The organism is Actinosynnema sp. NPDC050801 (assembly GCF_040673975.1).
GTDB lineage: Bacteria > Actinomycetota > Actinomycetes > Mycobacteriales > Pseudonocardiaceae > Actinosynnema.
Genome location: NZ_JBFAQZ010000007.1, coordinates 171,703 through 284,625, shown reverse-complemented (window position 1 = coordinate 284,625; position 112,923 = coordinate 171,703). Strand labels below are relative to the sequence as shown.

Sequence of the window (112,923 nt, the reverse complement as noted above, 5' to 3'; positions counted from 1 at the left end):
GCACCCGGTCGCCCGCGGTCACCGGTGCGGGCCGCAGGGACGCGCACTGCGCGACGTTGGCCAGCAGCGCCCGGTGCGACAGCATCGCGCCGCGCGGCGAGCCGGACGTGCCGGAGGTGTAGCCGAGCACGGCCAGGTCCTCGCCCGAGCCGACGGCGGTGAACTCCTCGCCCGGGTCCAAGGTCGGCGCGGGCAGCACCTCGACGTCCGCCTCACCGCCGTCGCCGACGAGCAGCTTCGCGCCGCAGTCGGTGACCAGGCGCTGGAGCTCGCGGGTCGGCTGGCCCGGTCCGGCGGGCACGAGGACGCCGCCGGCCCGCAGCACACCGAACACCGCGACGCAGAACGCGATGCCGGTGGGCAGCCGCACGACGACCCGGTCGCCCGGTTCGACGCCCGCCGCGACCAGCCGGTGCGCCTCGCCGTCCACGGCGGCGTCGAACTCGGCCCACGTGCAACTGCGCACGCCCGCCTCGTCCCCGACTCCGTCGGAGGCAGTGACATCGACCAGTGCGACGTGCTTGGGTCCACGGTGCGCGGAGGCGCGAACCAGGTCGGCGATGTTGCTTGCGGAAGCGGTCAACGCGACCTCCTGGTGAACCACGGCGGACCTCTGCGCAGTCTGTCACGCGCGGACGGCGTCATGCACCGACTCCATCCGCGTCGCAGATTCGAGACCACTTGCCGCTACCTACTACGGAGTAACAACACGTATGCTGCCGGCACGGCGACTCTGTGGAGGTGCCGCGAGCCGATGACCGCACGGGCACGCGAGAACTCCGTCCGAACCATCCGTTCGCTCCGCTCGAGGTGGAGTGCGGGAGGGCAGTCCAGCACGATCGAGAGCGTGGAGAGCAACGCGGCCGAAGAGCCGTGGAACCTGGTCCGCGCCGCTCAGGGCGGCGACACGGACGCGTTCGGCGCGCTCTACGACCGGTACGTCGACGTGGTGTACCGGTACGTGCTGTTCCGCGTGGGCGACCGCACGCTGGCCGAGGACGTCACCAGCGAGACGTTCCTCCGCGCGCTGCGCAGCATCGGGTCCATCAGCTACCAGGGCCGCGACGTCGGCGCCTGGTTCGTCACGATCGCGCGCAACATCGTGTTCGACCACGTGAAGTCCAGCCGCTACCGGCTGGAGGTCACGACCGCCGAGCTCACGGACAACCGCGAGGTCACGGACGGTCCCGAACAGGAAGTGCTGACCGGCGCGGCCAACGCCGAACTGCTCCGCTGTGTAGCCCAACTGGGTGACGATCAACGCGACTGCATCACGTTCCGCTTCATCGAGGGCTTGTCGGTGGCCGAGACGGCCGCGAAGATGGGGCGCAACGAGGGCGCCATCAAGGCCCTGCAGCACCGAGCGGTGCGCCGGTTGGCCCAACTGCTGCCCACGTGGCTGCGGTGAGATCACCGTCGCACCACTCGTCGCCCGCGTAACCCCGGGACCTCCCGGTTCGTTGTTCGGGGCAGGAACGTTCGAGACGGTGCGGGATGGTTGGCCACGCGGGATGGTAGGCAGAGGGATCACGCCACTATGGCGTCACAGGCAGCGCGAGCAGTTCGCCCGCGCGGTCGACGCGCATCCCGACGCCGCGCCCGGTGACGGCGAGGACGTCGCCGACGAGCTGGCCGTCGTGGCACTGCTGCGGAAAGCCGCAGTCACGGCAGGCCCCGACGAGGCCGCCAAGGCGCGGATGCGGGCCAGGGTGCTCGGCGCGGCCGAGCCGCCGCCCACCAAGCTCCACCGACCCGTGCGGGAACGTCGCACCGGCGCGCGCGGCCGATTAGCGGTGGCCCTCGCCGCGGCGCTGTGCCTGCTGTTCTCGCTGGCCGGGATGAGCCTGCTGCTCAGCCGGGACGCGCTGCCGGGCGACGCGCTGTACGGCGTCAAGCGCACCGCCGAGTCCGCCTCGCTCGGCCTCACCTTCGGCGAGGAGTCGAAGGGCCAGAAGCGCCTGGAGTTCGCCGCCGCGCGCGTCGCCGAGCTGGAGACGCTGGTCGACCGGTACCGCGAGTCCGGTGGCGGACCGCTCGGCGGCTACCTGACCGCGCTGACCGACTTCGACGCCGACGCCGCGGCCGGTTCCCGCGTGCTGACCGCGCTCGGCTCGAACTCGGACCAGCGCGCCCTGGAGGACCTGCGCGACTGGGCCACCTCGCAGGCGACCCGGTTGGCCGAGGTGCGCGCGTCGCTGCCCGCCGAGGCCGTCGACCGGGCGGGTGCGTCGCTCGACCTGCTCGACCGGATCGCCGGACGGGCGGCCGCGCTGCTCGCCCGGGTGGACTGCGTGCCCGTGACGTCGGGGCACGTCGACCAGGTCGGGCCGGTGCCCGCCGAGGGCGAGTGCGCGGCGCGGCCCGCCGAACCGGGCACGTCGCCGAGCGCCGCGCCGTCCGTACCGCCGACGACCGCCGCCGTCCTCACCACGCCGGGCAACGCGCCCGGCACCACCGGCACACCGGGCGGCGGCGTCACGGGGAACGCGCCGACGCCGACGCCGCCCACACCGCCCACCACGACCGGCGGTCCGCTGCTCCCGCTGCCCACGTTGACCCTCCCGTCGCTGCCGCTGCCCGGCCTCGGCGGCTGATCGCTACCCTGTCCCCATCGGACCGCGGGAGGCGCTGACGTGGTGAAAAGGCGTGTGGTGGAGAGCTCGGCCGAGCGGGAGAGGCTCGCCGCGCTGGCCGGTGCGGCTTCGGCCGAGGCCGCGCTGACCGTCGGGCCGTCCGGGAGCGCGACCACCGACCTCACCGCCGCCGCCTTCTTCGACGTCGACAACACGATGATGATGGGCGCGTCGATCTTCCACTTCGCCCGCGGCCTCGCGGCGCGCAAGTACTTCAAGAACTCCGACCTCGCCGGGTTCGCCTGGCAGCAGCTCAAGTTCCGCGTCGGCGGCCGGGAGGACCCGCAGAGCGTGGCGGCGTCACGCGAGCAGGCGCTGTCGTTCGTGGCCGGCCGGTCGGTGGCGGAGCTCGTCTCGCTGGGCGAGGAGATCTACGACGAGCTCATGGCCGACCGGATCTGGGCGGGCACCCAGGCGTTGGCGCAGATGCACCTGGACGCCGGTCAGCGGGTGTGGCTGGTGACCGCGACGCCGGTGGAGCTGGCGCAGATCATCGCCCGGAGGTTGGGCCTGACCGGTGCGCTCGGCACGGTGTCGGAGAGCACGGACGGCATCTACACCGGCCGGTTGGTCGGTGACCTGCTGCACGGCCGGGCGAAGGCGCACGCGGTGCGGGCCCTGGCCGCCAGGGAGGGCCTCGACCTGCGGCGGTGCACGGCGTACTCGGACTCGGTGAACGACGTGCCGATGCTGTCGGTCGTCGGCACGGCGGTCGCGGTGAACCCGGACTCCGGCCTGCGCGAGACGGCCCGCAAGCGCGGCTGGGAGATCCGCGACTTCCGCACCGGCCGCAAGGCGGCGAAGATCGGCGTCCCGTCCGTACTGGGCGCGGGCGCCCTGGCCGGCGCGGTCGCCGCCACCCTGGCCTACCGCCGCCGCGACCGCTGACGCCGGCGGACGGTGACCCGCTCAGCCCAGGAAGACGTTCCGGCGCTGCGTGAGCAGCCGGTACAGGGTCTGCTGGATCGTCTCCCGCACCTGGTCGGTCAGGTTGAACACCAGCATCGGGTCGTCGGCGGCGTGCTCGCCGTAGACGTCGGTCCGGATCGGCTCGCCGAACTCGATGTACCACTTCGAGGGCAGCGGGATCGCGCCCAGCGGGCCCAGCAGCGGGAAGAACGGCGTCACCGGGAAGTAGGGGAAGCCGAACAGCCTGGCCAGCGCCTTGATGTCGCCGATCTTCGGGTAGATCTCCTCGGCGCCCACGATCGAGCACGGGATGATCGGCACACCGGTGTTCAACGCCGCCGAGACGAACCCGCCCCGCCCGAACCGCTGGAGCTTGTACCGGTCCTTGAACGGCTTCCCGATGCCCTTGAAGCCCTCCGGCCACACGCCGACCAGCTCACCGGAGGTGAGCAGCCGTTCCGCGTCCGGGTTGCACGCGAGCGTCTGCCCCGACTTGCGCGCCAACGCGCCCAGCACCGGCGTCTTGAACACCAGGTCCGCGCCCAGCATCCGCAGGTGGCGGCGCTTCGGGTGGTCCGCGCGCATCGCGAACGCGGTCATCGTGGCGTCCAGCGGCAGCGTGCCGGAGTGGTTGGCGACGATCAGCGCGCCGCCCTCGCCCGGCACGTTGTGCATGCCGATCGTCTCCACCCGGAACCACTTCTCGTACAGCGGCTTGAGCGGCGGCATCAGCACGTTGTCGGTGAGGTCCGGGTCGAAGCCGAACTCGTCCACCTCGTAGTCGCCCTGGATGCGCCTGCGGGCGAACGCGAGCAGGTCGGCCAGCCGGTGCTCCCAGCCCGTCGCCTCCGGCACCGCGGCGGCCTGCGGCGCCGGCGGGTCGGGCACGGGAACCGGTCCGGCCGCGGGGTGTGCACCGCGCCGTCGTCGGGGAGCCTCCCGGTCCGCACCGTGCAGCGGGATCACCCGTGCCTCTGCCACGTGTCCACCTCCTCGATCTGATCGCCGACCGCGCCGGCGGGCTCTGGGGGGATCAGCGGAACCTGGCGGCCAGGTCGAGCACGCCCCGCTCGACCGACGCCACCAGTCCCGGGCCGACCAGCGGCCGCAGGGCGCGCCCGCTCACGTAGTCGTCGAACGCCTGCTGGGTGGTCCACCTCGGGGTGAAGCCGAACTCCTGCTTCAGCAGCGTCGTGTCCACCACCCGGCCCCAGTTCAGGAACCTCATCTGGTCCGGCGAGAAGTCCACCAGCCGCGCGCCGCGGAAGAACCGGCCCATCGTGGGCACCGCCCCGCTCGGCACCGGCAGGCTGATCCGGCCCGCGCGGCGGATGGCCTGCGACAGCATCAGCACGCCGTCACCGCCCACGTTGTAGACGCCGGGCAGGTCGTGCAGCGTGGCGCGCTCCAGCACCGCCAGCGCGTCCTCGGAGTGCAGCAACTGCACCCTGGCGTCGTAACCCAGCACGGTCGGCACGACCGGCAGGGCGAAGTACCTGGTCAGCACCGTGTCGATGCGGGGGCCGATGAAGTTGGTGAACCTCAGCGCGGTGACGTCCACGTCCGGCCGGCGCCGGGCGAAGCCGCGCACGTACCCCTCGACCTCGACGGCGTCCTTGGCGTAGCCGCTGGAGGGCAGGTCCTTGGGGCCCATGTCCTCGGTGAACACCGCCGGGTCGCGCGAGCTCGACCCGTACACCGCGCTGGTCGACTTCACCACCAGCTTGCGCACGTGCGGCGACTTCTGGCACGCGGCCAGCAGCTGCATCGTGCCGATGACGTTCATCTCCTTCATCGCGGTGCGGCCCGCCGGTCCGGCCGGGTTCGCCGTCACCGACGCGTGCACGACCGTGTCGACGTGCGCGGTGGCGATGACCTTCGCGATGAGGGGGTTGCGGATGTCGGCGCGCACGAACTCGGCGCGGCCCATCCGGCGCAGCAGGTCGCGCGACGGCGGCTCGGTGTCCACGCCGAGCACCCGGTCGACGTCCGGGTTCGCCGCGAAGCGCGCGGCGAGGTGACCGCCGAGGTAGCGGCTGCAACCGGTGACGAGAACGACCTTGGGCGCCATGCGACTCCCTGTGCGGGTGGTGCGACTCGGTGCGGGTGGTGCGACTCGACGATGCTAGCCGGGAACCGGCCGGGCGATCGGCCGCGGAACGACCTCTTGACGCAGGTCACGAGGGCGTTACCGGTGAATCACCCGGATGGCGGGACGGCGGTCGTCCCCCGGAACGAAGACACCGCCAGTCCCGCGGCCTACTCGCCGGGGACTGGCGGTGCTAGAACCCGCTGGGGTTACTTGCCGCGCTTCCTGCGCTGGACCCGCGTCTTGCGCAGCAACTTGCGGTGCTTCTTCTTCGACATGCGCTTGCGGCGCTTCTTGATGACCGAGCCCATGCGGGTTCCTTCACTACTAGACGTTGGTGGTCTCCACGCGCCGGTGGAGACACCCGTCAAGTGGGCGCGCCGACACCAGGCACGAACGGCCTATCACTTTACCCGCTCGTCCGAGCGCACCCTCACCCGGCGTCGAAGTAGGCGTTGCGCAGGTACTCGTGCACCGCCTTCTCCGGCACTCTGAACGACTTGCCCACGCGCACCGCCGTCAGCTCACCGGAGTGGACCAGGCGGTACACCGTCATCTTCGACACGCGCATCATCAGCGCGACCTCGGCGACCGTCATGAATCTGACTTGACCGAGCGACTTCTCCTCCGCAGGCATGGATCACCGCGTCCTTCGACACGCGTCGTGCCGTCGGCTTCCCCACCGACGGTTCGACACGCACGTGCTCCCTTGAGAGTAACGGGACGCGTGGGACTGGTGCGACGGCCAATGGCGGTATCAGTCCGCCTCGTGGTCGCGTCCCAGTTCCACCGAACGGTCGCGCGCCGCCTCGATGGCCGCCAGCATCGCCGCGCGCACGCCGTGCTTCTCCAGCTCGCGGATGGCCATGATGGTGGTGCCGGCGGGTGACGTGACGGCCTCGCGGAGGATGACCGGGTGCTGGTCGCCCTCGTTCAGCATGGTGGCCGCGCCGACCGCCGACTGGATGATCAGCCGGCCGGCCAGGTCGCGCGGGATGCCGAGCAGGATGCCCGCGTCGATCATGGCTTCGACCAGGTAGAAGAAGTAGGCGGGACCGGAGCCGGACAGCGCGGTGACGGCGTCCTGCTGGCTCTCCGGGACGCGGGCGACCTTGCCGACCGTGCCCAGCAGCTGCTCGACCAGGTTCAGGTGCTCGTCGGTGGCGTACTTGCCCGCCGAGATGGCGCTCATCGCCTCGCCGACGACCATCGGGGTGTTCGGCATGACCCGGACCACGGGGGTGCTGTCGGGGAGCCTGCGCTCGTACAGCGACGTCGGCAGGCCGGCGCACAGCGAGACCACCAGCGTGCCCGGCTTGAGCACGGGGGCCAGCTCGTCCAGCAGCGGTTCGATGTCCTGCGGCTTGACCGCGACCACGAGCACGTCGGCCCGCTGGGCGGCGCCGGGCACGTCGAGCCCCTCCACGCCGTACCGCTCGGTCAGCGCGGTGGCCCGTTCCGGGTGCTTCTCGGTGAACAGCAGCTCATCGGCCTTGCGCCCACCCTGCAACAGCCCCGACAGCAGCGCTTCGCCGATCTTTCCGGCACCCAACACGGCGATGGTCGTCATGCGCCAAGCCTGCCACGACCTCCCCACCCCAACACCCCAGGTCCCACCCCCACCACCGGCGTGTCCCACCTCCAGAACGCGCGTGTCCTACGCTCAGGACCCCCGAGTTCAACGCTCGGGTCACGTGGCCGGCGTCAACGCCAGCTGACGCGCCTGGCACACCAGCCGCCCGGCGGAGTCGATCACCACGGCGTCCTCGTCGAACCACTGCCCGTGCACCGCGCTGCACGACACCCGCACGCGCAGCCACCCCGGCGCCGGGTTCGCCCGCAGCAACGCGGTCAGCTGCACGGTCGGCGACCACCCGAACCGGCCCAGGTTGAACGTCACCGGCATCGAGACGTCCCCCGCGATCAGCGCGAAGTACGGGTCCGGCCGCTCACCCAGCGGACGCACCCACAGCCGCAGCACCAGCGGGTCACCCACCCGCCCGGTCAGGAACCCCGCGCCCGCCTGGTCCAGCCGCACGTCGCACACCGCGCCGAGCTTGTACACCCCGCCTGACCCCATGGACGCGAGGTCGATCGCGTCCGCGGGCGGCGCGGCGGGCATGTCGGGCAGGTCTACGTAGTCCGGCGCGGCCGTCGGCATCCGCCCGACCGTCACCACCGCCTCCACGCAGCTGCGCCCGCGCTGCTCCAACGTCGACGTCACCACGGTCGCCGTCCGCCCCGCCTTGCGCACCTGCGTCCGCAGCAGCACCGGCCCCACCTCGGGCGCGCGCAGGAACTGCGTGCTCACCGCCAGCGGCGCCAGGTCGTCGGCGCCCGGCACGACCGCCCGCGCGCTGTCCACCGCCGCCCGTGAGACCAGGGCCAGCAGGAACCCGCCGTGCGGCTTGGGACCGACGGTCCACTCCGCGGGCAGGGAGGCGGTGTACGTGCCGTCGCCCAGGGGGCGGACCGCACTGGCTAGCGAGAAGGACACAGGGCTCCTCACGAACGGCTTACCAGCGAGCGCAGGAAGAACGCGACGTTGGCCGGCCGCTCGGCGAGCCGGCGCATCAGGTACCCGTACCACTGCTCGCCGAACGGCACGTACACCCGCACGACGTGCCCCTCGGCGGCGAGGTGCTGCTGCTCGCCCGGCCGGACGCCGTAGAGGAGCTGGAACTCGAAGTCGTCGACCGACTTGCCGTACCAGCGGGCGCGTTCGGAGACGATCTCGATCAGGCGCGGGTCGTGGGTGGCGAACATCGGGTAACCGGAGCCGGCCAGCAGGACGTTGGCGCAGCGCACGTAGTTGAGGTCGACCTCGTGCGGGTCGTCGTAGGCCACCGAAGCCGGTTCGGCGTACGCGCCCTTGCACAGCCGGACGCGCGTGCCCGCGAGCTCGCGGACGTCGTCCAGGGTGCGGCGCAGGTACGCCTGGAGCACCGCACCGGTCGACGGCCAGTGGCGGCGCAGTTCGGCGAGCACGCGCAGGGTGGCGTCGGTGGTGGTGTGGTCCTCCATGTCGAGGGTGACCGTGGTGTTCGCCTGCTCGGCGGCGGCGCAGATGCGGGAGGCGTTGTCCAGCGCGAACGTCTCGTCGAGGGCCAGGCCGACGGCGGACAGCTTCACGCTGACCTCGGCGTCCGGGGCGAGGCCGCCGTCGTGCAGCTGGTCGAGCAGGTCCAGGTACGCGCGCACGGTGCGTTCGGCGGTGGCGCGGTCGGTGGTGTCCTCGCCGAGGTGGTCGAGGGTGACGCGCAGGCCGTCGCCGATGAGCCGTCCGGTCGCGTCGATCGCGTCCGCGGTGGTCTCTCCCGCCACGAACCGGCGCACCACGTCACGGCTGACGGGGGCGGTCGCGACGACCCGGCGCACCGCGTCGTTGCCCGCGGCGGCGAGGATCAACGTGCGCAACGGGTTCACGATCAAGACCCTAGCCGCTGACGGGCGCGGGAGCGGGTGCGAGTTCACACGCCGGTCGCCTGAGCGTTGAACTCGGGGGTCCTGGACGTAGGACACGCGCGACGCGAACGTAGGACACGCGCGTTCTGGAGGTAGGACACGCTGGTGGTGGAGGTGGAGCCCGGGTCAGAGGTGGAGGCGGGCGAAGAGGAGGGATTCGGCTAGGAGTTCGACGCGTTCGGCGGCCGTGCGGGCGCGGCGGGTGTTGATCTCCAGCACGACCTGGCCGGTGAAGCCGGTGCGGATCAGGTGGGCCAGCAGCTCGGCGCACGGCTGGGTGCCGCGGCCGGGCACCAGGTGCTCGTCCTTCGGCAAGCCGGAACCGTCGGCCAGGTGCACGTGGGTCAGCCCGTCGCCCATGCGCTTGGCCAGCTCCATCGCGTCCACGTGCGCGGCCGAGGCGTGCGACAGGTCCAGCGTGTAGTTCCGGTGACCCACGTCGGTCGGGTCGATCGACGGCCGGAACGCCGTCACCTGCACCGACCGCCCCCGCCCGAGCGGCCGGCGCACCGGGAACATGTTCTCCACCGCGATGGCGACGCCGCTGGCGTCCTCCAACGACGCGACCAGGTCGGCGAACCCGTCCGCGTACCGCCGCTGCCACGCGAACGGCGGGTGCAGCACGACCGTCCGCGCACCCAGGTCGACGGCCGCCTGGACGCTGCGCCGCAACCGCTCGGACGGGTCGGGCGACCACACCCGCTGGCTGATCAGCAGGCACGGCGCGTGCACGGCCAGCACCGGCACCCCGTAGCGCTTCGACAGCCGGTCCACCGCCCGCACGTCCTGGCTCACCGGGTCGGCCCACACCATGACCTCGACGCCGTCGTAGCCCAGCTCCGCCGCCGCCTCGAACGCGGCACCCGCCGGTTGCGGCCAGACGGCCGCGGTGGACAGGCCGACCGGGATCAAGAGTTCACCAGCAGCATCGCCGCAGGCGACACCGTCACGATCAACCCCACCAACACCGCCAGCACGGTCGTCTGGAGGTCGTCCGCACGGCGGATCTTGCGGACCATCATCACCAGGCCGACCGTCACCGCCAGCGCCACCACCAGCGCGGCGGGCGCGGCCGTGCGCCACAGGAAGTTGAAGCCCAGCCACAGCGCCGCGCCGCCGATCACGCCGACCGCGAGCTGGCCGAGCATGACCAGCCACTCCTTGCCCGCCGAGCGTTCGGCGGGGCGTTCGTCGTCCTCGTCGTCGATGTCGGCCAGCCCGGCGGGCTCGTCGTCGTCCAGGTCGCGGCGCTTGAAGTCGCGGCGCGAGTAGTCGTCGTCCTCGTCTTCCTCGTCGAGGTCGACGTACGGGTGGAACGCGGTGCTCTCCTGCTCCACGACCTCTTCGGGCTCGTCGTCGCCGAACCAGTCCTCGGCGGACTGGTCGGGCAGCGGCTCGGGCAGCCGGGGGGGCGCGGGCGGCACGATCAGCACCGACTCGGTCGGCAACGACTCCAGCGGCACGTTCGGCGTGAGCTTGTCGGTGATGCGCGGCATCACCTCGGTCACCGGCTCGCGAACGGGCTGGCCCAACCCGGGAGGAGTCGCCCCCGGCGGCTTCACCGCGGGCGGCGCGCCGGGCGGCACCGGGCGCACCAGGTTCGAGCGCGACTGCTCGGGCTTGACCGGCGGTTTCGGCAGGTTGGGCCGGGACGGCTCGCCCTGGTAGTCGGCCACGATCGGCGGCACGACCCTGGTTTCCTCGGCCGGGTCGACGTCGGGCGCCCGTCTGCGCCCGGACTCGACCTTCGGCGGCTCCAGCCGCGACACGTCCGGCCGGGGCACGTCCGACCGCGATCCCGGCTCCGGCCTGGGCGGCGCCGGCGGTTCGGGGCGCAGCGCCGACGGCTTCGGCCGGGACACCGGGGGCGGCGCGATCGGCGGCTGGTAGGCCGTGCGCTCGGCCTCGACGGAGCGCTGCCGCTGCGGCAGCGGGGGCGCGGCGGGCTCGGGCTCGTCGCGGACCGGCAGCATGCTGCCGCTGTCGGAGTTGATCCGGTCGATGATGGCCTGCGGAGCGGTGTCCGAGGCCTCTTCGGCACGGCGCCGTCGCCGACGCGGCGTCACCTCGCCGGAGCCCCCGCCGTACTGGGCGAGCAACTCCGCGACGGTGCGCTGGGTCTGCTCCGACTCGCTCTCTCGACTCATCAACTCCACCGTGCCCCGTGGCGGCCAGTCCGTCCAGTGTCACCCGTCCGGCGGGTGCGGTCCGGCGGGGTGGTCAGGTCCGAGCCATTAGTGTGGTCCAGCCGACGCAGGATGACACCTTCCCGCAGTGCCCAGGGACAAATCTCCAGCTCGCCGAGTGACAGGGCTCGCATCGTGGCCTCGGCCACCAGAGCACCCGCCACCAACTGGTGGGCACGGCTGGCGCTCACCCCTTCGAGCTCGGCCAGGTCCGCCGCGGACATCCGGGAGATGAACGCGATGAGCTGCCGCAGGCCCGCGTCGGTGAGCACGCGCCGCGCCCGCGGACCGGCCGACGACGGCGCCGCGCCGGTCAGCCGGGCCAGCGTGCGGAACGTCTTCGACGTGGCGACCACTCGATCGGGGGTACCCACTCGGCGGATCTTCTTCACCACCGGCGACAGCTGCTCGGCCAGCCACTCGGTCGTCTCGCGCACCTCGGTCCGGCTCGGCGGGTCGTTGCGGAACCGGGTCCGGGTCAGCCTGCCCGCGCCGAGCGGCACCGAGAACGCCTCCTCCGGCTCCTCGTCCACGCCGACCGCCAGCTCCAGCGACCCGCCGCCGATGTCCAGGCTCAGCAGCCTGCCCGCCGACCAGCCGTACCAGCGGCGCACCGCGAGGAACGTGTACCGCGCCTCGTCCTCGCCGGTCAGCACCTGCAGGTCGACGCCGGTCTCGCCGCGGACCCGGTCCAGCACTTCGGCCGAGTTGCCCGCCTCGCGCACCGCGGACGTCGCGAACGCCATCAGGTCCTCGCAGCCCAGTCGCTCCGCCGCCGCCTTGGACGCGGCGACGGTGCGCACCAGCTGGTCGGCGCCCTCGCGGCCGAGCATCCCGGAGCCGTCCAGCTGCTCGGCGAGCCGCAGCACGGACTTCTCGGAACTCATCGGCGTCGGGTGGGCACCCCGATGAGCGTCCACCACCAAGAGGTGGACGGTGTTGGACCCGACATCAAGCACCCCTAGGCGCACGCGGTGCACCGTACCTGGTCGGGATGATCAGGATTCGAACTTGTATCCCAGTCCGCGCACGGTGACCAGGTGGCGCGGCGCCGACGGGTCGGGCTCGATCTTCGAGCGCAGCCGCTTGACGTGCACGTCCAGGGTTTTGGTGTCGCCGACGTAGTCCGCGCCCCACACCCGGTCGATCAGTTGGCCGCGGGTCAACACCCGGCCGACGTTGCGCAGCAGGTACTCCAGGAGGTCGAACTCCTTGAGCGGGAGGCTCACCTCGCCGCCGTCCACGGTCACCACGTGCCGCTCGACGTCCATCCGCACCGGCCCGGCCTCCAGGACCTGCGGCAACAGCTCCTCGGACTCGCCGCCGCGGCGCAGCACGGCGCGGATGCGGGCGATCAGCTCGCGCGCCGAGTACGGCTTGGTGACGTAGTCGTCCGCGCCCAGCTCCAGGCCGACGACCTTGTCGATCTCGCTGTCCCGCGCGGTCACCATGATCACCGGCACGGCGGAGCGGGCGCGCAACTGCTTGCACACGTCGGTGCCGCTCATCCCGGGGAGCATGAGGTCGAGCAGCACGATGTCGGCGCCGTTGCGGTCGAACTCCTCCAACGCCTCCTGGCCGGTGGCCGCGAGCGCCGCGGTGAAGCCCTCCTTGCGCAGCAGGAAGGCGAGCGGATCGGCGAAGGACTCCTCGTCCTCCACGATGAGCACCCTGGTCACAGCTCTCCTCCGTGGTTGCTGCCCGCGCCGCTCGGCACGGGGCTCGCCAGCTCCTGCTGGGGCAGGTCCTGCGTCGGCTCGTCCTGGTCGGGATGGGCCGGGATGCGCAAGGTGAACGTGGAGCCGGTGCCGGGCAGGCTCCACAGCCTCACCTCGCCGCCGTGGTTGTTGGCGACGTGCTTGACGATCGCCAGGCCGAGGCCGGTGCCGCCGGTGGCGCGCGACCGGGCCTTGTCGACCCGGTAGAAGCGCTCGAACACGCGGGTCTGCTGGTCCTCGGCGATGCCGATGCCGCGGTCGGTGACCGCGATCTCGATGAAACCGTCGTCGGCCGACTTGCGGCTGACCGACACGGGGCTGCCCGGCGGCGAGTACGCGACCGCGTTGTCGAGCAGGTTGCTCAACGCGGTGACCAGCAGTGTCCGGTCGCCCTCGACCTCCAGGCCGCTTGGCGGGTCGGTGGAGATCTCGATGCCCGCGGACTCGGCGGCCAGCCTGGACCGGCTCATCGCCTCGTCGATGACCACGTCGACCTCGACGCGGCTGAGCTCCGGCAGCTTCTCCGCGCCCTGCAACCGCGACAGCGCGATCAGCTCGGTGACCAGGGTGCCCAGCCGGGTGGCCTCCTGCATGATCTTGGCGCTGAACCGACGGACCTCCTCCTGGTCGTCCGCGGCGTCCAGCACCGCCTCGGCCAGCAGCGCGAGCGCGCCGACCGGGGTCTTGAGCTCGTGGCTGACGTTGGCCACGAAGTCGCGCCTGGTCGCCTCCAGCCGCACCGACTCGGACTCGTCGGAGGCGTCGACCACGACGAAGCCCTCGGTGAGCACCTTGACCGCGGCGTGCACGGCCTGCGGCTGGCGGCCCTTGATGACCTCCAGCGAGGACAGGTCGACCGAGATCACGCCACCGTTGCGGCGGGCCATCTCGGCGGCGCGTCTGGCGCGGTCGTCGACCCGGTTGTTGCGCACCACGCCCAGCTCCTCGGCGCGGGTGTTGTGGAGCACGACGTCACCGAAGCCGTTGAGCACGGCGATGCCGTTGGGTGAGGTGTTCACCACCCTGGCCATGAGGTCGGCGACGGTCAGGCCTTTGGGACGCGTCTCGCGGGCCCGTGCGGTAGTCCGTCCGGCGAGAAACGCACCGCCGCCGATCAGCAGAGCGCCGATCGACAGGACGAGGTAACCCGTTGCGGTCACAAGCGCATCGTAAGCAGGTCAGGGCGGGTGTGGCCTAGTACCGAGGCGTGGTTCGTGACTCCCGTGACACCGTCCGGGACCGATGTTTTCCCGGCGGACGACCTGCGTTCACCCAATCGTGTCCAATTGAGCCGGGTCCTGTTCGGACAGGTGCAGAGCGGCGGAAGCCGGGTTCTCCTCCAGGTGACGAGCGGAGGACGTGCCGGGGGTGCCGGGCGCGTCGGACACGGGTGCGCGCCGGACACGGGCGTGGCCGGATGAACGAGACGGCGGCACGCGCGCCGGGTGGGACCCTGCGCACGTGCCGCCGTCTCGTGGCGGAGCTGACGACCGGGCTAGGCGCGGCCCTGGTTGGCGACGGCCTTGATCGCGTCCGCGGCCGCGTCCGGGTCGAGGTACTCGCCGCCCGGCTTGAGCGGCTGGAGCTCCTCGTCCAGGTCGTAGCGCAGCGGGATGCCGGTGGGGATGTTCAGGCCGGCGATCGCCTCGTCGGAGACGCCGTCGAGGTGCTTGACCAGGGCGCGCAGCGAGTTGCCGTGCGCGGCGACGAGGACCGTCCGGCCCGTGCGCAGGTCCGGCACGATCGCGGACTCCCAGTACGGGATCATCCGCTTGACCACGTCCAGCAGGCACTCGGTGAGCGGCAGGTCCGGGCCGAGGTCGGCGTAGCGGGGGTCGCTGTCCTGGCTGAACTCGGCGCCGGGCGCGATCGGCGGCGGCGGGGTGTCGTAGGAGCGCCGCCAGAGCATGAACTGCTCCTCGCCGAACTCCTCCAGCGTCTGCTTCTTGTTCTTGCCCTGGAGCGCGCCGTAGTGGCGCTCGTTGAGCCGCCAGTCCCGGCGGACCGGGATCCAGTGCCGGTCGGCCGCGTCGAGGGCGAGGTTGGCGGTGCCGATCGCCCGCCGCAGCAGCGACGTGTGCACCACGTCGGGCAGCACGCCCGCCTCGCGCAGCAGCACACCGCCGCGCTTCGCCTCGTCCACGCCCTTCTCCGAGAGGGGGACGTCCACCCAACCGGTGAACAGGTTCTCCGCGTTCCAGACGCTCTCGCCGTGGCGGAGCAGCACCAGCGTTCCGACAGCCATGGGCGTCAGCCTGCCAGATGGGCGGGGCCGGCTCACCCCGGTGGTCACTGTGATCTTGATCGGTGCAGCGACCGGGCCGGGTCGGGCCTCTCGCGGGCCCGACCCGAAGCCTGATCAGCCGCCGAGGCCGCCGGGGAGGCCGCCGCCCAGACCACCCAGGCCACCGAGACCACTGCTCAGCTGGCTCACCACGGCGCCGAGCGCCTGCTGCGCGGCGGCCAGCGGGCTGCCGCCGGGAACGGCGTCCATCGGGGACGCGTTGGCGGCCGGTGCGGCGAGCAGGATGACGGCGGTGGCGCCGGCCGAGACGGCCAGCCTTCCGAGGATGCGCATGCGTAAGTCCTCCGATGTGTGATTCGCGATTTGCACCCGACATGGTTGTGCTGCGTGACCGGTCCGGCTCGCTGAGTAGCCGACAACAACACCATCGGGTGGTAATCAGGTCCCGAGGGACGCGATGGGATCGGCTGCGGGCGGGGAGGGGGCGTCCGGTGGCGGAGTGGACTTCTTCGTCGCCTACACGCTGGCGGACCGGGCGTGGGCGGAGTGGATGGCCTGGGAGCTCGAAGCCGCCGGGCCGCCTCGGCCACCACAGGGAGACCCGGGCGCGGCCGGCACGGGCCGTGGCCATCCAGGAGGCGGCCTCCGGCCCCGACCACCCCGAGGTGGCGATCCGGCTGAGCAACCTGGGGCCTGGCCACCCTCGCCCTGGGCCGCCCCACCGAGGCCCGCCCACTGCTGGAACGAGCCGTGACCACGGCCGAAGCCGCCTACGGCCAACACCACCCGGCCGTCACCGTCCGCCTGGAGAACCCCGCCGCCGTGCTCCGCGCCCTGAACCTGCCCCACGAAGCCGAACCGCTGGAACAGCGGGCCAAGTCCTCACCGCGACCGAAACCCCCGGCAGCGGACCACCGGGGGCTTGGTCGAGGTCAGGTCGACGGGTCAGGCCGACGCGCCGGCCTCGCGGGCGCGGAGGTCCTTGCGGAGGATCTTGCCGGCGGCCGACTTCGGGATCGCTTCGATGAACTCCACGACCCGCACCTTCTTGTGCGGGGCGACCTGGGAGGCGACGAAGGTCATCACGCCGGACTCGTCCAGGGCGGTGCCCGGTTGGCGGACGATGAAGGCCTTCGGCACTTCTTCGCCCTCGTGATCGCGCACGCCGACCACGGCGGCGTCGGCGATCTCCGGGTGGGTCAGCAGCAGGGCCTCCAGCTCGGCCGGCGGCACCTGGTAGCCCTTGTACTTGATCAGCTCCTTGACCCGGTCGACGATGCTGACCAGGCCCCGCTCGTCGATCACGGCCACGTCGCCGGTGTGCAGCCAACCCTCGGCGTCGAGGGTGGCGGCGGTGGCGTCGGGGTTGTTCAGGTAGCCCTTCATCACGTTCGGGCCGCGGCACCACAGCTCGCCGCGCTCGCCGACGCCCACGTCCTCGCCGGTGGCCGGGTCCACGAAGCGGCACTCCATGTTCGGCGCGATCACGCCGACCGTGCCCACGGAGATGTCGTCGCGCCCGTCCGGGATCGCGTGGCTGACCGGGCTCATCTCGGTCATCCCGTACCCCTGCGAGACGCGGCACCCGAGGCGCTCGGCGACCGCCGCCGCGAGGTCCACGTCCAGCGGCGCGGCGCCGGAGAAGATCGTGTCGATGCCGGACAGGTCGTACTGGTCGACCAGCGGGTGCTTGGCCAGCGCCACCGCGACCGGCGGTGCGATGTAGACCCGGTCGGTCCGGTGGTCCTGGATCACCCGGAGGAACTCGGGCAGGTCGAACTTCGGCAGCGTCACCACCGTGCCGCCGACGTGCAGGCCGTTGTTCATCAGCACCTGCATGCCGTAGATGTGGAAGAACGGCAGCACGGCGAGGATCTTCGTCTCCCCGCCCACCCGCAGCAGCGGCCCGCACTGGACGATGTTCGCCACCAGGTTGCGGTGCGTCAGCATCACGCCCTTGGCCCGGCCGGTCGTGCCGGACGAGTACGGCAGCACGGCCACGTCCTCGGCCGGGTCGATGGAGACCTCCGGCGTCGGCTCGGAGTTGGCCAGCAGCGACGACAGGCTGGGGTAGCCGTCGGCGGCGTCGAGCACCACCACGTCCGAGATCCCGGCCTTCTCCGCGCCCGGCGCCGCGTTCGGCAGCAGCACGGACACCGTGAACAGCATCTTCGCGCCCGCGTCGGTCAGCTGGTGCGCGACCTCGTCGGCGGTGTAGAGGGCGTTGATGGTGGTCGCGGTCGCGCCCGCGCGCAGGATGCCGTGGAACACGACGGCGTAGAACGGGGTGTTCGGGCTGAGGATGCCGACGACGTCGCCCTTGCCGATCCCCCTGGCGGCCAGCGCGGCGGCCAGTCGATCGACCGCCCCGACCAGTTGGCGGTAGGTGAGCGACGCGCCGGAGGTGCCGTCGACCAGGGCGACCCGGTCGGCGCGCTCGCCGAGGTCGGCGAACAGCAACTCGTGCAGCGAGACGTCCGGGACCGCGACATCGGGGAACGGACTGCGGAAGACCATGCGGCTGCCTCATTCATCCAGGGGGCGGGCTGCCGCCATCGTGAGTCACGCCACATCGCTGGTCAAGGCAGTCGGCAATCCCGCTACAGCGTTACTTAACTCGGCTAAGAACACCCGAATGGACCAGTGCGGCCCCTTGTGGCGGGAGCCGGCCATCTGCCAAGTTGGCAGAGCTCCGCGGGTCGCGTTCCCACGCACTCCGAACGACCCGCGCGGCACGACCGCGGTTCGCCATCCCCCCGTCGAACCGCGGCCCGCTGGGAAATCCGGGCTCCCCCCGCCCGGATCCGTTTCAGCGGGGACTGACGCGGAGCGGCTTGAACTTGCGACTCCCCCTCTCTCCCAAGCCGCTCCGCGCTCCCCGCGCGTTGGTGCTCCCGGTCTCGACGGGAACCACCGCTCGAACGGTGGTTACGGCGTGCTCGACGAGGCGACCGGCGGCGGGGTGACCGCGCTCCGCCGGCGACGACGCCACCACAGGTAGGCGAAGGTCGGCACGCCCAGCACCACCGCGAACGGCAGCACGCCACCCAGCACCACCAGCAACCAGCCGAACGCGCTCACCAGCGCCTTCCAACCACCGGCGAACGCGTCCAGGAAGTCGTTCTCCTCGGCCACGGCCACCGGCGCGCCCGTGGCCGAGATGGCCACGTTCAGCGTCGACATGGCGACCTGGCCCTTGAGCGTCTCGTACCGGCGCTGCAACGACTCCAGCTCGGACTGCCGCTTGGTCAGCTCCGCCTCGATGTCGGTGATCTCCGACGTGCTCCCGGCCCGCTCCAGCAGCCCCCGCACCCGCTCGACGCTGGCCCGCTGGTTGGCGAGCCTGGCCTCGATGTCGACGAGCTGCTCGGTCACGTCCTCGGTCTTCAGCTCACGCTTGGCGACCTCGACGCCCTCCAGCCCGGTGATGGACTCCAGCACGGCGTCCAGCCGGTCGCCGGGCACTTTCAACGTCACCGAGGCCCGGTTGGAGAACGAGCTCTCCTGCGACGAGTACCCGCCCGCCGCGATGACCAGGTCCTTCACCTCGGACAGCACCTGCGTGGCTTCCGGCGCGCGGAGCTCGACCGTCGCGGTGCGCACGAGCTGCCGGTTCAGCTGCGCCGACGAGCCCGCCTGCTGCGCCTGACCGGACTGGTCCTGACCCGACTGCGCCTCGCCCGCCTTGCCCTTGGCCGCGGCCTCCTGCTTCGGCGCGCCGCCCAGCATCGCGTTGTCCTGCGGCGCCATCGCCGGCGCGTCGGCCGACGTCCCCGCCGAGTCCGCCCCGCACCCGGCCAGCACGACCGCCGCGAACGCGGCGACCACCAACCCCACCCGTCTGCCCATCTGTGTCCCTCCCTGGTTCCCGGTCACCGGTGGGACGGGGCGCGGGCTCACCCCCGTTGCGCGGCGGTGATCACGATTCGGACACCAGGTGCCGGAACGCCTGGAGGTTGGCCAGCGACTCGCCGCGCGAGACCCGCCAGTCCCACTCCCGCTTGATGGCTCCCGCGAACCCGATCTCCAGCAGCGTGTTGAAGTCGCCGTCGGCGGCCTCGACCACCTGCCCGAGCACGCGGTCCAGCTCGTCGGGCGTCACGGCGTGCGGCGCGATCCGGCCGACCAGGTAGATGTCGCCGGTCGTGTCGATCGTGTAGTGCACGCCGTAGAGCTTGGCGTTGCGCCGCAGCAGGAACCGGTAGACGTCCTCGTGCGCTTCGTCCGGCTTGCGGCACACGAACGCCTCCACCACCAGCGCGTGCCTGCCGACCACGAGCCAGCAGTTCGTCTGGAGCTTCTTGGCGCCGGGCAGGGTCACGAAGAACCGGCCGGGCTCCTTGCTCTCGTAGCGCAGCTCCCGGTCGTCCAGCGTCGACCGGATGACGTCGTCCAGGCTCAAGCGAAGACCTCCTCGCGGAACACGTCGCGTGCTTCGGCGTACCCCGCGAGGAGTGAATCAGTCGTGCGGTCCCAGGAGAACCGGCGGGCGTGGCCCACGGTGTTGCCGGCCAGCTCCTCCCGGCGCGCGGGGCTCAGCGCGATGTCGGACAGCGCCCGCGCCCACGGCCCGGCGTCGTGGCCGTCCACCAGCGCGCCGGACACACCGTCGCGCACGGCCACCGGCAGGCCGCCGACGGCCGCCGCCACGACCGGCGTGCCGCACGCCTGCGCCTCCAGCGCGACCAGGCCGAACGACTCGTTGTAGCTGGGCACGGCGACCACGTCGGCGGCCCGGTAGACCCGCGCCAGCGCCTCGCCGCCCTGCGGCGGCAGGAACCGCACGACATCGGAGATCCGCAGTTCGGCCGCCAGCCGGACCAGCTCGTCGGGCGTCTTCATGCCCGAACCGGACGGCCCGCCGACGACCAGCACCACCAGCCGCGACCGCAGCCCCGGATCGCGCACCACCATCTCGGCCGCCGCGCGCAGCAGCACGTCCGGCGCCTTCAACGGCTGGATGCGCCCCACGAACGCGAGCACGACCGAGTCCGGCCGCAGCCCCAGCGCGGTCCGCGCCTGGTCCCGGTCGCCGGGGGTGAACCGCTCCAGGTCCACGCCCGGCGGCACGACCAGCACCTTCGCCGGGTCGGCGTCGTACAGCTTGACCAGCTCGGCGGCCTCGACGTCGGTGTTGGCGACCAGCCGGTCGGCCTCGGCGACCACCTGCTCCTCGCCGATCACCCGCATCCGCGGCTCCGGCGTGTCGTCCGCGGCCAGCGCCAGGTTCTTCACCTTGGCCAGGGTGTGCGCGGTGTGCACCAGCGGCACGGCCCAGCGCTCCCGGGCCAGCCAGCCGACCTGCCCGGACAGCCAGTAGTGCGAGTGGACGACGTCGTAGTGGCCGGGCTCGTGCCGTGCCTCGGCCCGCAGCACGCCCGCCGTGAACGCGCACAGCTGACCCGGCAGCTCCTCCTTGCCCAGGCCCTCGAACGGACCCGCCACCACGTGCCGCACGTGCACGCCCGGTGCGAGTTCGGCGACCGGCGGCAGCTCCGAGGACGTGGCCCGGGTGAAGATCTCCACCTCGATGCCGCGCTGCGCCATCCGCGTCGCGGTCTGCACGATGTAGACGTTCATGCCGCCCGCGTCGCCCGTGCCGGGCTGCTCCAGCGGCGAGGTGTGCACCGAGAGCACCGCGACCCGCTTCACCGGGAGACCTCGGCGACGAACCCGGCGAGGTCGGCGGCGAACCGCTCGGGTCGTTCCAGGAACGGCGCGTGGCCGGTGCGGTCGTAGCGGCGCAAGTCGGCTCCGGGGATCAGGGCCGCCGCGTACTCACCGGCGGCCGGGTCGACCACCTCGTCGGCGGTGCCGTGCACCACCAGTGTCGGCTTGTCCACCGCCTTCAGCACGGCGGCGCTGTCCACGTCACGCCGGAACATCTCGCCCCGCACCCGCGGCGGCACCCGCAGCGCCGTGCCCAGCATGCGTTGCACCAGCTCGCCGGGCAGCCCGGGGGCCTGGTCGCGGCAGAACTCGGCCAGCGCGGGCACGGCCACCGCCGGGTCCTCCGACAGCGAGCCGGCCAGGGTGGCCTTCGACAACCGCCCGGTGACCCCGCCGGGCCGGTCGCGCCCGAGCTCGGTGATCGCCCCGACCAGCACCAGCCCGTCGACGCCGGCCGTGCCGTGCGCGCGCAGGTAGTCGGCGATCACCAGCCCGCCGTAGGACCACCCGACCAGCACCGCGGACCGACCGACGTGGTCGAGCACCGCCTTGAGGTCGGCCGCCCAGCACGCGGAGTCGCGGTAACCACCCTCGGTGACCTCCGACTCGCCGTGCCCGCGCAGGTCCGGCGCGTAGCAGCGCAACGACGGAGCAGGCGGCCACACCTCCCCGGACTGCGCCCATCCGTGCACCAGCACGACCGCGGGGGCGTCCGCCGGGCCGGACTCGCGGACCGACAACCGGACGCCCTCGGCGTCGAGGAGAGTGTTCTGCACGACCTACGACAACGCGCGGGTCAACCCATCGCTTCCCGAAGCAAGCGAATTTCCGCCATCGAGCCCGACCTCACAGGGCCGACATCGTCTGCCACTGCGCCCACGGGATCTGCCAGTCGTACCAGTCGTACTGCGCCGGCAGCGTCATGACCGCTCCCGTCACCTCGACCGGGTCGCCGACCAACGCACTGTCGTAGTAGGCCTTCGCGTCCGCTTCCAGCAGGTTCGCGCACCCGTGCGAGGTGTTGTTCTTGCCGATGTTGGCCGCGTTGTCGTTGTTCTCGTGGATGAACTCGCCGTGGTTGGAGATCCGCACGGCCCACTTCTTGACCACGTTGGTGTAGCCGTAGCGCGGGTTGTCGAAGCTGAACTGCGGGTCCTTCTGCATCACCACGAACGTGCCGTTCGGCGTGTTCAGCTCCGGGTCGTCGTCCTTGCCGAACGACGCCGGGTAGGTCGCCACCGTCTGGCCGTCGCGCTGCACCACGAGCTGGTGCGACGGCGTGTCGATCTTCACGACCTGGTTGCGGCCGATGGTGAAGTCGCTGGTCACGTCCGCGCGGCCGTAGGCGCCGCCGCCGTAGGGCACGCCGTACAGCTTCGCCTCGACGTGGACCTGGGTGTTCGCGGGCCAGTACGTCTCCGGCCGGTAGTGCACCGAGCGGGAGCTCAGCCACGCCCAGCTGCCCTGCACGCCTGCCGAGTTGGTCACGCTCAGCGCCTTCTCCACGGTGGCCCGGTCCGCGACGTCGGCGTCGAACTCGACCTTGATCGGGACCGCGACGCCCATCGTCTGGTTGTCGCCGGGGAACAGCGTGGCGCGCACCTGGCTCGCCGGGTTCAGGGTGGTGAACGCGCCCTTCAGGTCGACTGGCCTGCCGTCGGTGCCGGTCGCCCGGCCCGCGTAGGTGTAGCTCTTGCCGAAGCCGAGCGGCTCGGTGCTGGCCCAGGACCTCTTGTCCTCGGTGAGCTTGCCCCCGACGGCCTTGCCCTCCGGGCTGGTGACCGTGACCTGGTCGATCGCACCCTCGGCGACGGTGACCTGCACGGGCACGTTCACCGGCACGTCCTTGGCGCCGTCCGCGGGCACGGTGGTGAACTTCGCCACCGGCGGGTTGTCGCCGCCGACCGGTTTGGCCGAGCCGGGTTCCACCTGCGCCGAGCAGCCGACCAGCAGGGCCAAGCCGACCAGCAGAGCAGCCGATTTCCTGTGCACGTTACGACCTCCCGATCGAAGGACGCCCCACGCGACTTCCGGTGCGGGTGAGCTGCATCACACACCTAGGATCGCCGATGTGAACCGTCCTATCGCAGTCGTGACCGGAGCCAGTGCGGGCATCGGTGAGGCCACCGCCCGCAGGCTCGCCGCCGAGGGCTTCCACGTGGTGCTCGGTGCCCGGCGGGTCGACCGCCTCCAGGTTATCGCGGATGAGATCGGCGGCACCGCGGTGGAGCTGGACGTGACCTCCGCCCCGTCGGTCGAGGCGTTCCTGGAGGCCGTGCCCGCGGCCCGGGTGCTGGTCAACAACGCGGGCGGCGCGCGTGGCATGGCGACCGTGGCCGAGGCCGACGAGGAGCACTGGCGGTGGATGTGGGAGACGAACGTGCTGGGCACGTTGCGGGTCACCAAGGGCCTGCTGCCCAAGCTCGTCGACTCCGGTGACGGGCACGTGGTGACGGTCACCTCGGTCGCCGCGTACGAGGCCTACGACAACGGCTCCGGGTACACCTCGGCCAAGCACGCCCAGTCCGCGCTGCACCGGACGTTGCGCGGTGAGCTGCTCGGGCAGCCGGTGCGGGTGACCGAGGTCCTGCCGGGCATGGTGGAGACGGACTTCTCGGTGAACCGGTTCGACGGCGACACCGAACGGGCCGCCGCCGTCTACCAGGGCGTGACGCCCCTGACCGCGGACGACGTGGCGGACGTGATCGCGTTCGCGGTGACCCGGCCGTCGCACGTGAACCTCGACCAGATCGTGCTCAAGCCCCGCGCGCAGGCGTCGGCGACCCGCGTGCACCGGGGGTGAGCAGCTCCACGTCGAGCTGGTCGAGCACCGGGCCGATGGGGTTGGCGAACCCCCGGTCCGGGCTGCCGCCGCAGTAGAGGCCGACCACCCGGTTCGCGTCGTCCAGCAGCACGGCGCCCGAGTCGCCGTGGTCGGCGAAGCGCGGCGTCTCGATGCGGATCTGGTCGTGCAGGGTGCGCACGCCCAGCCCGACGCCGAAGTCGAGCTTGATCACGGCGTCCGTGGACGCCACCACGCCCTCGGTGACGGCGGTCGTCCGGCCGCGCTTGCGCACCCGTTGGCCGACCCGCGCCCGCGCCCGACCGGCGACCGGTCCCAGCCCCACCACCTCGGGCCGCGCGCCCGGCGTGGTGAGCATGATCGCGGCGGCGTCCACCTGCCCGGACAGCGCGGCCCGCGCCAACGCGCCCACCCGGTCGCGCACCGGGTGCCCGCCGTCGATGCGGGACGGGTGCACCATCGGGTCGCCGACCGCCCAGGCGTCGTCGACGCAGGCCACGTGGAACGCCGTCAACGCCATCACCAGGCGCCGGCGGCGCGGCGTGACCAGCGCGCCCAGCGTCCCGGCGACCACGTAGTCGTCCACGTCGGCGACGTCGGGCGGCACGAGCCGGACGGCCCGGCTCGGCCCGATGCCGATGCCGCCCGCGAGCGACTCGTGCCGCTCCGCGCCGCTCACGCCCTCCGGTGACGCGATGGTGTGGTGCGGCCAGAACGTGTCCTCGACCACGTCGGTCGGCACGCCGAGCACGTCCGGCGGGATGGTGAACTGGGCGGCGGGTCCCTTGCGGCGGACGAACACGACGATCGCCGGCCGACCGGTCGACCGGCCGCCGACGGTCTTCACGCCGAGGTCGACACCCACCACACCGGGCCGGCTCAGGAAGTCGTCCTCGACCAGCTCCTTGATCGGCCTGACGGCCGCTCGATCGTCGGGAAAGGCCATGACGACCTCCAACGGGTGCCCCTCACTCCATGAAACGCGCGGAGTGAGGATTCGTCACACGGAGTCACCCGTTCGGCCGTTCGGCGGTTCGAGCTGTTCCCGGACCACGGCGGCCTCCGCGGACCGCCCCAGGGCCGCGAGCACGTGCGCCAGCGTCCTCAGCGCATCGCGTCGGCCGTCCGCGGCATCGTCACCCGGCCATCACGTCGGCCACCCGATCACCCCAGTGCGCAACCCACCAGCACCGGTTCCGGGTGCAGCTCCACCCCGAACGCCGCCCGCACACCGTCGCGCACCTCGCGCGCCAGGTCCAACAAGTCCTCGGTGGTCGCACCGCCGCGGTTGGTCAACGCCAGCGTGTGCTTGCCGGACAACGCCACCCGGCCACCGGGCCCGCGGTGCCCGCGGCCGAAGCCCGCCCGTTCGATCAACCACGCCGCCGACAGCTTCGAGGCCCCGGCGCCCGCCGGGTACGTCGGCACCTCGACGTGCGGGCCGAGCCGTTCGGCGATGCGGATCAGCACCCCGGCCAGGGTGGAGTCGTCCAGCAGCGGGTTGGTGAAGAACGAGCCCGCGCTCCACGTGTCGTGGTCGGCTGCGTCCAGCACCATGCCCTTGCCGCGCCGCAGTTCCAGCACCGCCTTGCGGGCCGCGTCGGCGGGCACCCGGTCACCCGGCGCGACACCCAGCACCCTGGCCAGTTCGCCGTACCGGATCGGCGCGGACTGACCGCCCGCGGTCAGCGCGAACCGCGCCCGCAGCACCACCGCCTGGTCGGTGCCCTTCAACACGCTCGTGCGGTACGCCAGGCCGAGCGCGTCCGCGGGCACCTGGTGCACCCGGCCGGTGCGCCGGTCGAGCAGGTCGACCGACGTGAGGACCTGCGCGACCTCCACGCCGTACGCGCCGACGTTCTGCACCGGGGTCGCCCCCACCAGGCCGGGGATGCCGGACAGGCACTCCAGCCCGCCCAGCCCCTGCGCCACGGCCTCGGCGACGACGGAGTCCCAGTCCTCGCCCGCCTCGACGGTGAGCTGCACCAGACCGTCGCCCAGCGGGTCGAGCCGGCGGCCGGACGTGCCGACGGCCACCACGGTGCCGGCGAACCCGGCGTCGGACACCACGAGGTTCGAACCACCGCCGAGCAGCAACAACGGCTCGCCGTCGGCGTCCAACGCGCGCACGGCCTCGACCAGTTCGGCGGCGGTGGTGGCGCGCGTGAACCTCCGCGCCGGGCCACCGAGCCGCAGCGTGGTGCACTCGGCCAGCGGCACACGGGCACTGGAGGGCGGGGTGGTCACGACCGAGAACGGTAGCCTCCGCGACATGGCACGCCGCATCGAGCACCGAACCACGTCCCGCTGGCCCGCGCGGGACGTGTACGCAGCGCTGGTGGACCAGACGTACCTGAGGGACCGGCTCGCCCGGCTCGGCGGCACGAACCCCGAACTGGTCGCCTTCACCGCCACCGACCAGAGCACGTCCTACCAGCTCAGGCAGGGTGTGCCGGCGGACAAGCTGCCGTCGGTGGCCCGTGGTCTGCTGGGCGGCGACCTCGTCATCGACCGCGCCGAGTCGTGGACCGAGGCGGGTCCCGCGGGCACCGTCGAGGTGACGTTGAACGGCGTCCCGGGGCGGCTGGACGGCACGATCACGCTCGCCGACACCGCGAGTGGGAGCGAACTCACCCTCACCGGTCAGGTCAAGGTGAGCATCCCGATCATGGGCGGCAAGCTGGAGTCGGTGATCGCCGAGCAGGTGGCCCGGCTGCTCGACGCCGAGACCGAGTTCACCGCCGAATGGCTCGCACGCCGCGCCTAGCCGCGGGCCGGGCCCGTGCGCTCGGCCTGCCCACGAGGGGCACGACCAACCCGAACCGCCTGCGCCGGGTCGACCGGTGGGTCGCGCACGCCTACCGCGACCTGCTCACCGGGGAGCAACCGCTGGTGGTGGACCTCGGCTACGGCTCGTCCCCGATCACCACGGTCGAGCTGGCCGCGCGGCTGCGCGTGGTCAACCCGGACGTCCGCGTGCTCGGCCTGGAGCTGGACGCCGAGCGGGTCGCCGCGGGCAAGGAGGTCGCCGACCCGCCCCGGCTGGACTTCCGGCGCGGCGGGTTCGAGCTGGCCGGCGCGCGGCCCGTGCTGCTGCGCGCGTTCAACGTGCTGCGCCAGTACACCGAGGAGCAGGCGGCCGAGGCGTGGGACACCATGGTCTCCCGGCTCGCGCCCGGCGGCGTGCTGGTCGAGGGCACGTGCGACGAGATCGGCCGCCGCTGCTCCTGGGTCGCGCTGACCGCCGACGGGCCGCGGACGTTCACCCTGTCGTGCCTGCCCGCCGACCTGGAGACGCCGGGCGACCTGGCCGAACGGCTGCCGAAGGCGTTGATCCACCACAACGTGCCGGGTGAGAAGGTGCACGCGCTGCTCAGCGAGCTGGACGCGTGCTGGGCGACGTGCGCGCCGTTCGCGCCCTACGGGCCGCGGGCCCGGTGGGTGGAGACCGTGCGGCTGCTCGCCGGACGCGGTTGGCCGGTGGCCGACGACCGGAAGCGGTGGCGGCTCGGTGAGATCACCCTGCCCTGGGACGTGGTGAGTCCCTAGGCTGTGCGGAGTGGACCACGCCGACTTCGTGCACCAGCTGAGGACCCAGTACGCCGCCTTTCGCGCCGCGGCGGTGGCCGCCGGACCGGACGCACCCGTGCCGACGTGCCCCGGGTGGACCGTGCGCGACCTGGTCGACCACCTGGCTCGCACCCACTCCTGGTCGTTGCGCGCCCTGCACACGCCGCCGGACGGCGAGCGACCCGGGTTCGACGACCGCCCGGCCGACTGGGACGAGCTGCTCGACTGGGAGGACAAGGTGGTCGCGGAGCTGACCGACACGCTGGCCGGCACCACCTCGAACACGCCCGCGTGGTCGTTCATCGGCCCCAAGACCTTCGCCTTCTGGTCACGCAGGCAGGCGCACGAGACGGCGATCCACCGGCTGGACGCCGAGCACGCGCGGCACGGCGCGGACGTGCCGTCGCTGCTGTTCGACGTGGAGTTCGCGGCCGACGGCGTGGACGAGTGCCTGACCTGGATGCTGCCGATCGGCGCCCGGCGCAAGCCGATCGAGCGGACGGGCCGGGTGCTGTTCCACGCCGCCGACGCGGGTCGGGCGTGGGAGCTGCGGCTCACCCGCGGCGAGGCGCCGTCGGTCGGCCCGATCACCGATTCCGGCACCGACGAGGACGCCACCGTGGCCGGCACGGCCGACGCGCTGTACCGGGCGGCGTGGGGTCGGCCGAGCGGGGCCATCACATCGGGTGACACGTCACTGCTCGACGGGTTGCCGCGACCGTAGATACTTCCCGTCGTGCCCCTGCCTGAACGCCGCTACGTGATCACCTTCGGCTGCCCCGACCGCACCGGCATCGTGGCGAGGATCTCCTCGTTCCTGGCCGAGCACGGCGGCTGGATCGTCGAGGCGGCCTACCACACCGATCCGACCACCAACTGGTTCTTCACCCGCCAGGAGGTCAGGGCGGACTCGCTGCCGTTCGACGTGGACGAGCTGCGGGCGCGGTTCGCCGAGGTGGCCCGCGACCTCGGCGCGCGCCCCGGCTCGTGGCGGGTCGCCGACTCCGGTGAGCGCAGGCGGGTGGTGATCCTCGTGTCCAAGGAGGGGCACTGCCTGTACGACCTGCTGGGCCGGGTGGCGTCGCACGAGCTGGACGTGGACGTGTCGGCGGTCATCGGCAACCACGCCGACCTGGCCGGGATCACCAGGGCGCACGGCATCCCGTTCCACCACGTGCCGTTCCCGGCGAACGACCCGGAGGGCAGGGCGGCGGCGTTCGCCCAGCTGCGGCAGCTGGTCGACGCGCACGAGCCGCACGCGGTGGTGTTGGCGCGGTTCATGCAGATCCTGCCCGCGGAGCTGTGCGCGGACTGGGCCGGGCGGGCGTTGAACATCCACCACAGCTTCCTGCCGTCGTTCGTGGGGGCTCGGCCGTACCACCAGGCACACGGCCGCGGCGTGAAGCTGGTCGGCGCGACGTGCCACTACGTGACCGCGGACCTCGACCAGGGGCCGATCGTGGAGCAGGACGTGATCCGGGTGGACCACACCGACTCCATCAACGACATGGTGCGCAAGGGCCGTGACATCGAGAAGGTCGTGCTCTCGCGCGGTCTGCGGTGGCACTTGGAGGACCGCGTCCTGGTGCACGGCAACCAGACCGTCATCTTCTGATCGCACCCCCGCCCTCGGCCCCCAACCCACCCCTCCCGAACACACGACTCTCGCCCTCTGAACACACGACTCTCGCGCGAGTCCCACGTTCGCGTCCCGCGAGTCCCACGTTCAGGACCCGCGTGTCCTACGTTCGGAACGACCGTGTCCTACGTTCGCGTACCCCGAGTTCAACGTTCGCGTACCCCGAGTTCAACGCTCGCGGTCGCAGAAGTCGCGATCACCGCCGCGCACGGCGTCGTAGGCTGCGCCGGTGCGCACCGAGTTCACCACCCTCGACCAGGTCCGCGCGGCGGGTGAGTTGAGGCACGCCGTGCTCGTCGGGCTCGACCTGAGCGAAGAGGAGCTGCGCGTGCCGATGGACGGCGCGCTGTTCCTCGGCTGCACGCTCTCGCCGGTCGGCCAACGGCGTGCGGCGGCGGCCGGTGCGCTGGTCTTCCCCGCCATCCCCGACCTGCCCTACGACGTGTACCGGTCGCGGCTGTACACGCCGGCGGAGCTGTTCGCCGGGTTCGACCCGGACGACCCGATCACCTACGCCGACACCCCGGACGCCCTGATCTACCAGCACAGCCGGGCGCAGGGACACAACCCCGACCCGCTGCACGCGTTGGCCGAACGCCTGCACGACCACGCGATCACCGATGCGTTGTCGGACGCCCTGCCCGAACGGCCGGTGGCCGTGATGGGCGGGCACGCGCTGGGCCGCGACACCGACGGCTACCGGCGGGCGGTGGGGTTGGGCGCGGCGCTCGGCGAGGCCGGGTTCACGGTGCTGACCGGCGGCGGGCCGGGCGTGATGGAGGCCGTGCCGCTCGGCGTGCGGATCGGCGTGGACGAGCCGACGTTGAAGGAACTGGCCACCGCGCCGAAGTTCGGCGGCGACGCCGAGTCCATCGGCCGCTGGATCGCCGCGTGCCCGCCCGACCTGCCGACGTCCGACTCGACGGGTTCCGGCAGGCCGCGCACGATCGGCATCCCGACCTGGTTCTACGGCCACGAGCCGCCGAACCCGGCGTGCGAGCTGCACGCCAAGTACTTCGCCAACTCGGTGCGCGAGGAGGGCCTGCTCACCGTGGCCAGCGGCGGCATCATCTACACGCCGGGCAGCGCGGGCACCGTGCAGGAGGTCTTCCAGGACTACTGCCAGAACCACTACGGCTCGGTCGGCCCGGCCGCGCCGATGGTGTTCCTGGGCAAGGACTTCTGGGTCGACGAGCTCCCGGTCGCCCCGCTGGTGCAACGGCTGGCCCGGGGACGTGACGCCGAGCGCTGGATCCTGGTCACCGACGACACCGACGAGGCGGTCGACTTCCTGCGGCGGTACGGCTAGCGCGCGAGACCCTCGACCACCTCGGCGCCCGGCAGCTTGGCCAGCACCTCGCCCGGCACGAGGAGCTTGCTGCGCCGGATGCCGCTGCCGATCACCAGCTCCGGCGCGGCGGCCACCTCCGGTGACAGCAGCACGGGCCAGTCGCCGGGCAGGCCGATGGGCGTGATGCCGCCGTACGCCATGCCGCTGAGCGCCACCGCGTCGTCCATCGGCGCGAACGACGCCTTGCGCGCGTCCAACCGCCGCCGCACGACGCCGTTGACGTCGGCACGCGTGGTCGCCAGCACGACGCACGCCGCGTACCGGATGGTGTCGCCGCGCTTGCCCGCGACGACGACGCAGTTCGCCGACGCCTCCAGCGGCGAGCCGTAGTGCGCGCAGAACTCCGCCGTGTCCGCCAACGTGGGGTCGATCTCCGCGACCGCGAGCCGTGCGCCGTCCGCCATCGACCGGAGCGCGGCGGCGACCGGGTCGGCGACCAGGTCCAGCCGGTCGAGCGCGGGCAGAGGGTTCAGGGTTCCTGCGATGGTCCACACACCGACCATCCTGCCGGCCGCGCTTGACGTTGACGCTGCGTCAACCCCTACCGTGGTCGGCACAGGGAGGGAGCACGGTCATGGCCTGGTCGATCGCGCAGGTCGCGCGGATGTCGAAGGTGACTTCGCGGACGTTGCGGCACTACGACGCGATCGGCCTGCTCGAACCGGCGTGGATCGGCGGCAACGGCTACCGGTACTACGAGCGCGAGCAGCTGCTCAAGCTCCAGCGGATCCTGCTGCTGCGCGACCTGGGACTCGGCCTCGACACCGTGGCCGAGGTCCTGGACGGGCGGCACCGGACGGTCGACGTGCTGCGCAACCACGCGCGGTGGCTGGCCGCCGAGCAGGAGCGGCTGGCGAAGCTGGCGCGGACCGTCTCCCGCACGATCGAGGAGCTGGAAGGGGGTGACGAGATGAAGATGGAAGAGCTGTTCGACGGCTTCGACGCCGACCGCCAGGCCCGCTACGAGGCGGAGCTGGTGGAGCGCTACGGCGACCAGGCGCAACGGCACATCGACGAGGGCAAGCGCCGGATGCAGGGCTGGACCAGGGCCGACGCCGACGGGTACCTGGCGGAGTGGCGGGCGATCGTCCAGGCCTACGCCGAGGTGTTCCGCGCCGGTGTCGCGGCCGACGCGCCGCGGGCGCTGGAGGTGACCGACCGGCACCACACCTGGTTGTCCAGGAGCTGGACGCCGAACCGGGAGTCCTACACCGGTCTGGGTGAGCTCTACGCCGACGCGCCGGACTTCAAGAACCAGTTGGACGAGCACGGCGCGGGCTTGGCGGAGTACGTCCGCGACGCCATCGCGGCCTACGCCGCGGCACGCCTGTAGAGCAGGTCCACGGGGAGGTGCACATCCCCGTGGACCCGGGCCTCGCGGAGGCGTGTCAGAGGTCCTGGAGCCCGAACGCCTTGAGCGCCTCGCGGTTGAACGCGGGCAGGTCGTCGGGCTTGCGGCTGGTCACCAGGGTCCACCCGGCCATGTCGCACACCCGCACCTCTTCGTCCGACCAGTCACCGCCCGCGTTGCGGATGTCGGTGGCCAGGCTCGGGAACGAGGTGAGCATCTTCCCGCGCACCACGTCGGCCTCCACCAGCAGCCACGGCCCGTGGCAGATCGCCGCGACCGGCTTGCCCGCGGCCACGTGCTGCTTGACGAACCTCACCGCGTCGCGGTCCATCCGCAGGAAGTCGGCGTTGGCCACCCCGCCGGGGATCACCACGGCGTCGTAGTCCATGGGGTCGGCGTGCGCGAACGGCACGTCGACGTCGAACGTGTCGGCGGGCGTCAGGTGGTCGAACGCCTGCACCTGCCCCAGCTTGGGCGCGAGCAGCCTCGGCACCGCGCCTGCCTTCTCCACGTGCTGCCAGGGCTCGGTCAGCTCGACCTGCTCGATGCCCTCCGTGTCGACCAGGAATGCGATCTTCTTCTGTTCGGCCATGCCTTTCGGCTACCCGCGCAGGAAGTCGAGCAACCACCGGCGGACGTCACCCCGGTGGGTCGTCCACGACGGCACCAGCTCCAGCCGACCAGCCGGGAACGCGGCGGCCACCTGCTTGGCCACGTCCTCGGGGTGCAGCGGGTCGTCGGTCGCGCCGATCACCAGCACCGGGGCGGTGACCAGGGCCAACGCCGCGCGGTCGGCGACCGCGACCCGGCCGGGCAGCTCGGTCAGCGCGCCGTCGAGCCGGGCGAACGCCTGCCGCCGTTGCGCCTGGTAGTCGGGCGGCCCGCCGACGGCGGTGATCGCCTCCTCGCGGTCGAGACCGCGCCTCGGCTCGTCCAGCACGGCGGGCAGCAGCAGCACCACGCGGTCGAACGCGTCGGGTTCCTCGGCGAGCAGCGCCAGCAGCGCCCCCGCCGTCAGCGACACGCCGATCGCCCTGGTCGCGCCGGTCTCCCGGGCGACGTCACGCAGGTCGGCGGCGATGCGCCGGTAGTCCCAGTAACCCTCCGGCGCGTCCGGCGCGTCGCCGTGCGAGGGGAGGGTAACCACGACCTTCGTGCCGGGCAGCCCAGACGTGGGCAGACGGGCCTCACCCGGTGTCGCGCCCAAGCCGTGGCCGACGAGCGTGACGGGGGCACCGGAGCCGAAGCTCCGGTGCGTCACCACCGCGGGCCGCGCTGGACCTCGATCAGCCGGGGCCGGACGTCGACCACGTACACGGTGACCGCGACCAGCCCGGCGAGCCAGAACATGGCGCCAGCGGTGAACGGGTGGAACAGCAGCAGAGCGAACAGGCCGCCGCCGGTGATGCCGAGCCACGCGGGCTTGGTCATGCGCTCGGCCGCCGTGTAGGCGTCGGCCCGCTGCGACAACGCGTGCGCGAACGCGAACACGCCCATGACCAGCGCGGCGTAGTACGCCGCGAACATGACCCAGGCGTCCAGGTAGAGGGGACTGAAGGCCGGGAACGGTGGCAACACGCCTCCAGCGTACGTGCGTCCTGCGGTCGCGGTACAGCCGAAACGGGGCGCCCTCGGTGGACGCCCCGTGTCGGTCGGGTCACTTGCCGCTGTCGGTGGGCTTCTTCGCCGTGGTGGGACGGGTGGCCGTGCTCTTCGTCGCGGCCGCGGGCTTGGTGGCCGTGACCGGCTTCGTCGCTGCGGGCTTGCGCGGCGCGGCGGCCTTGCGGGTGGTGCTGCGCACCTCGGCGGCGACGTCACCGCCGACCTCGACGACCGTCTCGGCCAGCTTCTCGCTCGCGTCGTCCACGTCGTCGGCGACCTTCTCGCCGACCGCGCGGGTGCGGCGGGAGACCTTGCCGAGCACGTCGTCGGCCAGCACGCGGGCGTCGGCCGCGGCGGCACCGGTGCGCTTCTGCGCGGTCTCGACGGCCTCCTCGACCTGGTGCAGCGCCTTCTGCAGGCCAGGCTGGGTCTTCAGCTTCTCCAGCGCCTCCTCGCCGTGCTGGGCGAGGAACTGGTAGAGGTTCAGCGCGGACTGCGTGTAGGCGTCCACGACCTTGCGCAGCTCGGCGGGGTCCAGCTTGTCCCGCAGGTCCTTGCGCAGGTCGGTCGTCTCGGCCGCGGTCTTGGCGGACTCGGCGCGCTCGCGGGCCTTGTTCAACGCCTCGATGACGGCCTTGGCGGCCAGGTCACCGGCGCCCAGGGCGGCGAGCAGCGGCGTGCGCGCGGCGGCGACGGCCTGCTCGCCCGCCTTGCGCAGTTCCTCGGTGGTGGGCAGGTTCGGCATCGGGATCACTCCTCTGACCGGCTTCGATCCGGCTCGGTCTGGTTGACTGCTGGCTGCGTGGTCTGGTCGCCGGCTGCGGCCTGGTTCCCGGTGTTCCGGTCGCCGGTGTTCTTGTTGCCGGTGTTCTCCCGCCGGAACGACTCGTAGACGTCGAGCAACACCTGTTTCTGCCGCTCGGTCAGGTCGGGGGCGGTGACGATGGCGTCCGCGAGGGCGCCGCCCTCGCGCTGCTCCAGGATCCCGGCCTCGACGTAGAGCGCCTCGGCCGAGATTCTCAGCCCTTTGGCGATCTGCTGCAGGATCTCCGCGCTCGGCTTGCGCAGCCCGCGCTCGATCTGGCTCAAGTACGGGTTGGAGACCCCGGCGAGCTTGGCCAGCTGCCGCAACGAGATCTTCGCCGTGTTGCGCTGCTGGCGGATGTACTCGCCGATGTCGCGGCCGAGATCGGCCACCGCCTCGTCGATGGACTTGTCCAACTTTCGCGGCACCTCCTCGATCCGTGTTCGACGGTACGCGGAGGTGCTAGCTGCTGCAAGCGCTCTGCTAGCGATCGGGACGTGTGCTCGCCCACAGCGCTAACGTGGACCGCGTGGACGTTGCGGCGAACCTGCGGGCCCGGCTGGTCGACTCGCTGCTGGCCGCCGACGTGCTGCACGACCCGCGGTGGGTGGACGCGTTTGGCCAGGTACCCAGGCACGTCTTCCTGCCGGGCTTCTTCGCCCAACGGCCCGACGGCGCCTGGGCGCCGGTCACCTCCGAGCACCCGGACCACCTCGCGCTGGTCTACCGCAACGACGTCTGCGTGACCCAGCTCGACGGCGACGACCGGGTGTGGGAGCAAGCACTCGCGCACGGCGCCGTGACGGGAGTACCCACCAGTTCGTCGAGCATGCCGGCGATCATGGCGATCATGCTGGAGGCCCTGGCCGTCGCGCCGGGCGACCGGGTGCTGGAGATCGGCACCGGCACCGGCTACAACGCCGCCCTGCTCGGCCACGTCCTCGGCGACTCGCGGGTGACCTCGATCGACGTCGACCCCGGCGTGCTGGCGCGGGCGCGGACCCGGCTGTCCGCCGCCGGACACGACCCGACGTGCGTGGCGGGCGACGGCGAGCAGGGCTACGCGCCACGTGCCCCCTACGACCGCGTCCTGGGCACGTGTGCCGTGTCACGCATCCCCGCGGCGTGGCTCGACCAGACCGCGCCCGGCGGGCTGATCGTGACCACGCTCAACCGGCCCATCGGCGCCGGGCTGGTGCGGCTGGCCGTGCGCGACGGCCAGGCCACCGGCCGCGTGCTGCTGGAGGACGGCCGGTTCATGCCGCTGCGCGCCCACCGGCAGGCGTGGGCCGACGACGCCCTGCTGGAGGCCCTGACCGCGGAGCCGGACACGTCCCGGACGACGCTGCTGTCGTCGCGCAGCGTGCTGGACCCGTCCAGCGCCTTCGAGTTCTTCGCCGGTCTCGCGCTGGCCGAGGTGGCGGTGGCGGCCGACCCGATCCGCCTCGTGCACCCGGACGGCTCCTGGGTGCGGCACCGCGGCGCGGTCGTCGACCAGGGTGGACCGCGTGCGCTGTGGGACGTCGCCGAAGCCGCCTACCGCCAGTGGCGCGCGCTGGGCAGACCGCGACGCCACCAGTTCACCTTCACCGCCACCCCGACCGCGCAGCACTTCGCCCTGGACGGCACCACCCTGACCTGGCCACTCCCGTGAGTCCCACCTCCACCCCGCGCGAGTCCCACGTCCGCGTCGCGCGTGTCCTACGTTCAGAACGCGCGTGTCCTACGTCCAGGACCCCTGAGTTCAACGCTCAGAACGGCGCGCGGGCCGTTCAGTCGAGCAGCTCCTCCAGGAAGCTGCGCTTGCGGCGCGGGTAGTGCGGGTCGTGGTACCCGACCGGGTAGGCGACCGGCGGCGCGGCGGGCGCGGTGCCGGGAGGCGGCTGGTACGGCGGCGGTGGCTGGTACGGCGGCGGCGCGCCCGCGGGCTGCGTGCCGGCGAACGGCGCGGCGGGCGGCGGCTGGTAGGGCGGCGGCGGACCGGCGGCGGGCGCGGGCGGTGTGGTGGACGGCGTGGACGGCGTGACCTCAGTCGGTGCGCCCCCGGTCGGCGCGCCCTCGGTCGGCGGACCCCCGGTCGGGTCGGCTTCGTCCACGGGCAGGGTGCCCTCGATCGGCACGGACGCCGTCGGATCGGCAACCGGCACGGAAGCAGGCACGGGAGCAGGCACGGACGCGGGAGCAGGCACGGGAGCGTGCACGGCCATCGGCACGGGCATGGGCGCGGGCACCGGAACGGACGGCGGCACGCCCTCCGGCCGGTAGGGCTGCGCGTAGTGCGCCCGCTCGGCGGCGATGATCTGCTCCAACTCGCCGCCGTCCAGGAAGACGCCCTTGCAGTTCTCGCACTGCTCGACGTGCACGGCACCGCGGCTGATGGTCCGCATCAGGTCCTGGCATTTCGGACAGATCACGTACCCGAGGGTACGCACGACACAGGGGTGACCGCGCCAACACCATCCGTGATGGGTCAGTCATGATGCGGTGGTGTCCAGATTCCGCCAGCGGGCCGTGCTCACGGGGTGCGTGCTGGCCGCCGTGCTCGCCGCGGCCGGCCTGTTCGTCACCGACTACGGCATCGACCCCGAACTGTGGTTGACCGGCCTCGCCCTCGCCTTCCTGGCGCTGCTCGCCGCGCTGGACCCGTGGCTGCACCGCAAACGCGCCGCGGGCCTCGCCACCGACGACAACCTCGACGCCGCCGCGAGCGCCCTGGCCCGTGCCCTGCACGCCCAGTGGAACGAGGAGTGCCACGCCCGCGGCCTGCACGACAACGTCCTCGACCTGCACTGGAGCGCGGTCGACGGCGAGCCCGGGCACAGCGACGCGGTCGTGCGCACGTTCCTGCGCAACCCGCGCGTGGTGTTCCTCGGCGAACCCGGCTCGGGCAAGAGCACGACGGCAATGATGCTGACCATCGGCCTGCTTGACCGCCACGTGGACGGCCCGGTGCCGGTGCTGCTGCCGCTGTCCACCTGGAACCCGGAGGCGGAGGACGTCCGCACCTGGATGACCCGGCGGCTCTACGAGGACCACCCGGCGCTGCGCAACACCGAGCTGTACGGCAGCTACGCGGCGGACCTGCTGGTCGAGCAGCGCCGCGTGTTCCCCGTCCTCGACGGCCTGGACCAGATCCCGGCCGAGCGGCGCGCCGACGCGCTGGACCGCATCAACCGCGCGTTCCCCGGCTCGCAGCCGCTGGTGCTGACCAGCCGGGTCGACGAGTTCGTCGAGGTGGGCGCACGGGTGGCGGGCGCGCAGGTCGTCGAGTTCCAGCCGTTGGACCTGGAGGAGGTGGCGGGCTACCTGAGGTCGGTGTCCGACCCGGTGACCGCCGCCCGCTGGGAGCCGATCTTCCTGCACCTGCGCGACGAGCCGGACGGACGGCTGGCCGAGGCGCTGTCCACGCCGCTCGCGGTGTGGCTGGCGGGCGTGGTCTACGGGTACGGCGAGCCGAGCGAGCTGCTGGACCGCGCCCGGTTCCCCGACCGCCCCGCCATCGAGGACCACCTGGTGGACCTGCTGGTCAACGGCGCGTTCGGCGACCGCGGCGTGGCGCACCAGGCCCGGGCGAGCCAGGTCTGGCCGCGGGAGAAGGCGGCCCGCTGGCTCGCGTTCCTGGCCACCGAGATGCGTCGGCGCGGCGTGCGCGAACTGGGGTGGTGGGAGCTGCGCCGTTCGGTCGGCAGCACGTGGCTCGCGCTGCTCGGCGCGGTCGCCCTCGGCCTGATCGGCGGGTTCGGCGTGGCCTGGCTGATGGCCTACGCGAGCACGCCGGAGCTGGCACCGATCACCGGCCTGGCCGCCGGTCTCGCGGTGGCGGTGGCGGCGCTGTACGCCTCCGGGCACCGCGTGCCGAAGCCGCGGCTGGGCGTGTGGCGCAGCCTCGTGGTGGTCAGCGGCGTGCTCGGCACGGCGGCGGGTCTGGTGTTCGGCGCGCTGTACGGGCTGTCCGCGGGCCTGGTGGTGGGCCTGGGCATCGCGGTGGCGGTGGCGTTGCGGTTCGGGCTGGGCAGCACCGCGGAGCTGAGCCACCCGTCGAGCCCGCGGTGGACGATGGCGCGCGACCGGATCGCGGTGTGGACCGGGTCGCTGGTGCTGGCCGTGGTGTTCGGCGCGGCGGCCGGGCTGGTGTTCGGACCGACCCAGTCGGGCATGGTCGGGCTCGGCCTGGCGTGCGGGCTCATGCTCGGCTTCACGCTGTCGGTGCTGCACCTGCGCTGGTGGTGGTTCACCGTGGCGCGGATCTGGCTGGCGGCGCGCGGCAAGCTGCCGTGGGAGTTGATGGTGTTCCTGGAGGACGCGCGCAAGCTCGGCGTGCTGCGCCAGGCGGGCGCCGCCTACCAGTTCCGGCACGCGCTGGTGCAGGACCGGTTGGCGGGCGACCGCCCGTCCCAGGTGAGGTCAGACGCCGAGCTGGCGTAGCCGCACGATCGCCTCGTCCAGCACCTCGTCGCGCTTGCAGAACGCGAACCGCACCAGGTGCCGCCACTGGTCGGGGTGGTCGGTGAACACCTGCACCGGCACGGCCGCCACGCCGATCCGGCCCGGCAGCTCGCGGCACAGCTGCGCGCCGTCGGTGAACCCGAGCGGGCGGACGTCGGCGGTGATGAAGTACGTGCCCTCGCTCGGCCGCACCGCGAACCCGGCCTCGGTCAGGCCGTCGGCTAGCCGCGACCGCTTGTCCTGCAACGACGTGCGCAGGTCCTCGACCCACCCCAGCTCGTGCCGCAAGGCGTGCGCCACGGCGGGCTGGAACGGCGCGCCGCCCACGAAGGTCAGGAACTGCTTGGCCGCGCGCACCGCGCCGATCAGCTCGGCCGGCCCGCACGCCCACCCGATCTTCCAGCCCGTGCAGTTGAACGACTTGCCCGCGCCCGAGATCGTGACGGTCCGCTCGGCCATGCCGGGGAACGTGGCCAGCGGCACGTGCGCGAGGCCGTCGAACACCAGGTGCTCGTACACCTCGTCGGTGATCGCCACGATGTCGTGCTCGACGCACAGCGCGGCGACGGCGGCCAGCTCGTCGCGGTTGAGCACGGTGCCGGTCGGGTTGTGCGGCGAGTTGAGCAGCAACGCCCTGGTCCGCGGGCCGACGGCGGCGCGCAGCGCGTCCACGTCCAGCCCGAGCCGCCCGGTGCCCGGCTCCTCGACCAGCCCGACCGTGCGGCGGGTCGCCCCGGCCAACGCCACCGACGCCGCGTAGGAGTCGTAGTAGGGCTCGACGAGCACCACCTCGTCACCGGGCTCCACCAGGGCCAGCAACGCGGCCGCGATGGCCTCCGTGGCGCCCACCGTCACCAGGACCTCGGTGTCGGGGTCGTAGTGCGTGCCGTAGCGCGCGCGGTGCTCGGAGATCGCCTGGCGCAGCTCCGGCATCCCGGGGCCGGGTGGGTACTGGTTGAGCCCGGCGTCGATGGAGGCCTTGGCGACCTCCAGCATCCCGGTCGGGCCGTCGGTGTCCGGGAACCCCTGCCCGAGGTTCACCGCCCCCGTCCGGTTCGCCAACGCCGTCATCTCGGCGAAGATCGTCGAGGTGAACGGCCTCATCCTGGGGACTAGCGCTGGTACCCGCACAACGCCGAATCTTCACGGACAATGGCGGCGTGGAGCAACTGACCCCCGCTGACCAGCTCAAGCGCCAGGGCCTGCGCCGGATGAAGCTCGTGGCGACCGGGTTCTTCCTGGCCGCGACCGCGATCTTCCTGGTGGCCCTGCTGGTGGAGGACGGCGGCCCGGCCTGGGTCGGGTACGTCCGCGCCGCGGCCGAGGCGGGCATGGTCGGCGCGTTGGCCGACTGGTTCGCCGTGACCGCGCTGTTCCGCAGGCCGCTGGGCCTGCCGATCCCGCACACCGCGATCATCCCGACCCGCAAGGACACCTTCGGCGACGCGCTGGGGTCGTTCGTCGGGACGAACTTCCTGTCCGAGGCGGTGGTGCGGGACAAGCTGCGCCGGGCGGGCATCGGCCGGCGGCTCGGCGAGTGGCTCGCGCAGCCGGAGCACGCCGAGCGGGTCACGTCGGAGCTGTCCAACGTGGTGCGCGGCGCGGTGACCGTGCTGCGTGACGACGACGTGCAGGCCGTGGTCGAGCAGGCGCTGGTGCGGCGGTTGGTCGACCAGCCGTGGGGCCCGCCGCTGGGCAAGCTGCTCGGTCAGGTGCTCACCGACGGCGCGCACCACAAGCTCGTGGACCTGGTGTGCGACCGGGCCTACGACTGGGTGCGGGACAACTACGACAAGGTGATGGGCGTGGTGTCGGACCGGGCGCCGTCGTGGTCGCCGAAGTTCGTGGACTCGATGCTCGGCGACAAGGTCTACACCGAGCTGCTGAACTTCGCGTGGGCGGTGAAGACCGACGTCAACCACCCGATGCGGTTGGCGGTGGACCAGTTCCTGATCGAGTTCGCCGGCGACCTGCGCACCGACCCGGCGACCATGCAGCGGGCCGAGCAGGTCAAGCAGCAGCTCGTGACGCACCCGGACGTGCAGCGGCTCATCGGGTCGGCCTGGGGCACGGCGAAGAAGATGCTGCTCGACGCGGCCGAGGACCCGTCGTCGGAGCTGCGCAAGCGGGTGCGCGAGGGCTTGATCTCGTTCGGCACGCGGATGGTGGGCGACGAGTCGATGCGCGCCAAGGTCGACGGGTGGCTCGAAGGTGCGGCCGGGTACGTGGTGAGCAACTACCGCGACGAGATCACCACGTTGATCACCGACACGGTCGAGCGCTGGGACGCCGAGGAGACCTCGCGCAAGATCGAACTGCAGGTCGGTCGCGACCTGCAGTTCATCCGCATCAACGGCACGGTCGTGGGCGCGCTCGCGGGCCTGGTGATCTACACCGTGAGCCAGCTGGTGACCTGAGCGTTCGGGCTCAGGTCACGCTCAGCGCGCGTCGTTCCCGCCAGTTGCGCGCCTTCTCCCGGTTGCCGCACGTCTGCATCGAGCACCAGGTGCGCGAGCGGTTGCGCGAGCGGTCGAAGAACGCCCACCGGCAGTCGTCCGCCTGGCAGATCTTGAACCGCTCCCACGACCCGAGCACCGCGAGCCGGGCCGCCGCGCCGAGCACCGCGCCGAGCGCGTCGGTGCTGGACATCGTCGGCACGCCGTGGCTCAGGTCGACGCGGACCAGGCCCGCGGCGGGGGTGGGATCGGGGCCGTCGTGCCGTTCACCCAGCGATGCCCGCAGCGACGCCCGGGCGGCGCGGACCTCTTGCGGATCACCCGCCCGGCCCAGGCCGCGCTCGGTGACCCACGCGCGCCAAGCGGCGGCGCTGTCCAAGACGTCCGTGCCGAGTTCGAGGTCTCGGGTGTTCAGGAAAGCGAGCAGCAGCTCCACATCGTGTTCCGCATCGCCGGCTCGACCCTGCGTGAAAGCCGCGTGGTCCCAGCCGGCCGCCAGACCAGTCACCCCTCCACTGTAGGCGTCGGAGCCAAGCGATGTGGCGAAGTAACCGTCGAAGAACCGTGATCGGTTAGGCCTACTGCCCGTTCGGACCAGCGGCTCCACTACGCCGATCAGGCTATGAACCGTGTGTATACATCGTGTGTATAGTGCCTGGCATGTCGATCGGACACACCTTGCTGGGCCTGTTGGAAAAAGGTCCGCGGCACGGATACGACCTCAAGAAGGCCTACGACGAGCGCTTCGGGCAAGACCGGCCGCTGCACTACGGGCAGGTCTACACCACGCTCTCGCGCCTGCTCCGCAACGGACTGGTCCAGGAGGCGGGCGTCGAGGCGGGCGACGGTCCCGAGCGCAAGCGGTACGCGATCACGGACGCGGGCGTGACGGACGTGGAGCACTGGCTGGGCACGCCGGAGAAGCCGGAGCCCTACCTGCAGAACACGCTCTACGCGAAGGTCGTGCTCGCCCTGCTGTCCGGTCGCAGCGCCGACGACGTGCTCGACGTCCAGCGCGCCGCCCACCTGCGCACGATGCGCGAGCTGACCAAGCGCAAGGCGGACGGCGACCTCGCCGACCAGCTGATCTGCGACCACGCCCTGTTCCACCTCGAAGCCGACCTGCGCTGGCTGGAGCTCACCGCCGCGCGCCTCGGCCGACTCAAGACGGCGGTGACCCGATGAGCAGTGACCTGACGACCGAGGCGGACGCGGGGCAGCCCCTGCTGGAGGCCCTCGACCTGCACAAGTCGTTCGGCCCGACGCCCGCGTTGGACGGCGCCGGCCTGAGCGTGCGCGCGGGCGAGGTGGTGGCAGTGATGGGGCCGTCCGGCTCGGGCAAGTCGACGCTGCTGCACTGCCTGGCCGGCATCCTCACGCCTGACCGCGGCACGGTGCGCTACCGCGACGTGGAGCTCAGCGCGATGGGCGACGGCGCGCGCAGCGAGTTGCGGCGCACCGACTTCGGCTTCGTGTTCCAGTTCGGCCAGTTGGTGCCCGAGCTGAGCTGCCTGGAGAACGTGGCGCTGCCGTTGCGGCTCGGCTCGGTCAAGCGCAAGGACGCCGAGGCCCGGGCCCGCGAGTGGCTGGACCGGCTGGAGGTGGCCGACGTGGCGGACAAGCGCCCCGGCGAGACCTCCGGTGGCCAGGGCCAGCGGGTCGCCGTGGCACGCGCCCTGGTGACCGGCCCGCGGGTGGTGTTCGCCGACGAGCCGACCGGCGCGCTCGACTCGCTCAACGGCGAGCGCGTGATGCAGTTGCTCGTCACCGCGGCGAAGGAGGCGAACGCGGCGGTGGTGCTGGTGACGCACGAACCGCGGGTTGCGGCCTACTCCGACCGCGAGGTCGTGGTCCGCGACGGCCGGTCCCGCGAGATGGAGCCGGTCACGTGAGGCGGTGGTTCTCCGACCTGGCACTGGGTGTGCGGCTGGCGGTCGGCGGCGGCCGCACGTCGTGGGTCCGGCTCGCGTTGACCGGCGCGGGCATCGGCCTCGGTGTGGCCGTGCTGCTCGCCGCGTCGTCGATGACCTCGGTGCTGTCCGAACGCGCCGATCGGCAGGCCGGCGCCGAGCCCGTCACCGGCGAGTCGACCTCGGGCGACGTGCTGTACTCCACCTTCTGGAACACCGAGTACCGCGGCGAGTCGATCACCGGCCGGTTCGTCAAGCCGAGCGGTCCGGGCGCACCGGTGCCACCGGGCATGTCGAGGGTGCCCGGCGACGGCGAGATCGTGGTGTCGCCCGCGATGGCGGAGCTGCTGGCCGCGCCGGAGGGCGAGCTGCTCCGGGACCGGTTCCCGCAGCGGGTGGTCGGCACGATCGGCCAGGCCGGGCTGAACGCGCCGCACGACCTGAAGTTCTACGCCGGTGACGCGACCGTGGAGGAGGACGCCGCCAGCGCGATCACCCGGTTCGGCGGCGAGCGCCAGGACCGCACCCTCGACCCGCTCCTGTCCTTGCTGATCATGGTCGGCGTGATCGCGCTGCTGTTCCCGGTGCTGGTGTTCGTGGGCATCACCACCCGGTTGGCGGGCGCCGAGCGCGACCGCAGGCTGGCGGCGCTGCGGCTGGTCGGCGCCGGCGCGCAACGGGTGCGCCGGATCGCGGCCGGCGAGGCGTTGCTCGGCGCGGCCGTCGGCCTGGTCGTCGGCGCGGCGCTGTTCTTCGCCGCACGGCAGTTCGTGAAGGACATCCAGCTGCTCGGGCTCAGCGTGTTCGTCAGCGACCTGACCCCGTCGCCGGCGCTCGCGGTGCTGATCGTGGTGCTGGTGCCGGTCATGGCGGTGCTGACGTCGGTCGTCGCGATGCGCCGCACGGTGGTCGAGCCGCTGGGCGTGGTGCGCCGGACGAAGCCGGTGCGGCGGGTGCTGTGGTGGCGCACGGTGCCGATCGGGCTCGGCGTGCTGGCGTTGCTGACGCAGGCCGGCGCGTTCGGCGGCGCGGAGATCGACGGGTCGCCCGAGGTCGTGATCGGCGGCATCATCCTGCTGCTGCTGGGCATCCCGGTGCTGCTGCCGTGGGTCGTCGAACGGGCGGTGGGCAGGCTGCGCGGCGGCGCGCCGTCGTGGCAGCTGGCGATCCGCAGGTTGCAGCTGGAGAGCGGCACGGCGGCACGCGTGGTCGGCGGCGTGGCCGTGGTCCTGGCGGGCGGGATCGCGCTGCAGTCGGTGATGGCCAGCGCGCAGAGCCAGGTCATGGAACACCCGACGCCGCAGGCGGACGTGGGCCGCATGGTGGTGAACCTCCAGGCGTCGACGCCCGAGATGACCGCGCAGACCGTGGGCCTGGTGGAACGGTCGGCCGGCGTCGAGAAGGCGCACCCGATGCGGTCGGTGGCGTTCCTGTCGGGCCCGCAGGACTACCACTCGGTGACGGTCGGCACGTGCGAGGCGCTGACCGCGATGGTGGCGCTGCCCAGCTGCCGGGACGGCGACGCGTTCCACCTCGCCGCCGCCTCCTCGCACCGCTCCGGCTACCCGAAGGTCGAGGCGGGCCAACGGGTCGCGGTGTTCGCGAGCTCCTCGGAGCAGGAGCCGAGCCTGGAGTGGACGGTGCCCGCGTTCACCGACGTCGAGGTGCCCGACGACCGTCCCGGGCAGGTGTCGGGACTGCTGGTGACGCCGTCGTTGGTCGAGGACCTGCCGGCCGGGGCAGGCGACACCAGGGTGCTCGTGAAGGTGGACGAGACCCAGCCGGACGTCGCCGACCACGTCCGCAACGCCCTGGCACCGCTGACGTGGCGCACCTACGTGTCGTACTTCGGCCAGGTCGACGTGGCCCAGCGGGTGCAGGAGTTCCAGAGCATCCGGCAGGCGCTGCTGGCCGGTTCGCTGATCACGTTGCTGCTGGCGGGCGCCAGCCTGCTGGTGCTGGCGCTGGAGCAGGTCCGCGAACGCAGGCGGCCGCTGGCCGTGCTGGCGGCGAGCGGCGTCCCGCGCGGCGCGCTGAGCCGGTCGCTGCTCTGGCAGAACGCCGTGCCGCTGCTGCTGGCGCTGGTCGTGGCCGTGACCGTGGGCGGCGGGCTGGCGGTCCTGCTGCTGCGGATCATCTCCCGGCCGGTCGTGCTCGACTGGCCGGGGATCGGCCTGCTCAGCGCTGCCGCCGCCCTGATGGTCGTGGTCGTGACCCTGCTGTCGCTGCCGTCCCTGCGGCGGGCCACCGGCGCCCTCGGTCTGCGTTCGGAGTAGGTCCGAGGCGGGCGTCGCCGCCCCTCGAAGCCCCCAAGCCCGGGGCGGCGACGCCATCTCACTCGGCACGCCGAAGCCACGTCCGGGCGCTCCGAGACGTCTGAGGAGATGTGACCCCATTTCCCCACCACCCCCACCACGTCCCCGCGCGGGGCGGCCGGAGCACGCGGGACGCGCTCCGATGAGGTGGGCCGCCGACCTGGTCCTCGGCATCCGACTGGCCGTCGGGGGCAGCCGGACGTCGTGGGCCAGGTTGGCGCTCACCGCCGCCGGCGTGGGCCTCGGCGTCACCGTCCTGCTGCTGGCCGCCTCCATCGGCCCCGCCCGGGAAGCGAAGTCCCAACGCGTGCAGGCCGCGTCCCTCGACTCGGCGACAGCGAACGCGACCCTGAAAGCACGCCACGTCAGCGTTTCCTGGCAGGGGCGCCGCATCACCGGCGTGGAACTGGCCGCCACCACCCCGGACGCCCCCGCGCCACCCGGCGTCGGCCGCATACCCGGACCGGGCGAACTGGTCGTCTCACCCGAGCTGTTCGACCTGATGCGCACCGAGGACTCGGTCCGCGCCCGCTTCCCGGAACGCGTCATCGGCGTGATCGCGGACGCGGGCCTGCCCAGGCCGAAGTCCCTGATCTTCTACGCGGGCCTGCCCGACGCCCACCTCGACGACGCCTACCAGGCCGCCGGCTTCGGCAGCGACCAACCGCCGTCGACCCTGCTGCCGGTCTACCGGCTGCTCATGGTGGCCGCGATCAGCGCCCTGCTCGTCCCGCTCGGCATCTTCATCCTGGTCGCCACCCGCCTCGGCGCCACCGGTCGGGCCCAACGCCTGGCCGCGATCCGACTGGTGGGCGCGTCCCGCCGGCAGATCCGCTGGATCGCGAGCGGCGAGACGTTGACCGGCGCGGTGCTCGGGCTGTTCGTCGGCGAGGCGCTGTTCTTCGCCGCACGACCGCTCGCCCGGTTCATCGAGGTCGAAGGCGTCGGCTTCTTCCCCACCGACCTGCTGCCCGACCCGCTGCTCGGCGCCCTGATCGCGCTGGGCGTGCCGGTGGTCGCGGTGGTGTCCGCCCTGCTCGCGCTGCGCACCGAGGACGTCGGCCCGCTCGGGCTGTCCCGCGCGGTCGAACTGCCGCGGCACCGCGCGTGGTGGCGGTTCGGGCTGATCGGCGCCGGCGCCGTGCTGATCGTGGTGATCTCCGCGATCGGCGGCTACTGGCAGGTGATGGCCGACGCGCGCCTGGCCGTCGGGCTCGGGCTGGGCATCGCGCTGGTCCTGGCGGGCACCGGCGCGGTGCTGCCGTGGCTGGTCGGCCAGGTCGCCCACCGCCTCGAACCCGACGGCGTCGCACCGCTGCTGGCCCTGCGCACCCTCCGCTTCGACGCGGGCACGCCCCGCGTGCTGGCCGGCGTCGTGGTCGTGCTGACCGGTTCGCTGACGTTGCAGGTGCTGCTCGGCGTGGCGGCCCAGTTCACCACCGCGCAGCCGTCGGACACGCCCGACCGCTGGGTGCTCGACCTGCCCCCCGACACCGAGGTCCGACCGCTGGAGGAGGCGATCGCCCTGGTCGGCGGGGTGCGCGAGGTCAGCGAGGTGCGCATGCACGGCACCAGGGACACCCTCATCACCAGCACCGACTGCGCCGAGATCGCCGAACGCCTGGAGGTGACCGACTGCGTCGACGGAGCCGCTTACCTGGTCGGTGCCGGGCCGGAGCCGGGCACGGAGCTCCTCGTCGAGGGGCGGCCGTGGGTCGTGCCGCAGTACCGGGCGGTGGCCGGCCGGGACGACCTGTCCGGCCTCGTCGTGGCGGGCGGGGCCGATCCGGTGCTGGCCGCCGTGCCGCCGACCGAGCTCGTCGTGCGCGGCGACCCGGACGAGTCCTTCGGCGACCGCCTGCTGGCCGCCATCGGACGCGCCGACCGGGGAGTGACGCTGCGCCGGCAGGCCGAGGCCGGGCAGGTCGAGCTGTTCACGTCCCTGCGCAGCGGTGTCATCGGCGGGTCGGTGCTGCTCACCCTGCTGGCCGTGATCGGGCTCGCGGCGGCGGCCGTGGACCAGGTCTTCGAACGCCGCCGGCCCACCGCCGTGCTGGCCGCGAACGGCGTGCCGCCGAAGGTGCTGGCGGTGTCCGCGCTGTGGCAGTCGGCGGTGCCCGCGGCGGTGGGCATCGGCCTGGCCATCCCGATCGGCCTGGGCACCGCGTGGCTCGTGGCACCCGCCGGGCGGTTCCGGGTCGACTGGTCCGAGATCGCCACGACGGTCGCCGCCGCGGCGGTCGTCGTGCTCGTGGTGGCGCTGTGCACGTTGCCCGCGCTGCGTTCGGCGATCCGGCCGGCGAGCCTGCGAACCGAGTAGCGACGCACGGGAAGCGGCGCCGGTTCCCCCGACCACACCATCGGGCGGCACCGGTATCCCCAGGTCAGACCGGGTGCTCTCAAGGAGCATGCATGATCGGACGAACACTGAGCTGCTGACCCTCGCCCGCCGCGGTGACGCCGCGGCGTGGCACGAGGTAGTCCGCCGGTACGCGCGCCTGGTCTGGGCGGTGCCGCGGTCGCACCGGCTGGGACCGGACGACGCGGCCGACGTCTGCCAGGCCACCTGGCTGGCGCTGGCCGAGAACCTGTCCCGCATCCGCCACCCGGAGCGGCTGGGCGCGTGGCTGGTCACGACCACCCGGCGCGAGACGCTGACCGTGCTGCGGCTGCGCGGCCGGGAAGCGCCGCTGGACCTGTGGGAAGCGCCCGACGACGGACCGACGCCGGAGGACGTGGCGGTCGCGCGTGACGCCGGGCTGTGGCGGGCGTACGCCACGTTGACCGACCGCTGCCGGGAGATCCTGCGGCTGGCCGCGTTCGCGCCGGAGCTGTCGTTCACGCAGGTCGCCGAGGCCGTCGGGGTGCCGGTGAACAGCCTGGGCGCCACCCGCGGCCGGTGCCTGGCCGTGCTGCGCCGCCGCCTCGGCGTGGAGGTGGCCCGGTGACCGACGACCGGGAACTGCTCGACGCCCTGGCCCACCTGGTGGACGACCTCGACCCGACACCCGAGGCGCTCGCCGTCCGGGCGCATGCCGCGCTGGTCGAACGCACCGACGCGGCCGCGCTGCGGCTGCTGTCCGACTCGGTCCGCGTCGACCCGCCCGGCATGCGCGGTCGCGGCGGCACGCGCCGGGTCACCTTCACCGGCCTCGACCTGCGGCTCGACCACCTCGCGGGCGGTCTGCACGTCACCGGGCTGACGCGTGCCGGTGTCGTCGCGGTGGCGCGCTGGCCGGGAGGTCAGGTGACGGCGGCGGTGGACGAGGCGGGCTGGTTCCACGTGGAGCGGGTGCCGTTCGGGCCGGTCCGGTTCGTGCTGCGGGGCACGAGCCGCGACCAGGCCACGCCGTGGTTCGTCGCATGACGCCCCGCCGGACGGCGCCGCGCGACCGCATGACACCCCGGGGCCGCATCACGTCCGACCGTTCGCTGGCCCTGGTCAGACGCGCGGAAGCCCTGCTGGACACCGGTCTCGTGCGGGAGGCCGACGTGCTCCTGCGGCCCGCGGTGGGCTCACGGCTGCCCGAAGCGCTGCTGCTCGCCGCGCGGTGTGCGTTGCGGCACGGCGACTTCCCCGCCGCACGGGCGTTGGCCGCCGAGGCGGAGGACCTGTTCCTCGGCGTGAACCGGCCGTCGTCGGTGCCGGCCGCCCGCGCGGTGGCCCTGCTCGCCGGTGCTCCCGGTTCGCCGATCGAGGTGGCCGACGCGTGCGACCGGCACGGCTTCCCCGACGACGCGGCCGAGCTGCGGCTCCGGCACGCGCCCGAGCAGGCGGCCGCGCGCCGCGACCGGGGGACGTCCCGGTCCAGGGCCATCGGCTGGCTGGCCCGCGCCCGACTCGCGCCGACCCGACGTGACGCCGTGGCCGCGTGCCGGGCAGGGCTGGCCCGACACGACCCCGACACCCGTGGAGACCTGGTGGACATCGCCCTCGACCATGCCCTGACCAGCTCGGACGCCCGATCGGCGTGGCGTTGGAACGAACGCAGGCCCGCCGATCCGACGCAGCCGGCGCCCGAGGTCGCGCGGGCGCGGGCCGAGCTGCGCCTCGCCCGCGTGCAGGGCGACCGGGACCGGATCGCACGGCTGGAACGCGAGCTCCACGGGCTCGCGCGCTCGACACCGGCCTCCGGCCGACCGGCCGTGGCGCTGAACGACGTGGTGGACGCGCTGGGCGACCGGGCGCTGCTGGTCTTCATCAGCCACCGCGAGCGGTTGTTCGCGGTGTCCGTGGTCGGTCGCCGGGTCAGGCTCCACGACTTCGGCGAGGCCCGGACCGCCGCACGGCACGTCCGCTCGCTGTCGCTGGCCGACGCGCCGCACGCGGTGGCCGACCTGGACCGCCTGTTGCGGCCGGCCGGCGACCGTCCGCTGGTGGTCGTGCCGAGCCCGGAACTGGCGCGGATGCCGTGGGCCGCGCTGCCGTCCGGGCGCGGTCGGGCGATCTCGGTGGCGCCGTCGGCGAGTTGCTGGCACCGGGCCGACACCCGGCCGTTGGCGCTGGCGGACCGCCTCTGGGTGGCCGGGCCGTCGCTGCTGCACGCGCACCGGGAGGTCGAGGCGTTGCGCGAGGCGCACGGTGGGCGGATCCGTTCCACCGTGGGCGGGGCGTTGCGGGGAATGGTGGACGCGGATGTCGCGCACATCGCCGCTCACGGTGTTCGACAAGGCCGGGAAAACGAATTGTTCTCGTATCTGCAATTGGGGGACGGGCCGCTGCACGGGTATGAACTCGACGATTTGACGCGGGTGCCTTCGGTGGTGGTGCTCTCGGCGTGCGAATCGGGGTTGGCGAGCGTGTTGCTGCGGCGCGGTGCGCGGGTGGTCGTGGAGAGCGTGCGCGCGGTGCCGGACGACCGGGTGGTCGACCTGATGGTGGACCTGCACGCGAACCTGGAACAGCCCGCGCAAGCGCTTGCGGACGCACAGGCCCGGCACGGTGACCTGGGCTTCGTCTGCGTGGGCTCGGGATGACCGGGTACCCGCGTCACCCATCGAGGGACGCTCGAACGGGTTACATAGACCTTTGGGGCCAAAGCCGCCGGGTCAGACGTCCACACCGGACGCCGAGCCCGCGTCCACAACGGACAATCAGGCCCATCACACCATCAGGTGGACACGACGGACTGTGTTCGGAGACCGTGTGGACAACACGGACAGCCGCACGGCACCGCCCTTCCGAGTGGGTTCCGGCGGAGAACGTTCGAAAATGCGGATACCAGTGCTAGACATAGCAGAACGTCGCCCTCGAACGGTCCGTCCCGTTCGCCTTACCCGGAACGGTGGTGATCCACGGTGGCAAGTCCCTTCGCGACGCCGCGCGGCGGATCGCTGCTGCTCCGGACACTCGCCGTGGGCGGGTTGGCAACGGCGGCGTGGTTGGTGTGCGCAGGTGTGGCGTCGGCGGCCGAAGACCACCCGGACGAGTTGGCGCAGACGCTCGACACGGTGAACGTGACGCTCGGCGAGCAGGAGGCGACCACCGCCGACCTGCTCGCCGACGCGGTGCCACAGCGCGTGGTCCCGTTCCTGTCCATCACCACCGCGCCTCAGCCGTCCGGGTCACCGCTGATCGGGTCACCGTCGATCGGCTCGCCGTCGGTCTCGGTGATCGAGGTGTTCGCGGTGGACTTCACCGCCACCGGGGTGCTCACCCGCCCGTCGACCGCCATGCCCGACCCGAGCGGCGACCGCTACCCGTTCCCGGACGTCTCGTACTCGGGCCCCTACTCGTCCGCGGACCCCTACTCGGGCACGGACGCCTACTCGGGCTCCGATGGCTACGGCAGCTACGGCTACTCGGCCGGCTACAGCCACTCGGGCACGGTGTCCAACACCATGCCCACCCCGATGTACGAGGCGAAGGTGGCCGCGAAGGCCGCCGCCCGCGCGGCCGCCCAGTCTCCCGCACCCGCGGTGCCGCCGGCACCGGTCGAGGTGGCCCCGGCGCGGGTGGACGTGCTGCCGTTCGCGCCCAGGCCGACCCAGGCTTCGCCCGCCGCCTCCCAGATCACCCCGAACACCGAGGTGGTCTGGGAGGTGCCGGGTCCGAGCGCCCCCGCGCCGACGCCGAAGCAGGCGCCCGCGCCCAGCGCGCCGACGGCGTCCTCGGGCAGCGCGGACAGCGGCGGTGGCCACCGAGGTGGCCTGCTCGCGTCGCTGACCGGCCAGTCGAACCCGAAGCCGCTGACCGCGTGGTCGGCCGAGCGAGGGGACGACGGACGGTCCCCAGGCAGCATTCCAGGGCTGCCCAGCACGTCACCCGACTGAGTCGGACAGGATCCGTGTGCCCTGAGCACGCGCGATTGCACACCGTCTGACCAGGTCGTTTCTCGTTTCTCGCACGTCACTCCCGCATTCCCGCACGACCCCAGGACTCCCGTCCTGCCAACCGCGCCCTGGCAGGAACGGGCAAGGTCCCGTCGCCGCGCTGCCCCCGCGAGCGTTGGGACCGCACGGGAACCTGCGGCAGGGGACGCCAATCCCTGGAGCGTCCCCGCCGCAGGTCCACGTACAGCCGTCGGGGTGCCCGGCTCAACGAGGGGCTGCGCCGGCCCCCGACGGCCTCGGTCACACAATCGGGTGATCATCGCCCGAATATGTACGGAAACACCGTTACCGCCACTCGGTTAAACGAAGAGGACCGCCGCCAACCACCCCCCACGTCCCCAACCACCCACCCCAACGCCAGCACCCCACCCCGCCGCACCGTCGGCACCTCACCCCAGCCCGCCCCGCCGCTGGCACCCAACCCCACCGCCCGCACCTCCCCCCGCCCCGCCGCCGGCACTCCGCCCCGCCGCCGGAACCCCAACCCCAGCGCTGGCATCTCACCTCCAGCCCGCCCTCATCGGCCCGCCGCCCTCACCCGGCCCGCCGCCCTCGCCCCGCCCCGGCCCGCCGCCCTGACCCCGGGTCCGCCGCCTCGCCCCGTTCCGGCCCCGGCCCCCAGCTCCGGCCCGCCGCCTTCACCCTGACCCTCAGCCCCGGCCTGACATCGGGACGGGACCGACCCGGGACCGGCTGAACGGTCAGGCGACCGGCACGTCGAGATCGGCCGCGTCGGACATCCCGCTACCTGCCACCGACGCCGCGACGAGCCCCAGCCGACGAGCCGCGTCGCGGAGGACGTCGGCCGGCTGGACGAACGGCAGGCGCAGCCAACGCTCGAAGCCGCCGTGGACGCCGAAGCGGGAACCCGGCGCCAGGCGGATGCCGTGGTTCTGCGCCACCACCGCGATGCGGGTGCTCACCGGCGCATCCAGCTCGCACCACAGGCTGAGCCCACCACCGGGCCGGCGGAAGCGCCAAGTCGGGCAGTGCTCGCGCAGGCCCTCGACGAGCACGTCGCGTTGCGCCGCCAGCTGCGCCCGCCGTTCGCGCAGCGCCGGATCGGGGTCGGCCAGGAGTTCGGCCAGGACCAGCTGCTCGACCACCGCGGAGCCGAGGTCGAGCGCGGTGCGGGTGGAGATCAGGCGGTGGACCACCTCGGGTGACGCGCGGATCCAGCCGACCCTCAGGCCGCCCCAGTGGGACTTGCTGGCCGAGCCCAGGGTGACGACCAGGTCGTCGGCGAACTTCGCCACCGGCGGCGGGCCGTCGAGGGGGTCGCCGTCCAGGTCCAGCTCCACCACCGTTTCGTCCACCACCAGCGGTGTGCGGGCGCGGCGGGCCGTGTCGGCCAGTTCGGCGCGACCCTCGGCGTCGAGGCGGTGCGCGGTGGGGTTGTGGAAGTCCACGACCACGTACGCCATGCGCGGTGCGGCTTGGCGCATCGCCGCGGCGATTCCGGGCAGGTCCCAGCCGGTGTCGGTCATCGCGACCGGCACCGGGATCGCGGAGACGGCCTTGATCGCGTCCAGGGCGTTCGGGTAGCTGGGCTGCTCCACCAGCACCCGGTCACCCGGACCGGTGAACAGGCGCAGGGTCAACGCGAGGGCGTGCTGGGCGCCGCTGGTGATCACGATCTGGTCCGGTGACGTCGGCAGACCCCGCGCCGCGTACCGTTCCGCGATGCGTTTCCGCAGTTCAGGCAGGCCGTGCTCGTAGTAACCGTGATCGGCGAGGTGCTCCGGCAGGTACCGCCGCACCTGGTCGAACGCCGCCAGCACACCGGGCAGCGCGGGCGGTGCGGCGCGGGCGAAGTCGACCATGCTGTGCCCCACCAGCGGCGTGTCCGGGGCCACGCCCATCATCCCCGTGGGCAGGCTGATCCACGTTCCGGCCCCGCGCCGGCTGGCGACCAGCCCTTCCGAACGCAGCTGGTCCAACGCCGCGGTGATCATCGTGCGGCTCACCGGCAGCACCTCGGCCAGCTCGCGCTCCGCGGGCAACCGGGTGCCGGCGGGCAACCGGCCGTCGAGCACCAGCATCCGGATCGCCGCGGCCAGGTCCGCCGAGCCGTGACGTGCGCCACGACGGCGCCACTCGCCGAGCAATCGGGCCAGGCGGAAGCCCGATATGCGTCCACCCGGTGGGACGTCAAGGTTCATAAGGCCAATTATTGCCGATTGGACCTGGAATACAAGGCCAATCACCACGAAGGATGGCCACATGCTCGCCGCACTCACCCAGGTCTCCGTCACCGTCTCGCCCCTGCGCCGCGTCCCCCAACTGCTGGCGGGCCTCTGGCTCTACGGCGCGAGCATGGCGCTGCAGATCCGCGCCACCCTGGGCCTGGACCCGTGGGACGTGCTGCACGAGGGCCTGACCAAGATCACCGGCTTGTCGTTCGGCCTGATCACCGCCCTCGTCGGCGCCGTGGTCCTGCTCTGCTGGATCCCGCTGAGGCAGAAACCCGGCGTCGGCACGGTCAGCAACGTGGTCGTCATCGGCGTCGCGGTGGACGTCTCCCTGTTCCTCCTGCCGCACCCGACCGAACTCCTGCCGCGCATCGTGTTCCTCGTGGCCGGCATCGTGCTGAACGGCCTGGCCGCCGCCGTCTACATCGGCGCCCGCCTCGGCCCCGGCCCGCGCGACGGCCTGACGACCGGTTTCTGCGCGCGGACCGGGACCTCGTTGCGCCTGGTGCGGACGGTGGTGGAGGTCGTCGTGCTGGGGATCGGCTGGCTGCTCGGCGGGACGATCGGCGTGGGCACCGTCCTCTACGCGGTCGGCATCGGCCCCCTGACCCAGGCGTTCCTCCCGCTGGTCACCTGGGTGCGCGAGCGGCCCGCTTCCTGACCTCCACGTAGGTCACGCCACGCGCCTCCAGCACCTCGGCCACGAGCCCGCGCCCGGCCAGCAGCGCGAGCAGCATGTGCTCCTCGCGCAGGGTGCCGTGGCCGAGGTCACGCGCTTCGAACAGGCTGCGCTCCAACGTCTTCTTGGCCGCGGCCGTGAACGGCAGGTGGTTGCCGAAGAACCGCCGGCGACGGCGGGTCGGCGAACCGGCCATCGCGCCCTCGCCGTGGGTGCGTTCGACCGACGCCACGATCTGGTCGACGTCGATGCCGAGCCGGCGCAACGCGTCGGTGTCGGCGTCGCTGAGCCCGCCCTTGCGCCGTGCGGCCGCGAACGCCTCGACGACCTCGTCGCGAGCCAGGTCGAAGTCGGCCAGCACCGGCGCGTCGAGCAGGGCCAGCGCGAGGTGTTCGGGCCCGATCTCCGGCGCGTCGAGGCGCTCGGCCTGTTCCACGGCGTTGTGGACGGCTTGGCGGGCGGCCCTGGTGAACCGTTCCCCGATCATCGGTCTCCCCCGTGCTTCTTGTGGACGGCCTGCCGGGTCACCCCGAGTTCGGCCGCGATCTCCTGCCATGACCAGCCGCGGGCGCGGGCGTTGCGCACCTGCACGGCTTCGAGCGTTTCCAGTAGGCGGCGCAGCGCGCTCACCGCTCGCAGTCCGACCCTGGGGTCTTGGTCGCCCGCCGCCGAGGCGAGCTCTGTTGCCTCCGTCATGCCGTCAACCTTGGTTGACAATCGCCGACTTGTCAACCCAAGTTGACGCGCTAGGCTCGGTGCCGATGCCGGAGATCACCACCGCCGAACGGGCCGGAGTGGGCCGTGACGGCCTGCCCCGCCCCACCGAGGACCGCATCGTCCGACTGCCGAACGCCGTGGTGCTGCTGGACGGCGCGACCTCGCCGACCCCCCGTGCCCGCGACGGCGGCTGGCACTCCCGCCACCTGGCCGGGGAGCTGACCGCGCTCGACGGCGACCTGGCCGACGACCTCGCCGCCGCCATCGGACGCCTCGCCGCCGAGCACGGCCTGGTCCCGGGGCACTCCCCGTCCAGCACGGTCGCGATCACGCGCTGGACCGACACCGACGTCGACGTGCTGGTGCTCGCGGACAGCCCGGTCGTGGTGTTCACCGACGCGGGCGCGGAGGTCGTCGCCGACACCCGGCTGCGCGACCTGCGCGGCGAGGTGGAGCGGATCACCGACTGGCGCAACCGGGAGCACGGCTGGTGGGTGGCCGAGGCGGACCCGGCCGCCGCGCACCGGGCCGTCCGGGCGAGTTGGCCGCGTGACCGGGTCCGGGCCGTGGTGATGGCGACCGACGGCGTTTCGTGCGGCGTGGACGACTACGGCTTGTTCGCGGACTGGTCGACCGTGTTGCACATCACGTCGGAAAATGGACCGGAAGCGGTGCTGGACGAGATCCGCGTGGCGGAAGAGGGCGATCCGGATCGCACGAAGTGGCCGCGGGCGAAAGTGCACGACGACCAGGCGCTGGCGGTCATCAGATTCACCGCCGGGAAATGAGAAAAGCCCCTCGCACCTGGCGGAGGGGCTTTCTCTGGCGTTCTGGTGGCCAGGGGCGGGGTCGAACCGCCGACCTACCGCTTTTCAGGCGGTCGCTCGTACCAACTGAGCTACCTGGCCAGGTAGCGACTCGACCAACCGGCCGAACTGCCTTGCGACCCAGACGGGACTCGAACCCGCGACCTTCGCCGTGACAGGGCGACGCGCTAACCAACTGCGCCACTGGGCCTTGCTCACTGCTGCCTTGCTTTGTCACCGTACTGCGTTGTCACTGTACTGCATTCGTACTCTACTGCATTGGTACTGCGTGCCCCCAACGGGATTCGAACCCGCGCTACCGCCTTGAAAGGGCGGGGTCCTAGGCCGCTAGACGATGGGGACCTGAGTTCCTCCGGCAGCCCTTGGGCCACCTTGTTTCCCAGGCCCTCCACGCTGTCCGGTGGAAGCATCGTAAGCATAGGGCACGGAGGTGCACACCTCCAAAACGGGGGTGGCACAAGTTGTTGACCTGCGATTCCTGCCCGGATCACGCGAAACGGCGACCCCTCCGGGACGTGCCCCGGAGGGGTCGCGGCTCGTGGCGTCCTACCGCTGCACGGGCGGCACGCCCCCGTCCTCACCCGGTGACAACCCGAGCATGTCGAGCAGCAACCGGCAGTCCTCGGCACTGGTGGCACCACGCGCCACCGACAGCCGAGCCCGGTGCACCTGCTCGTCCGAGACTCGCGACGGTTCACCGGTTCGCTGGGCAGGCACCCCACCGCCGCCCGGCCTGGACATCGTGTCGTCCTGGTTCCACAGGAACTGACGCACTTCTAGGGACCCGCTCATGACGCCTCCCCGACTTGAGGTTGGCGCGAGGCTAAGCGAGCCAATCGAACCGCCGCAGCCCCCCGGAGAGTGATTCAGGGGCGACGGAGCGTCACTTTCCGTGTAGGCCACTTGGTGTCAAGCGTCGCGTGATGTGCTTGACGCGAACGAGGAGGGTGCAACCCATGACCGAACCGGTACCGGGCCAGACGCCGGAACCCCCCGCCGCGACCACCGTGCCGCCGGCCCCAGAACCCGCGCCGGCCGTGCCCGGACCCGCCGATCCCGAGTCCACCGCGGCCGCCGACCCGACGGCGCCCGAGCCGACAGGACCGGAGCCGGCCGGACCCGAGCCGACGGTCCCCGAGCCGACGACGCCCGACCCGACGGGACCGGAGCCGACGGGACCGGAACCAACCGGAGCCGAGTCGGTCGGGGCCGTGCCGACGGGACCCGGGCCGGCTGCGGCGAACCCGCAGGAGTTGTTCGGCAGCCTGTCGTTGTCCGCGATCGAGGCGGACATCGACAGGCTCATGAGCGACAAGATGAGCCAGCTCGACGGGATGCTGGAGGGCCTGGAGGAGCTGGTCCAGCGCCTGGAGGGCGAGATCACCAACCTCGAGGCGCCACCGGACGATCCGAAGCCATCCGCTACCTGAAGATTTCGGGTCAACCCACTCCCCTGGCCCACGTGCGCGTGCAACAATCCGAATTGCTGACACACCCCCGGTCAGCACCTGTGGAGATCCCCTCCGGCCCCCGCGTTCCTCCCCCTGGCGCGGGGGCCTCTCCATGCACACATCTGTGACCCAGGCCACACTTTGCCCGGTTCCGCAATCCAACCGTTATCGTGTCGCCGTGCCTCTTGGATCCCTTGGACGGTCGAAGTCAGGCCGGCATCGCCCGCCCGCGCGTGAGCAGGATGAAGCCCTGCCCGACGAGGAGCTGGAGTCGTACCTGGCCGCCCTCGCACCGGAGACCGCGGACGCGGAGACGACTGCCGGCACGAGCTTCGGCAACGCGCAGGTCTACCAGCTCCGCCTCCAGCTGATGGCGAACGAGCAGCTGAAGGAACTGGCCGCCGAGCGGCAGACGTCCCCCCAGGCGCTGGCCACCGAGTGGGTCATGCAGCGACTGGAGTGGGAAGCCCGCCAGCGCGGCTTCTAGCCACGACCCGGCCGCGACGCCGGGCCCGGACACGACGCAGGCCCCCGACCATCCCGGTCGGGGGCCTGCGTCGTCTACCGCGAAGACGAAGATCGTTGGAATTGGAGCGATCAGACCTTGCGCACGTTCTGGGCCTGCGGACCCTTGGTGCCCTGGCCGATCTCGAACTCGACCCTCTGGTTCTCCTCCAGGGTGCGGAATCCCTGACCCTGGATCTCCGAGTAGTGCACGAAGACGTCCGGCCCGCCGTTCTCCTGGGCGATGAAGCCGAAGCCCTTCTCGGAGTTGAACCACTTGACAGTGCCCAGTGCCATGTACCTGCCTCCATCGCAGGAAAGCTTGGGGCTGCACCGTGCAGCCCCGGCCGTCCCGGGGCGTTTCCCCCACCGCTCAGGGTGGGGACGGCACGCCCGCGTGTCGTTCCGCGAGCGTGAGACACGAACACAGAAACCACGGCCTGCGTGGCTGAGCGTATCGGTTGGTGACGCCCAGCACTACACCCCCGAAGTCATTCGTCCACCGGACAGCTACTTCTCGGTCACCTTGGGTGGTTCCGGGAGTTGCACGCCGGCCTGACCGATGTTCCGCTCCAGCGCGGACCGCCATTCGCCGGAGCCGACCATCTGCTCGATGGCCGCGCTGACGTCCGACCGGCCCTTGGCGTCGTCCTTGGCAAGGCCGATGCCGTAGCGCTCGGTGGTGAACGGCGTGCCGACGAGCTTGAGCAGTTCGGGGTTCTCCGCCACGTACCCGGCGAGGATCACCTCGTCGGTGGTCACCGCGTCGACGTTGCCCGCCAGCAGCGCGATGACGCAGTCGGAGTACTGGCCGTACTCGACCAGCTGCACGTGCTGGGCGAACTGCTCCTTCACCTTCTGCGCGGACGTCGAGCCGGTGACCGAGCACAGCTTCTTGCCGTTCAACGTCTCGGGGCCGCTGATCTCGTCGTCGGTGTAGCGGACCAGCACGCCCTGCCCGGTCTGGAAGTACGGGCCGGCGAACGAGACCTGCTCCTTGCGCTTGTCGGTGATCGAGTAGGTGGCCACGACGAAGTCCACCTCGCCGGAGGTGATCAGCTTCTCGCGGTCGGCGGAACGCGCCTCGCGCCACGTGATGCCGGACTCCTCGACGCCGAGCCGGGCGGCGACGTACTTGGCCACGTCCACGTCGAAGCCGACGTACTTGCCGTCCAGCCGGCGTTGCCCGAGGCCCGGTTGGTCGAACCGGATGCCGATGGTCAGCTCGCCGTCGTCGGCCTTGCCGGCCAGGGTGTCGTCGCTCGCGCCGCCGCACGCGGCGATCAGGGACAGGGCCGTCACCAGCGCGGTCGCGGGCAGCAGTCGTCGGAACAGCATGAGCTGCGGAACCTCTCGGGTGCTTGGGGACGCGGCGCGGATCGACGCACCGGACGTGGTTCATGCTAAGCAAGCCGAGCGGTCCTTCTGATGCGATAAAGGTCGCAGTGGTCCACGCCACTGGGCCGTTCGGCGCAGTATCGGCTGTGAGCCCGCCGACTGCGCGTCAGGACGGCAGGAGTGCCCGCCTGGGCGCGGCCCGGAGGCCGAGTCGGCGGATCGCCTTGTTCACGTGACCGTCGGGCACGCCCCAGCGGATCGGCGCGGGCACGAACAGCGCGGCGGTGCGCGCGGCGCGCAGCAGGGTCGTGGCGGCGGGTTCGGGGTACGGGCGGTGGCCGTGCAGGGCGATGGCCCACTGGGGCAGCACGGAGTACGCGAGGTGGCCGAGCAGCGGCTCGTAGGCGTCCAGGCCCAGGCGCAGCACGCCGGCGACGGGCGGCCGGTGCAGGAACCGGTAGACCAGTTCGGAGTCCGCGGTGCGCTGGAGGTCGGGGATCGTGGCGGCGAAGTAGTCGGCCACCTCGGCGGCGCTGCCGGGCACCTCGTCCTCGTGCAGGCCGACCAGGGCTGCGGTGCGCCGTTGTTCGGCGTAGTAGCGGTCGACTTGGGCGTCGGTGAGCCGGTAGCCGGCGCGGCGCACCACCTCGACGAAGCAGTGCACCTCGGCGCAGTGCACCCACAGCAGCAGTTCGGGGTCGTCGATGCGGAAGCTCTTGCCGGTGGCGTCCTTCGCACGCAGGGCGCGGTGCACGCCGCGCACCTTGGCCGCGGCCCGTTCGACCTCGTCGGTGGAGCCGTAGCTGACCGTGCCGACGAAGTTCGCGGTCCGCACCAGCCTGCCCAGGGGATCGCGCTGGAACTCGGAGTTCTGCACCACGGCCGCGACCGCGCGCGGGTGCAGCGCCTGCAGGTAGAGACCGGCGATGCCGGCGACCCACATGGCCGGGTCGGCGTGCAGCTGCCAGGTCACCGTTCCCGGTCCGAGCAACCCGACGTCCACCACCCGATCGTGTCACGCCGTGCCGGTTCCGTCACGCTTGCGACCGGCCGGAACGTGCCGGGAGGTAACGCGTCAACCGGCGTGAACGATTCCACGTGACACCGTGGAGCGTTGGAGCGGGTGCAGGGATGAGCAGTGGCAGGAGCGTCGCCTTCGCCGGGACGGCGCTGTTACTCGCGACCGGCGCGCTCGTCACGATGGCGATCACGGTGAACGAGCCGCGGCCGGTGGACGTGCGCCAGGTGCACGTGAGCCCGGCGGAGCCGGACCTGCTCAGCGCCACGTACACCACCGCGCTGGAGGTCGCGCGGCCCACGACGGTCGTCGTGGCGGTTCCGCCGCCCGAGCCTCGGCCGCTGCCGCCGGTCACCACGACCACGACCACGACCACCACGACCACCACCGCCGTGACGACGTCGGAGCCGCCGCCGTCTTCGTCCAGCGTTCCGGAGAGCACGACATCCTCGCGGCCACCGTTGGGGCAGAACTGCGACCGCGCCTACGTGACCGACGGCCCGTGCGTGCCGTGGCGGTTCCCGCGCGGGGTGTGGCGGCGGTGCGACTGGCTGCACGAGCAGGGCACCACGCGCATCGAGGTCGTCGGCTGGGACCGCCACAACCTGGACCGGGACCACGACGGCGTGGCCTGCGAACGTGACGACTGACCGGCCCGCGCACCGAACCGGGCGTTGAACTCCGGTGCTCCTCTCGCGGGCTGGGCGTCGGACTCCCGCGAGAGTCGTACGTCCAGCCCGCGAGAGTCGTACGTTCACGGGGTCGGGTTCACCGTTCGGCGATGCGGTCCAGGGCGGTGCCCACGCGGTCGGTGAGCAGGGACAGGGCGCCCACGGTGCGGGTGGTGGGGTCGTCGTCCGCGCCGCCCAGGGCCTGGGAGCGGACGTAGGCCGCCTTCACCTCCGCCCAGCGGGCGGACTGGGCCGGGGTCAGGGTGCCGCGCAGCTCGGCCAGCTTGAGCAGGTTCGCCTCGGCGTCCGAGGTCAACGTCTGCGCCTCGCCCACGTAGTGGTCGTCGACCAACGCGGCCAGCTCGGCGTCGTTCATCACCGGCACGACCTTCTCCGCCAGCTTGTTCATGTTCCGGTACGAGCCCTGGAGCCGGAACGGCGGCTCGACCCGCGAGGCGTCGGACTGGGCGGCCGAGGCGATGTAGGCCTGGTTGTTCGCCAGCACGACCTCCTGCACCCGCAGCACCTTGCGCAGCACGGACAGCACCTGCTCCAGCTCGACCGACGTGTACGGGTGCGCGAGCCGGTCCGCCCGCACGTCCTCACCCCGAGCCATCCGCACGAGCAGCTCGACGTCACCGCGGTCGCGGCTGGACAGCGGCGCGAGCACCGGGTTCGACGTCAGCGCGTTCTCCACGTAGCTCAGCGCGAACAGGTCCTCGCGCCCGGACAGCACGTCGCCCAGGTTCCACACGTCGGCGCGGTTGGCGAGCATGTCGGGGATGCGGAACCGCTTGCCCGACTCGGTGTACGGGTTGCCCGCCATGCACACGGCGAACCGCTTGCCGCGCAGGTCGTAGGTGCGCGTGCGGCCGTCCCACACGCCTTCCATCCGCCGCTGCGCGTCGCACAGGGAGATGAACTTCTGCAGCAGTTCGGGTGACGTGTGCTGGATGTCGTCCAGGTACAGCAGCACGTTGTTGCCGGCCTCCAGCGCGAAGGAGATCTTCTCGACCTCCTGCCGCGCGGTGGCGTTCGGCGCGTCCGCCGGGTCGACCGACGTCACGTCATGCCCCAGCGACGGGCCGTTGACCTTGACGAACACCAGGCCGAGCCGGTTGGCCACGTACTCCATCAGCGTGGTCTTGCCGTAGCCGGGCGGTGAGATGAGCAGCAGCAGGCCCATCTGGTCGGTGCGCTTGTCGTCGCCCGCCGCGCCGAGCTGCTTGGCCAGGTTGTCGCCGATCAGCGGCAGGTACACCTCGTCCAGCAGCCGGTTGCGCACGAACGCGCCCATCACCTTCGGCCGGAACTCCTCCAGCCGCAACCGGGCCCGCTCGGCGGCCACGACCTCGTTGCGCCTGCGCTGGTACGCGCGGTAGGCGGGCACGCGCTCCTCGCGGAACCGGCGCGTGCGGGTCAGCAGCTCGTCCAGCCGGATCGGCAGCGTCCGGTCGGCGATCCGCGGGTGCGTGCCGAGCAGGCCGTCGACGGTGGCCGTCAGCTGCGCGGACGACTCGTGCCGGGGCAGGTCGCGGCACAGCTCCAGGGCCACCGCCTCCGGCAGGTCCGGCTCACGCCGGCCGCCCAGGAACGCCTCGTACCAGCCCTGCGCCAGCCGTCGCCGCACGTCCGGGTCGGCGAACGCCCGCAGGTCCTCGTCGAACTCCTTGCGCCCGCCCAACGCCCGGTGGAACGCGTCCACCAGGGCGCGCGCCCCGGCGCTCGTCGCGAACCCGAACGGCGCGCTGCACAGCTCCTCGAACAGGTACTCGCCCGCCAACGGGTCACCGGCCGCCGCGGCCAGTTCCGCGCACAGCTCGTCGATGGCCGCCGTGTGCCCGAACGCCGCCCGCGCCCGGCCCAACGACACCGCACGGCGCTCGAACGACGTCCGCTCGTCCTCGTCGGCCGACGCCCAGAACAACTGCGCCGCCGCCCGCGCGCCGGGCGGGTACCGCAGCACGCCCGCGCCCGCGTGCAGCCGCAGCACCACGTCCAGGATCCGGGCCGCGTCGTGGTCGTGCACGCCCCGCTCGTACCCCTCGTCCAGCCGTGACTCGGCGACCTGGCGCACCAGGTCGGGCAACCGGTCCTCGGTGACGGCGGCGTGCAGCCCGTCCAACGGGTGCGTGGCCAGGATCGACGTGGCCAGGTGCTCGGCCCGGTAGACCTCGGCCGTCTCCGACACCAGCAGCTGCTCCCAGAACGGCGCGGTGTCGGCGAAGCCGGGGTCGCGCACGGGCGCGCGGAAGTCGGTGCCGGTGATGGCGAACGACAACCCGCCGTCCTTCGGCACCAGGGTCAGGTCGACCGGCTGGGTGTTCACCGCGAACCGGTGCCTGCCGAGCCGGATCGTCTCGCCGTCGAACAGGTCCAGCCGGTCGCGCAGCGAGCGGCCGGCCTCCTGCCGCGCGGCCAGCACCCGGCCGTCCAGCTCCTCGGCCCGCACCTGGTCGCCCAGCGACCGCAGCTCGTCGGCCACCGAGCGGATCTTCGCCACCATCGGGTCGGCCGCGAAGTAGGTGTTGACCTCGTCCAGCGACGCCAGCGACGACACCCTCCTGGTGACGCTCGCCAGGATCCGGTCGGCCGAGGACGCGAGCCGGTCGGCGCGGCGGGCCCGGTCGTCCAGCAACGCCTGCTTGCGCGACGAGAACGCCTCGTAGACGTCGGTCCGCTTGTCGCCGAGCCGGGTCAGGAAGTCGTCGAACTCGCCGAACCGCGCCTCCAGGTTCTCCAGCTGGAGCAGCAGCCGGCCCAGCTGCTCGTCGCACCGCTGCGGCGTGTCCGCGACCGCCAGCGCGCCGGTGATCGCCTGGCCGAGCAGCGCGAACTCGGCGGCGAACGCGGCCCGGCCCTCGGTGGCCAGCAGGGCACGCCTGCGGCCGTCCACGGTGGCCCGTGCCCGGTTCAGCCCGCCCAGCACCTCGCCGATGCGTTCCAGGATCGAGGTGCGCACGGTGGCGTCGGCGATCTCCAACGAGCCGACGACCTCGGTCAGCACCTCCAGGCCGCGTTGCCGCTCGGCCAGCTCCTCGACCACCGGCTCGGCCTCGGCGACCGTGCCGATCCCCTCGGCCCTGCCGACCAGCGCCTCGACCTCGTCGTGGTAGCCGGTGAACGCGTCGTCGCGGCGGAGGTGCTCGACCGCGCGCTGCGCCGTCGCGCCCGACTCCTCCTCCAGCGACGACACCAGGGAGTCGATCCGGGCGACGTCGACGTACCGCATCTCCTTCAACGTCACCAGGTGGCCCTGCGCCTGCCGCAGGTCGGCCAGCTGCCGCACCCACGCGTCGGCCGTCGTCGGCGCCTCGCCGCGCACCCGGCGCAGGATCGAGGCGATCCGCCCACCCGCCTCGGCCACCGCGGTCGTCGCCTGGTCGGTCAGCGCCTGCACGGTCTCGAACTCGTCCAGCACCTGCTCGGCGGTGGCCCGGACCTGGGTCAACGGGCCGCGCAGGTCTTCCAGGTCCGGTTCGCCGAGCCAGTGGTAGGCGTCGAACACCCTGGTGCACGAGGCGATCAGGTCCTCGAACACCGGCACGGACGGCGCCATCTCGCCGACCATCCGGCTGATCGACAGGCAGTCGGAGATGCCGCGGACCAGGTCGGCGTTGCCCACCCGTTCCAACGGCCCCGTGCCCACGGGCTGCGCGGCGGCGTAGGCGTCGGACAGGTACGGCGTCTGCCACACCTGCATCGGGTGCACGCGGGTCGGCTCGTCGCTCATCGCGCGGAACACGACCAGCGTGCCGTCGTCGAACAGCGAGTACCCGTGGCACGACAACGGGTTCGCCACTTCCTTGCGGATCACGTTGTAGGGCAGCAGCAGCGACCGGCCGTCGCGGCGGGCGTGGAAGACGTACAGCACGTCCTCGCCGTTGGTCGACCGGATGACCCGTTCGAACTCCAGCTCGTCCACCGGGGTGTCGAACGTCTTGCTGACGCCGGTGGCCAGGTAGTAGCCGCCGGGGAAGATCAGGCCCTGGTCCTCGGGCAGCCGCTGGCACGCCTGGCCGATGCCGTCCAGCCGCACCACCGACCGGGTGCGGGTGTTGAACACCAGGTGCCGCCACGCGGTCTCGTTGTACGGGCGGATGCGCAGCAGGACCAGCGACCCGACCCGCGCGTACTGCACGTCGCCGTCCGCCAGCGACTGCAACGGCTCGTCCACCGGCTCGGTGTAGATGCCCTCGCCGGTCTCGGTGTTGTTCTCCACCTTGATGGTGAGGTCGCCGTTGATGGTCTCGACGAAGACCTCGTCCTCGATGGAGATGTGCGGGTGCCTGCCGAGCACGTGGTGCTCGCGGCCGGTCGGGATCCACTCGAAGTCGTGCGACGGCGGGAACACGTGGTCGCGCTCGCCCCGGTTGTCCAGGTACTCGACGGTGCCGTCCACGCCGACCTGCCAGCGCAGCACCCGGATGTCCCCGATCCGGGCGCCGGTCTGGAACACCGCCAGCAACCGGCCCTCGACCCGGCGCAGCTGGATCAGCCTGGTGTCCCGGTAGTACCGGTACAGCTCGGCGAAGTCGCGTTCGAACCGGGGGTCGCGCAGCAGGCCGGGCAGCTCGTCACCGGCCGGATCACCGGAGGCGGCGTCCTCGAACCGGAACGCGTCGCCGTCGCGGGTGAAGCGGTGCAGCGAGAACACGTCGTCGACCGTCGTCTCCGGCTTGAGGCCGATGAAGACGTTGTAGCCGAACAGCATCAGCCCGGCCACCTGCGACCCTCGCCCCTCGGCGACGGAGAGGGAGACGCAGTCGCGCGGGACGCAGTTGTGCTCGGTGCGGATGCGCTCGGTGCCCAGCAACGTCAGCTCGGCGCCGCCGAACGCCTCCAGCCGGCGCGCGTTGAGCGCTTCCGCCCGGCGGGCGAGCCCGGCGGCCTGCTCGGCCAGCCGGGCGCGCAGCACCTCGTAGGTGCCGGCCTCCAACGTCGCTCCCGCCGGCACTGCCTCGACTGGCGCGGTCACGACAGCGAGGCGACCGGCCGCTCGGCCACGCCCAGGCGTTGCGCGGCGGCCAGCAGCTCGCGCAGCTTGCCCTCGTCCGGACCGCCCGAGTTGATCAGCTTGAGCAGCAGCGCGGACACGGTCAGGTTCTTCACGTCACCGGTGCTCAGCGAGCCGAGCAACCGGCCGATGTCGTCGGTGAAGCTCGCCGACCCGTTCAGCCACGGCCCGGCGAGCGTGCTCGCCACGTCCGAGTGCGCCATGAACCCGTCCACCTGCTTGCCGACCGTGATGGCGCCGACGATCCGGTCGAAGAACATGCTGTCGCCGCCGATGATGTCGATGTCGGCCTTCTCCAGGCCCGCGGCCAGCACCATCGCCTGCGCCTCGGCCACCTGCCGCTGCACGTCGATCCCGGCCAGCCGGACCTCCTTGTCGGCCTCCAGCCGCAGCCGGTACTCCTCGTGCTCACGGGTGGCGCCGTCCAACGCGGCCATCGCGCCCGCCTTGTCGGCCAGGCCCTCCGCCTCGCCCTTCAGCTTCTCGCGGATCGCGAGGGCCTCCACCAGCGCCTTCTCCCGGTCCACCACGGCCTCGGCGCGGCCGACCTTCTCGATCGCCTCCGCGTCGCGCTCGCGCACCTGCACGTCGGCCAACCCGCTCGCCGCCGCCTCGGCCTGCTTGCCCTCGGCGAGGCGGATCATGGCGCGGGTGTCCAGCTCGGCGGCCTGCTGCCGGGCCTCGGCCAGCAGCAGTTCCTCGCGGGCCTTGAACTTCGCGGCCTGCTCGGCGGCCTCGGCCGCCTTGATGTCCTTGACCAGGCCCTCCTGGGCCTGCGCCTCGGCCCTGATCACCACGGTCTGGCGCTCCCGCTCGGCCTCCTCGACCGCGCGCAGCCGCTTGATGATCTCCTCCTGCTCGGCCACGGTCTTCTCCACCGCGATCCGCTCGCGCACCACCTCGGCGATGGACCGCTTCTCGGCTTCGAGCTCCTTGTCCGCGGCGATCCGGGACAGCTCGGTCTCCCGCTCCCGGCCGATGACCTCCAGCATCCGGTCCTTCTCGATGCGCTCGGTCTCGATCGCGATCACGCGTTCGCGGTTCTTCTCCGCCACCGCGATCTCACGCGCCTTGTTCTCGGTCTGGATGCCCAGCTGCTCGTCCGTGCGGATGTGCGCGGTGTTCGACTTGAGGCGTTCCTCGGCCTGCACCTTGGCGATCTCCGCCTCCTCGCGGGCCCGCATCGTCTCGACCTCGCGCTTCTGCTTGATCTCCGCGTCGGCCTGGCGGCGCTCCAGCTCCAGGATCGCCTCGCGCGCCTCGACGTTCTGGCGGGTGATCTCCTTCTCCTCGTGCCGCGTGAACTCGTTCGTGCGCACGTGCTCGATCGCCGTCAACTCGGTGATCTTGCGGATGCCCTGCGCGTCCAGGATGTTCGACGGGTTGAGCTGCGCCATCGGCGTCTGCTCCAGGTAGTCGATCGCCGCGTCCTCCAGGCTGTAGCCGTTGAGGTCGGTGCCGATGACCTGGATGATCCGGTCGCGGAACTCGTCGCGCTTGGTGTAGAGGTCGATGAAGTCGAGCTGCTTGCCGACCGTCTTCAACGCCTCGGAGAACTTGGCGTTGAACAGCTCCTGCAACGTCTGCTCGTCGCTCGCGCGGGCGGTGCCGATGGCCTGGGCGACCTTGATGACGTCCTCGACGGTCTTGTTGACCCGCACGAAGAACGTGATGCGGATGTCGGCCCGGATGTTGTCCTGGCAGATCAGGCCCTCTTGGCCGGCACGGCGGATCTCGATGGTCTTCACCGAGATGTCCATGATCTCCGCGCGGTGCAGCACCGGCAGCACGACCGCGCCGGTGAACGTGACGTCCACCTTGCGCACCTTGGAGATGATCAGCGCCTTGCCCTGGTCGATCTTGCGGAACAGGCGGCTGATCAGGATCAGCAGGCCGATCACGACGACCAGGACGACGGCGACCAGAATGCCGAACCCGGTGGTGATGACATCCATCAGTGGTCCCCCAGTGTGAGAGTGGGGCGGTGTCCGATGTCGAGGGACGCGACCCAGAAGAACTCGCCGTGCACGTCGTAGTCGAAGATCAGCGCGGTGGTGCCGGCGGACAGCGGGTCCTGGCCCGCCTGCCGCACCTGCACGACCGCCGAAGAGCCGTCCGCGGCGGTGACCTCGGCCTGGCCGAACGTCTGCGTCACCCGGCCGGTGCGGATGACGCACGTGCGGCCGACGAAGTCCAGTCGCGACGCGGCCGGGTCCGCCGGGAACAGCCGCTTCAACGGCGTCATCACCAGCCGGGTCAGCACCAGGCCCACGGCGAGCGCCCCGGCGAGCACGGCCGTGCCCACGAGCGCCGAACGCGGTTCGACCAGCACGACGCCCGCGAGGCACGCGAACCAGGAGAAGGCCACCAGCAGGGAGACGCCGATCGTCGCGGGCGCGCCGCCGATGTCCAGCTCGACCCAGTCCGCGTCCGCCGCGCCGAAGGCGACGAGCAGCCAGTAGGCGACCACGACCACCAGCAGGACGCTCAGCACCGCGACCGGGAATCCCAGCGCTGCCGCGAAGAACTGCACGGTGTACCCCCTTTTCCGGGACCCTAACCCGACTTCGGCGGGAACCGGAGGGGAATCACGCAACGCGGTCGCGCCACCCCGATCAGTGCACGAGCAGGCCGGACACCCTCGTCGCCGGGTTGCCGGCGTAGCTGACCACCGCGCCGTCGGCGAACGGCATGGACCGGATGCTCATGCCCGCGAACCCCTGGTCGGTCACGAACCAACCCCACGTCGTCAACCACGGCCGGTCGTCGCCGGGCACGACATCGGGCGTGGGCCGCACGCGTTCCTGCACGACGTACGCCTGCCCGCGGACGTCGTCGAGCACTTCCACCCACTCGCGGTCGGTCATCAACCAACCGGGGTGCACGCCCGCGCCCGCGAACCCGCCCGCCGCCTTGACGATCAGGTTCTCCCGATCCGCGCGCAGTCGATCCCGTGGGACGTCGCGCAGGCGGCGGGTCCACGGCACCAACCGGTCCACCAACGCCTTCTCGTCATCGGTCAGCTTCTCGCGGTGCTCGGACAGCAGGGCGATGGTCGACTTGCTGCCGTAGTAGTAGCTCGACAGCGGTGTGTAGAGCTCGGTGCGGTGGCCCTTGGTGAGCAGCTCGGCGTAACCCACGGCCTGGGTAGCGGAGAAGTAGCGCACCACCACGTCCAGCTTCGTGCCGTTCAGGTAGAGGTAGCCGTTGCGCTCGGTCAGCTCGTGGAGTTCGCCGAGCAGCAGGTCGACGCCCAGCCGTGCGCAGGTCTCCTTGAAGCTCGCGAAACCCTTGGCGAACCTGGTCAGCATCCCGCCCTCTTCGAGGAACGCGATGGTGCGGTCGCGACCCACGGCGTCGAGCAGCTTCTCCACCGGGTTGAAGTAGCGGAGGTCGTGCTCGCGCACGAACGGCTGGAACCCCGGGTCCTCGTGGATGACGCGGGAGAGCTCGCCCAGGTCCGTGCCGCCGAGCTGCGAGCCCGCGTTGATCTCCAGCAGCCGGAAGTCGTCGCCGACGCGGTAGATGTCCGCGCGGCCGTGCATCGGCGGGCGTTCGGTGGTCATGATCGCGGCCTCCGCGGGCGGGATGCCCAGCGCCTCGGCGAACCGCGTGAAGCTGCCGTCGAACAACTTGCGCGGCAGGGCGAACAGGAGCTCGAAGAAGTCCAGCACGTCGGCCGCGATGCTGTGCGCCGTGTACTCGTCCAGGAAGAACGGCCGGTCGACCAGCCGGTGGCCGTAGGCGTCGCGCAGGGCGGGCGGCAGGTCCAGCCGTCCCATCACCCCGTGCAGGCTCTCGTCGTCCAGGTAAGCCTGCGTCACGTGGTCGGTCACCGTCGCCACCCTCCGGGTCGTGGATCGGGCACATGATGGCGGAGCGGTCAGCCGGCGAGAATCCCCCGAAGTACCGCGCGGACGGCGGTGGTCGGGTCGAAGCGGGGACCGGGGTCGGCCGGCCGGTTGGTCAGCAGGCCGTCGACCACGGCGAGGAGCAGGGCCAGGTCGGCGGGCGGGTCGGTCGAGCCGAGGTCGGTGATCAGGGGCAGTGCCCAGGTCGCGATCGCACAGTGGGCCCGGTCCACGTGGTCGCGCAGTTCGGGGTGTTGGGCCACTTCGACCAGCGGTCCTCGGCCAGTCGCTCGACCAGCGCGCCGACCGCCCGGGCGAGGGCTTTCACGAACTCGCCGGCTAGGACTCGCCCGGCTCGACCTGGGCCTGCTTGGCCTGCTTCGCCTGCGGCAGCTTGACCGACTTGCGGGCGCGGGGCGCGGACGGCGGCGGCACCACCGGCCCGATGTCACCGTCCGGCGCCCGGTCCAGGTCGACGACGACGGGCGCGTGATCGCTGGGCCCGGTGCCCTTGCGCGCGTGCCGGTCCACCCACGCCGCCTCCACCCGTGCCGCCACCGGGGCGGACGCCAGCACCAGGTCGATGCGCATGCCGAGGTCCTGGTGGAACATGCCGGCCCGGTAGTCCCAGTAGGTGAAGACCCGCTCGCCGGGCCACCGGTCGCGGACCACGTCGTGCAGCCCGACCGCCCGCAGCGCCGCCAACGCCTCCCGTTCCGGTGCCGTCACGTGCGTGTGGCCGACGTACGCGGCCGGGTCGAACACGTCGGCGTCCGTGGGCGCGATGTTGACGTCACCGCACACCACCGCATCCTCCGGACCCGCCGCCACCACGTCCCGCAACGCCGCCAGCCACGCCAGCTTGTAGTGGTAGTGGTCGGACTCCGGCTCCCGCCCGTTGGGCACGTAGACCGAGTGCACCCGCACCCCACCGCACGTCGCCGCCACCGCCCGCGCCTCGGGGTGCGGGAACCCGGGCCCGTCCACCAACCCCGTCACCACGTCGTCCAACCCGACCCGGGACAGGATCGCGACCCCGTTCCACCGGCCCTCACCGTGCACCGCCACCTCGTACCCGCGGCCCGCCAGCTCGTCGCCGAGCAGCGCGGTGAAGGCGTCGTCGGCGAGCTTGGTCTCCTGCAGGCAGACCACATCGGGCCGCCTCTGGTCGAGCCACGGCAAGAACCGGGGCAACCGCTGCTTGACCGAGTTCACGTTCCACGTAGCCACCCGCACCGCTCCACGGTAGTCCGCACCACCCACCCCCGCGCTCGACCACGTCGCCCCACGTGACGGCGGCCACACCTGCCATCCGACCACCCCGATGGCAGGCGGCCATGCCCTCGGTAAGCTGTGCGCAAGGGCTGCTAGCTCAATTGGCAGAGCAGGAGACTTTTAATCTTCGGGTTCAGGGTTCGAGTCCCTGGCGGCCCACCAAACTCACTGGTCAAGCGGTCGGGCCGGGGTTCAGCGAAGTCGAATCCCCCATTTACCCCTCACTTACGGTGATGACCGCCCCGAGCGCGTCCGCCGCCGCACGCCCCGGTGACCGGCGGCCCATGTAGACGTCCTGCGTCATCGACGGCCGGGAGTGACCGAGCAGGTCGGCGATCTGCCTCGCCGTCAACCCCGCCTCGTCCAGCAGCGTCGCGACCGTCCTCCGGAAGGTTCGGAAAGTCACCCATTCGTAGCCCGCCCGTGCGATGAACGGCTTCCAGGCGCGATTGCGGACGTTGGTTGCTTCACGGATCGTTCCGGTCGAACTGGGGAAGATCGGGCCGTCGAGGTCGGCCGCCTTCGCTCGCCTTTCCGCCAGCATCGCCACACACCAATCCGGCAGCGGAATCGGTCGCTCGGCGTTCTCCGTCTTACCCCGATTCACGATCCTTCCCCGCCCACGCACCCGGATGACGTTCCCGGACATCGCCAGCTCCCGTGCCTCCGCGTTGAAGTCCGGCCAGTGCGCCCCCAACGCCTCCCCCGTCCGCTCCCCGGTGCCCAGGAAGAACCGGACCAAGTCCGGCAGGTCGTCCTTCGCCGCCCGCTCGTCCTGGTCCAGCCTCTTGAGCAGGTCGAGCACCTCAACCGCGGTCAACGCCCGCGACTTCTGCGGCCGGTTCTTCGCCCGCTTGCTCTCCAGCCGGGTGATCTCCCGCGCCGGGTTGGCGTCAAGCGCCCCGTGCCGCACCGCGTAGGCACAGACACCGCTCAGGACGGCCCTCACGGTCTTCGCCGAGCTGGCGCTGGAGTTGTCCCGGACCTTCTTGCACAGGGCGTCGAGGATCGGCGTGGACAGCTCGTTCATCCGCAGATCACCCACGGCGGGGAGCACGAGCCCTTCGAGCCGATTGCGGTACGTGTCGATGGTGCCCCAGGAGCGGAACTCCCGTTCGGCGTCGCGCACCAGCTCGGCCAGCCACCGTGCGGCGACGTCGCGGAACCTGGTGCTCGCCGTGACGGTCGCTCCCGCTACGGGTGTCACCCAGTCGCGGATGGCCGCCTTGAGGTTGTTCTCGGCGTTCGTGCGGCTGGTGCCCATGCGCTCGACGTCGTAGACCTTGCCGTTGAAGTCGCGGTACCGACAGCGAGCCCGGTACCGCTTAGGACCGCTGCTCTCGACCCTGATCTTGCCGTAGGTGCCGACCGGCATCGGTCTTCTGCCCATCAGGCCGCCTCGGTCGGAAGCGACTCGAACCACGCCTTGACGTCCGCCGAGTTGAAGCGCAGGTGCTTGCCGACCCGTCGACCAGGAGGGCCGTACTTCCTGGTCCGCCACTGGTAGATGGTGTTGACCGGGATGCGGAGGTAGGCCGCCACCTGTTCGATGTCCCAGATTTCGTTCACGCTGCGTCCTCCTCTGTGTATCGGCGTTGGCGTTGTGCGCGGAGGCGTTCGGCGATGCCGGAGGCCAGTTCGCGCTCCGCGTCGTTGGCGTAGCCGGAGCCCGCATAGGCCCAGTCGTTGACGACGATCACCTCGTCGGCCGCCAGGCCGAGCCGTTCGAGCGTTTCGGCCGCCCGGAAGGCCCGCCGGTCCTCACGGATGCGCTTGAAGGTGGTCGAGTAGTGCTTGGACTTGGTCAGGAAGTGGCCCCGGAAGCCGAGCATGTGCGCCCACTTCCGCAGGTTCAGTTCGTCGTAGAAGTGCAGGCCACCGAGGTCCCAGCCGGTCTGGATCATGCGTCGGTGGTGGTCGGAGACCCGCAGGTGGTCGATGTCGAGTTGCGACCGGATCGGCCGGTCAGGCGTGTCACGCGCTCCGGTGCCTTTGGTGGCGTACTTGGCGACGTAGGCAGCGAGCTTGCCGTCACTGATCGCCCCGCTGTCGTCCTCGACCTGGTGCGCCGAGGCAGCCCGGATGGGGCGCACGTCGACCTGTTCACCCCAGACCAGGTCGATCACCGTGCCATCCGGCCGGAACGACTCGACCAGGACGGAGCGGGCAGCGGCCCGAACCGCGTGGTCGACCAGGTCCACGGTCGCCCACGCAGGCGCCGGGTCGTGTGAGCCGTCAGGGCCGTCGATCCGGATGACGGCGTGGAAGTGGACCAAGCCGCGCCGCTGGTACTCGGCGACCTTGGCGTACGAGAGCCGCGCGTGGTTCTTGAAGTCCCGCACCGTGAGCCCTGCGGCACGGGCCAAGGAGCGCCGTAGGGCAATGGTGAACCGGTGCCACAGCTTCCCTGCGTGTGCCTGCCACAACACCGCTCCGACATAGTCGTAGGTGTCCGGGTTGACCGCGCCGCCGATGCGAGGGTCATCAGGGTGGTGGAACGCCCCGCACCCCGTACACGGCCGTGCCTTCCCACTGGCGGTGGTCGGCCGGTTGTGGACCGCACCGAACGATGGCGCGGTCAGGGTGGCGAACACACGCGGCTTCTCGGCGACGGTCTCCGATACGCCCTTGCTGCCGCCGGACAGGCCCGCTCGCATGAGGTGAAAGGCGTCCGCCGCGTATCGGTCGGAACACGAGGGGCACACGGAGGCGCGGCGGTTCCCGCACGGCACCATCACGTCGCCGCCAAGATGGGCGAGGACTCTGCTGCTGTCGAGGTTGTGGAGCTGCCAGGCTCCGAACAGGCGGATCGGCGCGAGGCACCCGCCAGTGGCGGTAACGCGATCGCGCCAGTCCCGGTAGTCGGCCCGTTGGACCCGGTCGGCGATGCGATCTTCGAGTGTGAGGACCAAAGGCCCTCCTTTCCGTAGTCAGGCGGCGTTGAGCTGGTCGGCGAGTTGGGCCGCGAAGGCGTCCGGGACGTTCACCGCGGCTTGCACGTCGGCTGGAGTGATGACGCGGCCCTGTTCGCGGACCTCAGCGGCTTTGGTGCCGAGGACGGCTTGCAGGTGGGCCGGGAGCTTGAGCGCCGCGCGGGGAGCGTTGAGAGCCGTGGTGGCGGTGGTCGACATCGGTGCAGCAGTGGCCATCACGCGGTCACGGGCGGCGTTGCAGCGGTGCTGGATGACCGGCATGACTTCGGCGAGGAGGAACACGACCAGCGGCACGACGACGTGGAGGAAGACCACGCCGTACTCGACTTGACCGGAGGGCGGGTGCAGCGATGACCACACGTTGGTGATCAGGGTTGCGCCGAGCAGGAGCCGCTTGAGCCAAACGACCGGAGCGGCGTCGACGGCCTGGCCGTGGGTCAGCATCTCGGCTTCCCAGCGCAGGAGCGTGACGAGGATGCCCGCCAAGGCTGGCTCGACCAGCCACGCTCCCCACCACAACGCGGCGACCGGCGTCAGGTGTCCGGCTAGGAACTCGTGCACGCCGGTGGTGGTGAAGCCCAGGCCCAGGGCGAGGAAGAACCACATGGAGCGGGTGACCGAGACGCGGAAGCGCTCCAAGCGGACGGCGTGCAACAGCGGGTCCGAGGTCAGGTCATGCAGCTGGTGGGACTCGGCGAGACGGGCTCGCAGCTTCTGCACGGTGCGCGTCTCGCCCTGGTCATCGGTCCTGTGCTTCCGGAACACCGATCACCTCCCGAGACATTCGCCGCTGGTCCGGGACGATGTGGAACAGGTCGTGGAACTGCATTGGCGTCAGCGCCAAGAGCGTCCCGGCGATGAACGCGGGTCCGGGCTGCAAGTCACCGGCCAGCACACGGGCGACCGTGGAGCGGTTGATCTCCATCGCCTTGGCGAGGGCGTAGTCCGACCGGAAGCCGGCGAGCCGAGCGGCCTTGGTGAACACGTCGGTGCGAAGCTTGATCGTGTGCGGCATGGTCGCCCGCTCACGCAGCCGTTGCCCCGGCCACGCGGCGACGAGCAGCCACCGCGCGGCCGAGGCGGACCAGGCGGGCAACCTCCTCGAAGGTCACCGACTCGGCCACCGAGGGCACCAGGTGGAACGTCCCGGCCAGAACCACCGAGCCGCCACGACCGGGGACGCCGTCGAAGTCCGAGACGGCCGCCAAGGCGGTCAGGTCGAACCTCAAGCCCGCCGCGTTCCGGGCTGTGGCCGTCACGATCAGGGTGTGGTCCGCGTGCAGGGACCAGGTGAGTGTCACGCCGTCCAGGCGGGTCACCCACAGCAGCAGCGAGCCCAACCGGTCGGATGCCGTGCCGGAGGCGAACTCGACCTGAACCGAGCGGGTCACAGTCGAGATGAACACCCGGTCCGGCCGGGGCAAGCTCGTGGATCGCATGAGCGACCGCAGGGTACGGATGATCCGGTCCAGCGATTGAGGGCTGTTCGAGGGCATGGCAAAGCTCCGTAAGTCAGTGAGTGATGAGGTCAGGCGACGACGCGCAGGCCCGAACCGGAGTCGGCCGGACCCGCCTTGACAAAGGCGACCAATTCGTCGATGTCCTGGTCGCTGGTGTAGGCCGCACGCACCCGGCGAGGGGTGCGGGAACGCGGGTCGACGCGGTAGCCGATACCGGCGCTGGACGGGTCGGCCGGGATCTCGTCGGCGATCGCGCCACGCTCACGGGCACCCTCACCGAGGACCATGTCCGGGTGCCGCTCGGAGGTCACCCGCAGGCACACCCGGTGCGGGAGCAGGTCGCGGATCGGGAGCACGTCCTTGGACGGCTCCTGCACGTACACGTCGAGCACGTCGTTGGTGGCGCGGCCCATCGAGGAGATCACCGCGCAGGCGTTGGTGATCTCGTGTGCGTACTCGGAGTTGTACGACATCAGGAAGCCGACCTCATCGAGGATCAGCCAGTCCACCGGATGCTCACGCGACACCGGAACCGAACGCTTCCCCCTGCGCTGCAACCGCTTCTGCTTGCGCTGCATGTTGTCGACAAATCGCTCGATCAACTCGGCGCAGTCCTCCGGGTTGTCCGCGTACCGGCCGTCGAGGATCGGCTTGAGCGCCACGAACTCGAACAACTTCGGATCACACACCCACGGCCGCACCAACCCGTCCCGGATCATCGGCGCGACGGCCCGCAGCTTCGCCATGACCACCGAGTTCTTGCCCGCACCAGTGGCACCGGCCGTCAGGTGATGCGTGCCGATCAGCGGCTCACGCCATTCCCCACCCAGCTCCGTCTCACCCAGGCACAACGACCGCAGGTCCACCCCATCCGACGATTCCGGCATGGCAGGCGCGGGGATGACCCGGTCGAACGGCTCGTCGCGCTGGATGATCAGCACGACCTCACCGGGCTTGCCTTGCTCGACCGCGACCCGTTCGGCCTTGAGCGTCGCCGCCAGTTCCGGCAGCACCGCCGCGAACGCCCGCAACGCCTGACCGGGCACCAGGCGCACCCGCACCACGTCGATCGAGGGCGACCAGGACCGAATCCGCAGCACACGCGGCACCAAGACTTCCCCGGTCCGGTAGTGCACCGTGGTCAACCCGCACGAGCCCATCAGGTTCACCCAACGACGACCCGTGTAGGCACCGGCCCACCGACGCCGCCACGCCCTCAGCACCGGAGCGGCCCACGTGTCGAAGGTGTCCGGATGCGCCCGGTACCAAGCCGCGGTGCCCACGGCCAGACCGACGAGAACACCACCGGTCACCTCAGGCCCGAACTCGACCACCGAGGCACCAAGCCCACCCGGACCGACCACCGCGCCGGGGTGGCGGACGAACCACCGTGCTGTGCGGAACTCCCACCCGACTGAGCGACGGGACGCGCCCGTAGTTGTTTGCGACATACGTTGTTTCCTCAGGTCAGGCACGGCAACGGCCGACCACCGGGGAGCAGTGATCGGCCGTTGCCATGACGTGGACATGCGTTACTTGCGCGGACTGCCCCGCCGACGCCGACGAGCCGACGGCGGTTCGAGCTGCGAACGCGAGTAGGACAACGAAGTCCGCAGAACCGCGACCGACCGCGCGAACGCGTTGTGCTGGCTCTTGAACCCCTCCCGCCTGTACGGGACGTCCATCATGGCCAGGCGCAGTTGCCGCATGGACTTGTCCAGGCATTCCAGAGCCGTGGTCAATTCCTGTGACATCAGACCTTCCACTCCCGAGTCTTGAGCTCGGTCTCATAGCGAGCCGCTTGGTCTTTGAGGTTCGTCAGGCTCTGCTGAACCGTGGCGAGCAACTTCTTCAACTCGTCAGGCGGAGTGACCCGCCACGAACCCGGCGGAGAAGGGTTCTCCTTCATCTTGGCGATCAGCTTGTCCAACGGGCCGAACTGCTCGGTCACGAAGTCGATCGCGTTGACGAGGTTCGCGTACCGTTCCTCAGCTCGCTTGTTTCGTCCTGCCATCCACACCTCCCTCCTCGTGCACAGCCGGTCCCGTCAGCTCGCGCCACGCTTCTGCCACGTCGAACCCCAACTCGGTAGGGAGCAGCAGGTTGACAGGGGCGTGCACGGCTCCGGTCCGCAAGACCACCGGCTCCGACACGGGGAAGATCAAGCCGAGATTGCCGAGCCGGTGAACCGCTGCTGTCTCCCACGCCGCTGACCGCCGCATCCCGCGCGACCCGACAGCACGGAAGACGCGCCGAGAGCGCACGGTCAGCACGTAGCCGTCACCTTGCGAACAGATCCGGCCGAGCGCGGTCATCGCTTCCTTCAACTCCGTTCCTTCCGGAGGACCGACTTCGACCTTGACCGGGTAGTCGTTGACTTCGAGCACAACCCACCTCCGATAACGGGGACCACGGCGAACCCGGAACCGACGAGGCCGACTCCGGGATCACCGAAAACCCCGGCGCTCATCGAGCAAGCGCCGGATTCAGGCATGGCTCTACCCACTGTGGAATTGAGAAAGATCAGGCAGCCCCGAGCAGGAGCTTGGGAATAGTCAGATCACGGCGGCAGGAATCAGGCCGCGCTGCGCACCGGTCGTGCCACCGGCTTCAGGCCAGCCGCCTTGAACCACAGACCGGCCGAGGCGATCTTGCGCGGGTCCACGCGGTCCGGGATCTCGTAGGTGTTCACCACCGCGTTGACCAGCTCCACGTACATGCCCTCTTCGAACCCCTCGCCGGGGTCACCGGGCAGGTTGACGCGAATCTCCTCGCCCTTGCCCGCCTTCCGGCCCTCCACCGGCAACGGCTTGGCGAACAACGTCACCACGTACTGCACCTCGCCCGAAGTGCGGTCGACCACCGGCGTCACCGTGCCGTCGTCGGCCTCGCGCATCTTCGCCGCAGGAGCCTCGGTGATCATCAGCCGGTAGCCGTTCAGCATCACCGGCAAGTCCTGAAGCGCCATCTCGGTACCTCCACTTCCACAGGACGACCCGTCGTCGCCCTGTCACTACAACCAACATAGCTAGTAGAGCTGTATGAGACACTAGGCCGATCGAGTGACTTCCAGCAGTGCTAGCTCTATCGCTACAGTCTGTCCATGCGCCCCGACGCAACCGACCGCCGACCTGCGTACCAGCAGATCGCAGACGACCTGCGCCACTACATCGCGTCCGACGAGGTCGAGGTCGGCGACAAGCTCCCGTCCCTGACCGAGCTTCAGACCAAGTACGGCCGCGCCGTGATGACGTTGCAGAAGGCGCTGGACCAGCTCCGCAACGAAGGACTGGTCATCTCCCGCCAGGGCGAGGGCACCATCGTGGTGAAGAAGCCCGAAGCCCATGCGGGGGACGACGTGCCCTCACCGCATGAGCTTCGGCAGATGTTCGACCGCATCAACTCGGTCCTGGACGACCTCAGCCGGCGCGTCGCCGCTGTCGAGGCTGAGATTTTCGGGACCACTCCAGACGAGCCTCGACCCGACTCAGCCGATCACTGAGGTCCTCCAGGCGCACCAGGAGTTCGGAGGCCTGGGCGTGGAGATCCCGCCAGTCCTCCGCCGTCCACTCGCCCTCGTCAGACACCACGCCCCCATTGCCGTTCCCGCCGAACCCGGACCTCGACCGCTACACCGAGCAGGTAGCCACCTCCGCCGTCTCCGGCTCGGCACGCTCGGCGACATCGGGCAGCCAGACCAGACGTGCCCTCAGCTGGTGGCGCTTGCTGCTGAACAGGTGCAGCGCGTTCTCGGGCTTCCCCAGACTCATGCGGGAGTGGTCATCCACCGCAAAGACCTCCGCACGGTCCTCGAACGCAAAGCCCCACGCGACAACCCACGCGTTCAAGCGTTCGCCGAACTCCTGAACCACGGCGAACACTCGCGGCGGAGCCGTCGTCACCATCGTGTCCAACAGGCCCGCGAACTCCGCTTCACCGCACAACGGCTTCAGGTCTTCGACCCCGTTCACCGGTCAATCACCTCGTCCTCGCGCCTCGAAGCCGTCAGCGCGTCCACCTCGTCGGGAGTCGTGCCCACCAAGGCGCTCAAGTGCTCGAAGTCGAGCGGTGCGAGCTTGGTGAGCGCTTCGCAGCGGTCGGCGAACTGCGTGGCCGACTCCGCCAGCTCACGCGCGAAGCTGATCGCGAGCTGGGCCCCGCCCTCACGTCCGGCGATCTGCACCGTCAGCCGCGCATCACCGGACGAGATGACCAGGGACGGATGCCCCTGCGCCCGTTCCACCAACGCCGACTCGGCGTCCTCCTCCGGCTGGAGGAGCAAGTACATCCCCATCAGTTCGACCTCCGTGTACACCTGGGACTTGCTCGACCAGATTCACGCGGGCGGGAGATCGATCCCATACCAATGACTGATCGGATATCGGCGTCACCACTAACCCCAGGTCTGCGCGGTAATCGCCGAGTTACACTCCGAAGTAGGCGCAGATTGATCAGGGGGTGAACAGCCACGTGACCACGTCCAAGCGACGCTGCCGCACGTGTGACACCTGGCTAGCCAGTGACAACCGGGGCGAACACTGTGGCCGCTGCACCGCGGCTTCTACACTCCACGCCCCGACGCCGCCACCGGAGTTCTGGGCCAAGCCCACGCTCCGCGAGGCGTTCGAGTCCCGCAACATCGGCCAGGTCTTCCGCGCCTACCGCCAGGCCCAGAGCCCCACGCTTCCGCAAGCCACCCTCGCGGCGTGGCTCGACCTCACGCAAGGTCGGGTGAGCGAGATCGAGCGCCTTCGCCGCCCAGTCACCGACCTCGATCGGCTGGAGCGCTGGTGCAACGCCCTCCGCATACCTCATCACCTCCGCTGGTTCAACGGGGGAGTGCACGACGTCCGCGATACGGAAACCCATGAGGCGCAAGAAAAGTCACTAGCTGACCTTGGACTCTCGTACGCGCCGTCGCTCCCGTCTACGGTGGAAGTCGTTGCCGAACTCGGGAGGCACGACATGGAGCGCAGGACCTTCCTCACGGGCGCGCTGTTCAGCGTCGCCGCATCCATCGCACCTAGCCGCGACTGGTTGCTGGCCACGCTGGACGAGGCAGGCACAGCCCGAGGAAAGATCAGCAGCGAGCAAGTCGAGGCGATCCGCCGTACCTTCGGCGTCTTCCAGGAACTGGATGTCATGCGCGGCGGAGGCCACGCCCGCGAACAGCTCTCCACCTACCTGACCTCCCACGTAGTGCCGTTGCTCAAGTCGAACGACCCCGACACCGAAACCGGCCGCGCCCTCTACGAGGCAGCCGCGGAACAGCTCTACCTACTCGGCTGGATGGCCTTCGACAACGGCGAACACTCCCTGGCCCAGCGCTACCTGATCCAGTCCCTGCGCCTGGCTCAAGCCGCCAGCAGCCCCGAACTCGGCGCACACGTCCTCGCCGGCCTCTCCGACCAGGCGACCCTCACCGGCCACCCAGACCACGCCGTGCAACTTGCCAAGGCAGGCCGAGCCGGACTAGCCCAAGGCCACTCCGACGCTTGCCTAGCCGACCTGTGGGCGCTTCAGGCGCGTGCCGAGGGCGCGATGGGCGATGCCAAGGCCGCAGCCCGCAGCGTCCACCTCTCCGAGACCGCGTACGCCAACGTCGACCACGACAACGAACCTGAGTGGGCAAGGTTCATCGACCACGCCTACCTCAACGGCGAATACGCCCACACCTTCCGAGACCTCGAACGTCCAGACGAAACCGCCCACTTCGCCCGCCTATCCATCACGGAGTCAGAGCGCCAAAACCGAGCCCGCCGAGGTTCCATGGCTCAAGCCGCTCTCTCCCGCTCCGCCCTCGACAACCACGACCTAGAAGCCGCCGCCTCCGCAGGCATGGCCGCCGCCAAACTCGCCGTTACCGTAAAATCCTCACGATCCGTTGAAGCGGTCGCAGACCTGCGTAGCCGTTTGCGGGATCATCGTGAATCATCTGCTATTCGCGAATTCTTGGACGTTTCAGGAGCACTTCTTCCTCTGATGGGACCACGTAGCTAAGGGCCATTCAAGTCTTTCATCAAGAATCGCCCACGCGAATTGCGGAGTACTTCGCGCGCTCGTTCGTGGCTAATCAGACCGTCTCGCACCGCAGATAGCAGACCGAACAGCTCGACAGTGTCTACTACGAGGCCTCCTGCGGACGCAAAAGCAGCCACGTCTTCATTCTTCCCGTGCAGCGCCGGTTGGCGAACTGAGGGGTCTTTGCCTTTGAATTGGTTGACTACATACCAGAGCGCATCGGGCGTGCGACCGTTGGCGTGAGTGAACCTACCGACGAAACGCACAAACTGCGTTAGAGCTTCGGTCTTTGCTCCCTTCCCGTACCCCTTTACCTCGACGAGAGCAACCCAACCTGTACAGCTGGGGTCTTGAATCTGAAGATCTTCCAGGTGATCATCCTTTGCCGCAGTCGAGTCAGAATCATGTACATTGAACCCCAGCTCGGAAAATGCTTGCGCTACGGATCGTTTCAGTGGCTCATCTTGATCCAGAAGAAGGGATCGTTCGTACTCGTCAGCCGCCGCCTTGGCCACCTGAAGATCGAGTTTAAGTTTATCCTCTTCCTCTTCAAATTTGCGGAGAGCCGCATGACGTACTTGCTCAAGAGTCAAGAGTTGCTGGCGCAATTCCCGTTCTTTACGTGTCGACCATTCCGCCCGGCTTGACCAGTCGGGAAGTGCAGGAAACCTGTCGGGCGCCAGGTTATGCCACTCAGATAGTGCCACTCGAATCCATCGAGAAAGATTCAAAACGTCGCCAGGTAAGATCCAAGCCTCGGATTCTGCACTACGACGATACCTGCCAGCTAGAATTTTTCGATCAGCGCTTACGGAGAACGGCTCAAGTGCAACGTTCTCATACACAGTCTTATCTTCATAAGAGATACTTGCCTGGAAAGAGCCAGAAGAGCGAGCAACCTTCCGCTCGGCTTTGAAATAGCAGTGCACCGCCCGCCGTTTCAGCACCGGCTCAAGTTCTTCGTGAACCAAACTGGCAATCGAGTCGGGCAAGTCGCGCACTCGGGCAAATTCTTGCGAGATATGGTTATCGGCCATCTCAATCCGGTGATTCCAGGCACGCCTGTCCTCAATGGTCTTTCGAACGAACGGACGGGTTTCGACGTAAACGACGCAAAGATGGGGTGCAAGAAGCTCGACCTTGCCGGAACTCATGCCGTTATTCACGTTGCGCCACAGCGGCCTGTCGGTTACTACCGCATCCCACTCGTCCTGTCGAACCTGCGCAAAGTTGGTAATGTATCGAACTGTAGGGGCAAACTCACGCACTTGGCTTACGATCTCAGGTTGGGTGTCGCTTGCGTCTTTTTCGGGCACGTCCGCCTTGAAGCCAAGGATGAGAACTCGTGGCCTTGGGCTTCGATTTATCACTGCGCTGATTTCGAAGCTTTCAGTTGTGCTCATTACAAGTCCTTCACGGTGGCCGGAGTGTCTATAGGAAGATACACCCGATCATCCTGTGTTCAGAGTTTCTTTTCTTCATCAAGGCGGCCCCCTCCGGGGGCCGCTGGCCGTTCGTGTCCTTTGAGCCGTTGTGGGACAGCCTCCGGCGATGTCCTCGGTCGCGCCAACGTGGGCCTGGCGGCCCACGGGCGCGACACGCGAGGCACCGGAGGCCGTCCCACAACGGCGTGAGGCCACGGCCAGCAGCCCCCGCAGGGAACCGCAGACACAGACAATGACTATTCCGCCGAGCTGCCGCCAGCGTCGTGGTCCATCTCCTGGATAAAAGCGAGCACACGTAGCGACTGCTCAAGCTCGGACTCGTGCACTGCGGGCCGTACCCGGGCGAGTTGGCGGCGGATATCGACGGCTTCAGTGATGGTGGTGACAGCCTTTTCCCGCCGTCCCGATCCAGCCAAGCCGACGGCCTGGTTATTGAGGCTGGTGGCGAGGTCGGGGAGGAAGACGTCGGGCCGCGCCTGGGCGAGTTGGCGGCGGATCTCGACGGCTTCAGTGTTGGTGGTGAGGGCGTCTTCCCACCGCCCCAGATGGGCCAGGCCGGCAGCCTGGTTATTGAGGCTGGTGGCGAGGTCGGGGAGGAAGACGTCGGGCCGCGCCTGGGCCAGTTGGCGATGGGCCTGTACGGCCTCGGTGTTGGTGGTGAGGGCGTCTTCCCGCCGCCCCAGGCCAGCCAGGTGGATGGCTTGGTTGCTGAGGCTGGTGGCGAGGTCGGGGAGGAAGACGTCGGGCCGCGCCTGGGCCAGTTGGCGGCGGATCTCGACGGCTTCAGTGTTGGTGGTGAGGGCGTCTTCCCACCGCCCCAGATCGGCCAGGCGAGCGGCCAGGTTGTTGAGGCTGGTGGCGAGGTCGGGGAGGAAGACGTCGGGCCGCGCCTGGGCCAGTTGGCGATAAGCCTGTACGGCCTCAGTGTTGGTTGTGAGAGCGTCTTCCCGCCGCCCCAGATCGGCCAGGCCGACAGCCTGGTTGCTGAGGCTGGCGGCGAGGTTAGCGAGGAAGACGTCGGGCCGCGCCTGGGCCAGTTGGCGATAAGCCTGTACGGCCTCAGTGACGGTGGTGAGGGCGTCTTCCCGCCGCCCCAGATCGGCCAGGCGAGCGGCCAGGTTGTTGAGGCTGGTGGCGAGGTCGGGGAGGAAGACGTCGGGCCGCGCCTGGGCCAGTTGGCGATGGGCCTGTACGGCCTCGGTGTTGGTGGTGAGGGCGTCTTCCCGCCGCCCCAGGCCAGCCAGGTGGATGGCCTGGTTGCTGAGGCTGGCGGCGAGGTCGGGGAGGAAGACGTCGGGCCGCGCCTGGGCCAGTTGGCGATAAGCCTGTACGGCCTCAGTGACGGTGGCGAGGGCGTCTTCCCGCCGCCCCAGGCCAGCCAGGTGGGCGGCCTGGTTGCTGAGGCTGGCGGCGAGGTCGGGGAGGAAGGCATCGGGCCGCGCCTGGGCGAGTTGGCGGCGGATCTCGACGGCTTCAGTGTTGGTGGTGAGGGCGTCTTCCCGCCGCCCCAGATCGGCCAGGCGAGCGGCCAGGTTCATGAGGCTGGTGGCGAGGTTAGCGAGGAAGACGTCAGGCCGCGCCTGGGCCAGTTGGCGATAAGCCTGTACGGCCTCAGTGACGGTGGCGAGGGCGTCTTCCCGCCGCCCCAGGCCAGCCAGGTGGGCGGCCTGGTTGCTGAGGCTGGCGGCGAGGTCGGGGAGGAAGGCATCGGGCCGCGCCTGGGCGAGTTGGCGGCGGATCTCGACGGCTTCAGTGTTGGTGGTGAGGGCGTCTTCCCGCCGCCCCAGGCCAGCCAGGCGGGCGGCCTGGTTCATGAGGCTGGTGGCGAGGTCGGGGAGGACGGCATCGGGCCGCGCCTGGGCCAGTTGGCGATGGGCCTGTACGGCCTCAGTGACGGTGGCGAGGGCGTCTTCCCGCCGCCCCAGATCGGCCAGGCGGATGGCCTGGTTGTTGAGGCTGGCGGCGAGGTTAGCGAGGAAGGCGTCCGAGTCACTGAGGACTTGTTGGCGATGTGCTTGGACTATGCGTTCAGCGAGTCGTGCTGCCCATTCGGCCAGGCGGTGGCTGAAGTGAGGTAGGCGGCCATACAGGGTGATCAGGAAGTCGAGGTCGGTTTCAGGCGCGTCGCCGATTTGTGTCAACCCCGCCACCAGCGGCTCCGGGTACTCGACCTGGGTGGCGACCTCGATCGCAGCCTCACCGAGCTTCCGAGCGTGGCGCACGCACAGTGCGGTTAATCGGTCGTCCAGCACGCCGTCGAACACCGCGTGGCCGGCGGCGCGGGAGTACACCGTCAACAGCCGTTCCGCCTGCTCCGCGGCGACTCCCGACGCCAGACGGTCGGCCAGGTCGACCCGCTGGTGGAGGTGCCGGCCGACGAACCGTTCGGCCAGCCGGTCCGGCTGGGGGACGCCGAACGGCACCCCGCCGGCCGCCGGGTACAGACCCGCGATCCACTCGACCACCGCATCCCGCCGGTCCCGAGGCTGGTCGGCCAAGCCGGCTACCCGACGCAGCAGCGCATCGGCCTGGTCCCGGTCGTCCGCGCCGACCAGGACCGCCGCCGCCATGGCGTCGCGCAACGTCGACCGTGTCAGGTCCAGAGGTGTTCCCCAGTGTTCGGCGGCGCTGTCCCAATACCGCTGTTCATGCTCCAACAAGCGATCCTCGACTTCCCCCGCAGAAGCCACCGGACCGTCACCGAATCCGGTGTCGACGTCGAGGAGGTCGGCCAAGGCCGTCATGTGCAGCGTCAAGGCCCCCTGCAATCCCGCACCGGACAGGTCCCGCCCGGCGTAACCCGCCCCCGAGTCCGGCCAAGACCGGCCCTGGAGACCCCGCACCCTCGGCAACGCCGCCCGGAAGCCGCGAACAGCCTCCCCGTAGGCCTCCTCGCGACCCTGCACGTCCGGTTCCAGCGGCGCCAACCCGACCACCGGCGACCCGTCCAACAGCATCGACACCACCGTCGACGCCGTGCGCAACCGGTCCCACCACTCACCAGCCGTACGGGCCAGCAGCAACACCTTCAACGGCACGCCACCACCATGGCCCGCCGCCACCCGCAACAACGCCTCCACCTGGGCGCTCCGGGTCTCGGCGTAGTCCACGACCAGCAGCGTCGGCACCGCCGCATCCGCCACCACCGCCAGATCAGCCTCCGCACAGTGCGCCGACAGCCACACCACCGCCCACCGCGCACCCAACTCCCGACCCAACTGACGCGCCAACCGGGTCTTACCCTGCCCACCCGGACCGTGCACCAGACACGCCCCGAACCCCTCGACCGCCGCCCACTCCCGCAACCCGGCAAGCACCTCCTCCCGGCCGCGGAACGGCACCACCTCCAACTCCGGGTGCAACAACCACGCCGGCGACGGCAACACCGCAGGCATCGGCACCGCTGCTTCCGACAACCCGGCGAACTCCACCGACACCAACCCCGACGGCCCGCCCCCATGCTCGGTCAAAACCGCCAGGAAACCCTCGTCGTGGTGCACCACGTACGCCGGCACAGCCGTCAACCGCGTGTGACTACTGCCCGCCTCATCGGCCATCACCACACCGATCAACAGATCACCGCTGAACAACGCCGCCCCGGACAACCCGCCCCACGGCGAACCACCATCGGGATCGGGTCGATGCCCCTCCACCGCCATCACATGCCGATTCGACACCCGCAGGTCATCCGGGTTCAACGACCCCGACACATGCGCCACATCGACCGGGCGACCCTCCCGCTGCGCCCGCTCCGGAACCCCCCGCGTCTCACACCGCACACCAGGCCGCTCGGTGACCACCCGCCCCCACGACACCGGCTTCCCCGACGGCTCGACCCACGAGGGCGAATCGACCCGCACCAGCGCGGCGTCATCACGCCCACCCGCCGTCCCACACCACACCACCGAACCCGCGAACAACCCCGGACGCCCCGGCCGGAACACCTCCACCACCGCACCCGGCGATCCGACGACGTGAGCCGAGGTCAACACCAACCGCGGACCAACCACATACCCCGACCCCGGCCCACCCGCCGACGTCACCCCCACCACACGGGTCCGGTCCACAACCACCCCTCACATATGACAACCGGATAGGTCAGGGCTCGATGTAACCGGACACATCACCCGGCCCGGACGGACGCGCCCCGGAACCGCTGACCAGCAAGTCCCCGCCGTCCCGTGCCTTCGGCGTCAACGACACCCGCACCCGATGCGTCGCCACCCGACCCACCCCGGCCTCCACCTCAGCCGCCACCACCCACGCCTTGAACCCACCCTTGGCCTTAGCGTCCGCCTTCAACTCCACCCCGAACTCCAACTCGATCGGCCCCACCACAAAGCCGATCTCCTGACCCCGCCCATACGCGACGGCCGTCAGCAACTCATCACGCAACGACGCCACCGCGTCAGCCAACTCGATCTCCATACCCATCCCTATCGCCCAACAACCGGTCCCCGCTACGCCACACGCAGCCCTACCCGATCAACCCCGCCGACACCCCGCACAACTGCGGAACACAACACAACGAGATCAACCTGAGCAGCCCGGACCCCGAACGAGCGCCAGCGGGGTCAACTTGCCAGGGTGGGCACGGCGCTCGGCTGCCGCACCTGTGGACAGCTCAACGCCTTGACGGCATCGACCTGCCCACAGGCTTGCCCACGGAACATGCACGGAACAAAGTGCATCGCCACTATCTGTTGCCGGGGAGAGTCAGCAGGTCACAGGCCGTTTGTCGGTCTAGACCGTCGATCCTCCGCAAGGACCTTCGCTGTGTCACGAGTGGACGGTGAGCGAGCATGCGGACGGTGGTGGCTTCAGGATCCCTCGACCCGCCCGGACTCCAACGCGGCCACCACCCGCAGCCGCAGCACCTCGCGCTCCGCAGGGACAACCGGTGCGCATCCTCGACCTCGATCCCGGATGATCAACTTACACGAAGGCGATCACTTTCGACTCAATGACTTCACCTCGCCGAAGTCGGCATACGAGTCGAATCTCGCCTCAAGCAACAAGTTATCGTCGTTGAACTTCGCCCGCGAAACTTGCGTGTTCATGTCATCAGCCCACTCAAGCCGCACCAACAGACACATGATGGTCCATATGGGTGATCATCTCCTGTTAGTGTATCTACTGGCGCCTCAGCACGTCTCATCGACATGGGTAGCATCTCACACCCAACCCGATCAGCGACGCGGCTAGCGAGGTACTAGTGACAGACCCGGTGCAGAGCACGAACGATTCGGCGCGGATGGAGAAGGAAAAGGAACGTCGCGATCAAGCGAGGCTGGTAGCAGAAAAACAGATCTCCATCCGTGAGTTCAAGGTTGCACAACGACTTCGCTACATCTGGCTCGCGTCCAGCATCGCCGTCGCTGCGCTACTTGGATGGGCGACGTTGGTCGGCCTCTGGCGGTCCTACCCCATGCCCTTCAGCTACATCGGACTCTTCATAGGTCTCGCCTCTACCAGCGCCGCAGTGTGGTTGATCCTCAGAAGTCGGCCTGATCTCGGCCAGATGGAACATGAACTCGGCGTCGAGGAGACCAAATACCTTCACCTGGTGGCAGAGGCTGAAATCGATGCCAAGGGTGCGCTGCGTGTCTACCGGGCTGGCTCACGAACCGACATCGAGGAATACCGCAGGCTAGCCGCAGGCAACCGGCGGGTACACAACCTTTTTCAGTGGATCATCATCGTCGGCTCCATTGCGGTTACGAGTATCACCAGTGCCAGCATCGAAGACAAGTGGTATAGCTGGATCGGCGTAGTTACCGCTGCGCTGGTCAGCGTGTCAGCTGGCCTCACTGGCTACTTCAAGTACCGCGAACGCAGCTTCAACCAGCAGCAAACTGCCGACGCCATCGAAAAGGAGTACAGGGCTGTCGAGCTGACGATCGGTGACTACGACACCGATGAAACGACGGCACTCAAGGCGTTTGCCAAGAAGGTTGAAGATCTCAAGGAGGAGCAGCGTAAGCGCGAGCTCCAACTCGAACAAAGTTCTGCGCCCACGGATCACGGCTCGAAATAATGGCGCGTCTCGGAGGGTTGACCCCTTAATCGACCCTTGGGCTGATCGGCGAGGCTGATCCCACATGTTGAATGCGGGAGGTGGTCATGGCTCGTCGTCCGAGCGTTCGTGAGCTGTTATCGATGGAGGAGGACCGAAGCTCCAGCGGATCACCAGGACCGCGAAGGGTCCGGTGCGGCTGCACCGAGCGATCGTGGTCCTGATATCCGCCCAAGGGCAGGCGGTCCCGACATCACATCGTTGATGCAGGTCAGCGCCGACTACGTGCGTGATGTGATCCACGCGTTCAACGAACGGGGTTCGCGGCACTGGACCCAAAATGGAGCGGGGGACGCCCGCGGGTGATCGGTGAGGTGGTCCGGCAACAGATCTGCCTGATCGCCCGGACGTTCCCCGTCTCCTGGGGCATCACGGCGTTCTCGGCCTGGTCGCTGTCCAAGCTGCGGGACCACCTGCTCGACCGAGGCACCGTCGCGGCGATCACCCGGGAGACCCTGCGTCGTATTCTGCACGCCAGCGGCGTGTCCTGGCAGATCACCTCGACCTGGAAAACCTCCACCGACCCCGACTAGCAGTTACCTCACAACGCAATGACTCCGGCTCCCGGGCAGCTTCCGGTAGCAAGATCGACTCCCTCGGTTACCCCCGAATAACGACAGCAATGGACGACGTCGTTCGATCCACAGTGGTGGTTCGCGTTTGAAAATATTGCAGGTAGTGGTAGGCGCTGGAAGGTGTCGACAGAGGACGAGGCGACAAGATCCACAACCTTCGGGTTCAGGGTTCGAGTCCCTGGCGGCCCACCGAGGTTGTCACGCCATGCACGCCGACCAGCGCAATCAGCCGTGGTAATTCGTGGGTGGTCCGCGTGCGATTACAACCCGGGATTGTTCTCTGAGGTCTTTCGTGCGCGTTCGAACGGTGGCTCGGCGTCGGTGGGGTGGCCGGAGGCCGCCAGGGTCCGGGCCAGGTGGTTCAGGTCGGCGGCGACGTTCGGGTGTGACGGGCCGTAGACGGACTCGTGGATGGATAGCGCGCGTTCGAACAGGCGGGTTGCCGCGGTGGGATCGGGCGTGACGCTGCCCAGGTGGACGAGGCTGTTGGCGACTTCCGGGTGGTTGTTTCCGTAAGCGGCCTGGTAGATGGACAAGGCTCGGTGGTGCAGTGGGGTGGCGTCGGTGGGGTGGCCGGAGGCCGTCAGGGCGCGGCCCAGGTGGTTCAGGTCGGCGGCGACTTTGGGGTGTGACGGGCCGTAGAGGGTTTCGTGGACGGACAGGGCGCGTTCGTGCAGTGGTCGGGCCTCGTCCGGGCGGCCCAGATCGGTCAGCGCGGAGCCCAGTTGGGTCAGGTCGACGGCGACGTCGGGGTGGTTCGGGCCGTAGACGGCCTCGTCGATGGCCAACGCGCGCGCGAACAGCGGTCGGGCCTCGTCGGGACGGCCCAGGTCGGCGACCACCCGACCCAGGTTGACCAGGTCGGCGGCGATGTCGGGGTGGCTTGGACCGTAAACGGCCTCGTCGATGGCCAACGCACGTTCCAGCAACGCCCGCGCCTCGGTCGGACGCCCCAGGTCGGCCACCACCCGACCCAGGTTGACCAGGTCACCGGCGACGTAGGGGTGGTTCACGCCGTACGCGGCCTCGTCGATGGCCAACGCGCGCTCGAACAGGGCCCGGGCCTCGTCCGGACGCCCCAGGTCGGCCACCGCACGTCCCAGCAGCACCAGATCGGTGGCGACGTGGGGGTGGTCGGAGCCGTAGGCGGCCTGGTGCATGGTCAGCGCGCGTTCGAACAGCGGCTTGGCGTCGGCGGGTTGCCGAGGTCGGACACCACGCCACCGAGCCGGGCCAGTCCGGTGCCGACCTCGGGGTGATCCGGGCCGTAGGCGGCCTCGTACATCGACAGCGCGCGCTCGATCATGGGTTTCGCCGCGGCGCTGCGACCGAGGTCGGTCAGCACCCGCCCGAGGCTGGCCAAGGCGCTGGCGACCTCGGGGTGGTCACCGCCGTAGACGGCTTCGCAGATCGCCAACGCGCGTTCGAGCAGCGGTTCGGCTTCGGCCGGACGTCCCAGGCCCGCCAGCACCCGGCCCGATCCGATCAGGACACCGGCGACGTACGGGTGGTCGGCGCCGTACGCGCGCTCGTCGATGGCCAGGGCCCGCTCGTACAGCGGCTGCGCCTCGGCCGGACGCCCGAGGTCGGCCAACGCCCGCCCCAGGCCGACCAGCACGGTGGCGATCTCGGGGTCGTCCGGGCCGTAGGTGGCCTCGCAGATCTCCAACGCCCGTTCGTACAGCGGTTGGGCGTCGGCGGGCCGGCCCAGGTCCGCCAGCACCCGACCGAGGCTGCCCAGCGCGGCGGCGACGTACGGGCCGGAACCGTAGGCGGCCTCGTAGATGGACAACGCGCTCTCCAGCAGTGGCTTGGCCTCGGCGGGACGCCCGAGTTCGGCCAGCACGGTGCCGAGGCCGGCCAGGCTGGTGGCGGCCTCCGGGTGGTCGGCGCCGTAAGCCTCCTCGTACAGGGACGACGCGCGCTCGTACAGCGGTCGGGCCTCGGCCGGGCGGCCGTGGGTCAGCAGGTAGCCGGCCGCGCGGTCCAGCAACCACCCGCTGTCCGACGTGATGTTGGCCCGGTCCACCCGGACGTCCTCGTGCACGGCCAGGACGTGGGGCAGCAGCGCCCGCCACCGCGGCCAGTTCTGCGGAGCGGAGAAGATCTCGCCCGGCAGGTCCGCGACGAGCAGCTTCTGCACCACCGCGGTCGGTGACCAGGGGTCCTCCGTTAGCGGTGCGGACGTGCGGTGGATGCGCAACGACTGCCGGAGCAGCCGGTGGGCGATGGTCACCTCGCCCGCGGTGCGCCGGACCAGGAACCACTCGACCAGCCTGCCGACGCTCGACGCGAACTTGACCGGATCACCCGCCACCCCGGCCAGCGGGGCGGGCAGCAGGTCGGCGTGGGCGGTGAACAGGTCCAGCGGGACCGGTTCGGGCGCCATCCACGCGAGCAGGTCCAGCAGCTGCACCGCCGCCACGTCCTGCCCGGACAGGGCGGCACCGCGATCGTCCGCTCCGCCCGCTGGACGCCCTCCTGCATCGTGGCGACCCAGTTGCTGCCCGGCACGATGTCCCACGCCTGGACCAGCACCCGGTGACCGGCCTCCTCCAACTCCCACGCGATCCACTCGGCCCACTGCCGATGTGTCCTGGGTGTAGGAGACGAAGAAGTCCCACCCGTCCGCCACGGACACCCCACTCCTCGAACGTGCACCCCGTCACATCGTGCCCCCACCGGGCCCGGTTGCCGCGCGAACCACGCCCCGGCGACTCGAACAGCGGAACAGACGCGGACCGCGGCGGCGCCCCGGCCGGGGTGTCACCCGCGACGACACCGGAACGGGTGATCGCACTGGCGGTCCTCGCGGGTGGCCGATAAGCAGGTGCCATGCACCTCGCTGTGGCACTCGCGCTCGCGGCCTCGTTCACCACCGTGTCCGGGGAGCTGACCGGCTACGACCCGCTGGTGCCCGCCGGAGCGCGGGCCGAGGTGGTGTCCGCGCCCGTCGGCGGCGGCACGGTCGTGCTGCTGCGGACCAGCGGCCTGCTGCCCAACCGCGACTACGGCGCGCACGCCCACGTGAACCCGTGCGGGCCGGCCCCGACCGACGCCGGACCGCACTACCAGCACGTCCAGGGCGGGGCGACGGACCCGGCGTTCGCCAACCCGCGCAACGAGATCTGGCTCGACTTCACCACCGACGCGCGGGGCCGCGGCGTGGCGTTCGCCCGGCTCGACTGGCGGTTCGGGGCGCGGCGGCCGGGTTCGGTCGTGCTGCACGCGGAGCACACGCACACCGGACTCGGTGAGGCGGGCACCGCGGGCGCCCGGCTCGGCTGCCTCACCGTGCCGTTCTGACCCGCGCGGGCACCGGGTCGCCCACCGGCCCCGCGTCGACCGCCCGACGCGCGTCGGCGTGGCCGGGTGCGGGTGATTCGGTGCTGTGACACCCACCACTGCCTGCGCTGGGCGACAATGGACGGCGATGTCCACCGCCCTGCACGCCACCAAGCCCCTCAAGATCGGCCGGTACCCGGTCGATCCCGCCGTCGTGCTCGCGCCGATGGCCGGCATCACGAACGTGGCCTTCCGGCAGCTCTGCCGCGAGTTCGGCAGCCCCACCTCGCTCTACGTCTGCGAGATGATCACCGCTCGCGCGATCGTCGAGCGCGACGCCAAGACCATGCAGATGATCACCTTCGGCGCGGACGAGAGCCTTCGCTCGATGCAGCTCTACGGCGTCGACCCGAAGTCGATGTCCGAAGCGACGAAGATCATCGTCGGCGAGGACCGGGCCGACCACGTCGACATGAACTTCGGCTGCCCGGTGCCCAAGGTGACGCGCAAGGGCGGCGGCGCGGCGCTGCCGTACAAGCGGCAGCTGTTCCGGCAGATCGTGCGGGCCGCGGTGCGCGCCGCCGAACCCGCCGGTGTGCCGGTGACGGTCAAGTTCCGCATCGGCATCGACGCCGACCACCTCACCTACCTCGACGCCGGGCGCATCGCCGAGGACGAGGGCGCGCAGGCGGTCGCCCTGCACGCGCGCACCGCCTCCCAGCGCTACTCCGGCCAGGCCGACTGGTCCGCCATCGCCCGGCTGAAGGAGGCCGTCACCGGCATCCCCGTGCTCGGCAACGGCGACATCTTCAGCGCGCAAGACGCCCTCGACATGGTCGCCCGGACCGGCTGCGACGGCGTCGTGGTCGGGCGCGGCTGCCTGGGCCGGCCGTGGCTGTTCGGCGAGCTGCAGGCGGCGTTCCGGGGCGAGCCGATCCCACCGGGGCCGCGGCTGGGCCGCGTCGCGGAGATCCTGCGCCGCCACGGCGCCCTGCTCGCGGACTTCCTCGGCGAGGACAAGGGCCTGCGCGACCTGCGCAAGCACATGGCCTGGTACCTGAAGGGCTTCCCGGTCGGCGCGGAGCTGCGGCGCGGTCTCGCGATGGTCTCCACGCTCGCCGAGCTGGACGACCTGGTCGGCAGGCTCGACCCGGAGCTGCCGTTCCCGGACAACGCCGACGAGCCGCGCGGCAGGCAGGGCTCGCCCGGCAAGGTGGTGCTGCCCGAGGGCTGGCTCGACGACCCGGAGGACGCCACCGTGCCGGTGGGCGCCGACGAGCTGCACTCGGGTGGCTGAGGTGGCGGGACGCGCCGTGGCGGCGCTGGCGTGCGCCCTCCTGCTGGCAGGCTGCGGGTCCACCACCACCGGCACCGCACGTCCCCTGCGGGTCACCGACGTGGAGCGCGAGCTGGTGACGGGGTACTTCGCCGACCTCAACGAGGCCGGCGGGCAGGGCACGTCGCAGCAGCACGACCTGCTCAACGACACCCAGCACCCGGACTTCCGCGACGCGGACTGCGAACTGCCCGCGGGCACCATCAAGGTGCAGCCGACCATGTCGACGCTGCGGCTGGACCCGGCGTGGGCGCCGCCCGGCGACGACGAGCACCCGCGCGGTGTCGTGCTGGTCGTCGCGGTCACGTTGACCGTCGTGCAGGAGGGCTCCGAGATCGGCAGCCAGATCGGCTCGCAGCACGTCGTCCTGCTCAACGGCAAGGCCTACGGCTTCGCTCCGTGCGTCAATTGAGGTGACGCCGAGCCGCGCGAACACGCACGGCAATCTTCACGGCACTTTGATCACCGAATGTCACCGGTTCGGAGCAGTGCACGGTCAACCAGTCGAGGGAAATCCCTCTATGACGCGTCCCGCCCGCTCAAGCGTCGCCTCGTATCAGACGACACCTTGGCAAGTAGGGAGGTGAGCGCGATGACCGCACTGCGACCCGAAGTCGCCGAGCCCGACGTCGACGGCCGGCCCGGAGGTGGCATGCCCACGTCCGAGAGCGAGGGCACCGGTCTGGTGCAGCTGCACGAGTCCATCGCCGCGCTGCTCGCCTCCCGGGGCCAGTGGCGGCAGGCCTACCAGCACCTGCGGTCCGCGTTCGACCTGGTCTACGCCGACCAGGACGACCAGCCGCAGGTGCCGGAGCAGCTGCGCCGGGAGGTCGACCGGCTGCGGCGCGAGCACGCCGAGGCGCGCGAGCAGAGCCTGCGGGACAGCCTCACCGACAGCTACAACCGCAGGTACCTGGACGAGCGACTGCTCGACATGGTCGCCGAGCGCGGCTCCACCACCTCCGGCCTCGCCATCGCGTTGATCGACCTGGACTGGTTCAAGCAGGTGAACGACACGTACGGGCACCTCTTGGGTGACCGGGTGTTGCAGCGCGTGGTCGAGCTGCTGCAGGAGGAGCTGCCGGAGGGCGCGTTCTGCGCCCGGTACGGCGGCGAGGAGTTCGTCCTCGTGCTGCCCGGCGTCGAGCCGTCGCCGGCCGTGGAGATCGCCGAGTCGGCCCGGATGCGTGTCGAGCGTCACGCTTGGGCTTCGCTCGCGCCCGGGTTGCGGGTGACCGTCAGCATCGGACTTGCCTATGAGCCCCCGACGGCGGATTCGCCGACGCGTCCGCCGGCCGTTCCCGAGCAGCAGCTCCTGCGGGCGGACAGCCTCCTGTACACGGCCAAGCAGTCAGGACGCAACGCCGTCGCCTACCGGGAGAACGGTCGCGTCCGCCTCGCGGGTGCCGCTTCCGGGCGACGCGGTATAGCCGAATCGCGGGTCACCGGTTACTGACACCGAACGGCAACTCACCCTTTCGGACGTAGTCTGCTGCGCGTAACCGAGTACTGCCGACCCCTGTATCACCGGGAGTGGTCGTCAGGACTGGCCGTCATCCGTAGTATCGCCAAGGCAAGTGACACGCCGTTGGTGCAACCAATGTGTCCTTGCTGTCGTCAACTCGTGATGACGACCGACTAATGACCGAAGCTGAAGGGAGACCGGGTGCCCGACGAGCCCCGCCGTGGCGGCCCCGGACCCGGAGGTGACGAGGTCCCGCAGGAAGACCAGCCGACCGGCCGTCGCCGCAGGTCGCTGGACGCCGGCGGGCTGAGCGTGTCCGACCTGCTGGAGCAGCACAGCCGCACGAACATCCCGCGCCCGGTCCCACCGGGTCCGTCGGACACCGGCAGGCGAGCCGCGCCCGAGCCCGAGCCGCCCCGCAGACCCGCCCCGCCCCCGAACGGCAGGCACGCCCCCGAGGGCACCGGCCGCCGTGCCGCACCGGAGCCGCCGCGCAGGCAGGCCCCACCGCCGGACTACGCGCCACCAGCGCCCGAGGACACCGGCACCCGGCCGAGGCCGACGAACGGCGCACCGCCGGTCGCCGGTCGCCGGTCCGCCCCACCGCCGCCCCCGCCGGCCAACGACTTCTTCGCCCCGACGGGCGAGGGCACCGGCACCCGGACGCCGCGGCCCACGCCGGAGGACACCGGCACCCGCAGCCGTCCCGAAGAGCCCGGCCCGGCACGCAGCGGGCGCCCGGTGAACGGTTACGCCGGCCGACCCGAGGACGTCGACCCGAGGCGTCCCGCGCCCGCCGCACCGCGCCCGGTGCCTCCCGGCGAGGCGGGCGGGGAGCCGAGCAGGCGCTTCCCGGCCAACGGCCGACCCGTACCGCCCGACGCCCGGCCCCGCCCCGAAGGCGGCCGGCGGCGGCCCGAAGACCCGGACGGCCCGCGCGTCCCGCAGGACCCGGCCGCGCCGCCCCGGCGCCTCGCCGAGAACACCGGCCGACGTCCGCACCCCGACCTCCCCGGCACGCCGCCGGGTCGACGGCTCCCCGAGGGCAGCGGGCCGCGTCAGCGACCCGAAGACCTGGCCCCAGACACACCCCGGCGCCTCGCCGAGGGCAGTGGACCGCGGCCGCGCCCCGAAGACCTCGCCCCCGGCGCACCCCGCCGTGCCGCGCACCCCGAAGACCTCGCCCCCGGCACGTCCCGGCGGACGGCGGACGGCGGGCGTCCCGAAGACCTCGCGCCCGACGCGCCACGGCGTGCGGCGGACGGCACCGGACCGCGTCAGCGACCTGAAGACCCCGCGCCCGGCGCTCCCCGCCGTGCGGCGCACCCCGAAGAGCTCGCGCCCGACCAGGGTCGGCGTCCGGTGGACGGCAGCGGACCGCGCCGGCCGGACGAGGTCGGCCGCCGGGTCGCCGAAGGTGCGGCGGCCGAAGGCATCGGTCGACGGTTGGCCGAGGGACCGCGGCCCGGTGAGAACACCGGCCGGCGCCCCCGCCCGGGAGCCCCGACCGACGGCCCCCGTCGCCTCGCCGGCGGCACCGGACCGCAGCAGCGCCCGAACGCCCCGGTCGGCGACGGCCCTCGCCGCCTCGCGGACGGCAGCGGGCCGCACGACCTGACCGGCGCACCCCGACCTGCCCGGCGCCCGCGTCCCGAAGACCTGCCCGTGGACCCGCGCCGCCCGGTGGACGCCCCGCGCCCCGGCCTGCCCGGCGAAGACCCGACCGGCCGCCGTCCCGAGGGCGGTGGCCCCCGCAGGCTCGCCGACGGTCCTCCCGTCGCACCGATCGACGGCAGCGGCCCGCGCCGACTCGCCGACGGCCCACCCGCACCCGTCGACGGCGGTGGTCCCCGCAGGCTCGCCGACGGCCCACCCCTCGCACCGAACGAGGGCGGCGGTCCTCGTCGCCTCGCGGACGGTCCTCCCGTCGCACCGATCGAGGGCGGCCCCCGTCGGCCGGCCGACGGCCCGCCCACCCCGGTGGACGGCAGCGGCCCGCGACCGGTCGGGGACGTCGTGCCCGGCCGTCGGTTCGCCGAGGACGCCGCACCGGACCAGGCGCCCGCCATCGCCGACCGCCTCGCCAGCGCGGCCCCCGAACGGCGGGAGGCGGTCGACCCGGCCAGCCTCACCACCGAGATGGAGGCCATCAGCGACGACGTCAAGAAGCGTCGCGAGGTCGACCACACCCTGGCCCGCTTCTCCGCCGTGCACGACGAGCTGGCCGAGCAGGAACGCCTGCGCAAGGAACGCCGCCAGAAGCTCATGCCGTGGAAGGCCGACCACGACGAGGACGCCACCGAGTACGCGTCACCGGTCGACGACCCGGACGAGGAGGGCCCGCGCCGCCGCGGTCGCACGGCCAAGCACAGCAAGATCGTGCGCACGATCAAGGTCGTCGCGCTGACCGCCGCCGTGCTGGTGTTCGTGTCCACCGGCCTCGGCTGGGGCGCGATGTTCTACATCGACAGCAAGATCACCGAGATCGACGCGCTGAACACCAACTCCGCCGCGGTGCACGAGGCGGAGAAGCAGCTCGGCGACGAGAACTTCCTCATCGTCGGCTCGGACAGCCGCGCGGGCGCGAAGCCGCAGGACGGCGTCGGCGACGCGAACGCCGAGCCGGGCGCGCGCTCGGACGTGTTGATGCTCGCGCACATCCCGGCCGACCGGAAGCGCATGGTCGTCGTCTCCGTGCCGCGCGACCTGCTCATCACCCGGCCGCAGTGCGAGGAGTGGGACCCCTCCACCGGCCAGTACACGGGCAACCAGCTCGACGCCGCGGAGGACGTGAAGGCCAACGAGCCGTACGCGGTCGGCGGTCCCAAGTGCGTCAGCAAGTTCATGACCGAGCTGACCGGCCTGGAGATCAACCACTTCATCAGCGTCGACTTCAACGGCTTCAAGGGCATGGTCGACGCCATCGGCACCGTCCCGGTGTGCGTGTCGAAGCCGATGAAGGACGACGAGCTCGGCGTGATCTTCGACCAGCCCGGTCGGTTCGAGATCGACGGCACCAAGGCGCTGGACTACGTGCGCGCCCGCAAGGTCGCCGGCGAGGAGAAGACCGACTTCGACCGCGTCAACCGGCAGCAGCAGTTCCTGTCCTCGTTGCTGCGCAAGGCGTTGTCGTCGGAGATCCTGCTGAACCCGGGCAAGCTCAACGGGTTCCTCAACGCGTTCGCCGCGTCGACCGTCGGCCAGAACATCGGCGTGAACGACATGCTGACGCTGGCGCAGTCGCTGCAGAGCCTCGAAGCGGGCCGCGTCACCTTCGTCACCATCCCGCACGAGCGGTCCGAAGGCGCGACGCTGGCCCACGACGACAACCTTGAGTTGTTGAAGGAAGCCGAGACCCAGGCGTTGTTCCAGGCGATCATCGACGGCACGCCGCTGCCGGAGGAGACCCCGGTCGACCCCGCGAAGGACCAGGCCCAGGGCCAGACGCAGGCCTCCGCGCCGCCGGCCCAGCCCAAGCAGGGCAAGGTCGTCGACCACAAGGGACTGAAGGTCCAGGTGCGCAACGGCGACCCGGACAACCCGGGGGCGGCCAACCGGGCGAGGACGGCGTTGCGGGAGCTCGGCTACGACGTGGTCATCCACGGTGACGCGGCGGCGACCGACAAGACCGTCATCAAGTACGGCATCGGCGGGGAGGACGCGGCGGCGACGCTGCTCTCCTCGGTGCCCGCCGCGACGTTGCAGTTCCAGGCCAACATGGGCGGCGCGGTGCAGCTGCTGATCGGGCCCGGCTGGGACGAGGAAGTCCGCGCGCCGCAGGCGCCGGGCACCGAACCGGGCAAGGCGACGCCGCCGGTGGACCTCACCGTGGTGAACGCGGGGAAGGACCCGTGCGCCTAGGCCGACTGGACGTTTCGGGTTCACCGCCGGTTCACCGGGGCGGGTCGCTACCGCGATGACGCCGCCGTAGGCTGACGGCCATGCGTGAGGCCTACCACGACCAGCTCGGACAACTCGCCGACCAGCTCGCCGACATGTGCGGGATGGCCGGTGATGCGATGGAGCGTGCGACCGCGTCCCTGCTCGGGGCGGACCTCGCCCTCGCCGAGCAGGTGATCGGCGACGACACCAAGATCGACGAGGTGCGGGCCGACATCGAGGAGCAGGCGTACGCGCTGCTGGCGTTGCAGGCGCCCGTCGCGACCGACCTGCGCATCGTGCTCGCGGTGATCCACGCGGCGGAGAGCGTCGAGCGGATGGGCGACCTGGCGCTGCACGTGGCCAAGGCCGCGCGGCGCAGGCACCCGAACCAGGTGCTGCCCGACACGGTCCGGCCCTACTTCGCCGAGATGGGCCGCATCGCGGTCGAGCTGGCGCGTGAGGCGACCGACATCATCCGCACCCAGGACGTGGCGCGGGCGCGGTCGCTGGAGGACGCCGACGACGCGATGGACGACCTGCACCGCCACCTGTTCACGGTGATCATGGACAAGGACTGGGAGCACGGCGTGCCGTCCGCGGTGGACACCACGCTGCTCGGCCGGTTCTACGAGCGCTTCGCCGACCACGCCGTGTCGGTGGCCAAGCGCACCGTCTTCGTGGTCACGGGCCGGATGCCCGGGTACCACGGCGACGCCGGCTCCTGATCGTCAGTTCAGCAGGCCGTTCAGCTCCTGCGCGAGCTGGGCGGCGATGCGCGAGTTGTCGGCGGGGGCGTGGGTGAGCCACTTCTGGCCGTCCTGCCCCTGCCGCGTCTGCGACATGTAGCGACCCTGGTCGTTGTCGAACCACGCGACCTGCGGCGCGCGCTGCTCCCGGCCGTGCCTGCCGCGCACCGTGACGCCGAACTGGCCGGCGCGCAGCCGGGGGCGCTCGAACACCGCTTCCAACGCGCGGACCTGGGCGGACGCGGTCGAGCGCGGTGCCATGGCCTGGGTGAACGTGGCGTTGCCGAAGTCGTCGTCGCGGCGCGGCGCCGGCGGCGGTGCGGACGTGGGCATCGGCACCGTGATCGACTGGCCGGGGCCGGGTCGGGCCGGCGGGACGAGGTCGACGACCGTGCGCAGCAACGCGGGCGCCCGCATCAGGTCGACCTTGATCTGCCGGTCGTCCATCACCGCGAGCGCCGCCTTCTCACCGGCCGCGCAGCCGCGCGCCAGCAGTTGGCGTTCCACGTTGCGCGCGTCGAGCGAGGCGACCGCGTTGAGGCAGTAGTCGAAGCGGATCAGCAGGGTGAGCGCTTCCTCCACCTCGGGCGCGACCCGGCCCCGCTGGGCCAGGCCGCGTGACTCCAGGTCGCGGTACACGGCGTTGCGGATGCCGCGCCGCTCGTCGATCGTCTGCCCGAGGTAGGGGAATTCGAACGGGTAGGGACGGCTGCCGAGCTTCAGGTCTTCCCAGAGCATGTCGGCCGCCGCGTGGGACAGGGCGAACGAGAACACGCTCACCCGCCGATGACCGGCGGAGCGACCATGGTGCCGTCACCGAAAACGTCCTCGGTCTCCACCAGGTAGGACGCGGCCTTGTGCTCCTTGTCCTCGTCTCCCTGGCCGCGTGCGCCACCGGCACCCGCGCCCATGCCCGCACCCATGGCGCCGGGACCACCGCGGCCCGCCGCACCGGCGCCACCGGGGCCGCCGCTGCCACCGGGACCGAAGCCGCCCGCGCCGGACCGACCGGCCTCGCCGAGCGTGCCCGCGCTGCCGCCGGGGCCGAAGCCGCCGCCCATGCCACCGCGACCGGCCGCGGCCAAGCCACCGGGACCACCACCGCCACCGGGACCGCGTCCCATGCCGCCACCGCCGGGACCACCGCCGGGACCGCCGCCGGGGCCGAGGCCTCGGCCACCGGGGCCCGTGGGCAGGTTGGGACGTCCGCCGGGCGGGAGGTTCGGCCGGTTGTTCGGGCCACCGGGCGGGAAGTAGCCGGGCGGGTAGGGACCGCCGCCACCGCCGCCGGGCAGGTTGGTGTTGCCGCCGCCACCGGGGCCGGGCAGGGTCGTGCTGCCACCGCCGCCGGGACCGGGGCCGTTCAAGCCGGACTGGTTGGTGTTGCCACCACCGCTGCCACTGCCGGTGCCGCCGCCACCGGGCATGCCGAAGTCGCCCATCCCGCTGCCGCTGCCGGTGCCCGTACCCGTGCCGCTGGGCATGGTCTGGCGGCCGCCGATCTCGCCCGTGCCGGGCTGACCGGGATCACCACCGCCGCCCGTGCCGGCCATGGGCGGGGGCGCGGAGAAGGCGGGCATGGTCGAGCCGGACTCCTGGAAGTCCTGCGACATGGTCGTCATGACCTCGGCGGCCCGCTCGTGGGCCTGCTGCTTCTCCTCGAACTTCTGCTCGATCTGGTCGATCGTCTCGGCCCACTTGAACGGGTTGGGCTCGGAGAAGAACATCTTGTAGGCGTCGGCGGTGCTGAAGTCGACCGGCTCGGGCATCGCGTTCTTCGCCTGCTCGGCCGCCTGGCTCTGCGTGTAGAGCTTGTTGCCGGTGAGCTGGGCACCCTGCGCCGCGTTGCCGGACCAGGCGGCGACGTTGGTGAAGTACCCCTGCGCCGACTCCGCCGCCGCGCCCTGCCACGCGCCCTTGCTGGCGGCGGTCGCGCTGGTCAGGTTGCTCTGCAGCTCGGCCAGCGTGTTGCCGATCTTCGTCCAGGCCTCGCCCTGCTCGTTGGCGGTGCTGGGGGCCATGTTCGTGGTGACCATGTCCTTGAGGGCCTTGTGGTCGTAGCCCAGGTAGTGCGAGCCCGCGGGCGTCAGCGGCGGTCGGTAGTTCTCCACCACCTGTTCGAGCTGCTGCTCCTGCGTGGACTGGTACTGCGCCGACTGCTGCTTGTAGCGCACGTAGTCGTCCAGCGTCGTGATGGCGCCGAAGATCCCGGGGTTGGCGGCCCGCTCACGCTCGTACTCGGCGCGCAGCTGCTCCTCGGTCTGCCCCGCGTAGGTGACCTGGGAAGCCTGGCTGTTGCTCTGCGGCGGCAGCGGGTTGGACGGCGGTCCGTACGGCGGCTGCGAGTTCGGCGGCGTCACGACGTTCTCCCCCTCGGGTTACTTCGGCAGCTTAGGTTCGACGGCGGTGGCGACCTTGGTGGCGGCTTCGCAGGCCTCGTCCAACGAGGCGTTCGTGGAAGACGTGATGTCGACCCTCGACTTGGCGGTCACTTCAACGGTGACCATGCACGAAGACGTCGTCGTCGGAGTCTTGACCAGCCTGGCCTTGTGCGAGCCCACCGGGATGTCGGTCGCCTCCCCGCCGACTGCCTCGCCGATGGAGAGCTGGGGCTGCTTCACCAGCGAGATCGACGCGGTCGACGAGTACTCGGCCAGGCACTCGCGATCACTCGTCTCCTCGATCTCCGTGAGGTTCAGCTGAGTAGCCATCGACTCCAGAACGGCACAAGGGTCGAAGTCGGCCAACACATCACCGGCATTGGACGTTTTTGTGCTGGTGGTGGTCCTCGAGGCCTGCTCGGTCGTCGTGGCCCCGGTGGTTCCCGGCGTGGCCGTTCCACCGGTCGTACAGCCCGCGGCAACCGCGCCCAGCACCGCCATGGACAGAACGACGCGAGCCGACAATCCCTTGATCAACTGTCTCCACCCTCAGTAGCGCTTGTAGGTGCTCGCGTTCGAGTCGTCCACCTGACGGTAGTTCTCGATCGCCTTCTGCAACGCCGCACGCGCCTCTTCCAGCGCGGACTTAAGCTGTTCGATCGCCGGGACGATTCCGGTGGTGCCGGCTCCGCCTTCGACGCTCTCCTGGTTATAGCGGGCCATGGCGGTACCGTCAGGACTGGACCCGAGTTTGGTTTCCTGGCGAAGCTTGTTCATCTGGAGGTCCATGCGCCGCAGGTCCTGCTGGGCGGAGTCGATCGCCTTCAGGTACGCCTGCGCACCTTCCTCGCTGATGGCGAACGAGCCCGACTCGGCGGCCTGCTTCAAGCCGACCATGTTGGCCGTCATCGCCTGCATGGACTGTGCGCTCCACGCACCTTCCGCCGCCACGGTTACCCCCTGCGAGTCTGCCGATCCCAACGGTCACGGTACCCCCGAACGGAGGACCATGTCTCCGTTTTGACGGCAGCGGCGGGCGGTCGGTTCCACCTTCACCCGAACGCGCCGAAGCCCTCCCACCAGCGGTGGGAGGGCTTCCGGCACGAACTGCCCGGTCAGCCGAAACGGCCGGAGATGTAGTCCTCCGTCGCCTTCTGGCTCGGGTTGGAGAAGATCTTCTCCGTGTCGTCCACCTCGATCAGCCGACCCGGCTGACCGACACCCAGCAGGTTGAAGAACGCGGTCTGGTCGCTGACCCGCGCGGCCTGCTGCATGTTGTGGGTCACGATGACGATCGTGTACTCCTTCTTCAACTCCGTGATCAGGTCCTCGATCGCCAGGGTCGAGATGGGGTCCAGCGCCGAGCACGGCTCGTCCATCAGCAGCACGTCCGGCTGCACGGCGATCGCCCGCGCGATGCACAACCGCTGCTGCTGACCACCGGACAGGCCGCCGCCGGGCCGTTCGAGGCGGTCCTTGACCTCGTTCCACAGGTTCGCCCCGCGCAACGACCGCTCGGCCACCTCGTCCAGCTTCTTCTTGTTCCGCTCGCCCGCGAGCTTCAGCCCCGCCACCACGTTGTCCCGGATCGACATCGTCGGGAACGGGTTGGGGCGCTGGAACACCATGCCGATGGTCCGGCGCACCTGCACCGGGTCGACGGAGGAGGCGTAGATGTCCTCGCCGTCGAGCAGCACGGTGCCCTCCACCCGGGCACCGGGCGCCACCTCGTGCATGCGGTTCAACGACCGCAGCACGGTGGACTTCCCGCAACCGGACGGGCCGATGAACGCCGTCACGTTCTTCGGCGGCACGGCGAGCGAGACACCGTCCACGGCGTGGAACTTGCCGTAGTACAGGTTCAGGTCTTTCACGTCGATGCGCTTGGCCATGACCGCCCGCTCACTTCGTCTTCGGAGCCAGCCACCGCGAGATCACGGTAGCCAGCAGGTTGAACAGCGTGATGATGATGACCAGGGTGATCGCCGCACCCCAGATCCGCTCGAAACCGGCCTGCGTCGGGTTGTTCCGCTCCGAGGTCATCAGCAGCGGCAGCGACGCCATCGGGCCGTCGAACAGGTTGTAGTTGATGTATGGCGCGTACGCGGCCAGCACGAGCACCGGCGCGGTCTCGCCCATGACGCGGGCCAGGGCCAGCATGATGCCGGTGATGATGCCGGACAGCGCGGTCGGGATGACGACCTTCACGATCGTCTTCCACTTGGGGATGCCGAGCGCGTAGGACGCCTCGCGCAGCTCGTCCGGCACGATCTTCAGCATTTCCTCGGTGGTCCGCACGATCACCGGCACCATGAGCAGCACCAGCGCCAACGACACTGCGAACCCGCTGCGGCCGAAGCCGAAGTACGTGATCCACAGCGTGTAGATGAACAGCGCGGCCACGATGGACGGCACACCGGTCAGGATGTCGACCATGAACGTGGTGGCCTTGGACAGCTTGGACCGGCCGCCGTACTCCACCAGGTAGATGCCGACGAACAGGCCGAGCGGCACGGACAGCAGCCCGCACACCAGGCCCTGCACCAACGTGCCGTAGATCGCGTGGTAGACGCCGCCGCCCTGCTGGCGGGACAGCAGACCGGACAGCGACTTCTGCCACCAGTCGCCGTCCAGCACGACCGGGAAGCCGCGCTGGATCACCACGTACAGCACCCAGATCAGCGGCACGATCGCGACCAGGAACGCCCCGTACACCAGGACGGTGGCGACGCCGTTCTTGAGCTTGCGCGCGCCGCTGACGCTCTGGAACGTCGGCGGCGTGGCGAGGCGGTTCAGGTCCGCCGTGTCGGTGGTCATTCGTACTCCTTGTGACCGGCGACGATGGCCCGGGCGATGGCGTTGACGCCGAAGGTGAGCACGAACAGCACCAGGCCGGCGGCGATGTACGCCCCCGCCGTGCGGGGGTCGTTGAACTCGGGCGCGGCCAGGGCGATCTTCGACGCGAACGTCGCGCCGCCGTCGAACAGGCTCCACGCGAACGCCGCGCCGGTGCCGCTGAGGATGATCGTCAACGCGATCGTCTCGCCGAGCGCGCGGCCGAGGCCGAGCATGGAGGCGCTGACGTAACCCGCCTTGCCGAACGGCAGCACGGTCGTGCGCACGACCTCCCACTTGGTGGCGCCCAACGCGATGGCGCCCTCGGTGTGGGTGACCGGCGTGCGGTCGAACACCTCGCGGCTGACCGCGGTGATGATCGGCAGGATCATCACGGCCAGCACGATGCCGGCGGTGAAGATGGTGCCGCCGAGCTCGATGCTGACGTTGCCCTCGGCGAACAGCGGGAACCAGCCCAGCGCCGAGGTCAGCCACTCGCCGATCGGGGTGAGCACCGGGCCGAGCACGAGCAGGCCCCACAGGCCGAAGATGATCGACGGCACGGCGGCGAGCAGGTCGATGACGTAGGCGAACGGCCGGGCGAGCCGGCGTGGCGCGTACTGGGTGAGGAACAGCGCGATGCCCAGGGCGATCGGCATCGCGATGATCAGCGCGAACGCGGACGACACCACGGTGACCAGGAGCAGGTCCAGGATGCCGTACCGCATGTCGTTGACGTCGCCGGTCGCCCATTCGCGGCTGGTCAAGAAGTTGACCTTGTCCAGCGCGAGCGACGGGATGGCCTGTAGCAGCAGGAAGATACCGATCGCCGCGATCAGGACCACGATGAAGATGCCCGATCCGGTGGCCAGACCTGCGAAGATGCGGTCACCCGGCCGAACGATGGTCTTCCGATCGGCTTCCGTGGTCGGGGGAATCGGAGCCTCCGAGTCGGGTCGAGCAGCCGGGACGCCCGCGCGGGCACCGGTCGGACCGGTGCCCGCGGGGCGTGGGGCCACTGTGCGGTCGTTCATCGCAATGGCGTTCCCGAAGAGTGTGCCGGCCTGGTCAGGCGATCGCCTTGATGGCGGTCAGCAGCTTCTCCTGGAAGGCCTTGGGCACGGGAGCGTAGCCCGCGTCCGCCAGGCCTGCCTGGCCGTCGGTCGCGGCCACCGTGAGGAACGCCTTGACGGCCTTCGCGGTGTCGGCGTCGTAGCCCTTGGAGCAGACGATCTCGTAGGTGGCCAGCAGCAGCGGGTAGGTGCCCGCCTCGGTGGAGCCGTAGATCGAGTTCAGGTCGAGGACCAGGTCGTTGCCGGAGCCCTTGACCTTGGCGCCGTCGATGGCCTTGCCGACCGAGGCCTCGTTCAGCTCGACCGCGCCGGCACCGTTGTCGATCTTGGCGATGGACAGCTTGTTGTCCTGGGCGAAGGAGAGCTCGACGTAGGTGATGGCACCGTCGACGGAGCCGACGGCCTGAGCGACACCGGCGGACTTCTCCTTGGCCTCGCCGACGCCGCCCTTGAACTGCTTGCCCGCGCCCTGGCTCCACGCGCCCTTGGAGGCGGCCTGGAGGTACAGCTGGAAGTTGTCCGTGGTGCCGGACTCGTCCGAGCGGTAGACGACCTTGATGTCCTTGTCCGGCAGCTTGGCGCTGCTGTTCAGGGCGGCGATGGCCGGGTCGTTCCACTTCTTGACGGTGCCGTTGAAGATCTTGGCGGCGACCTCGCCGGACAGCGTGAGGTCGGCGACGCCCTCCAGCTTGTAGCCGAGCGCGACCGGGCCGAAGACCAGCGGCAGGTTCCACGCCGGGTTGCCCTCGCAGCGCTCGGCCGCGCCGGCGACCTCGCCCTTGCTCTCCGACAGCGGCGAGTCGGAACCGCCGAAGTCGACCTGACCGCCGATGAACTGCTTGACGCCCGCACCGGAGCCGGAGGCGTTGTAGGCGAGGTCGGAGCCCTGGCACTTCTGCTGGTAGGCCTGGACGAACGTGTCCATCGCGTTCTTCTGCGCCGAAGAGCCCTCTGCGCTCAGCTTCGACTTGCCACCGCACTCGACCGGGGTCGACGACTCGCCGGTCGCCGGCGCCTGGCCCTGCGGGGTGTTCGCGTCGCTGCCACACGCGGTGAGCAGAAGCGCACCGGCCGCGATCAGGCCGAGTACGGCGCCGTGTCGCTTGGTCTTCACCTGGGAGTCCTCCAGCTACGGAAGCGGATTTCGCGGCGAAGCTCTGCCGCTCGACACGGACGGTAGGTAGCGAGGGTGGACAGGCGCCCAGGAGAAGGTGAACGACGGGTGAACACCACACGGGAAGTGACCGAGTACACCGCCTTTTGGGTGTCCCGTGACCTGCACGTTTGCATGGCGTGATGGGTTTGTCACTACCGGGCGTATTGGACGTCCGAGTCCCAGCGCGTGAAACCCAACCGGTCGTACACGGCCAGTGCCGCAGCGTTGTCGGACTCGACGTACAACATCACCGACGTGAGCCCGGTGTCGCGCAGGTGCGCGAGCCCCGCGAGGGTGATGGCCTTGCCGAGGCCGCCGCCCTGCGCGTCCGGGTCGACGCCCACCACGTAGACCTCGCCGAGGTCGGCGGTGTGCACCTTGGTCCAGTGGAAGCCCAGGAGTCGGCCGTCGCCGTCGACCGCGAGGAGGAACCCGGCCGGGTCGAACCAGTGCTGGTCCTCCTTCTGGCGCAGGTCCTCGATGCTCATCGCGCTCTGCTCGGGGTGCCACGCGAACGCCCGGTGGTTGACGTAGACCACCGCCGCCTCGTCCCGGCCGCGCACGAACGGGCGCAACGTGACGCCGTCGGGCAGCACGGGTGCGGGCAGGTCGCCGTCCAGCGGGCGGCGCAGGCGGAGCAGCTCGCGGACCTTGCGGTAGGCGAGCTTGGCGGCGAGCGCCTCGGCGCCGGGGTGGCCGCCGTGCGACCAGATCCGCAGGGGCTTGGCGCGGTCGGCCACGGCGTCGAGCAGCGCGGTGCCGACACCGCGACGGCGGTGGTCGGGGTGCACGGCCAGCTCGGCGACCTCGTTGCCGTCGGAGTCACCGAACACGTCCAGGTGCAGGTAGCCGACCAGCGCTTCGCCCTCACGGGCCAACAGGTGCCGGCTACCTCGCGCGTCGGGCCGAAGGCGCAGGATGACGGCCTCGCCGACAGGCGCAACGCCATCGACGGCTTGGGCAGCCCCGAGCAGGCCGGAAACCTCATCGGCCTGCCCGGGGGACAGCTCCTCGTACCAGCTCAATTCCACCCGGGAAACCTAGCCGAGTTCCCCGCGAGGTCGCGTCGGTAGGTCGAGGCTCATTCCGCGGCGATCACGCCTTTCGATCGCCGCGGAATCAGCCTCGACCTACCGATTTCCGGGCGACCTCGCCGCCGTCTGCGAAGCAGCGGCAATCAAGCACGGTAGATCAGCTCGGCTTCGTCGATCGTGTTGTCCGGCGCGTCCATGACCTGGTCCACGCGGCGCGAGCTGCCCGGGCGCGGGGGGCGGACGAACTTGTAGCCGACGTTGCGCACGGTGCCGATGAGGGACTCGTGCTCGGGGCCCAGCTTGGCGCGCAGGCGCCGGACGTGCACGTCCACCGTCCGCGTGCCGCCGAAGAAGTCGTAGCCCCAGACCTCCTGGAGCAGCTGCGCGCGGGTGAAGACGCGGCCCGCGTGCTGCGCCAGGTACTTGAGGAGCTCGAACTCCTTGTAGGTCAGGTCGAGCGGCCGGCCGCGCAGGCGGGCGGTGTAGGTCGCCTCGTCGATGACCAGCTCACCGAGCTGCAGCGAGCCGTCGCCGCCCTGCTGGGTGGTGCCACGCCGCGAGCGCACCAGGCGCAGTCGGGCGTCCACCTCGGCCGGGCCGGAGGTGGGGAGCAGGATCTCGTCCACGCTCCAGTCGGAGTTGACCGCGACCAGGCCGCCCTCGGTGACGATCGCCACCACGGGCACGTCGACCCCGCTGGAGTCCAGCAGCCGGCACAGGCTGCGCGCGGCCACCAGGTCGGTCCTGGCGTCGACCAGGACGATGTCGTGGGGACCGGCTTCCAACAGCGCCGAGACCTCCGGACGCAGCGGGCGCACCTCGTGCGGGAGGAGCGACAGCGCGGGGAGGACCGCCTCGGGGTCGGAGTCGGTGGTCAGCAGCAGCACGTCGATACTCATCGCGGGCCCTCTCGTTCGGCCGGTGCTTGGTCACCGACCAGGCACAGGCGAAGTACGGTGACCGGGCCCCGTTGCCTGCGGATGACGGAGACAATACCGGTGCACCCCACGAAAGACCCAGGTCAGCAGGTCAGAGTCACAGTTGTTTCCACAAGCGTCACGCCTGTTACATCCATGTCACACGACGCTGTCCGTCTGCACGGTCTGCATGTGAGATCGACACCCACCGTGACGGATCTCGCATTCGTGGTGGGTCACGGCTTCACCAACCACGTGCGCAAGCCGTGGGTGTTGCGCGTGTTGAGGCGGCTCGCCAGGCACGGAGGGGTCGTCGCGCTGGACTTCCGCGGCCACGGCCGCTCCGGTGGGCTGTCCACCGTCGGTAGTGACGAAATCCACGACCTCGCGGCCGGTGTCTCGCTCGCCCGCCGGTTCGGGTACCGCCGGGTGGTGACCGTCGGCTTCTCCATGGGCGCGTCCATCGCGCTGCGCCACGCGGGCCTGCACGACGACAAGCCGGACGCCGTCGCGGCGGTCAGCGCGCCGTCGCGCTGGTGGGTGCGCGACACGGTGGCGATGCGCCGGGTGCACTGGCTGCTCGAACAGCCGCACGGCCGGCTCGCCGCCCGCGCGCTCGGCGTGCGCCTCGGCCCGCCGTGGCGGACCACGCCGGAGAGCCCGCTGGAGGTGGTCCACCGCATCACCCCGACCCCACTGCTCATCGTGCACGGTGAGCTGGACCACTACTTCGACCCGGCGCACGCCGTCGCGCTGCACCGGGCCGCGGGCGGGGACGCCGAGCTGTGGTTGGAGCCGGGCGTCCGGCACGCCGAGTCGGCGATGACGCCCGCTCTGGTAGACCGGATCGCGACCTGGCTGGACGAACGCTCACGGCACCCGACCCCGCACCACCACGCAGACCGGACAGAGGGCAGGCGATGACCGCGACCGAGACCAAGCGCCGCCGTCCCACGCGCGGGCGCAAGCTGATCATCACCGTCCTCGTGGTCGGCGCGCTCCTGGTCGCGGCCGACTTCGGGTTGGCCGCGGCGGGCGAGTACCAGGTGGCGCAGAAGATGCGGGAGAAGTTCGGGCTCAGCGAGGACCCGTCGGTCCGGATCAACGGCTTCCCGTTCATCACGCAGGCCATCGGCGGCGACTACCGGGACATCGAGATCAGCGCCAGCGGCGTGCCCGTGCGCGATCAGCTGCGCGACCTGGAGATCCGGGCGAACCTCTACCACACCCGCATCGGCCTGTCGGACCTGTTGGCCGGCAACACCCGCGGCGCGAAGATCGACCAGGTCAAGGGCAGCGTCAAGATCAAGGCCAACGACCTGAACCGACTGGTCAACCAGGTCACGCCGTTCACCGACATGGCGATCGAGCCGGACAACCGCACCGAGCTGCCCGCCGGGCAGAAGCCGGACCCCACGGTGGCGGCGGTGAAGCTGTCCGGCAACACCAAGGTCGCGGGCCGCAACATCCGGATCACCGCCTACGGCACGGTGTCGCTGGTCAACGGCCAGGTGGTGATCGGCATGAACGACGTCGAGCTGGACGAGCTGGCGCTGGACGGGCTGGACGCGGTGCTCGGCGTGGTGCGCGAGGCGTTGAGCGTGACCATCGACCCGGGCGCGCTGCCCTTCACGGTGACGCCGACCGCTGTCAAGGTGGAGAGCGGCGCGTTCATCGTGGAAGGTGCCATCAACGACATCCCCCTGGACGAAGGCGGCAACTAGGTGACCGGTGCGTGGGCGCTGCTCGGTGCGGTGGTGGTCGTCGCCGTGATCGCCGCGGTGCTGCGCGCGCGGGACGGCCGGGTGCACGCGGCCAAGCCGCTGGAGAGCCTGCCCGCGGCCGTGCGCGACCTGCTCGACCTGCACACGCCGGTGACGCTGGTGCAGGTGTCGACGGCGTTCTGCTCGACGTGCCGCCGGACCCGGGCGCTGCTCGACGACCTCGCCGGCCGCACCGAGGGGCTGCGGCACGTCGAGCTCGACGTCACCGACCTGCCGGAGGTCGCGGCGGACCTCGGAGTGGTGCGCGCGCCGACGACGTTGGCGTTGGCGCCCTCCGGGGCGGAGCTCCTGAGGGTTGGCGGGATGCCGAAGCCGGACACGCTTATTGCGGCTTTGCGGCCCTACCTACCTGGACCGATCGGGTGAACCTGGGAACTCCCACCAGTTGGACGCCACTCCCGACAGCAGGGACGAGCGGCTACCCTCGCAGCCATGACCACGCTGCTGACCAAGCGACTCGCGGTGGACCTGTGCCGCGTGCGCAGCAGCCTGTGTCGCGCGGCGCGCTGACCGGGCGGCCCGGCGGCCCCGCGGACCCCTTGACGGGCGTGCGCGGCCGGCCTAACACCGCCTGAGACGGACTGCCAGTTCTGTCCACCGTCAGGAGGTCGCCGTGCCGAAAGATGCCACCGCCACGAAGGACGCGCCGGTCGACCCGCGCGGTCCGAGGTTCAGCGCCTGGATCACCTCCGCCATCCTGGCGGTCGTGCTGCTGACCGGGTCCTGGCGCCTGCTCGGCGCGCAGACCGTGCTGTTCGGGATGTGTGCGTTCATCTCGCTCAAGCTCAACCCGTGGGGCCACATCTACCGGTTCGCCGTGCAGCCGAGGATCAAGCCGACGGCCGAGCGCGAGGAAGCCGCCCCGCTGCGGTTCGCGCAGGGCGTCGGGTTCGTCCTCGCGCTGGTCGGCACGGTCGGCTACGCCACCGGCCTCACCGCGCTCGGAGTCGTCGCGACGTCCGCCGCGCTCGCCGCTTCGCTGCTCAACGCCGCGGTCGGCCTGTGCCTGGGCTGCGAGATGTTCCTGCTCCTGCGCCGCTACGCACCCGCGCTCGCCCGACCCCAGTGACAGTAGTCGCAGTACGAACGAAGAAATTGGAGCAGCTCGATGAGCCGTGAAGACGTCCTGGTCTCGGCCGCTTGGTCCGAGGAGAACCTCAACACGCCCGGCGTGGTGTTCGTGGAGGTGGACGAGGACACCAGCGCCTACGACGGGGGCCACATCCCGGGCGCGGTGAAGATCGACTGGAAGAACGAGCTCCAGGACCCGGTGCGGCGCGACTTCGTCGACCGCGAGGGCTTCGAGAAGCTGCTGTCCGCCAAGGGCATCTCCAACGACGACACGGTCATCCTCTACGGCGGCAACAACAACTGGTTCGCCGCCTACGCCTACTGGTACTTCAAGCTGTACGGCCACGACGCGGTGAAGCTGCTCGACGGCGGCCGCAAGAAGTGGGAGCTCGACGGCCGCCCGCTGGACAAG

Annotated in this window: 115 protein-coding genes, 4 tRNA genes and 1 pseudogene (2 of these 120 cut by a window edge); 43 read left to right on the top strand and 77 right to left on the bottom strand. The window is 71.0% G+C overall.

Annotated features, from left to right (window positions below):
- A protein-coding gene (locus AB0K14_RS18640; protein ID WP_360452648.1) for an AMP-binding protein crosses the window boundary here: on the bottom strand, positions 1-583 show its start. The gene continues 914 nt to the left of window position 1, outside the view; only the first 583 of its 1,497 coding nucleotides appear in the window; its start codon is at positions 581-583; its stop codon lies off the left edge, out of view.
- A gap of 171 nt (positions 584-754) precedes the next feature.
- Here AB0K14_RS18640 and AB0K14_RS18635 point away from each other — a divergent pair, with 171 nt between their 5' ends.
- The 3 genes from AB0K14_RS18635 to AB0K14_RS18625 all read left to right on the top strand — a co-directional run bounded on the left by AB0K14_RS18635 (position 755) and on the right by AB0K14_RS18625 (position 3,521).
- A complete protein-coding gene (locus AB0K14_RS18635; protein ID WP_360452646.1) occupies positions 755-1,408 on the top strand; it encodes a sigma-70 family RNA polymerase sigma factor in 654 nt (217 codons plus the stop codon).
- A gap of 103 nt (positions 1,409-1,511) precedes the next feature.
- The gene (locus tag AB0K14_RS18630; RefSeq protein ID WP_360452644.1) at positions 1,512-2,594 is read left to right on the top strand and encodes a DUF5667 domain-containing protein; all 1,083 of its coding nucleotides are present in this window, start codon (positions 1,512-1,514) and stop codon (positions 2,592-2,594) included.
- A 39-nt stretch (positions 2,595-2,633) separates the two neighbouring features.
- The gene (locus AB0K14_RS18625) at positions 2,634-3,521 is read left to right on the top strand and encodes an HAD-IB family hydrolase (RefSeq protein WP_360452642.1); all 888 of its coding nucleotides are present in this window, start codon (positions 2,634-2,636) and stop codon (positions 3,519-3,521) included.
- A gap of 21 nt (positions 3,522-3,542) precedes the next feature.
- On the opposite strand, the gene AB0K14_RS18620 is transcribed toward AB0K14_RS18625, so the two are convergent.
- The 20 genes from AB0K14_RS18620 to AB0K14_RS18525 form a co-directional block, all read right to left on the bottom strand.
- Positions 3,543-4,523: a lysophospholipid acyltransferase family protein gene (locus tag AB0K14_RS18620; RefSeq protein ID WP_360452640.1), complete on the bottom strand. Its 981-nt coding sequence runs from the start codon at positions 4,521-4,523 to the stop codon at positions 3,543-3,545.
- Positions 4,524-4,575: 52 nt separating this feature from the next.
- Positions 4,576-5,613, bottom strand: a complete 1,038-nt coding sequence (locus AB0K14_RS18615) for an NAD-dependent epimerase/dehydratase family protein (RefSeq protein WP_360452638.1) — start codon at positions 5,611-5,613, stop codon at positions 4,576-4,578.
- 227 nt (positions 5,614-5,840) lie between these two features.
- Positions 5,841-5,942, bottom strand: coding sequence for an AURKAIP1/COX24 domain-containing protein (locus AB0K14_RS18610; protein WP_015105422.1), 102 nt, complete (start codon positions 5,940-5,942; stop codon positions 5,841-5,843).
- A 122-nt stretch (positions 5,943-6,064) separates the two neighbouring features.
- Positions 6,065-6,268 carry a helix-turn-helix domain-containing protein gene (locus AB0K14_RS18605; RefSeq protein WP_053722699.1) on the bottom strand — a complete coding sequence of 68 codons (204 nt, stop codon included), beginning with the start codon at positions 6,266-6,268 and terminating at the stop codon, positions 6,065-6,067.
- A 120-nt stretch (positions 6,269-6,388) separates the two neighbouring features.
- Positions 6,389-7,201, bottom strand: a complete 813-nt coding sequence (proC, locus tag AB0K14_RS18600; RefSeq protein ID WP_360452635.1) for a pyrroline-5-carboxylate reductase — start codon at positions 7,199-7,201, stop codon at positions 6,389-6,391.
- A 120-nt stretch (positions 7,202-7,321) separates the two neighbouring features.
- Positions 7,322-8,128 (bottom strand): thioesterase family protein, encoded by an 807-nt coding sequence (locus AB0K14_RS18595; RefSeq protein ID WP_360452633.1) that lies wholly within the window; start codon positions 8,126-8,128, stop codon positions 7,322-7,324.
- An 8-nt stretch (positions 8,129-8,136) separates the two neighbouring features.
- The gene (locus AB0K14_RS18590) at positions 8,137-9,057 is read right to left on the bottom strand and encodes a proline dehydrogenase family protein (RefSeq protein ID WP_360452631.1); all 921 of its coding nucleotides are present in this window, start codon (positions 9,055-9,057) and stop codon (positions 8,137-8,139) included.
- A 165-nt stretch (positions 9,058-9,222) separates the two neighbouring features.
- Positions 9,223-10,008, bottom strand: coding sequence for a sugar phosphate isomerase/epimerase family protein (locus AB0K14_RS18585; RefSeq protein ID WP_360452629.1), 786 nt, complete (start codon positions 10,006-10,008; stop codon positions 9,223-9,225).
- On the bottom strand, positions 10,005-11,243 hold the full coding sequence (locus AB0K14_RS18580) for a hypothetical protein (RefSeq protein ID WP_360452627.1): 1,239 nt from the start codon (positions 11,241-11,243) through the stop codon (positions 10,005-10,007). The genes AB0K14_RS18585 and AB0K14_RS18580 overlap by 4 nt, the downstream gene beginning before the upstream one ends.
- On the bottom strand, positions 11,243-12,253 hold the full coding sequence (locus AB0K14_RS18575) for a Ppx/GppA phosphatase family protein (RefSeq protein ID WP_360452625.1): 1,011 nt from the start codon (positions 12,251-12,253) through the stop codon (positions 11,243-11,245). The genes AB0K14_RS18580 and AB0K14_RS18575 overlap by 1 nt, the downstream gene beginning before the upstream one ends.
- A gap of 27 nt (positions 12,254-12,280) precedes the next feature.
- Positions 12,281-12,961 carry a response regulator transcription factor gene (locus AB0K14_RS18570; RefSeq protein ID WP_230566366.1) on the bottom strand — a complete coding sequence of 227 codons (681 nt, stop codon included), beginning with the start codon at positions 12,959-12,961 and terminating at the stop codon, positions 12,281-12,283.
- Complete coding sequence (locus AB0K14_RS18565; protein WP_360452622.1) at positions 12,958-14,160, bottom strand: ATP-binding protein; 1,203 nt, start codon at positions 14,158-14,160, stop codon at positions 12,958-12,960. The genes AB0K14_RS18570 and AB0K14_RS18565 overlap by 4 nt, the downstream gene beginning before the upstream one ends.
- Positions 14,161-14,495: 335 nt before the next feature.
- A complete protein-coding gene (locus AB0K14_RS18560; RefSeq protein ID WP_360452620.1) occupies positions 14,496-15,245 on the bottom strand; it encodes a phosphoglyceromutase in 750 nt (249 codons plus the stop codon).
- 114 nt (positions 15,246-15,359) lie between these two features.
- A complete protein-coding gene (locus AB0K14_RS18555; RefSeq protein WP_360452618.1) occupies positions 15,360-15,578 on the bottom strand; it encodes a hypothetical protein in 219 nt (72 codons plus the stop codon).
- A 612-nt stretch (positions 15,579-16,190) separates the two neighbouring features.
- Positions 16,191-17,762 carry an AMP-binding protein gene (locus AB0K14_RS18550; RefSeq protein ID WP_360452616.1) on the bottom strand — a complete coding sequence of 524 codons (1,572 nt, stop codon included), beginning with the start codon at positions 17,760-17,762 and terminating at the stop codon, positions 16,191-16,193.
- 411 nt (positions 17,763-18,173) lie between these two features.
- Complete coding sequence (locus AB0K14_RS18545) at positions 18,174-19,094, bottom strand: DUF4349 domain-containing protein (RefSeq protein ID WP_360452614.1); 921 nt, start codon at positions 19,092-19,094, stop codon at positions 18,174-18,176.
- Positions 19,095-19,164: 70 nt separating this feature from the next.
- Positions 19,165-19,647: a YbjN domain-containing protein gene (locus tag AB0K14_RS18540; protein WP_360452612.1), complete on the bottom strand. Its 483-nt coding sequence runs from the start codon at positions 19,645-19,647 to the stop codon at positions 19,165-19,167.
- Positions 19,644-20,897: a D-inositol-3-phosphate glycosyltransferase gene (gene mshA / locus AB0K14_RS18535; protein WP_360452610.1), complete on the bottom strand. Its 1,254-nt coding sequence runs from the start codon at positions 20,895-20,897 to the stop codon at positions 19,644-19,646. Before mshA ends, AB0K14_RS18540 begins: the two co-directional genes overlap by 4 nt.
- The gene (locus tag AB0K14_RS18530; protein ID WP_360452608.1) at positions 20,894-21,691 is read right to left on the bottom strand and encodes an alpha/beta hydrolase; all 798 of its coding nucleotides are present in this window, start codon (positions 21,689-21,691) and stop codon (positions 20,894-20,896) included. The genes mshA and AB0K14_RS18530 overlap by 4 nt, the downstream gene beginning before the upstream one ends.
- Before the next feature lie 70 nt (positions 21,692-21,761).
- Positions 21,762-22,907: an Ig-like domain-containing protein gene (locus AB0K14_RS18525; protein ID WP_360452606.1), complete on the bottom strand. Its 1,146-nt coding sequence runs from the start codon at positions 22,905-22,907 to the stop codon at positions 21,762-21,764.
- A 79-nt stretch (positions 22,908-22,986) separates the two neighbouring features.
- Here AB0K14_RS18525 and AB0K14_RS18520 point away from each other — a divergent pair, with 79 nt between their 5' ends.
- A complete protein-coding gene (locus AB0K14_RS18520) occupies positions 22,987-23,718 on the top strand; it encodes an SDR family NAD(P)-dependent oxidoreductase (RefSeq protein ID WP_360452604.1) in 732 nt (243 codons plus the stop codon).
- On the opposite strand, the gene AB0K14_RS18515 is transcribed toward AB0K14_RS18520, so the two are convergent.
- Positions 23,672-24,664, bottom strand: coding sequence for a hypothetical protein (locus AB0K14_RS18515; protein ID WP_360452602.1), 993 nt, complete (start codon positions 24,662-24,664; stop codon positions 23,672-23,674). The genes AB0K14_RS18520 and AB0K14_RS18515 overlap by 47 nt on opposite strands.
- A 218-nt stretch (positions 24,665-24,882) precedes the next feature.
- Positions 24,883-25,992: a UDP-N-acetylmuramate dehydrogenase gene (locus tag AB0K14_RS18510; protein ID WP_360452600.1), complete on the bottom strand. Its 1,110-nt coding sequence runs from the start codon at positions 25,990-25,992 to the stop codon at positions 24,883-24,885.
- Between AB0K14_RS18510 and AB0K14_RS18505 the strand changes: the two genes are divergently transcribed.
- The 5 genes from AB0K14_RS18505 (at position 25,991) to AB0K14_RS18485 (ending at position 30,236) form a co-directional block, all read left to right on the top strand.
- The gene (locus AB0K14_RS18505) at positions 25,991-26,485 is read left to right on the top strand and encodes a DUF2505 domain-containing protein (protein ID WP_360452598.1); all 495 of its coding nucleotides are present in this window, start codon (positions 25,991-25,993) and stop codon (positions 26,483-26,485) included. The genes AB0K14_RS18510 and AB0K14_RS18505 overlap by 2 nt on opposite strands.
- The gene (locus AB0K14_RS18500; RefSeq protein ID WP_360452596.1) at positions 26,464-27,267 is read left to right on the top strand and encodes a class I SAM-dependent methyltransferase; all 804 of its coding nucleotides are present in this window, start codon (positions 26,464-26,466) and stop codon (positions 27,265-27,267) included. The genes AB0K14_RS18505 and AB0K14_RS18500 overlap by 22 nt, the downstream gene beginning before the upstream one ends.
- Positions 27,268-27,277: 10 nt before the next feature.
- On the top strand, positions 27,278-28,012 hold the full coding sequence (locus AB0K14_RS18495; RefSeq protein ID WP_360452593.1) for a maleylpyruvate isomerase family mycothiol-dependent enzyme: 735 nt from the start codon (positions 27,278-27,280) through the stop codon (positions 28,010-28,012).
- A 12-nt stretch (positions 28,013-28,024) separates the two neighbouring features.
- Positions 28,025-28,903, top strand: a complete 879-nt coding sequence (gene purU / locus AB0K14_RS18490; RefSeq protein WP_360452591.1) for a formyltetrahydrofolate deformylase — start codon at positions 28,025-28,027, stop codon at positions 28,901-28,903.
- A gap of 253 nt (positions 28,904-29,156) precedes the next feature.
- Positions 29,157-30,236 (top strand): hypothetical protein, encoded by a 1,080-nt coding sequence (locus AB0K14_RS18485; RefSeq protein ID WP_360452589.1) that lies wholly within the window; start codon positions 29,157-29,159, stop codon positions 30,234-30,236.
- On the opposite strand, the gene AB0K14_RS18480 is transcribed toward AB0K14_RS18485, so the two are convergent.
- On the bottom strand, positions 30,233-30,781 hold the full coding sequence (locus AB0K14_RS18480) for a YbaK/EbsC family protein (protein ID WP_360452587.1): 549 nt from the start codon (positions 30,779-30,781) through the stop codon (positions 30,233-30,235). The genes AB0K14_RS18485 and AB0K14_RS18480 overlap by 4 nt on opposite strands.
- Positions 30,782-30,852: 71 nt before the next feature.
- Between AB0K14_RS18480 and AB0K14_RS18475 the strand changes: the two genes are divergently transcribed.
- Complete coding sequence (locus AB0K14_RS18475; protein WP_360452585.1) at positions 30,853-31,611, top strand: TipAS antibiotic-recognition domain-containing protein; 759 nt, start codon at positions 30,853-30,855, stop codon at positions 31,609-31,611.
- A gap of 55 nt (positions 31,612-31,666) precedes the next feature.
- On the opposite strand, the gene AB0K14_RS18470 is transcribed toward AB0K14_RS18475, so the two are convergent.
- The 5 genes from AB0K14_RS18470 to AB0K14_RS18450 form a co-directional block, all read right to left on the bottom strand.
- On the bottom strand, positions 31,667-32,221 hold the full coding sequence (locus AB0K14_RS18470) for a type 1 glutamine amidotransferase domain-containing protein (RefSeq protein WP_360452583.1): 555 nt from the start codon (positions 32,219-32,221) through the stop codon (positions 31,667-31,669).
- Between the two features lie 9 nt (positions 32,222-32,230).
- Complete coding sequence (locus AB0K14_RS18465) at positions 32,231-32,890, bottom strand: alpha/beta hydrolase (protein WP_360452581.1); 660 nt, start codon at positions 32,888-32,890, stop codon at positions 32,231-32,233.
- Positions 32,887-33,171, bottom strand: a complete 285-nt coding sequence (locus AB0K14_RS18460) for a DUF2516 family protein (RefSeq protein ID WP_360452858.1) — start codon at positions 33,169-33,171, stop codon at positions 32,887-32,889. The genes AB0K14_RS18465 and AB0K14_RS18460 overlap by 4 nt, the downstream gene beginning before the upstream one ends.
- A gap of 115 nt (positions 33,172-33,286) precedes the next feature.
- Positions 33,287-33,976, bottom strand: a complete 690-nt coding sequence (locus AB0K14_RS18455) for a hypothetical protein (RefSeq protein WP_360452579.1) — start codon at positions 33,974-33,976, stop codon at positions 33,287-33,289.
- 5 nt (positions 33,977-33,981) lie between these two features.
- Entirely contained in the window at positions 33,982-34,464 is a 483-nt protein-coding gene (locus AB0K14_RS18450; protein WP_360452577.1) for a helix-turn-helix transcriptional regulator, read from the bottom strand.
- Between the two features lie 101 nt (positions 34,465-34,565).
- Here AB0K14_RS18450 and AB0K14_RS18445 point away from each other — a divergent pair, with 101 nt between their 5' ends.
- Positions 34,566-35,690, top strand: a complete 1,125-nt coding sequence (locus tag AB0K14_RS18445) for a methyltransferase domain-containing protein (RefSeq protein WP_360452575.1) — start codon at positions 34,566-34,568, stop codon at positions 35,688-35,690.
- Between the two features lie 118 nt (positions 35,691-35,808).
- Here the strand turns inward: AB0K14_RS18445 and AB0K14_RS18440 are convergent, their stop codons facing one another.
- Positions 35,809-36,450 (bottom strand): zf-TFIIB domain-containing protein, encoded by a 642-nt coding sequence (locus tag AB0K14_RS18440; protein WP_360452573.1) that lies wholly within the window; start codon positions 36,448-36,450, stop codon positions 35,809-35,811.
- 73 nt (positions 36,451-36,523) lie between these two features.
- Here AB0K14_RS18440 and AB0K14_RS18435 point away from each other — a divergent pair, with 73 nt between their 5' ends.
- A complete protein-coding gene (locus AB0K14_RS18435) occupies positions 36,524-38,461 on the top strand; it encodes an NACHT domain-containing protein (RefSeq protein WP_360452571.1) in 1,938 nt (645 codons plus the stop codon).
- Here the strand turns inward: AB0K14_RS18435 and AB0K14_RS18430 are convergent.
- Positions 38,441-39,613 carry a pyridoxal phosphate-dependent aminotransferase gene (locus AB0K14_RS18430; protein ID WP_360452569.1) on the bottom strand — a complete coding sequence of 391 codons (1,173 nt, stop codon included), beginning with the start codon at positions 39,611-39,613 and terminating at the stop codon, positions 38,441-38,443. The genes AB0K14_RS18435 and AB0K14_RS18430 overlap by 21 nt on opposite strands.
- A gap of 80 nt (positions 39,614-39,693) precedes the next feature.
- Between AB0K14_RS18430 and AB0K14_RS18425 the strand changes: the two genes are divergently transcribed.
- Positions 39,694-40,899, top strand: a complete 1,206-nt coding sequence (locus tag AB0K14_RS18425; RefSeq protein ID WP_360452857.1) for a DUF445 domain-containing protein — start codon at positions 39,694-39,696, stop codon at positions 40,897-40,899.
- A 10-nt stretch (positions 40,900-40,909) separates the two neighbouring features.
- On the opposite strand, the gene AB0K14_RS18420 is transcribed toward AB0K14_RS18425, so the two are convergent.
- On the bottom strand, positions 40,910-41,446 hold the full coding sequence (locus AB0K14_RS18420) for a CGNR zinc finger domain-containing protein (RefSeq protein ID WP_360452567.1): 537 nt from the start codon (positions 41,444-41,446) through the stop codon (positions 40,910-40,912).
- 152 nt (positions 41,447-41,598) lie between these two features.
- Here AB0K14_RS18420 and AB0K14_RS18415 point away from each other — a divergent pair, with 152 nt between their 5' ends.
- The 8 genes from AB0K14_RS18415 (at position 41,599) to AB0K14_RS18380 (ending at position 51,436) form a co-directional block, all read left to right on the top strand.
- Positions 41,599-42,123 carry a PadR family transcriptional regulator gene (locus tag AB0K14_RS18415; protein WP_360452565.1) on the top strand — a complete coding sequence of 175 codons (525 nt, stop codon included), beginning with the start codon at positions 41,599-41,601 and terminating at the stop codon, positions 42,121-42,123.
- Positions 42,120-42,830 carry an ABC transporter ATP-binding protein gene (locus AB0K14_RS18410; protein WP_360452563.1) on the top strand — a complete coding sequence of 237 codons (711 nt, stop codon included), beginning with the start codon at positions 42,120-42,122 and terminating at the stop codon, positions 42,828-42,830. The genes AB0K14_RS18415 and AB0K14_RS18410 overlap by 4 nt, the downstream gene beginning before the upstream one ends.
- Positions 42,827-45,124 carry an FtsX-like permease family protein gene (locus AB0K14_RS18405; RefSeq protein WP_360452561.1) on the top strand — a complete coding sequence of 766 codons (2,298 nt, stop codon included), beginning with the start codon at positions 42,827-42,829 and terminating at the stop codon, positions 45,122-45,124. The genes AB0K14_RS18410 and AB0K14_RS18405 overlap by 4 nt, the downstream gene beginning before the upstream one ends.
- A 181-nt stretch (positions 45,125-45,305) precedes the next feature.
- Positions 45,306-47,483: an FtsX-like permease family protein gene (locus AB0K14_RS18400; RefSeq protein WP_360452560.1), complete on the top strand. Its 2,178-nt coding sequence runs from the start codon at positions 45,306-45,308 to the stop codon at positions 47,481-47,483.
- A gap of 88 nt (positions 47,484-47,571) precedes the next feature.
- On the top strand, positions 47,572-48,111 hold the full coding sequence (locus AB0K14_RS18395) for a sigma-70 family RNA polymerase sigma factor (protein WP_360452558.1): 540 nt from the start codon (positions 47,572-47,574) through the stop codon (positions 48,109-48,111).
- Positions 48,108-48,530 (top strand): hypothetical protein, encoded by a 423-nt coding sequence (locus AB0K14_RS18390; protein ID WP_360452556.1) that lies wholly within the window; start codon positions 48,108-48,110, stop codon positions 48,528-48,530. Before AB0K14_RS18395 ends, AB0K14_RS18390 begins: the two co-directional genes overlap by 4 nt.
- Positions 48,527-50,140, top strand: a complete 1,614-nt coding sequence (locus tag AB0K14_RS18385) for a CHAT domain-containing protein (RefSeq protein ID WP_360452554.1) — start codon at positions 48,527-48,529, stop codon at positions 50,138-50,140. The genes AB0K14_RS18390 and AB0K14_RS18385 overlap by 4 nt, the downstream gene beginning before the upstream one ends.
- A gap of 321 nt (positions 50,141-50,461) precedes the next feature.
- Positions 50,462-51,436: a hypothetical protein gene (locus tag AB0K14_RS18380; RefSeq protein WP_360452552.1), complete on the top strand. Its 975-nt coding sequence runs from the start codon at positions 50,462-50,464 to the stop codon at positions 51,434-51,436.
- 761 nt (positions 51,437-52,197) lie between these two features.
- Here AB0K14_RS18380 and AB0K14_RS18375 read toward each other — a convergent pair.
- Positions 52,198-53,658, bottom strand: a complete 1,461-nt coding sequence (locus AB0K14_RS18375; protein ID WP_360452550.1) for a PLP-dependent aminotransferase family protein — start codon at positions 53,656-53,658, stop codon at positions 52,198-52,200.
- Positions 53,659-53,719: 61 nt separating this feature from the next.
- Here AB0K14_RS18375 and AB0K14_RS18370 point away from each other — a divergent pair, with 61 nt between their 5' ends.
- A complete protein-coding gene (locus tag AB0K14_RS18370) occupies positions 53,720-54,349 on the top strand; it encodes a hypothetical protein (protein ID WP_360452548.1) in 630 nt (209 codons plus the stop codon).
- On the opposite strand, the gene AB0K14_RS18365 is transcribed toward AB0K14_RS18370, so the two are convergent.
- Together AB0K14_RS18365 and AB0K14_RS18360 are read right to left on the bottom strand one after the other, a co-directional pair.
- Positions 54,318-54,854: a Clp protease N-terminal domain-containing protein gene (locus AB0K14_RS18365; RefSeq protein ID WP_360452546.1), complete on the bottom strand. Its 537-nt coding sequence runs from the start codon at positions 54,852-54,854 to the stop codon at positions 54,318-54,320. The two genes, AB0K14_RS18370 and AB0K14_RS18365, sit on opposite strands and share 32 nt — an antisense overlap.
- Positions 54,851-55,063, bottom strand: a complete 213-nt coding sequence (locus AB0K14_RS18360; protein ID WP_077010893.1) for a helix-turn-helix domain-containing protein — start codon at positions 55,061-55,063, stop codon at positions 54,851-54,853. The genes AB0K14_RS18365 and AB0K14_RS18360 overlap by 4 nt, the downstream gene beginning before the upstream one ends.
- A gap of 65 nt (positions 55,064-55,128) precedes the next feature.
- On the opposite strand from AB0K14_RS18360, the gene AB0K14_RS18355 reads away from it, so the two are divergent.
- Positions 55,129-55,872 carry a hypothetical protein gene (locus AB0K14_RS18355; protein WP_360452544.1) on the top strand — a complete coding sequence of 248 codons (744 nt, stop codon included), beginning with the start codon at positions 55,129-55,131 and terminating at the stop codon, positions 55,870-55,872.
- A gap of 43 nt (positions 55,873-55,915) precedes the next feature.
- On the opposite strand, the gene AB0K14_RS18350 is transcribed toward AB0K14_RS18355, so the two are convergent.
- The 4 genes from AB0K14_RS18350 to AB0K14_RS18335 all read right to left on the bottom strand — a co-directional run bounded on the left by AB0K14_RS18350 (position 55,916) and on the right by AB0K14_RS18335 (position 56,703).
- Positions 55,916-55,992, bottom strand: a tRNA-Phe gene (locus AB0K14_RS18350).
- A gap of 35 nt (positions 55,993-56,027) precedes the next feature.
- Positions 56,028-56,101 (bottom strand) — tRNA-Asp (locus AB0K14_RS18345).
- 79 nt (positions 56,102-56,180) lie between these two features.
- Positions 56,181-56,253, bottom strand: a tRNA-Glu gene (locus AB0K14_RS18340).
- A gap of 204 nt (positions 56,254-56,457) precedes the next feature.
- The gene (locus tag AB0K14_RS18335; RefSeq protein ID WP_360452542.1) at positions 56,458-56,703 is read right to left on the bottom strand and encodes a hypothetical protein; all 246 of its coding nucleotides are present in this window, start codon (positions 56,701-56,703) and stop codon (positions 56,458-56,460) included.
- Positions 56,704-56,867: 164 nt separating this feature from the next.
- Between AB0K14_RS18335 and AB0K14_RS18330 the strand changes: the two genes are divergently transcribed.
- Together AB0K14_RS18330 and AB0K14_RS18325 are read left to right on the top strand one after the other, a co-directional pair.
- Positions 56,868-57,341 (top strand): hypothetical protein, encoded by a 474-nt coding sequence (locus AB0K14_RS18330; RefSeq protein ID WP_360452540.1) that lies wholly within the window; start codon positions 56,868-56,870, stop codon positions 57,339-57,341.
- 199 nt (positions 57,342-57,540) lie between these two features.
- Positions 57,541-57,849, top strand: a complete 309-nt coding sequence (locus tag AB0K14_RS18325) for a hypothetical protein (protein ID WP_360452538.1) — start codon at positions 57,541-57,543, stop codon at positions 57,847-57,849.
- Positions 57,850-57,959: 110 nt separating this feature from the next.
- Here AB0K14_RS18325 and AB0K14_RS18320 read toward each other — a convergent pair whose 3' ends face one another.
- From AB0K14_RS18320 to AB0K14_RS18310, 3 genes are all read right to left on the bottom strand, one after another.
- A complete protein-coding gene (locus tag AB0K14_RS18320) occupies positions 57,960-58,163 on the bottom strand; it encodes a cold-shock protein (RefSeq protein WP_015105489.1) in 204 nt (67 codons plus the stop codon).
- A 213-nt stretch (positions 58,164-58,376) separates the two neighbouring features.
- A complete protein-coding gene (locus AB0K14_RS18315) occupies positions 58,377-59,204 on the bottom strand; it encodes a glutamate ABC transporter substrate-binding protein (protein ID WP_360452535.1) in 828 nt (275 codons plus the stop codon).
- A gap of 166 nt (positions 59,205-59,370) precedes the next feature.
- Positions 59,371-60,207, bottom strand: coding sequence for an oxygenase MpaB family protein (locus AB0K14_RS18310; protein WP_360452533.1), 837 nt, complete (start codon positions 60,205-60,207; stop codon positions 59,371-59,373).
- A 128-nt stretch (positions 60,208-60,335) separates the two neighbouring features.
- Here AB0K14_RS18310 and AB0K14_RS18305 point away from each other — a divergent pair, with 128 nt between their 5' ends.
- Positions 60,336-60,872, top strand: a complete 537-nt coding sequence (locus AB0K14_RS18305; protein WP_360452531.1) for an excalibur calcium-binding domain-containing protein — start codon at positions 60,336-60,338, stop codon at positions 60,870-60,872.
- A gap of 118 nt (positions 60,873-60,990) precedes the next feature.
- On the opposite strand, the gene AB0K14_RS18300 is transcribed toward AB0K14_RS18305, so the two are convergent.
- The 6 genes from AB0K14_RS18300 to AB0K14_RS18275 all read right to left on the bottom strand — a co-directional run bounded on the left by AB0K14_RS18300 (position 60,991) and on the right by AB0K14_RS18275 (position 70,997).
- Positions 60,991-65,871, bottom strand: coding sequence for a DNA repair ATPase (locus AB0K14_RS18300; protein WP_360452529.1), 4,881 nt, complete (start codon positions 65,869-65,871; stop codon positions 60,991-60,993).
- Positions 65,868-67,865: an SPFH domain-containing protein gene (locus AB0K14_RS18295; protein ID WP_360452527.1), complete on the bottom strand. Its 1,998-nt coding sequence runs from the start codon at positions 67,863-67,865 to the stop codon at positions 65,868-65,870. Before AB0K14_RS18295 ends, AB0K14_RS18300 begins: the two co-directional genes overlap by 4 nt.
- Positions 67,865-68,443 carry a hypothetical protein gene (locus AB0K14_RS18290; RefSeq protein ID WP_360452525.1) on the bottom strand — a complete coding sequence of 193 codons (579 nt, stop codon included), beginning with the start codon at positions 68,441-68,443 and terminating at the stop codon, positions 67,865-67,867. Before AB0K14_RS18290 ends, AB0K14_RS18295 begins: the two co-directional genes overlap by 1 nt.
- A gap of 82 nt (positions 68,444-68,525) precedes the next feature.
- Positions 68,526-69,746: a hypothetical protein gene (locus tag AB0K14_RS18285; RefSeq protein WP_360452523.1), complete on the bottom strand. Its 1,221-nt coding sequence runs from the start codon at positions 69,744-69,746 to the stop codon at positions 68,526-68,528.
- A 47-nt stretch (positions 69,747-69,793) separates the two neighbouring features.
- Positions 69,794-70,024 carry a hypothetical protein gene (locus AB0K14_RS18280; RefSeq protein WP_360452521.1) on the bottom strand — a complete coding sequence of 77 codons (231 nt, stop codon included), beginning with the start codon at positions 70,022-70,024 and terminating at the stop codon, positions 69,794-69,796.
- 76 nt (positions 70,025-70,100) lie between these two features.
- Complete coding sequence (locus AB0K14_RS18275; protein WP_360452519.1) at positions 70,101-70,997, bottom strand: exodeoxyribonuclease III; 897 nt, start codon at positions 70,995-70,997, stop codon at positions 70,101-70,103.
- A gap of 125 nt (positions 70,998-71,122) precedes the next feature.
- Between AB0K14_RS18275 and AB0K14_RS18270 the strand changes: the two genes are divergently transcribed.
- Positions 71,123-71,198, top strand: a tRNA-Lys gene (locus AB0K14_RS18270).
- A 52-nt stretch (positions 71,199-71,250) separates the two neighbouring features.
- Here AB0K14_RS18270 and AB0K14_RS18265 read toward each other — a convergent pair.
- The 11 genes from AB0K14_RS18265 to AB0K14_RS18215 all read right to left on the bottom strand — a co-directional run bounded on the left by AB0K14_RS18265 (position 71,251) and on the right by AB0K14_RS18215 (position 78,397).
- Complete coding sequence (locus tag AB0K14_RS18265; protein WP_364338325.1) at positions 71,251-72,426, bottom strand: site-specific integrase; 1,176 nt, start codon at positions 72,424-72,426, stop codon at positions 71,251-71,253.
- The gene (locus AB0K14_RS18260; RefSeq protein ID WP_230566308.1) at positions 72,426-72,605 is read right to left on the bottom strand and encodes a helix-turn-helix domain-containing protein; all 180 of its coding nucleotides are present in this window, start codon (positions 72,603-72,605) and stop codon (positions 72,426-72,428) included. Before AB0K14_RS18260 ends, AB0K14_RS18265 begins: the two co-directional genes overlap by 1 nt.
- Positions 72,602-73,948 (bottom strand): replication initiator, encoded by a 1,347-nt coding sequence (locus AB0K14_RS18255; RefSeq protein ID WP_360462161.1) that lies wholly within the window; start codon positions 73,946-73,948, stop codon positions 72,602-72,604. Before AB0K14_RS18255 ends, AB0K14_RS18260 begins: the two co-directional genes overlap by 4 nt.
- A gap of 18 nt (positions 73,949-73,966) precedes the next feature.
- Positions 73,967-74,734, bottom strand: coding sequence for a hypothetical protein (locus tag AB0K14_RS18250; RefSeq protein ID WP_360462158.1), 768 nt, complete (start codon positions 74,732-74,734; stop codon positions 73,967-73,969).
- A complete protein-coding gene (locus AB0K14_RS18245) occupies positions 74,709-74,954 on the bottom strand; it encodes a transcriptional regulator (RefSeq protein WP_360462155.1) in 246 nt (81 codons plus the stop codon). Before AB0K14_RS18245 ends, AB0K14_RS18250 begins: the two co-directional genes overlap by 26 nt.
- Positions 74,955-74,994: 40 nt before the next feature.
- The gene (locus AB0K14_RS18240) at positions 74,995-75,408 is read right to left on the bottom strand and encodes a hypothetical protein (RefSeq protein WP_360462153.1); all 414 of its coding nucleotides are present in this window, start codon (positions 75,406-75,408) and stop codon (positions 74,995-74,997) included.
- 89 nt (positions 75,409-75,497) lie between these two features.
- Positions 75,498-76,880, bottom strand: coding sequence for an FtsK/SpoIIIE domain-containing protein (locus AB0K14_RS18235; protein ID WP_360462151.1), 1,383 nt, complete (start codon positions 76,878-76,880; stop codon positions 75,498-75,500).
- Between the two features lie 81 nt (positions 76,881-76,961).
- Positions 76,962-77,183, bottom strand: coding sequence for a hypothetical protein (locus AB0K14_RS18230; RefSeq protein WP_360462148.1), 222 nt, complete (start codon positions 77,181-77,183; stop codon positions 76,962-76,964).
- Positions 77,183-77,443 carry a hypothetical protein gene (locus tag AB0K14_RS18225; RefSeq protein WP_360462145.1) on the bottom strand — a complete coding sequence of 87 codons (261 nt, stop codon included), beginning with the start codon at positions 77,441-77,443 and terminating at the stop codon, positions 77,183-77,185. The genes AB0K14_RS18230 and AB0K14_RS18225 overlap by 1 nt, the downstream gene beginning before the upstream one ends.
- Positions 77,418-77,816 carry a hypothetical protein gene (locus AB0K14_RS18220; RefSeq protein ID WP_360462142.1) on the bottom strand — a complete coding sequence of 133 codons (399 nt, stop codon included), beginning with the start codon at positions 77,814-77,816 and terminating at the stop codon, positions 77,418-77,420. The genes AB0K14_RS18225 and AB0K14_RS18220 overlap by 26 nt, the downstream gene beginning before the upstream one ends.
- A gap of 188 nt (positions 77,817-78,004) precedes the next feature.
- The gene (locus tag AB0K14_RS18215) at positions 78,005-78,397 is read right to left on the bottom strand and encodes a hypothetical protein (protein WP_360462139.1); all 393 of its coding nucleotides are present in this window, start codon (positions 78,395-78,397) and stop codon (positions 78,005-78,007) included.
- Positions 78,398-78,532: 135 nt separating this feature from the next.
- On the opposite strand from AB0K14_RS18215, the gene AB0K14_RS18210 reads away from it, so the two are divergent.
- Positions 78,533-78,931: a GntR family transcriptional regulator gene (locus AB0K14_RS18210; RefSeq protein WP_360462136.1), complete on the top strand. Its 399-nt coding sequence runs from the start codon at positions 78,533-78,535 to the stop codon at positions 78,929-78,931.
- Between the two features lie 127 nt (positions 78,932-79,058).
- Here the strand turns inward: AB0K14_RS18210 and AB0K14_RS18205 are convergent, their stop codons facing one another.
- Together AB0K14_RS18205 and AB0K14_RS18200 are read right to left on the bottom strand one after the other, a co-directional pair.
- Positions 79,059-79,400: a hypothetical protein gene (locus AB0K14_RS18205; protein ID WP_360462133.1), complete on the bottom strand. Its 342-nt coding sequence runs from the start codon at positions 79,398-79,400 to the stop codon at positions 79,059-79,061.
- Complete coding sequence (locus AB0K14_RS18200; protein ID WP_360462130.1) at positions 79,397-79,723, bottom strand: hypothetical protein; 327 nt, start codon at positions 79,721-79,723, stop codon at positions 79,397-79,399. Before AB0K14_RS18200 ends, AB0K14_RS18205 begins: the two co-directional genes overlap by 4 nt.
- A gap of 437 nt (positions 79,724-80,160) precedes the next feature.
- On the opposite strand from AB0K14_RS18200, the gene AB0K14_RS18195 reads away from it, so the two are divergent.
- Positions 80,161-81,429, top strand: coding sequence for a hypothetical protein (locus tag AB0K14_RS18195; RefSeq protein ID WP_364338319.1), 1,269 nt, complete (start codon positions 80,161-80,163; stop codon positions 81,427-81,429).
- Here AB0K14_RS18195 and AB0K14_RS18190 read toward each other — a convergent pair.
- The 3 genes from AB0K14_RS18190 to AB0K14_RS18180 all read right to left on the bottom strand — a co-directional run bounded on the left by AB0K14_RS18190 (position 81,426) and on the right by AB0K14_RS18180 (position 87,323).
- Complete coding sequence (locus tag AB0K14_RS18190) at positions 81,426-82,853, bottom strand: hypothetical protein (RefSeq protein WP_360462125.1); 1,428 nt, start codon at positions 82,851-82,853, stop codon at positions 81,426-81,428. The genes AB0K14_RS18195 and AB0K14_RS18190 overlap by 4 nt on opposite strands.
- A 278-nt stretch (positions 82,854-83,131) precedes the next feature.
- Positions 83,132-86,845 (bottom strand): hypothetical protein, encoded by a 3,714-nt coding sequence (locus AB0K14_RS18185; RefSeq protein WP_364338317.1) that lies wholly within the window; start codon positions 86,843-86,845, stop codon positions 83,132-83,134.
- A 148-nt stretch (positions 86,846-86,993) separates the two neighbouring features.
- On the bottom strand, positions 86,994-87,323 hold the full coding sequence (locus AB0K14_RS18180; RefSeq protein WP_360462116.1) for a trypco2 family protein: 330 nt from the start codon (positions 87,321-87,323) through the stop codon (positions 86,994-86,996).
- A 787-nt stretch (positions 87,324-88,110) separates the two neighbouring features.
- On the opposite strand from AB0K14_RS18180, the gene AB0K14_RS18175 reads away from it, so the two are divergent.
- Both AB0K14_RS18175 and AB0K14_RS18170 read left to right on the top strand, forming a co-directional pair.
- Positions 88,111-88,932, top strand: a complete 822-nt coding sequence (locus AB0K14_RS18175) for a DUF4231 domain-containing protein (RefSeq protein ID WP_360462114.1) — start codon at positions 88,111-88,113, stop codon at positions 88,930-88,932.
- 341 nt (positions 88,933-89,273) lie between these two features.
- Positions 89,274-89,504, top strand: a complete 231-nt coding sequence (locus AB0K14_RS18170) for a hypothetical protein (protein WP_360462111.1) — start codon at positions 89,274-89,276, stop codon at positions 89,502-89,504.
- A gap of 302 nt (positions 89,505-89,806) precedes the next feature.
- Here AB0K14_RS18170 and AB0K14_RS18165 read toward each other — a convergent pair whose 3' ends face one another.
- From AB0K14_RS18165 to AB0K14_RS18155, 3 genes and pseudogenes are all read right to left on the bottom strand, one after another.
- Complete coding sequence (locus tag AB0K14_RS18165; protein ID WP_360462173.1) at positions 89,807-90,712, bottom strand: tetratricopeptide repeat protein; 906 nt, start codon at positions 90,710-90,712, stop codon at positions 89,807-89,809.
- Positions 90,709-91,962, bottom strand: coding sequence for a tetratricopeptide repeat-containing protein (locus AB0K14_RS18160; RefSeq protein ID WP_360462109.1), 1,254 nt, complete (start codon positions 91,960-91,962; stop codon positions 90,709-90,711). Before AB0K14_RS18160 ends, AB0K14_RS18165 begins: the two co-directional genes overlap by 4 nt.
- Before the next feature lie 41 nt (positions 91,963-92,003).
- Positions 92,004-92,192, bottom strand: a pseudogene (locus AB0K14_RS18155) (toll/interleukin-1 receptor domain-containing protein); the annotation flags it as partial.
- A gap of 189 nt (positions 92,193-92,381) precedes the next feature.
- Between AB0K14_RS18155 and AB0K14_RS18150 the strand changes: the two are divergent.
- The 6 genes from AB0K14_RS18150 (at position 92,382) to phoU (ending at position 100,239) form a co-directional block, all read left to right on the top strand.
- Positions 92,382-92,852 (top strand): superoxide dismutase, encoded by a 471-nt coding sequence (locus AB0K14_RS18150; protein ID WP_360462106.1) that lies wholly within the window; start codon positions 92,382-92,384, stop codon positions 92,850-92,852.
- 127 nt (positions 92,853-92,979) lie between these two features.
- Positions 92,980-94,128: a tRNA dihydrouridine synthase DusB gene (dusB, locus tag AB0K14_RS18145; RefSeq protein WP_360462104.1), complete on the top strand. Its 1,149-nt coding sequence runs from the start codon at positions 92,980-92,982 to the stop codon at positions 94,126-94,128.
- A complete protein-coding gene (locus tag AB0K14_RS18140) occupies positions 94,121-94,579 on the top strand; it encodes a hypothetical protein (protein WP_360462101.1) in 459 nt (152 codons plus the stop codon). Before dusB ends, AB0K14_RS18140 begins: the two co-directional genes overlap by 8 nt.
- Positions 94,580-94,759: 180 nt before the next feature.
- A complete protein-coding gene (locus AB0K14_RS18135) occupies positions 94,760-95,623 on the top strand; it encodes a GGDEF domain-containing protein (RefSeq protein WP_360462098.1) in 864 nt (287 codons plus the stop codon).
- Between the two features lie 210 nt (positions 95,624-95,833).
- Positions 95,834-99,493, top strand: coding sequence for an LCP family protein (locus AB0K14_RS18130; protein ID WP_360462095.1), 3,660 nt, complete (start codon positions 95,834-95,836; stop codon positions 99,491-99,493).
- Positions 99,494-99,573: 80 nt separating this feature from the next.
- The gene (gene phoU / locus AB0K14_RS18125) at positions 99,574-100,239 is read left to right on the top strand and encodes a phosphate signaling complex protein PhoU (RefSeq protein ID WP_360462092.1); all 666 of its coding nucleotides are present in this window, start codon (positions 99,574-99,576) and stop codon (positions 100,237-100,239) included.
- 3 nt (positions 100,240-100,242) lie between these two features.
- Here phoU and AB0K14_RS18120 read toward each other — a convergent pair whose 3' ends face one another.
- The 10 genes from AB0K14_RS18120 to AB0K14_RS18075 all read right to left on the bottom strand — a co-directional run bounded on the left by AB0K14_RS18120 (position 100,243) and on the right by AB0K14_RS18075 (position 109,638).
- Positions 100,243-101,040 carry an ESX secretion-associated protein EspG gene (locus tag AB0K14_RS18120; RefSeq protein ID WP_360462089.1) on the bottom strand — a complete coding sequence of 266 codons (798 nt, stop codon included), beginning with the start codon at positions 101,038-101,040 and terminating at the stop codon, positions 100,243-100,245.
- On the bottom strand, positions 101,037-102,620 hold the full coding sequence (locus AB0K14_RS18115; RefSeq protein WP_360462086.1) for a hypothetical protein: 1,584 nt from the start codon (positions 102,618-102,620) through the stop codon (positions 101,037-101,039). The genes AB0K14_RS18120 and AB0K14_RS18115 overlap by 4 nt, the downstream gene beginning before the upstream one ends.
- Before the next feature lie 18 nt (positions 102,621-102,638).
- Positions 102,639-103,178 (bottom strand): DUF3558 family protein, encoded by a 540-nt coding sequence (locus tag AB0K14_RS18110; protein WP_360462083.1) that lies wholly within the window; start codon positions 103,176-103,178, stop codon positions 102,639-102,641.
- A gap of 12 nt (positions 103,179-103,190) precedes the next feature.
- Positions 103,191-103,592 (bottom strand): hypothetical protein, encoded by a 402-nt coding sequence (locus AB0K14_RS18105; RefSeq protein WP_360462080.1) that lies wholly within the window; start codon positions 103,590-103,592, stop codon positions 103,191-103,193.
- Between the two features lie 164 nt (positions 103,593-103,756).
- Entirely contained in the window at positions 103,757-104,533 is a 777-nt protein-coding gene (pstB, locus tag AB0K14_RS18100) for a phosphate ABC transporter ATP-binding protein PstB (protein WP_360462077.1), read from the bottom strand.
- A gap of 10 nt (positions 104,534-104,543) precedes the next feature.
- Entirely contained in the window at positions 104,544-105,458 is a 915-nt protein-coding gene (pstA, locus tag AB0K14_RS18095) for a phosphate ABC transporter permease PstA (RefSeq protein ID WP_360462074.1), read from the bottom strand.
- Positions 105,455-106,510: a phosphate ABC transporter permease subunit PstC gene (pstC, locus tag AB0K14_RS18090; RefSeq protein WP_360462071.1), complete on the bottom strand. Its 1,056-nt coding sequence runs from the start codon at positions 106,508-106,510 to the stop codon at positions 105,455-105,457. The genes pstA and pstC overlap by 4 nt, the downstream gene beginning before the upstream one ends.
- A 34-nt stretch (positions 106,511-106,544) precedes the next feature.
- Positions 106,545-107,663, bottom strand: a complete 1,119-nt coding sequence (gene pstS / locus AB0K14_RS18085) for a phosphate ABC transporter substrate-binding protein PstS (RefSeq protein ID WP_360462068.1) — start codon at positions 107,661-107,663, stop codon at positions 106,545-106,547.
- Positions 107,664-107,857: 194 nt separating this feature from the next.
- Positions 107,858-108,712: a mycothiol synthase gene (gene mshD, locus AB0K14_RS18080; RefSeq protein WP_360462170.1), complete on the bottom strand. Its 855-nt coding sequence runs from the start codon at positions 108,710-108,712 to the stop codon at positions 107,858-107,860.
- 170 nt (positions 108,713-108,882) lie between these two features.
- On the bottom strand, positions 108,883-109,638 hold the full coding sequence (locus AB0K14_RS18075) for a response regulator transcription factor (RefSeq protein WP_360462065.1): 756 nt from the start codon (positions 109,636-109,638) through the stop codon (positions 108,883-108,885).
- A gap of 228 nt (positions 109,639-109,866) precedes the next feature.
- Between AB0K14_RS18075 and AB0K14_RS18070 the strand changes: the two genes are divergently transcribed.
- From AB0K14_RS18070 to AB0K14_RS18045, 6 genes are all read left to right on the top strand, one after another.
- Positions 109,867-110,580, top strand: coding sequence for an alpha/beta fold hydrolase (locus AB0K14_RS18070; protein ID WP_360462062.1), 714 nt, complete (start codon positions 109,867-109,869; stop codon positions 110,578-110,580).
- The gene (locus tag AB0K14_RS18065) at positions 110,577-111,380 is read left to right on the top strand and encodes a DUF2993 domain-containing protein (RefSeq protein WP_360462059.1); all 804 of its coding nucleotides are present in this window, start codon (positions 110,577-110,579) and stop codon (positions 111,378-111,380) included. Before AB0K14_RS18070 ends, AB0K14_RS18065 begins: the two co-directional genes overlap by 4 nt.
- Positions 111,381-111,806 (top strand): thioredoxin family protein, encoded by a 426-nt coding sequence (locus AB0K14_RS18060; protein WP_360462056.1) that lies wholly within the window; start codon positions 111,381-111,383, stop codon positions 111,804-111,806.
- A gap of 66 nt (positions 111,807-111,872) precedes the next feature.
- Positions 111,873-111,950: a putative leader peptide gene (locus tag AB0K14_RS18055; RefSeq protein ID WP_360462167.1), complete on the top strand. Its 78-nt coding sequence runs from the start codon at positions 111,873-111,875 to the stop codon at positions 111,948-111,950.
- Between the two features lie 103 nt (positions 111,951-112,053).
- Positions 112,054-112,509: a DUF4395 domain-containing protein gene (locus AB0K14_RS18050; RefSeq protein WP_360462053.1), complete on the top strand. Its 456-nt coding sequence runs from the start codon at positions 112,054-112,056 to the stop codon at positions 112,507-112,509.
- A 39-nt stretch (positions 112,510-112,548) separates the two neighbouring features.
- Positions 112,549-112,923: the start of a sulfurtransferase gene (locus AB0K14_RS18045; RefSeq protein ID WP_360462050.1), read on the top strand. The gene runs 471 nt beyond the window's last position; the window shows 375 of its 846 coding nt (coding positions 1-375); it begins with the start codon at positions 112,549-112,551; its stop codon lies off the right edge, out of view.

Excerpts from the sequence above, each read along its gene's own strand:
- AB0K14_RS18635 (WP_360452646.1), top strand. The coding sequence starts at position 755 with ATGACCGCACGGGCACGCGAGAACTCCGTCCGAACCATCCGTTCGCTC.
- AB0K14_RS18630 (WP_360452644.1), top strand. The coding sequence starts at position 1,512 with ATGGTAGGCAGAGGGATCACGCCACTATGGCGTCACAGGCAGCGCGAG.
- AB0K14_RS18615 (WP_360452638.1), bottom strand. The coding sequence starts at position 5,613 with ATGGCGCCCAAGGTCGTTCTCGTCACCGGTTGCAGCCGCTACCTCGGC.
- AB0K14_RS18610 (WP_015105422.1), bottom strand. The coding sequence starts at position 5,942 with ATGGGCTCGGTCATCAAGAAGCGCCGCAAGCGCATGTCGAAGAAGAAG.
- AB0K14_RS18605 (WP_053722699.1), bottom strand. The coding sequence starts at position 6,268 with ATGCCTGCGGAGGAGAAGTCGCTCGGTCAAGTCAGATTCATGACGGTC.
- proC (WP_360452635.1), bottom strand. The coding sequence starts at position 7,201 with ATGACGACCATCGCCGTGTTGGGTGCCGGAAAGATCGGCGAAGCGCTG.
- AB0K14_RS18580 (WP_360452627.1), bottom strand. The coding sequence starts at position 11,243 with ATGAGTCGAGAGAGCGAGTCGGAGCAGACCCAGCGCACCGTCGCGGAG.
- AB0K14_RS18560 (WP_360452620.1), bottom strand. The coding sequence starts at position 15,245 with ATGGCTGTCGGAACGCTGGTGCTGCTCCGCCACGGCGAGAGCGTCTGG.
- AB0K14_RS18555 (WP_360452618.1), bottom strand. The coding sequence starts at position 15,578 with ATGCGCATCCTCGGAAGGCTGGCCGTCTCGGCCGGCGCCACCGCCGTC.
- AB0K14_RS18550 (WP_360452616.1), bottom strand. The coding sequence starts at position 17,762 with ATGGTCTTCCGCAGTCCGTTCCCCGATGTCGCGGTCCCGGACGTCTCG.
- AB0K14_RS18545 (WP_360452614.1), bottom strand. The coding sequence starts at position 19,094 with ATGGGCAGACGGGTGGGGTTGGTGGTCGCCGCGTTCGCGGCGGTCGTG.
- AB0K14_RS18515 (WP_360452602.1), bottom strand. The coding sequence starts at position 24,664 with ATGGCCTTTCCCGACGATCGAGCGGCCGTCAGGCCGATCAAGGAGCTG.
- AB0K14_RS18505 (WP_360452598.1), top strand. The coding sequence starts at position 25,991 with ATGGCACGCCGCATCGAGCACCGAACCACGTCCCGCTGGCCCGCGCGG.
- AB0K14_RS18510 (WP_360452600.1), bottom strand. The coding sequence starts at position 25,992 with ATGTCGCGGAGGCTACCGTTCTCGGTCGTGACCACCCCGCCCTCCAGT.
- AB0K14_RS18500 (WP_360452596.1), top strand. The coding sequence starts at position 26,464 with ATGGCTCGCACGCCGCGCCTAGCCGCGGGCCGGGCCCGTGCGCTCGGC.
- AB0K14_RS18480 (WP_360452587.1), bottom strand. The coding sequence starts at position 30,781 with ATGGTCGGTGTGTGGACCATCGCAGGAACCCTGAACCCTCTGCCCGCG.
- AB0K14_RS18475 (WP_360452585.1), top strand. The coding sequence starts at position 30,853 with ATGGCCTGGTCGATCGCGCAGGTCGCGCGGATGTCGAAGGTGACTTCG.
- AB0K14_RS18470 (WP_360452583.1), bottom strand. The coding sequence starts at position 32,221 with ATGGCCGAACAGAAGAAGATCGCATTCCTGGTCGACACGGAGGGCATC.
- AB0K14_RS18455 (WP_360452579.1), bottom strand. The coding sequence starts at position 33,976 with ATGCCGAACCTGCCCACCACCGAGGAACTGCGCAAGGCGGGCGAGCAG.
- AB0K14_RS18425 (WP_360452857.1), top strand. The coding sequence starts at position 39,694 with ATGAAGCTCGTGGCGACCGGGTTCTTCCTGGCCGCGACCGCGATCTTC.
- AB0K14_RS18415 (WP_360452565.1), top strand. The coding sequence starts at position 41,599 with ATGTCGATCGGACACACCTTGCTGGGCCTGTTGGAAAAAGGTCCGCGG.
- AB0K14_RS18410 (WP_360452563.1), top strand. The coding sequence starts at position 42,120 with ATGAGCAGTGACCTGACGACCGAGGCGGACGCGGGGCAGCCCCTGCTG.
- AB0K14_RS18400 (WP_360452560.1), top strand. The coding sequence starts at position 45,306 with ATGAGGTGGGCCGCCGACCTGGTCCTCGGCATCCGACTGGCCGTCGGG.
- AB0K14_RS18395 (WP_360452558.1), top strand. The coding sequence starts at position 47,572 with ATGCATGATCGGACGAACACTGAGCTGCTGACCCTCGCCCGCCGCGGT.
- AB0K14_RS18385 (WP_360452554.1), top strand. The coding sequence starts at position 48,527 with ATGACGCCCCGCCGGACGGCGCCGCGCGACCGCATGACACCCCGGGGC.
- AB0K14_RS18375 (WP_360452550.1), bottom strand. The coding sequence starts at position 53,658 with ATGAACCTTGACGTCCCACCGGGTGGACGCATATCGGGCTTCCGCCTG.
- AB0K14_RS18370 (WP_360452548.1), top strand. The coding sequence starts at position 53,720 with ATGCTCGCCGCACTCACCCAGGTCTCCGTCACCGTCTCGCCCCTGCGC.
- AB0K14_RS18365 (WP_360452546.1), bottom strand. The coding sequence starts at position 54,854 with ATGATCGGGGAACGGTTCACCAGGGCCGCCCGCCAAGCCGTCCACAAC.
- AB0K14_RS18360 (WP_077010893.1), bottom strand. The coding sequence starts at position 55,063 with ATGACGGAGGCAACAGAGCTCGCCTCGGCGGCGGGCGACCAAGACCCC.
- AB0K14_RS18355 (WP_360452544.1), top strand. The coding sequence starts at position 55,129 with ATGCCGGAGATCACCACCGCCGAACGGGCCGGAGTGGGCCGTGACGGC.
- AB0K14_RS18335 (WP_360452542.1), bottom strand. The coding sequence starts at position 56,703 with ATGAGCGGGTCCCTAGAAGTGCGTCAGTTCCTGTGGAACCAGGACGAC.
- AB0K14_RS18330 (WP_360452540.1), top strand. The coding sequence starts at position 56,868 with ATGACCGAACCGGTACCGGGCCAGACGCCGGAACCCCCCGCCGCGACC.
- AB0K14_RS18320 (WP_015105489.1), bottom strand. The coding sequence starts at position 58,163 with ATGGCACTGGGCACTGTCAAGTGGTTCAACTCCGAGAAGGGCTTCGGC.
- AB0K14_RS18315 (WP_360452535.1), bottom strand. The coding sequence starts at position 59,204 with ATGCTGTTCCGACGACTGCTGCCCGCGACCGCGCTGGTGACGGCCCTG.
- AB0K14_RS18305 (WP_360452531.1), top strand. The coding sequence starts at position 60,336 with ATGAGCAGTGGCAGGAGCGTCGCCTTCGCCGGGACGGCGCTGTTACTC.
- AB0K14_RS18295 (WP_360452527.1), bottom strand. The coding sequence starts at position 67,865 with ATGGATGTCATCACCACCGGGTTCGGCATTCTGGTCGCCGTCGTCCTG.
- AB0K14_RS18265 (WP_364338325.1), bottom strand. The coding sequence starts at position 72,426 with ATGGGCAGAAGACCGATGCCGGTCGGCACCTACGGCAAGATCAGGGTC.
- AB0K14_RS18240 (WP_360462153.1), bottom strand. The coding sequence starts at position 75,408 with ATGCGATCCACGAGCTTGCCCCGGCCGGACCGGGTGTTCATCTCGACT.
- AB0K14_RS18235 (WP_360462151.1), bottom strand. The coding sequence starts at position 76,880 with ATGTCGCAAACAACTACGGGCGCGTCCCGTCGCTCAGTCGGGTGGGAG.
- AB0K14_RS18230 (WP_360462148.1), bottom strand. The coding sequence starts at position 77,183 with ATGTCACAGGAATTGACCACGGCTCTGGAATGCCTGGACAAGTCCATG.
- AB0K14_RS18225 (WP_360462145.1), bottom strand. The coding sequence starts at position 77,443 with ATGGCAGGACGAAACAAGCGAGCTGAGGAACGGTACGCGAACCTCGTC.
- AB0K14_RS18215 (WP_360462139.1), bottom strand. The coding sequence starts at position 78,397 with ATGGCGCTTCAGGACTTGCCGGTGATGCTGAACGGCTACCGGCTGATG.
- AB0K14_RS18210 (WP_360462136.1), top strand. The coding sequence starts at position 78,533 with ATGCGCCCCGACGCAACCGACCGCCGACCTGCGTACCAGCAGATCGCA.
- AB0K14_RS18200 (WP_360462130.1), bottom strand. The coding sequence starts at position 79,723 with ATGGGGATGTACTTGCTCCTCCAGCCGGAGGAGGACGCCGAGTCGGCG.
- AB0K14_RS18190 (WP_360462125.1), bottom strand. The coding sequence starts at position 82,853 with ATGAGCACAACTGAAAGCTTCGAAATCAGCGCAGTGATAAATCGAAGC.
- AB0K14_RS18180 (WP_360462116.1), bottom strand. The coding sequence starts at position 87,323 with ATGGAGATCGAGTTGGCTGACGCGGTGGCGTCGTTGCGTGATGAGTTG.
- AB0K14_RS18150 (WP_360462106.1), top strand. The coding sequence starts at position 92,382 with ATGCACCTCGCTGTGGCACTCGCGCTCGCGGCCTCGTTCACCACCGTG.
- dusB (WP_360462104.1), top strand. The coding sequence starts at position 92,980 with ATGTCCACCGCCCTGCACGCCACCAAGCCCCTCAAGATCGGCCGGTAC.
- AB0K14_RS18135 (WP_360462098.1), top strand. The coding sequence starts at position 94,760 with ATGACCGCACTGCGACCCGAAGTCGCCGAGCCCGACGTCGACGGCCGG.
- phoU (WP_360462092.1), top strand. The coding sequence starts at position 99,574 with ATGCGTGAGGCCTACCACGACCAGCTCGGACAACTCGCCGACCAGCTC.
- pstB (WP_360462077.1), bottom strand. The coding sequence starts at position 104,533 with ATGGCCAAGCGCATCGACGTGAAAGACCTGAACCTGTACTACGGCAAG.
- pstA (WP_360462074.1), bottom strand. The coding sequence starts at position 105,458 with ATGACCACCGACACGGCGGACCTGAACCGCCTCGCCACGCCGCCGACG.
- pstC (WP_360462071.1), bottom strand. The coding sequence starts at position 106,510 with ATGAACGACCGCACAGTGGCCCCACGCCCCGCGGGCACCGGTCCGACC.
- AB0K14_RS18075 (WP_360462065.1), bottom strand. The coding sequence starts at position 109,638 with ATGAGTATCGACGTGCTGCTGCTGACCACCGACTCCGACCCCGAGGCG.
- AB0K14_RS18065 (WP_360462059.1), top strand. The coding sequence starts at position 110,577 with ATGACCGCGACCGAGACCAAGCGCCGCCGTCCCACGCGCGGGCGCAAG.
- AB0K14_RS18055 (WP_360462167.1), top strand. The coding sequence starts at position 111,873 with ATGACCACGCTGCTGACCAAGCGACTCGCGGTGGACCTGTGCCGCGTG.